The sequence below is a fragment of the Rhizobium giardinii bv. giardinii H152 genome (assembly GCF_000379605.1).
Taxonomy (GTDB): Bacteria; Pseudomonadota; Alphaproteobacteria; order Rhizobiales; family Rhizobiaceae; genus Pararhizobium; species Pararhizobium giardinii.
On the sequence record NZ_KB902713.1, the window covers coordinates 229,715 to 342,186 of the forward strand.

The window sequence follows — 112,472 nt, forward strand, 5'->3', positions numbered from 1 at the left end:
GGCAAATTCAACCAGGGCCAGCGTCGTCGTCCTGATGTCAACATGCCCTCCCGGCGAGGTTGAACAGCTCGCCGAGGCCGTGACTGCTCGCGGTCACCGGTTTCTGGATGCGCCTGTTTCCGGCGGCGTCGCCGGAGCGCGCGACGCGTCGCTTTCCATCATGGTGGCTGGCGACAGGCAAACCTATGAAATGAGCCGCGATCTTTTCGACGTGCTCGGCTCCAAGATCTATTATCTCGGGGAGCGGCCTGGCCAGGCATCGGTTGCCAAAGCGGTCAACCAGTTGCTGTGCGGCGTACACTTGGCGGCAGCGGCTGAGGCGCTGTCGCTCGCCGAAAGGGCTGGCCTCGACACCTCAACGGTCCTCGAGATCGTGTCCGGCTCGGCGGCTGCCAGCTGGATGCTCAACGATCGTGGCCAGCGTATGCTTCTGGAGGACCCTGAGGTAACAAGCGCGGTAGACATCTTTGTGAAAGATCTCGGTATCGTGCTTGCCGCTGGCTCCTCTGCCAGGGCCGCCCTGCCGCTCGCCTCCGTTGCGCATCAGTTCTTCCTTGCCGCGTCTGGGCAGGGGTCAGGCTCGGCAGATGACAGTCAGGTCATTCGTGCGTATCGGGGAATGACGGCGGGCCAGAAGGAGGTAAAGAAATGAGTGCCGAGATCAAAAGCAATTACGCGCGACTGTCCGGCATCACCATGCACTACCTGACCGCAGGATCCGGCGAGCCGCTGGTTCTCCTTCACGGGGTGCCGCAGAGTTCGCACGAATGGCGGCACGTGATCCCCTTCCTCGCCGACAAGTACGCGATCATCGCGCCGGACCTGCGGGGCCTCGGCGACACTTCCCGGCCCGCCGATGGGTACGACAAGAAGACGATTGCCGAAGACGTGTGGGAGCTTCTTTCTGAACATCTGAAGATCGATCGCTTCAATCTTGTGGGACACGACTGGGGCGGCCCGGTGGCGTTTGCCCTGGCCGCGCAGCACCGGGAGGCAGTTAGCAAGCTCGCGATCCTGGACGTTACCATTCCTGGCGATGGAGCGGACATGTCGCAAGGCGGCCGGCGTTGGCACCACCCCTTCTTCAGGACGCCGGATTTGCCGGAAGCGATGTTCGGCGGTCGCGAGCATATCTATCTGGAATGGTTGTTTGACAATTATGGCAGCCGGGCAAACGTGCTGTCTCAGGAAGACAAGAATGAGTACTTCCGTACCTACCTGAAACCGGGTGGCCTGCGCACACTTCTCGCCTATTATCGCGGCTTCCCGACTGACGTCAAAGACAACGAGTTATTCCTCGAGAGGGATGGCAAGCTCAAAATGCCGGTCCTCGCCCTGGGCGGAGACAGTGGTTTTGGCCGCGGCATGGAGACGATGGAATCAATGCAGCGGGTGGCAAGTGACGTTCGAGGTGGAGTGATCCCGGGCTCCGGTCACTGGGTTGCGGAAGAAGCTCCCGAATTCATAGCGAACGAACTCCGGAAATTCTTTGGCTAAACCACTGCCTGAAGTCGGTGATGCGCGTCTGATCCACCAGTCGCGCATCATCGACCTTGAGTGTGCATAACTCCCGTCCCGCCGAGGTCGATATCACTCGCAGAAGCCGCGTCGGCAGCCAGGGTCTCTTCGATCCATCGTCTGAACAGAGCGATCTTTGGCGTTCTCGCCCTGGACCTTAAGTACACGAGACTATGGCAATTGATGCAGGGGCCTTCCAGGCCAAAAGGCGCAACGAGCCTCCCGCTTTTCAGATCTTGCCGGACGAGTATGAGGCTTTCCAGGCAAACGCCGAGTCCATCTGCGGCCGCGTTGATGGACATGAAAGATCTATCGAAACGTAGTCCTCTGTCCATGTTGAGCGTAACGCCGTGGTCGTCGGCCCACTCCTGCCACCGATAGAGGTTCACTTCAGAGTGAATGAGCGGAACCCTGGTGAGATCCTGCGGTGAGCGAATTCCGTTTGCGCCCTCGACCAAAGACGGGGCGCAGAGGACCATGATCGGCTCAGGCGGGAAGGGCTCGACGGCGATGCCAACCTCTACGGGCTGGGTTCCATAGCGGATGTCTATATCGACGTTGCCGGTCCTCAGTTCGGCCGGGTCACCAGAAGCGTGCAGTCGAAGATCGATCTCCGGATAGCGGGCGCTGAACCGCGCCAGGCGAGGCATGAGCCACTGCGAAGCGAGACTGACGACCGAATGGATATTCAGGATGTCACTTTTGCCCTTCTTCGTGAAATTGCGTGTGGCGCTCTCGATTCTTCGAAACGAGGCGCTGATTTCTTCTGCATAGGCCCTACCGGCGTCGGTGAGCATGATCGAACGACCCGAGCGATGGAATAACGCAATGCCAAGCTCGGAATCCAGGGCAGCCATTTGATGGCTCACGGCCGAAGGGCTGATGCTCAGCTCCTCAGCTGCTTTTCCAAAAGATCCAAGGCGTGCAACAGCTTCCAATACCTGCAGCGATCGCAATGAAGGAAACTCCAACGCGCTCATCACTCCTCCTCCCCTTTTCTGCGTGCCTCGCCACCTCACCGAGTACGTTGGAGGACCGCCCTTCCTCTATATTCCATGAGGAAATTTAACGCAAACTACTACGATGTTGAGTTGAGCTCATGAATTGGCGGATGGAATTCGCTTGTCGCGACGGAGCGTATTCAACATTTTGAACAGCGGAGCGGCCCTTGCGCCGTTCTTCGCGAAGGGGAGGATCATGGCTGAACGGGTAATCTCCGTGTCCGGAGCGCCGTACGATGGGCATAGCAGAGAGGCTGCACTGAAGAGTGCGGCAACCCTCGGGTTCACGCATTTCGAGCCGGCCTTTATCGTAGGGTATACAGAACCCTTCGACGAGACCGCGTTCACACCTTCAGAGATGACCAGGTGGCGCAGCGCGCTTAAGGGTTCGGGGCTCTCATGCCACGCAATGTCGTCGCACATCGACCTTGGTTTCGAAGATTCGGTTGAAGTCTTCACGGGCCGCATGGCATTCGCCGCGGCTATTGGGGCCAAGCTTATCGCGACCAACGCCGCAGCTCGACAAAGGGAGGCAGCATTCCGTCGCAACGTCGAGATCATACTGAGACGAGCAGAAGCCTTCGATATCGTCGTCGGCCTGGAAAACCCGGGAGACGGAAGCGATAGCTTGATCAACACCGCGCGGGACGGCATTTGCCTTGTTGAGGAATTCGGATCGCCCTTTCTGAAGCTAAATTACGACGCTGCAAACACGGCGTCACATAGACCGGACATGGACGATCTTGCAGGTGACGGGATCCTGGCGCTGCAGGGATCGGCGCACGCCCATATCAAGGATGTCCGTGAAACCGATGAAGGCTGGTATTTTTGCGATATCGGGGACGGCAAGGTCGGCTGCGAGCGCCTCCTGGCGGTGATCGCAAAGGTCGACGGCTTCCCCGTCAGTATCGAACTTCCCTTGAGACTGCATAGAAATCGGCAGGCGCAGCCCATTCGCCGCCAAGATCCCGTGCCGCTGTCAACGATCGAGGACTCGCTCGCTCGGTCGCTCAAGGTCGTCCGGCGAGCGCTCAACGACAATCAATGACCGTGTCTGGAGGAGGACGCAGTGCAACGCTTTGTAAACAACCGCGACGAGGTCGTGGAAGATACCGTCAAGGGCTTTGTGAAGGCACATCGAGATATTGTGCGTCTTGCCGGAAATCCACGCGTGGTGACGGCGATCAAGAGGCCCAAGCAAGGAAAAGTGGGTGTCGTGACTGGAGGTGGCTCCGGACACGAGCCTGCTTTCATTGGCTATACGGGCCGCAACATGCTCGATGCAGTCGCCGTCGGCGAGCTATTTTCGTCGCCAACGGCCAAGAGCTTTCATGATGCCATACGCGAAGCCAATGGTGGAAAAGGGGTCGTTGTCCTCTACGGAAATTATGCCGGAGACAACATGAACGTGAAGATGGCGATGAAGCTCGCCGCAAAGGACGGCATCGAGGTTGCCACGGTCGTTGCAAACGACGACGTATGCTCCGCCCCCGCAGAGGAGCAGGCGAAGCGCCGAGGCGTTGCCGGAGAGATCTTCATGTGGAAGGTCGGCGGAGCGAAAGCATCGACGGGCGCCAGCCTGTACGAGGTTCGTGACGCGGCGCAGAAGGCCATCGACAATTGCCGCTCGGTCGGTGTCGGCTTGGGACCGTGCACTCTTCCGGCGGTCGGGCATCCGAACTTCCAGATCGAGCCTGGTACGATTGAAGTTGGTATTGGGCATCACGGCGAGCCAGGCCTGCGAGTGGAGGCGCTCAAGAGCGCATCCGAGGTCGCCAGCGATATGTGCCAGATTGTGCTGGATGACCATGATCTCGGCTCCGGGGCAGAAGTCGCAGTGCTGATATCTGGCCTTGGGGCGACGCCACTGAACGAACTTTACATTCTCTTCGATACAATCGAGGAGGAGATTTCCCGCCGCGGCCTCAGGATCCATAAAGCGTATGTTGGTAACTACTTCACGTCTCTTGAGATGGTTGGAGCGACTTTGACGGTCATGGCGCTCGATGACGAACTCAAGGCGCTGCTGGACGTCGAGGTCCGCTGCGCTACAGCACTGTGAGGAGGGCAAAATGAAAACATTGAGAAACGCGGCAGCCGGCGACATCGTTCTCTCGATGGCGAGCGCGATCATCGATAACCGTGGTTACCTCAGCGAAATCGACGGCAAGATCGGCGACGGCGACCACGGAATCAATATGGCGAAGGGCTTCGGCCTGGCGGCCGATCGGATCCGCGGCAAGGAGTTATCGCTTGCGGAAGCGCTTGAGACGCTCGGAACAGTACTGATGACCGAGATCGGCGGATCTATGGGGCCGCTTTACGGCGTGATGTTCACCGAGTTTGCCCAGCAGATCGCTCATGTGGACCAGATCGACAACAAGACGTTCAGCCGAATGCTGCATGCTGGCCTGACGGGTATTCAGGAAATCGGTTCGGCCAAAACCGGCGACAAGACGTTGCTTGACACGTTGGTGCCAGCCGTCGAGGCTTTTGACGAAGCGATATCGCAAGGCAGATCCTTCAGAGAAGGATTGGAACTCCTCGTCGCGGCAGCTGAGGCCGGCCGCGATTCGACGGTGAACCTGATTGCGCGGATCGGTCGAGCCAGCCGGCTCGGGGAAAGATCGCTTGGCGTCCTGGATGCTGGTGCGACGTCTTGCGCCCTCATCCTGAAGGAGTTGTCTCAGGGAACCCGTGATAGGCTTCGGTAGTCTCACGGCTTCTTGGGCGTGATACAATCATCGCTTTACGCCACCGGACAGCGGTTGCACGACGAGCTCAGAGCATTGAGCGCAGCATCCAAGCTGCCCAAGGGCTCGTTTCGTAGGCAAGCCTGAAACGCTTCGATCGTCTCTCCGATGGCGCCTCGATCCACATCGAAGACTTCGCGCAGGTTTTCGACGTTTAACCGGAAGACAAGTACAAACGTGCAAACTGTCGCAATATCGCCGCCTTTTTGGGCACCGAAGCAGGCGATGCGGGGGCCGCCGAGTTCATCCGACTGCTCACCTTCAACATGCTGATCGGTAATGCCGACATGCATCTGAAAAATTGGTCGGTCATCTATCCCGACCGCCGAACCGCCCTGGCACCCGCATACGACTTTGTCGCCACCATTGCCTACATACCGATGAACGAGCGGCCGTGAACGTCAGCCGGACGAAGCAGTTAGACGAACTCAATGGAGAGGAACTATCCCATTTGGCAGGCAAGGCGCGGATTCCGGAAAAGCCCGTCCTTAACACTGCCCGAGAGACCGTCCTTCCATCAACTGTGGCATCGCAAAAAAAACCTGCCTCTGTCCCGGGCCATGGTCGAATTGATCGATCGGCATGTGGACAAGGTGCCGATAGCCAGACGAGTGCGCCGATAGCGCAGGCGCCCGCAGCGTTCGACTGCGCGATGCGGTTCCCAATAACTACCTCCCGCGACTGGCGCGGCCGGTTTCGCCAGCTGTGCCTCGGCGTGTAACGAGAGCGATCGAATATATGCATGCCAATCTATCGGCACCTCGCCTTTGGGCTATCTGCGAACGATCCGCCTCGAAGCGGCCCGCAAGGCCTTGGTTGGAAAGGCCAGCTTTCCATCGATCTCGGACGTCGCCCGGAATGCCGGTTTCACGCATATGGGACGGTTCGCGGCGGCATACTTTGAGGCCTACGGGAATACTCCGTCGGAAACGGCCAAGAAGCGCTGAGGTGGCGGTGCCCCCGTGAGATGCGGAACCATGGGTTGGTTAAGCTTTGCGAAGTGCTGCAGACTGGTTGACCAGCAAGACGCATGATTATGAAGGCGCCCCTCACTGCGCGCCTTTCCTTTTTGCGACATAGGTTACCGCTCCGTTCCTGCACTAAGACCAGGATAGAACGAACGGCATGCGGAGCCACGGCGGCGCCGCTCAATTGCCGCTATCGTCGCCTGCCCCGATTGACTTCCCGATACGCTCGGCAAATCATGTGCCGATGACCGCGACAACCGACCTCATCGCAGAACTGTTCCGAGCCGCGAACGAGGTTGGCATGCTGTCGCCTTTCGAGAAGCGGCGGTTGCTGGAGCGGGCCGTGGCGACGATCCGCGAAGGGCGTGATCGGGTCGGCATTCGGCCGAGCCGCACGGCGCCGGACAAGGTGATCGACATTCAGACGGTTGCTGCGTCGTGTGCGTCGGCGCCCGATGTGTTGGTCTCACATGCCATGCTGGAGGCGGCCGACATGATCCGGACGCTGAAGATCGTGCTGGATGCAAAAGCGGACGCGTTGCGGGACGAATGAACCCGCGGGGGCCGAATCCGGCCCGCTACGCCGCCCGCCGGAGCTTGACCGACTGTAAGATGATAGGGGTTCGCGGGCTTACGCCATCAGTCTTCCGTTTGCTTGACTTGCTGCAATTCTGCAGTCGCTATAAGCCTGCCCACGTATTCCTCAAAACGAAGGTCAAACGAACCATACTCGCCAGCTGCCAACGAGTTCTTCCAATATGATCTGAATGATGGCTTACGGATAAACGAGATAAGGAAGCGCTCCCATCCTGGCCACTGATTGTTCGCAATGTCTGCGGTTAATTCTCGATCCAACCAGGCCTGCTCACACATTGATCCGACCATGTCGTAAAAGATGTTGCGCCTAATCTGATCATCGGCGCTCAAATCGGTTCTTTCCGGTGTTAACGGCGCGACCCCAAGGTGGGGGTAATCAAGCAGTAGCTCAAGAAAGTGACTGTAGTCATCTGCCAGCGTCGAATATGACCGGTTGTGCGCCTCTATCTCTAGGCGCTTTATACTCTCTCGACGCTCGCGTGCTTCTTTCCAACGTTCTCGAAGCCAATCGATGGCCTTCCACAAGACGGCTCCAAACCCGAGCAAGAACGCGCTGCTGAATATGACTTTGCTCAGCTCCAACCAAGTGACACCAGCGAAAAAATCAACCACCGACATCGGCTCCCCCGGACCGGCACACACTAGACGGTACAAGGATGCGGCACATTCACGACTCCGTCTATTTAGCCAATTGATGGAATTGACGACATGGGCCGTTATCCCTTTACATCTGCGTCTGCTGCCTTTGCCGCACGCACGAACTTCCGCGCCGCAGTATACTTGGCGCCGCTCTTCTCCTCGAATGCCCGTTGGGCAGTTTGCGCCTTGACGGCGAGCGGTTGCCGGTCGAGTTCGACCATGCTCGCTCATAGGGTTCCTTTTTGCCAGCTTACCAGAATCGCGGAATCCGGCCTTCCCTCTCCAAGCCCGATACGTTTTACTTGATTGACGGCTCCCCCTCTGGGCAGCTGTTTCCCCGCACCCGCGTTGCCAATTGCGGGATGCTATTTGCCCCGCCTCACCCGGCGGGGTTTTTCGTGGCAGCCGTCGCTTATCCGTGGCCTTGACCGGCGCCCGAGCACGCCGCCGAGATCGATGAAAGACCGCACGACATAATACGCGGCCGTGGCAAAATGCGGATATTGCTGAAGGAGCTGGACGGCTGGCCGGCGTCGCCCGGAAAGGCCGGCCTGTGAATTAGCGATAATGAGCTTTGCGATGTTGAACGGCTCCCGGAACATTCATCCCAGAATTTGGTTTAGGTTGTGATCGCGGCCCTTACGCTCGCTTGTAATCAGCACCGGTCACTCCTCGAGAAATCGCTTTCCTTGGCACGGGGGTCTTTTCGAGGATGTTGCAGAAAGGCCGCCAAAAACGGATGAACCGGAGGGCGAGTAATATGAAAAAGTTAATTTCAGGCTGCGCCATCCTACTCACACTAACGGCTTGTGTAGGAGCATACGACGCGGGGCCAGTTCGACCTATACCCGGAAGTATCACCTATGGTGGCCATCAACCGCGCACGAAATTGACGAAAGCGCCAATTGGCAGCACGTTCACTAACCAGATCATCGACGAATACGGCATGATGGCCATTGAGACTTACAGGATAGAGCCGGACCGCTCACTCACGCTTATCCGGCGCGATCGTAAGTGGGACTTTTTTGACTTCGATTGAAAATCCGCCACAGGATTGCGTTGAGCAGCAGCCAAGCGGGTTAACGAGCGAGCCGAGCTCGAAGGCTTGAAACTCTCCCGACGTCAGAGGTCGCTCACTCGTTCGCAATCAACGTGCGTATGGTTGCGATTGGTAGGAAAAGGCGCATGTCGTTCGAGAGGAATGGTAAGAACCCGTACTCGAGATAGAGCGCGCGCCGTTTCGGCGTGCGTTCAGGATTGCCGCAGTCAAGGACATCAAGGACTACGACCGCCACGCCGACATTTTCGGCAACACGCGCTATCCGGGTCAGGCAATCGACAAGAAGGTCGCCGCCGTCTCCGCCTCCCATGAAATTTTCGTCCCGTCCGATCATCGAAATGTAAATCGCCGGTATGGAGCCGTGTCCTGGCCTATTGCGCGCGAACTTTTCGGGAAGTTCCGAATAGTCGATCGAATGGGTGTTCAGCGCATAGAAACCGATGACACGCCCGTCTTCGTCAGTCATAACGAAAACGCGGAGATTGTCGGCCTTTGAGAGCTTGTTTGCAGTCTTCCTGAAAAAGTTGTCTACCTGTTCAACGCCGCATGAAAAAGCCGCCCGATCATGCTTGGCTGGATCGAGCGGCTCTATCATGAGTTTCGGAACTGCTGCCTGCGACATTACTTCGAAACGACCGTTTCGCGGTGCCGCTTGAATGCATCCTTCAATCGAGCGTTCGGTACCGGCGGATTATCAAGAGCCCCAAAAAACGCTTCATGATCGACCGCCACAAGGCGCGTGCGTTCATGTGCGGCAATCGTCTCCATTGCCGACTGGTAAGCTGCAGTCATCGCGAACGACGTGTCATCAACGCCGGCCAATGCCGCTGCCCTTTGAATGGTCTTCTTGATGTGCGCCTTCGTACGGAAATTCATCCGAGCATCATTGGGCTCATCGACTGTCGCAGTAGCATCGTGGAAAGCACGCATAGACGCCTCCTTTCAGCGCATAATCCCCTTCCAAGGCGTACGCTCAATCGGCGTACATGTCAACGCGGTAGCACCGGAAGCTTATTCCCACCATTGATCTGCATTGCACCATATTTGCTTTCCTTCCGATCGAAATTTGAGCATAGTGCCCACAGCTGATGCACATGGCGGATTTCCTCCCAGTGCCGCCGCAGCAGCTGTTCCCCTCTGGAGGTTTAAATTACCTTCATACCTATAGGGCCCGAGTTTTCTCGTGGCCCTCTTTTTTGTCCTGATTTTTCGTTTGTCGATGCGACGACCATCACGTTCGCGTCGCCGGCGGCCTCACCGCGCTCAGGACATCAGCTCGACACGCTCGATCGTTTGGGTCAGCCGCTCTCGCATCCTCCGGTGGTTCAGGACAGTCACGACGTCGGAGAGGCTCGGATCCTTCAATCCGACTTTGTAGATCGCAATCCCGGCTTCGACACTCGCGTCCATGGCCTTGAGCCCCGCGATATGCTGGGAGGCCTCCTGACGGGCGAGCCACGACATCTCCGTGAACGCCAGGATCTCGTCTGTTCCCGGAACGACCTGATAGGCAAATATCGCTTTCGCATCGTGCATCGGAACCTCCCTGAGCTGCGACAGCTACGGCGCCTTTCCGGTTGCTGTGAACTATCAAAAGTGTGAGCGGCAGCGTCCCGCAGGAGGGAGGACAAATAGAAGGAAGAGGGAAAAAGAAACCGGTCGCAGACCGGTCCGACCGTCGTCGCTTGCGCTCAACCGCCGCCTCCGCATCCCGGCCCCTCGACCTGCGCACGGCTGTCCAGCCCCGCTTGCCCTTCGCAGCAGGGACGCTCGGCCGCAGTTGCGCCGGCCAGCCCGCCCTGCGGTCCGGGAGGTGTCTTCGAAAGAAATGAAGACAGGAAGGACCGGCAAGAGAGCCGCGTCCCGCATCCCGGAGAAGGAAATCCCATGCACATTATGAAGGTCGATCCGCGCTCGTTGAAGGACAACCCGGACAACACCCGCCAGTCCAAATCCACTCCCCAAGCCGATGCCCTGTTGCTCGCCACGATCAAAGCCGTCGGCATCATCCAGCCGCCTGTCATCTTTCCGGAGGTCGGTGGCGGGAACAGCTACGTCGTCGAAGCTGGCCATCGGCGCACCCGCATGGCGATCGCCGCAGGCCTCGAAGAGATCGAGGTTCTCGTCGTCGAAGCCGCCAACGACAATGGCGCCATGCGGTCGATGGTCGAGAACATCGCCAGGGAGCCGCTCAACCCCGTCGACCAGTGGCGTGGGATCGAACGCCTGATCGCACTCGATTGGACCGAGGAAGCAATTGCCGTCGCGCTTGCCCTGCCCGTCCGGCAGATCCGCAAGTTGCGCCTGCTCGCCAACGTCTTGCCCGCAATGCTCGACCAGATGGCGCTCGGCGACATGCCGAATGAGCAGCAGCTTCGAACGATCGCGGCGGCGCACCTCGATGAGCAGAGGGAAGTCTGGAAGGCGCAAAAGCCGAAGAAGGGCCAGCCTGCCACGTGGTTCCAGATCGCCAACGCGCTCAGCAAAACCCGCATGTATGCAAAGGATGCGAGCTTCGGCGACGATCTCAGGGAAGCCTACGGCATCGAATGGATCGAGGATCTGTTTGCCCCCGCCAATGAGGACAGCCGCTATACCGCCAACGTCGAAGCCTATCTCGGCGCCCAGCAGGAATGGATGACGAACAATCTGCCGAAGAAGGGCGTGATCGCCGAGGTTACGCAATGGGGCGAGGCGAAGCTCCCGCAGAAGGCAAGTCGCGTCTACGGCAAGCCAAGCAAGGGCGACCACACCGCCATGTATCTGGATCGGAACGGCAAGGTTCAGACCGTGCACTACCGGATGCCGGAGGAAAAGAAGACCGGGGACAAGGGAGCGCTCGTTGGGCCTGGTGCCACCGCTGGCGACGATGTGACCGACGCGCCGAAGCAGCGACCGGATGTCACGCAAAAGGGTCACGACATGATCGGAGACCTCAGGACCGACGCGCTGCATGAGGCGCTCGTCCGCGCACCGATAGAGGACGATACGTTGACGGCGCTCCTCGTGCTTGCCTTTGCCGGTCTGAACGTCCGGGTCGACTCCGGGGTAAACGACACCGTCTTCGGTCCGAAGCGGTTTGCGCGCCATGCGGCTCGACTGCTTGGCGGCGATGGCAAGCTGTCCTTCGACATGGACACATTGCGGGTTGCCGCCCGCTCGATGCTGGTCGATGTGCTCTCTTGCCGCCGCGGCATGTCGAACAGCGGGATCGTCTCGCGCATCGCCGGCGAGGCCATCGGTGCGGATGGATATCTCCCGAACATGGGCACGGAGGACTTCCTGCTTTGCCTGTCGCGGCAGGCGCTTGAGGCGTCGTGCAAGGATACGGCGGTTCTGCCGCGCCCAAAGGTCCGCGAGACCCGCGCCGCCCTCGTCGAGCACTTCAAGGAAGGGCACTTTGTCCATCCGGCAGCCCTGTTCGCTCCCGATCCAACGGAACTTACCGGACTGCTCAAGCAAGGTGAGATCGTCGAAGAGGACGAGACCGACACCTCCGAAGAAGCGACGGATGGCCTTGAAGACGAGCTTGCAGGCGTCAGGGTTACCGGCGATGCGGGCGATCTCGACGTCGCCGATCCGCAGGCCCGTGACCACGCTGCCGACGAGGACGACGCCGCCTACGGGATTGCGGCCGAATAGCCACCCTCCCCTTCTGATCCGATCGACACCCCGCCGCCGGCCATCACCGGCGGCGGTGCTTGGCGACAAGCCGCATGAGAGGCGGTAGCCGACGGCGTAATGGCGGAGTGCCCATCCCGCGCGTTCGGCAAGAGTCTTTGCGAGGACGGCCATCGGTTTCGGTTTCGGGGTGCAAGTTTCAACCACGTGCCGGCCTGCCCTTCGTGTTCGTTGCGGTCTGAACCGGCGGTCGGTCGTTTCAAGGCCGCTGTCGCGCCGCGGAGCGGCCAGGACAGCCTCACTTCGCAAAGCGAACCCGCGTCCTGCGCAGGGTGTCCCCGCTTGGCCGCAAGCCAGCTCTGCTTGCTCAGCCGTCCAGGACCTGTGAAAGCGCCCGTCTCTCGCCGGTTCCTTTTGACCGCACCGAAGGGCAGACCGGCACGGGCCGAAGCCGCTTCGGACGAAACCGAGAAAAGGAAATTGACATGACCAAGCCCGCGACCTCCAACCGCTTTTCCTCTCGCGTCGTGCAACTCCGCAAGGGCGCCACCCTTGAAATGGTCCGCCTCACCTGCCCCGATAGCGCGCAAGCCCTCAAGATCGCCGAGAGCTTCGGGACCGCAGTGGTCGACAGCGACGGCATCCGCGACGAGCATGAGCGGATGGTCATTGCGAGTTCGGCAAGCCTCGCTGAAGGTCTCGGCGAGAAAGCGATGCAGATCCATCTCCAGCGCATCGTCGGTGCCTTCGTCGGATCAGCGCATGGTGCCGGTCAATTCTACTCCCGCGCAGTATCTGAGGCACGCGATGCCACGGCCAAGGCGTCGAACGATGCCCGGGACGAGGATCTCGACGGCCCGGTCGGATATGGCAGCGCCGCTCAGCGCAAGCGCGAGTTCGCAGCCGACATGGGCGTTCAGGCCCATGCGCTTCGGATGGCAGCCGAGGGCGCCGTCGCGGCCTACGAACACGTGGTCGGTGAGACCTGGAAGCCGTTCGATCGCCCGGTCGACAATCCGGGCGCTTCACTTGACCGCAAAGCGGCCGATGCGCAAATGGCGGCGCTCGGCTGAAGCCATAAAGCGGGCATCGGCCCCGCCCTCCATTTTTATTCCGGCTTGCATCGGCCGGCTCCACTCAGGAGCCGGCTTTTTTGCATGTCCATGCCCGAGCCTCGGGAAAGGCGGGGAAAGGAGTTGAAGAGACGGCCGATTGCGGCCCGTCCCTGTCGCCGGTGCTGCAGGAGCCGGCCTGTCGCCGCAACGGCTTCGCCGTCCTTCACGCTGTTCCGGCCATTCCGGTGCGCTCCAGGCCATTGCGCTCCTGCCCTGGGACCTCCGCGACGGGCCGCGATTGGCGCGGCCCCGGAAACGGAGGTTAAAGACATGAGCAGGAAAACCGAAGGCGAGCGTGCCGACATCTATGTGAGGATTACCGACCGGATCGTCGCCGATCTGGAGAAAGGGGTTCGTCCCTGGATGAAGCCTTGGAATGCCGCGAACACCGAAGGTCGGATTACCCGGCCGCTAAGGCACAATGGTCAGCCCTATTCGGGCATGAACGTTCTCCTCCTATGGTCCGAGGGGATGGCGAGAGGGTTTACCTCTCCGATGTGGATGACCTTCAAGCAGGCGCTGGAGCTCGGCGCCGCGGTTCGCAAAGGTGAAACCGGCTCGACCGTCGTGTTCGCAAGCCGCTTCACCAAGGCGGAGACCGACCGCGACGGCAACGATGTCGACCGGGAAATTCCCTTCCTGAAGGCATATTCCGTTTTCAACGTTGACCAGATCGACGGACTGCCGGACCATTACTACCATCGTTCGACACCGGTCCTCGATCCGGTTGAGCGGATCGAGAATGCCGATCGCTTCTTCCGCAACACGGGCGCGGTCATCCTGCATGGCGGGTCGCAGGCATATTACTCCCCGGCGACCGACCACATCCAGATGCCGCCCTTCGAGACCTTCCGGGATGCGGCTTCCTATGTGGGGACGCTGAGTCACGAGGCAACCCACTGGACGGCAAATCCGCGACGAGTCGCCCGCGATCTCAGCCGATATTCGAAAGATAAGAGCGAGCGCGCCCGCGAGGAACTGATTGCCGAACTTGGCAGTTGCTTCCTGTGCGCTGACCTCGGCATTGCTCCTGAGCTGGAGCCGCGACCGGATCACGCCTCGTATCTTCAGTCCTGGCTCACCGTTCTCTCAAATGACAAGCGGGCAATCTTCCACGCGGCGGCGCATGCGCAGCGCGCTGTCAGTTATCTTCACGGCCTGCAGCGGTCCGAGGAGGGTAGCAGCAAGGTGGCGGCATAGGGCAGCTTTGGATCAGGGACGGTCGTCAACCCCGACGGCCGTCTTTTTGTTGGCTCTCGTTCGGTTTGCGCATGCTGGTTCAGTGTGAGGTCCAACTTCCCCCAGATCGATGCCTTCTTGGCATCGGACTTGGGTTTGGCGGGACGGCTTCCTTTCGACGATAAACGGCTTTGTCTGCTGACGCATAATCCTGATGGGCGACGAATCGCGCCTGAACGATATCGCGCGCGCCACCGAACGCAGCAGGCTGTCATTCCAACATTTCATACCGACGGTTTCGACGGCATGACGTCCAACGCCTTTGGCGACAAGGGGAATTTCTACGTTCAGGTTGTTTGTAAGGAGAAAAGTTCGCCACATGGGTTGTTGCGGAATGCTGCATCGCACAAATATAGGTGGGATTGCAAATATACCTACTGGGGAGGGGCAGGCCGTGGAAAAATACGTGGGCGCGAAGCTGCATGGTATTCGAGTGACCGACGCAAAGCTGAACTACCACGGTTCGATCACGATCGATGCGGACTTCTGCCGGGAGGTCGGCCTGAAACCGCTGGAGTATGTAGAGATCTGGAACAAGATGTCCGGAGCAAGGATCAGCACTTATGTTCTCTACGGTGATCCCGGCTCCAAGTGCTGCATTCTCAACGGTGCGGCTGCCCGCACGTGCCAGCAAGGCGATGAGATTATCATCGCGTCCAGCGTCTTTTGCGAAATCGATGACATCATCAAGCTTAAGCCACGCGTGCTGGTCTTCGGAGAAAACAACGAAATAGTCGACAGGATCACCTACGAGGTCTTTCGCCGCGCAGACAATTCTCTCGATATGGCCGTGAGCTCTGAGCTTTCCGATAATAGCTACGGATTTCCGGCCTCCATTTCTGCATAGCACTGATGCAGTCGGCCAGCGTCCCTGGACGTTTGCCGATATGGATTGCCGCCGCACCGCTTTCGACCATTGCCGTTGACCTTCGAGGGGGACCATTGCCACGTCCCTTTGCCAGGGTCAGCGGCGCTCCATTCGCGGGCTCGATGAGGCATGTCTGACCGGAGAGCGGCTTCGCCTCGATCGTCCTCCCGCAACGGCCATGCGAAACTTTCTTCCCCTGGCGGCGCCGCCATTCCTCGCGCGGCAACAAAGTTGCTCCCGGCCGTCCTCCATTTCATTTCGGCCCCTGGGGATGCGGTCCGATCGTCCCCGGTCCTTGCGACAGCCATCGAGGCCGCAATGGTGCGGCCCGAAACAGCAAAAGGAACTTGGACAATGGCTACCATCGGCACCTTTACCTCCACCGAAAACGGCTTCTCCGGCTCGATCCGCACCCTCGCCCTCAACGTCAAGGCCCGCATCGCTCGCGTCGAAAACCCCTCCGACAAGGGCCCGCACTTCCGCATCTACGCCGGCAACGTCGAGCTCGGCGCCGCCTGGCAGAAGACCTCCGAACAGGGCCGCGACTACCTCTCGGTCAAGCTCGACGACCCGAGCTTCCCCGCTCCGATCTACGCCACGCTGGCCGAAGTCGAAGGCGAAGACGGCCTGCAACTGATCTGGTCGCGCCCTAACCGCGACTGAGGTCCCCTCCAGGCTCCGCCCATCGGGCGGGGCCCCTCCCGCGCTCTGACTTTTTTCCGCCGTTCTTCCTTATTGGATGAAAACGGATGGAAAAATGGAGTCCGGTGTGTCGTATCCCATTCGGATGGAAACGGATGGGATAATGGATGACAGCCCTTGATCTCGCGAAATTGCGTATTACGCCTGAGATCCTGTCGTTGATCGCCGAGATCGACGAATTCAAAGGTGCCTGGCGAGCGCTCGGTCGTATCGCGCCAGACCGGCTCTCCAGCTTGCGCCGGGTTGCGACGATCGAAAGCATCGGTTCGTCGAACGTATCGAAGGCGCAAAACTAAGCGACCGCGACGTCGAAAGGCTGCTCTCAAACCTCCGTATCGGCTCGTTCACCAGCCGAGACGAACAGGAGGTCGCAGGCTATGCCGAGGTAATGGAAACGATCTTCTCCGCCTTCGACGCGATCCCGCTTGACGAAAATCACATCTGCCAACTCCATCGCGATCTACTCGCGCACTCGACCAAGGATGAGCGACACAGGGGAAACTGGAAAACCCTTGCCAACAACGTCGAAGCCTTCGACGAAGGTGGGCGAAGCCTGGGCGTCGTCTTCGCGACGGCATCCCCCTTTGATACGCCGGGCCGGATGTCGGAACTGGTGTCCTGGCAACAGGCCCACGAAAAGGATGGGACGTTTCACCCTCTGCTCATCGTCGCTGTCTTCGTGGTGGTCTTTCTGGAAATCCATCCTTTCCAGGACGGCAATGGCCGCCTGTCGCGAGCCTTGACCACTTTGCTGCTCCTTCGGGCGGGCTATACCTACGTACCATACAGCTCTCTCGAAAGCGTTGTCGAGCAGAACAAGGAAGCCTATTACCTCGCGCTTCGTCGAACGCAGGGCACGATCCGGACAGATCAACAGGACTGGAATCCGTGGGTCGAGTTTTTCCTCCGGAGCCTGCAGCGCCAGAAGCAGCGGCTCGAGCGCAAGATCGAGCGTGAACGCATCCTGCTGGGTGACCTGCCGGAGTTGTCGGTCTCGATCCTCGAACTGGCGCGTGAGCGCGGCCGCGTTACCGTGATGGACGCGGCCAAAGCCACAGGCGCAAGCCGCAACACCGTCAAGGATCATCTTCGGGCGTTGACCGAGCAGGGGCATCTGACCCTTCATGGAGCGGGTCGCGGGACCTGGTATGGCCTGAACTAAAGCCGGAGTGATTGGTCCGCCGATACGCCGAGATCGGAGCTATGGCCCAACTGTGCGCGGCCGCAATTGCCACGTCCCTTTGCCGGTTGTTATCGGCGCTCCATTTGCGGGCTCGATGAGGCATGTCTGACCGGAGAGCGGCTTCGCCTCAATCGTCCTCCCGCAACGGCTATCCGAAACTTTCTTCCCCTGGCGGCGGCGCCGCCATTCCTCGCGCGGCAACAAAGTTGCTCCCGGCCGCCCTCCATTTCATTTCGGCCCCTGGGGGTGCGGTCCGATCGTCCCCGGTCCTTGCGACAGCCATCGAGGCCGCGATGGGCGCGGCCCGAAACAGCAAAAGGAATACGACAATGGCAACCATCGGCACCTTCACCTCCACCGAAATCGGCTTCAACGGCTCGATCCGCACGCTCGCCCTCAACGTCAAGGCCCGCATCGCCCGCATCGAAAATCCCTCCGACAAGGGCCCGCACTTCCGCATCTACGCGGGCAATGTCGAGCTGGGTGCGGCCTGGCAGAAGCGCTCCGAGCAGGATCGCGACTACCTCTCGGTCAAGCTCGACGACCCGAGCTTCCCTGCTCCGATCTACGCGACGCTCACCGAGGTCGAGGGCGAGGACGGCTACCAGCTGATCTGGTCCCGCCCCAACCGGGACTGAGGCCCGGACGGCCCCGCCGCCGAGGCGGGGCCAACCGGCCACAAAGACAAGCCGGCGGCAGGCATCGAGCCTGCCGCCGGCTTTTTCGGTGCGATACCGAACCGGAATATGTCTGCTCAGTGGATGCTATCGTGCCGGGAAGAAATGCCGGCCTCGAGGACGAGCGGTCGCCCCCAATTTTGCCTCCGCACCGGTTCCCTCAGCTCCAACAAAATCGGCTCCCCCACTCGCCGGCTCCGCCGGTCGCTGCCGCGCTCCTTGACCCCGTCATCTCCTCCCGCCCCGCGGTCTCGTCTTTCACGAACTCAAGGAGATGAGACGATGACGATCGAACAGCACATCGAAGAACTGCGGATGGAATTGAAGGACGCCTGCGATGCCGCCGAGCGCCGCCAGATCGAGGCCGAGCTTGAACTTGCCAAGGCTGATCTGGCCGTGACGCTTGCCGAACAGGACGGTGCGATCGACGCCGAGCCGCCCTTTTGAAGCGGCTCTTTCCGTTGGACTGCGAGCCGGTGCGCCGGATCGACCGGCTTCCCGGCTGCCAGGGATTTCACCCCCTCGACACTCCCACCGGCTCACGCCGGGCAGGGTCGCGACCCCTTCTGGCCCGCGTCTGTGACGTCCCTATCTTACTCCAGCAAATCCGGCGTCAAGGACGGCACGGTCTCCCCCAATTTTTCCGCCGCTGCGCTCTGGAAAAATCGGTTCCCCCGCTTGCGAGCCGCGTCCCGCGGTCCTTGACCCCTCTTTGCCAAGGAGTGGGCGATCTCAGTCATCAACGAAGGAGATCACATTATGACCACCGATCAGAACCTCATGCTCCACACCAAGCTTGCCGGTTTCCGGCTCGTCGTGCTTGCAAACCGCTTCGGCTGCGATGCCGAGTTCTCGCAAGCCCTCCATGACCGACTGATCGAAGGGCTCGATGCGGCTCACGTTCGCCTCCGCACCATCATGGCATTGGAGCGGAGCGTTCTTGGCGGCGACGATGAATATGCCGCGTATCGGCTCGAAGGTGAGAACGAGATGTTCGAACGCTTCACCATCAATCTGCTCGATGAGCTCGAGATCGATTCCGACACATGTGAGTACCGGATCAACAATGGCGATTGGAACAATGCAATGTCGGCAGATTGCGACGGAGTCGAGATCGACTATCCGGAACTGGTCGCTCTGACCGCGACCGAGTTCGGCTCGCTGGCAGCGATCATCAGGGATATCCGCCAGGAAACAGGCATCGCCATTCATGCGGCCCGTATCGTCGACGCGAGGTGCGCAGGCTCCTGAGGGGCCTTTGTACGATCTCGATTCCCCGGGGCCGCGACTGCGGTCTCGATAGCATTCTGGGCTTTTGATCGCAGCGAGCGCGACCAACTCTCCTTGTATCGACGAGCTGTCATCTCTCATCGGGGATATTGCAGCCCGTCCGACCGGCCGCAACCGGGCGCCGCCGGAATTTTCCCCGCCGCATTCTACGGCTCCTCGCGCTTTAAAATTCAGCCGCCGCCAGGTCCTCCACATCCGTTTCGGCCTTCCAGGTGCAACCCTCCTTTTCCGGTCTGCCGTCGATCCCCGCAATGACGCAATCGACAAGGAGATACACTATGCAACAGCTCGCTCAGTTCCTCGCCGCGACCGGCCGCCGGCTCCGCGCCCTCGGCAAGGTGATCAGCCACTTCTTCCGTAAGGGCAAGCTCGGCCTGAAGCTCGGCGTCAAGATCCCGTTCTTCGTCGAAATCGAGGTGTCCTTCGAGACCGACTGGAACAAACGGCCCGCTTAGGCAGGCATTTCATTCCGGCCCGACAGATCGCGGGCGATAACCGCGTCTTCGTTTCCGTCGCAGCAGATCGAGAAAAAGTTCGACCGCTTCCTCCTCCCGCCCGAAAAGGTGGACCATCGTCTGACCCTTCGTGCCGATCCGGCCCCACTTCCGGAGCAGGCAGACATCCCCGAACAGGTTCGGCTCGATCGACATGGCGTAGTAGCGCGCCATGTTTCTGGTGGCGTCAGAGCGTTCGACACAGAGATGGTAGGGTTGCGCGATCATGAGAGCAGAATCGCCTATGCCGGGAATCGCGTCCAACGAGACTTATGAATCGGTCGGCAAGTATCGATTCATATTGCTGATGACATGCGAACGGAGACGATGGGCTTCCGCGAACTTGCTGATGCCGGTCCGTGCGGCTGGCAACCATCATAAGGAACTTAAACGAATTGCGCGGGGTTTCCCTTCGACGCTGGGCTTGGCCTGATGAGGTCTTCGACTGCCGACGAATCTCGAACATCAAATGAGGGGGTCTATTTCAGGGAGCTTAGACTTTTTCAGGCGTGCGCTGGCGCAGATTTTTCTCTTCGCGCAGATTTCACTCACCTCCGAGAAGATCATTGATCTTGGGAACAGCATGAGGATGTCACATGAAAGGCTATCTTTCCTATGTCATCGGCGCACTGTTGGGCTCCATCGTCGCGGTCGCTGTGTCCATTCTCTTCGGCCTTGATGGGATGTTCCAGCTTGCGGTCTTGGCGCTGCTGCCGGTTGTGGGTGCTGCGCTGGTCGAGCGCTTTTACTATCGCGGGTCACCAACGCGCTAACGTGACTATCAACAGAAGATGTCGGGCCTCGGTCGATCATAGGTGCAAAGCCGACGGTCTTGGGCGAGACGCCTGCGGCGCCCGAAAATGGTCTCCGCCCATCCGAGTGACGATCCTCTCGCACCTCCTTACTCGCACCATCCATGTCTTGCGCCGTCCCAGCGCCTGGCAAGACCTTCATCGATAAGGCGGTCGCCGAGCGAGCGCCCTTCCCGCGTGACGGTCCGGAGTTTGCGGCCATACTTGTCCTCGTCCCGCAAGCCTGACGATAGCGAGAACTTGCCCGCGTTCAACAGCGCCAGCAGGCGTGTCTTCGCCCTCTCGCCCTTGATCCGTTCCGCCTCGCAGCGCGGAGGGCTGAGCTCCGGCGTGTCGATATCCGCAATGCGGATTTTTTCTCCCTCGAACCAGAACGTGTCGCCGTCGACGACGCAGTTCGTTCGCACGCTCTCGCCGCACAACTAAAACGCGGCTGACGACGTATCCGTAGTCGGTACCTTGGCTAGAGCCAGCAGGCCGGAGAGATCGCCGGCGCCGCCGAAGGCAAACCATCCGGCCGCTCCAATGATGATTGCTGAGATGACCGCCATCAGCAACTTGCGCAGCCCGTTCTGTCCCGTTCGGAATTTTCGCTGCGGCCGATATCGATCGTTCCCGCTGGCGGATTTGCGCCGCGGTCTCAACGACACCACATTCGATTTCGCCACCTGCCCGTCCTCTGCTGTTTGCATCAATCTACGTCGACGCCGGTTTCATCTGTCTTTACGAACAAGCCGACCTCAGGTGGTGTTTAGGAGCGGGGCGCAGTCGGTCCCGCCTCCCCGGTGGGGAACTCAGTTGAGGCTCCTGCGGCTGCGCGTTTTTCCGCTCCTTGCACGATGAGAATTCCCGAAATCCCGCCCTCGGGCGGACGCTCACGCTGATTTCTCCAATACTCTTCATTGCTATCGGTCGGCCTTGCTCGCTGCGCTGCGCCCCGGCCGATCGGATAGGTTTCAAGCTGGCGAACGATACTCATCTTGCCGTTTGCTCTTCCGAGTGTTCTTGAGGACCGGCGGAAGGAGGTATTGGGCGTTGCGCTATGGCTCATGTACTGTCATTTGTCGCAGCCGAGTGATATGGGCGCATGGAAAATATTCGAAGGTTCACCATGGACGATACCATTCAAATCGGAAGCCGCGGCGACTTCGGTCTCTGGGCAATCGAAGTCGCCAAACAGATCGTCGGCGAGCAGGGCTTTGAGCTTGCCCAGGCCGCGCGTGAGGGCACGGAAGATGATGTCCGTGCTGCCGGCAATGCTCTCGGGCAGGCGATCACCAACGCGCTGCTCGACGTCTTCGACGGGCTGCTGGACGAGGGGCCCGCGGACGCGGCCTAACAGATCCTACCGCTCGTCCGGGGCGTCGCGGAAGAACGCATTTGGCTTCACACAAGCCTTCATGTCCTCACGCCGAAACCATATCGCGCGCCCACACCGGAGCGGCGGGTTGCCTGCAGTGAACACGATCTGCTCATCGCCGCGCATGCGCATGACCTCATAGGGCAGGATCAGCGGCCGGCGGCTCAGTTGCTTCGAGCGTGACCGCGACGAACCGGATGACTGGCTGGTGCGGCTCGTCTGATCGACCTCGATCGTCGTCTCGCCGCAGCGCCGCGACAGATAGTCGGCCGTCTCGGGATCGTTGATTGCTGCAAAGGAAATCCAGGACGCTGACTCGAACCATTTCGAGTTGGCGTCGCGGCCGCCATAGGCTTCACGCATCTGGCCGATCGACTGGAAGATCAGTGTCAGGCTGATGCCGTATTTGCGGCCGGCGTCACGGGCGGTTTCGAGGATGCGGAGATAGCCAAGGCGTGCCACCTCATCGAGAAGGAAGAGTGTCCTACCGCTCACCGCTCCATTGCGATTGTAGAGCGCATTGAGAAACGAGCCGATGACGACGCGGGCAAGGCCGGGGTGCGCTTCCAGCACCTTCAGATCGAGCGCAATGAAGATGTCCGTCTCGCCTTTCGCAAGCTCATCGGTGGAGAAGCTGTTGCCGGAAACCAGCGCCGCATAGTTCGGATAGGAAAGCCAGTGCGTCTCCTTCACAGCATTGGCGTAGACCCCGGAAAACGTCTCCGGCGTCATATTGACGAACACCGCCACGTTCTCCTTGACGAAATCCGATTCCGAGCCTTCGTAGATGCGCGTTAGCCGCTCGCGCAGCTTCGGCTCGGGCTCGGATAAATTGGCCCGAACGCGGCGCAACGTCTGGTCCTTCTGCTCGGTATTGCCGGACAGACAAACGTCGGCGATCAGGGCGGTCAAAAGCTGCATGGCAGAGGCCCGGAAGAAGTCGTCGCGCGCCGATGCCGCCCGTGCATTGTCGGTTATGATCCATGTGGCGACCGCAACGATATCCTCTTCTTTCGTGGCTCCGAAGCGGCCGATCCAGTCGAGCGCGTTAAAGCCGATCGTCGGCGTCTCGGGGTCAAGCACGATCACCTTGCGACCTGCCTTGCGGCGGTGGTCGATCACCATCGGTGCGACCTCGCTCGACGGATCGAGCACGACCAGGCTGCCGCCCCATTTGAGCGACGTCGGCGCGGTGACAGATGTCGTCTTGAAACCGCCCGAGCCGGCAAAGACGATGCCATGCGACGAGCCGAACGAGCCGTCGAAGCAGAGCAACGGTGACTTACCGCCAGCACCCCAGCTCTCGGACGAGTCAGCGCGAAACGCCGTCGCTCCGACGCTGTCACGATCGACGCGATAACGCTCGCCCACAACGATGCCGCCGTCATCCGGAAACAGCTTTGCCGCTTCCGTCATGGTCATCCAATCGGCGTTGCCATGGACCGCGCGTTTGCCCCGAACCCGCCGCGGCTCGGCTCTCGCAAATGCCGCATTGCCACTGACCGCAACGCGCATTGCGAAGATGCCGGAGAGCACCGCAGTTGCGGCGCCTGTCGCCGTCGGCGGATCTACATAGGCGAGGACGGACTGTCCCGGTGGCACATTTGCCGCGAGACCGACGAGCCGCATGGTTTCGCGCACGACGGCGATCAGCACGACGGCCACGCTTCCCGTCACGACGCTCCAGCCTGCAGCCTTGATGTTCACCGTACCGTTCGCCGCAAACAGGAACATCACGCCCGCGCCGGTGGCGATCGCATAGGGAAGCGCCAAACCGATGCGACCGAGCATCAGCTTCGCCTGCGCCGTCTTGCCGAAGCCGGCGAGCCACTGCTCGATGCCGGGAACAAGGATGGTTGCTGCAATCATGATCGCCGCGGGCAGGATAGCGAGCAACAGCTTATTCAGGGTCATGGCCGAGCGCCTCCGCGCCAATCGCAAGCAGGCGCCCGCGCTCTTTCTCGTCGCCGCGAATGCGCGCCGTTGCATCGATCAGCAGGCCGAGCAGCAGCGCCCGCTTCTCGTAACGCAGGCCCGCCTTGACGATCAGGCCGCCGAGCTCGATTTTTTCCCGCGCGTCTTTCTTTCGCGCATCTGACGTCATGACCTTTGCCATCCGCTCAAGCCTCGCCAGCGCTGCTCTGAGCCGCGCCATTCTCGTCCTTCGTGCCCGACGCGCCACCGGAACTGCCGTCCCCAACACTTCTCTTTCCGGTCGCAACCCCTTTGCCTCCGCGAAACCGCTGAGCAACCTGCTCGAACGCCGCCTGCAGCTCGGCCTCGTCGCTCTCGATCTCGCCCAGGCCCGCCCTCAGTGCGACGCGACCGATCCGTTCGGCCTCGCGTGTCTCGGCGGCTTTCAACTGTTCCTGCAGTCGGGCGATTTCTTCCCTGATCTTCGATGATGGCTTCTTCATTCCGTTTGCAACTCCTCGGGTCTCTGGTGGTGCGTCAGCAGCACCAGACTCCCCTGAAAGGGCCGTCAGGCCAAGGTGCAGATCTGCATGTCGGCAGGGCCGACGCTTTGGGGCATGATCCCGCCGCTCGATAAGAGCGGATCCAAGGGCGCAATTATACGTCGCTGTCGCGACGTCTCGTTTTGCCACCCTGGCGGGGCCGCTTCCTACCGGGAACGAGGTTTTAACCCTGGAGTTTCTCGCGCCGTGGCCATCGCCCATTTCTCGGTCAGCATCGTCAGCCGCGGCGAAGGCCGCAGCGCCGTGCTGTCGGCAGCTTATCGGCATTGCGCCCGGATGGACTACGAGCGCGAGGCGCGCGCGATCGACTACACCCGAAAGCAGGGCCTGCTTCATGAGGAGTTTGCGATCCCGGCCGATGCACCGAACTGGGCGCGGACGTTGATTGCCGATCGCTCGATTTCAGGTGCATCGGAAACGTTCTGGAACCGTGTCGAGGCCTTCGAGAAACGCACCGATGCGCAGCTCGCCAAGGACCTGACCATCGCTCTGCCGCTTGAACTGACCGCCGAGCAGAACATCGCGCTGGTGCGGGATTTCGTCGACAAGCATGTGTTGTCGAAGGGTATGGTCGCCGACTGGGTCTACCATGACAATCCCGGCAATCCGCACATCCACCTGATGACCACATTGCGGCCGCTGACCGAGGACGGTTTCGGCGCCAAGAAGGTCGCAGTCATTGGCGATGACGGCCATCCGCTGAAGACCAAGACTGGCAAAATCGTCTACGAACTCTGGGCTGGCGGTGCTGCCGAGTTCAACGCGCTCCGCGATGGCTGGTTCGAGCGCCAGAACCATCACCTTGCCATGAACGGGATTTCCCTCCGGGTCGATGGTCGCTCTTACGAAAAGCAGGGCATCGAGCTTGAACCGACCATCCACCTCGGCGTTGGCGCCAAGGCGATCGAGCGCAAGGCGGAGAGCCAAGGCGTCCAGCCGGAGCTCGAACGGCTCGAGCTGAACGAGGCGCGCCGCACCGAAAACACCCGCCGCATCCTTCGAAACCCGGCGGTCGTGCTCGACCTGATCACCCGGGAAAAGAGCGTCTTCGACAACCAGGACATCGCCAAGGTCCTGCACCGCTACGTCGACGATCCCGGTCTCTTCCAGCAGCTGATGGCGCGTGTCCTCCAGCATTCCGAGGTGCTGCGGCTGCGGCGCGACACGATTGATTTTGCCACCGGCCAGCGGGTGCCGGCGCGCTATACGACGCGGGCGATGATCGAGCTGGAAGCGCAGATGGCCAATCGCGCCATCTGGCTGTCGCGACAATCCTCGCACAGCGTTCGCAGGCAAGTGCTGGAGGCGACATTCGCCCGCCATGCGCGTCTCTCTGATGAACAGAAAACCGCAATCGAGCATGTTGCGGGTCCGGCCCGGATCGCAGCGATCGTCGGCCGCGCCGGCGCCGGCAAGACGACGATGATGAAGGCGGCGCGCGAAGCCTGGGAAGGTGCCGGCTACCGCGTCGTCGGTGGCGCGCTCGCGGGCAAGGCGGCCGAGGGACTGGAGAAGGAAGCCGGCATTCAAAGCCGGACGCTCTCCTCCTGGGAACTGCGTTGGCAACGCGGCCGGCACGGCCTTGATGCCAGGACCATCTTCGTCATGGACGAGGCCGGCATGGTCGCCTCCAAGCAGATGGCGGGCTTCGTCGAAGCCGCCGTCAGGGCAGGCGCGAAGATCGTCCTGGTCGGTGATCCCGATCAGCTCCAGCCGATCGAGGCGGGTGCCGCCTTCCGGGCGATTGCCCATCGTATCGGTTACGCCGAACTCGAGACGATCTACCGCCAGCGTGACGACTGGATGCGGGCTGCCTCGCTTGATCTGGCGCGCGGCAATATCGGCACTGCCCTTGCCAGCTATCAATCGCACGACCGGCTGCATGGCTCGACGCTGAAGGCTGAAGCGGTCGAACAGCTGATCGGCGACTGGAACCGTGATTACGATCCAGGGAAGACCACGCTGATGCTCGCGCATCTGCGCCGTGACGTGCGCTTGCTCAACGACATGGCGCGAGAAAAGCTGGTGGAGCGCGGCCTTGTCAGCGAGGGGCAACACTTCCGAACCGCCGACGGCATGCGTCCGTTCGCTGCCGGCGATCAGATCGTCTTTTTGAAGAACGACACGGCTCTTGGCGTCAAGAACGGCATGCTCGGCCGTGTCGTCGAGGCGGCGCCGAACCGTGTCGTTGTTGCGGTCGGCGAAGGGGAGCATTGGCGCCAGGTGGCTGTCGAACAGCGCGCCTACAATAACCTCGATCACGGCTATGCCACGACCATCCACAAGAGCCAGGGCGCCACCGTGGACCGGGTGAAGGTGCTGGCGTCATTGTCGCTCGATCGCCACCTGACCTACGTCGCCCTGACCCGTCATCGCGAGGACCTTCAGGTCTATTACGGCGCTCGTTCCTTCGCCTTCAATGGCGGACTGGAGAAGGTGCTGTCGCGCTGCAATGCCAAGGAAACGACGCTCGATTACCGGCATGGTGCGCTCTACCGCCAGGCTTTGTCCTTTGCGGAAAACCGCGGCCTGCACATCGTCCAGGTCGCGCGTACCCTTGTGCGCGACCGGCTCGACTGGACGCTGCGACAGAAAGAGAAGGTCGCCGCTCTGGCCAGGCAGCTGCGTGCCGTTGGCGGGCGGCTTGGTCTTCTTCCATCCCCAATTTCGAAACAGAAGAAGGAGCTTCCACCGATGGTGGCAGGGGTCAAACAGTTTGCCTTTTCGACAGGCGATACGATCGATCAGAAGCTCGGCGACGACCCGGCGCTGAAACGCCAATGGGAAGACGTCTCGACCCGCTTCCGCTATGTGTTTGCCGATCCTGAGACGGCATTCCGGGCGATGACCTTCGATGCACTTCTTACGGGGCGGGAAGCGTCGAAACAGACGCTGCAGAAACTCGTTGACGAGCCGGCGTCGATCGGCGCGCTGAACGGCAAGACTGGCCTTCTCGCCGGCAGGGCGGATCGAGAGGCCCGGCGCGTTGCCGAGGTCAATCTGCCGGCGCTGAAGCGCGACATCGAGCAATATCTGGCCATGCGCGAGACCGCCCGGGAGCGGATCGAGGGCGAGGAAAAGAACCTGCGCCTGCGTGTCTCGATCGACATCCCGGCCCTGTCGCCAGAGGCGCGAACCGTTCTGGAGCGGGTCCGTGATGCGATCGACCGCAACGATCTTCCCGCGGCCCTTGGCTATGCGATCAGCAACCGCGAAGCCAAGCTCGAAATCGATGGCTTCAACAAGGCCGTGGCCGAACGCTTCGGGGAACGCGTGCTGCTTTCGAGTTCGGCGCAGAAGCCCGAAGGACAGCTCTTCGAAAAACTCGCCGCCGGGCTTAAGCCAGAGGAGAAAGACAGCCTCAAGGAGGCTTGGCCGGTGATGCGCACGGCGCAGCAACTGGCCGCCCATGAGCGCACCACGACAACGCTCAAACAGGTCGAGGAACTGCGTCTCGCCCAACGCCAGACGCCGGCGCTGAAACAATGAACCGGGTGCGGGCAATCATGGGTCTTGGCGCATCGGCGCTTGGCATCGGGCTCCTCGCGGCGGCTGCCTTTATCGGCGGCTTCCGGCTGAACCTGACGCCAAGCGAGCCGCTCGGGCTCTGGCGGATCGAGGCGGTGGACCGGGCAATCACAATTGGCGATTTGGTCTTCGTTTGCCCGCCGGTGACGCCTTTGTTCGAGGAGGCCCGTCATCGCCTCTATCTCGCCCACGGCCTCTGCCCCGGTGGTGTCGCGCCGTTGATCAAATCCGTCGCAGCGTTGCCTGGTCAATATGTCGAGATCGGCGAGAACGTGGCGATCGACGGCAGGACGCTTCCGTCCTCGCACGTTCGCCGGATCGACGGCGCCGGGCGACCGCTCACGCCCTTTGCCGGCGGCATCGTGCCGACGGGATACCTCTATCTGCACTCCCCTTTTGTGAGCTCCTATGACTCCCGATATTTTGGACCGATCTCCGAAACCGGAGTGCTCGGCCTCGCCCGGCCGATCCTCATCGTCGATCCGTGATGGCTCACGCGCCGCACTTCTCATTGCGCTGGCGATCATCATCGGTGCAGTTGGCTGGAGCGGCTTCGTGCTCGCTTTACCGGTCGCAATGCTCTTTCCGGCGCTCTGGGCGTTGTCTCGGTCGCGCCTAGTCGCGGCCATGGTTTCGGCAGGGTATTTCCTCACCGCCTCACGCGGTCTGCCGCAAGGTGTGGCGAACTTCTATGCCGCCGATCTCTGGCCCGGTTTACTGCTGTGGCTGCCAGCCTCGGCATCATTCGTCATCGTGCATGCGGCGCTTTGGACGGGGCGTCCGGGAAAGGGCCAATTTGAAGCAGGACGAGCGACGCGGTATCTCGCGGCGACGATTGTGATGGTGCTGCCGCCGTTCGGCATCACCGGCTGGGCGCAGGCGATTACTGCGGCGGGCGTTTTGTTTCCAGGATGGGGATGGTGGGGCTTGGCTGCGACCGCTGCCGGCCTCGCGATGATGACTTCGCGATATTGGCCGGCAGCAGTTTTGATCTTGATAAGCTTTTGGGTCTGGTCCGCCGCATCCTGGACAGCGCCGACCTTACCAGAGGGATGGAAGGGCGTCGATCTGGATCTGGGTCAAAGCCTTGGGCGCGATACATCTTTGGATCGCCAGCGAGTCCTGATCGCCACAGTGGTGGCAAATGCTGGCGACAACACCTACGTTATCGTCCTTCCTGAAAGCGTGCTGGGCTTCTGGACGCCGACCGTCGAGCGTCTCTGGAGGGAGGCTCTGCGCGGCGGCAACCTCACCGTCATTGCCGGTGCAGCGGTGCTCGACGGCAGTGGATACGACAACGTGCTGGTGGCAATCTCAGCCAATCAATCCGAAATTCTCTATCGCGAGCGGATGCCGGTTCCAGGCTCCATGTGGCAGCCGTGGCGGGCCTGGACCGGCGACGCTGGCGGCGCCAGGGCCCACTTCTTCACCAACCCTGTGGTCGTAGCCGGCGGCAACAGGATCGTGCCGCTGATCTGCTACGAGCAACTCGTCGTCTGGCCGGCACTGCAGTCCATGCTGCATTCCCCAGACATCATCGTCGCAACCGGCAATGGCTGGTGGACATCGGGCACCTCGATCGTCGCGATTCAACAGGCGAGCTCCATCGCCTGGGCAAAGCTGTTCGGCCTGCCGCTTGTCAGCGCATTCAACCGCTAAAGCCCGTGGAGGAAAACATGGTCGATGCTGCTCTCATCAAGGAATGCGCTGATCCCGGCCTGAAGCCGGCGATCGTCGAGAAGTTCATCGCCGCGGCGGGATCCGACGATCCGTTGACGGTGACCGTACACGCGGGGAAGCGTGTCGTTCTCGTCCCGAAGCCTGCCACGCCGGAAGCGGCAATGGATCTGATCCGTCAGAATATCGGCCGCAACGTCGTGCGCGTCGGCATCACCCAGTATCCGGCCGGGCTTGGCGTGCTCGAGGCCGGCGCCCTGAAGCCCGATCTTGTCGATGCCTGTGCTAATCTGCGCATGGGCACCGCCCTCTTCGCCAAAGTCTATCGCATCGTCCTCAAATGGTACGGCAATCCGACCGGCAAACAGGCCGAAGACCAGGTGTTCGAGGATGCGATCCTCGCCTGGCAGTCGGGATATTTCGAGGGGGAGGCGGTATTCCGGACACCTGATGCTGGCGAGGCCGACGCCGGGACGGATAGATCCGGGGAATCTAAGACTGAGAAGAGCATTGCCGAAAAGGCAGAAGTTCCTGTCGCGGACGATCGAAGCGAACCGGTTCCAGATCGTCCACCCGACGCAGATCCGAACAAGGCCGGCACCCGTGTCGATCTTTCCGGTATCGGCGCGAAATAGCGTGGAGGAAGTGCAGATCTGCATTGGATCGATGGCATTTATCCGCCTGTTTGCACTGGCGAAAATCGATCCCGCCGTCTATAAGGGCGGGTAGGGCAGTACGCGCTGCCCCGGGGTGTGGAAACCTCTCGTGGCGGTTGGTGCCGGCCGATACGGCGCCAGATCCTCTGACCATTTGGCCGGGGGCCTGTGACGTATGTCCAGGTACTCGGTGCTAAAGGTCGCAGGACTGTCCACGACAGTTTCCAACCCCCGGCTTGGGATCAGGGATTGACGTTTGCGGGGGCGCACCGCAGACAAATCCCGAGGCTGGAAACAAGATGGATTCGAAAGATGCGGCGTTGATAGAAAAGCTCGAACTTCGACCGGTGTTCGGGTGGACGCAAGGGTTGCCCACGGCTGATCTGGAGACGCTCACCGTCGACGCCATCCGGCAGCACAGGCTATTGGTCGACAAGGCTGATGAGCTCTACCAGGCGCTCCCGTAAGACTACCAGGACGGTAGAGCGACCGGCGGCGCCCAGCATCTCAAATACATCGAGGCCAGTATCGAAATGCACGCGCAAATGGCCGCGTTAAACACCCTTCTCACCATCCTCGGCTATATCCCGCAAGTGACGGTAAACTGACCGTCAGATCAGCTTCTTGCGGATCGCAGTTGCAGTCAGGTGCGCAATCGTGTGGACGTTAAAGTGCTTCCGTGCGTGCTCGATTTTAACCCGCACGCTGTTGTATTTGACGCCTTCAAGATCTGCGACCTCCTCCATCGTCTTGCCGTCGGCGATCCAGCTTAGATAGGTCGCCCCCTTGGGATCGAGCCGGAGCGGTTCTTCGGCACTCGGGGTCGGATCGGAGAATTGAATCCGCGTATGCAACTGCGCGATAGCAGCAGCTGCAGCGACGGGATCAATTTCACGATCAAGGTCAATGGCCTGCTTCGACGAGGCAAGTGTGAATACGGCAAGCGATCCATGGGCGATCTGGACAGGGATGGTGATGCCTGATCGTACGCCGAAGTCTGCTGCGAGCGAGAAGAATGACCGCTCGTCCCGAGTAAGGCGCGGTCTGTCCCATTCACCGTTCCAGACGAACGCTCGCTTCAGTGTTTGCGCGCGTTTGATGACAGGGTCGAGTTCATTGAACCTGCGCCGGAAGTATTCGGCTTGCCACTCGGGATGATAATTTGAGACCGCGCTCGAGTGGCTCGGCTGGATGTTGAGGTAGGCGTAGCCGCCGAAGCCGGTTGCCTCGGCGACCGTCTCCAGTGCTTGCTTTACCGTGTGTTCGTCGCCGGGGATTGCAGCGAGATCGGTGAGCTTGTGCAGCCAATGTTGCATACGTCATTCTCCAATGTAATGGCGGGTTTGGCATGGTGCAGCAGTATGTCGATTGCGCTCACCGCTGCGGCCCGGCCGTCAGCCCCGCCCGATGTGACAGTACTCCGTTCTGGCAGCCGTGATGTTCTGCTTTTGGCGGGCGTAGAACGGTAGCCAATGCGCTGGCCTAAATTCCTCACTTCTGCGAAACATAAGGCACCGTCGGATAAGATTTCGGGGAGGGGCTGGTAGAGCGCTCAACCGAAATGTTTGTTTTGGGAGGGTTTGAAGCGCTCAATTTAGAAAGTTGATGTTCCAGTTCTTTATCCGCCACCGTCAGGCGGTGATGAAGGCGATGGTAATCCGCCCAGGTCGGCGTCCGAAACGTCTCGATCCAACGCGACGCGTTCTGAATATCGCGACTGAGGGTCCATTGACGTGCGCCTACGCGGCTTTGCACATCACGACGTTTCCGCATGACCTCGAGAAACAGGTCGGCACTCTCGTCCGCAATTGAGTATTCCGTTGTGACCAGGATCGGGCCACTTCTCGGCTTCAGATCAAGTGCCGGCACAGGCGCATCGAAAGCGCCGGAGGCTTCGAGTTCTGACTCAAGGCGGTCGCTGATCGGCAGCTTGAGCCCTAGGGCGGCGACAATCAACGAGGCCGCCGCAGAACATCCTAGCGATAGGGAAAGGGAATGGGTTTCGGCGATAATTCCCCAGAGCCAGCTGCCGCCGGCGATGCCGCCATAGGTAAAGGCACTGTAGATGGAAATGGTCCGACCAACCACCCAGCGGGGGCTTGCCAACTGTACATTGACGCCGAAGCCCGACCATCCGGTCACCCAGCCTGCGCCACCGAAGGCGAGGGACAGGGTTGCGACGATGAGAGAAGACGCCAGGGCAAGTGAAATCGCGCATACCGCGCACGCGACGCAGGCCAGCACGATCAGCACTTCCTGCGTAACAGCGCGTCGAAGCGACGGGTTCGCTAGCCCTGCGATCAGCGCACCAGCGCCGAAGCCGCCCATGAGAATGCCGTAGTCGATTGGGCCTCCCTTCAGAAGGTCCCTTGCAACCAGGGGCAATAGCGCTAGCATTGAGGTGCCCGTCAACCCGAACAACGTCCCCCGAACAATTGTCGCCTTGATCTCGGAGGATATCGCGGTGAATCGCAAACCATCGTAGATCGCCGTCCTCAGCGCTTCCCGAGGAAGGGGCGACGCTTTCACGGTCCACTTGTTTCGCCACAGAGCGGTGAGGGGCGCGACGAAGCCGAGGGTCGTGAGCGCGAACGTGACGAGCGGTCCGAACACTGCAACGATAATGCCGCCAAGCGCCGGACCGACACTGCGGACCGTGTTAAATCCGACATTGAGAAGTGTCACGGCCGACGGCAAATGGCGACGCTCCAGCATGTCGCCAAGCGAGGCGCGCCAGGCAGGATCGCTCAGCGCGATACCGCAGCCGTCGAGGAAACTGAACGCGAGGATCAACCATGGATCGGTGATGCCGAAGGCCATCAGGATCGTCAGCATTGCCGAGGCCGCCATCATCAAGCTTCGACCAACGATCATGACCATGCGCCGGCTGTAGTTGTCGGCAATCGCCCCAACAATGATTGCAAGAAAGAAGGCAGGCAGGGTCGACGAGGCCTGGACCAGGGCAACCATCACATCGGAGGTGGAAACAGTCGCCATGAGCCAACTGAGCGACACTGTCTGCATCAACCAGCCCAGGCTCGACAACTGTGATGCGAAGAAGATGGAACGGAACGTCGAATTCTTGAGCGGCGCCAATAGCCCTACGGATGCTGTCTCTTCATGTGAAGGCATGTCATTCAGTCTCTTTCGGGCGACGCATTCTCAGGCGATTTTAACGGGCGTCATTCGACGCTGAGGGAAGGCGGGGATCGTTTGGGTTACGCCATTTGCCTGGCCGCTTGAGCCATCCAGCAAAGGGCCGCAGGTTGCGCTTCGGCGGGCAGCGGCAAGACCAGAATCGAAAACAGACGAGTGAACCTGGATGGGCAGGGCTTGATAACAGTTGCAGGTCAGGAGCGTTATTCTGCCCGCAGTTTCCCTCGGCCCCAATAACCGCGAAGCGTTCGCGGCCTGCGCCACGATGCGGCCGCAGCCGCTGCTCGATATTATGCCTCATCACAACGTCACCTCCAGGCCGCGAAAGGCGCGCCACCGATTGGCTCCGGGTCCGTCGCGCGTCTGTTCGCTCAATCGCAAGATCGGTTTCGGGCGTCGTGTCACCCATATGGAAAGCGGCGAGATGCTTTGGCAACGTCTTCGATCACGGCAATCTGTATGTCTCTGAGCATGGCATTCGACACATTGGCGCGCAGATTACCCGCAACACCAATATAAATTTCGCTGTTATCTAAAGCCCATCCTCGGATTTAAGCGTAGGCTCCGAAATCGAATGTGTCCAAGCCCTCTTTCGAGGCTGAGCATCAATGATCAAGCGACTATCCGAAGTTGGGATCAGGGTAGCGGTTACCCACCGTCTGCTCGGACAGCTTGAAATCACTCGCCAGCTTACGGTGCGGGGCAATTGCGTACCAGACGAGAACTCTGCATCGTAGATTGCCTCCGCGATCTGCTCGGCAAGCGAACGATACACTGACCGCGGCAGGCATTACAGGTCGGAATGCCGTTTTGTCATGCTTGCCGCCGCCCGTCAGCGTGTGCCCCACATCTGCTCTCCGCATGGATTCGTTCAATGTTTCAGGATCTGGCTTAAGAAGAGCTTTGTTCTGTCGTGTTGCGGGTTGGTGAAGAACTCATTCGGAGCGCCCTGTTCGACGATCTGGCCCCGATCCATGAAGATAACGCGGTCCGCGACGGCACGCGCAAATCCCATCTCATGTGTGACACAGACCATGGTCATACCGTCGCGCGCCAGACTCGTCATCGTTTCTAAGACTTCCGACACCATTTCCGGATCGAGTGCCGACGTGGGTTCATCGAAGAGCATAACGGCCGGCTCCATGCACAGCGAGCGGGCAATGGCCACGCGCTGCTGCTGTCCCCCGGACAATTGAACCGGATATTTGTTCGCCTGTTCTGGAATGCGCACGCGCTCAAGGAACTTCAAAGCCGTTTTCTTAGCCTCAGATTCGGATAGGCCCTTCATCCACATGGGACCCGCCATGCAATTCATCAGCACAGTCATATGGGGGAAAAGGTTGAAGTGCTGAAACACCATCCCAACATTCTTGCGGACGTCGGTCACGTTGCGCATCTTACTGTGCAATCGGATCCCATTGACGGTGATCTCGCCTTCCTGATGGGCTTCTAGTCTGTTGAAGCAGCGGATGAGCGTTGACTTCCCGGATCCTGAGGGTCCGCAAATAACAATGCGTTCGCCTTTGCGCACAGTGAGGTTGACATCGGTCAATGCGCGGAAGGAACCGTACCATTTCGAGACGTTCGTCGCTTCAATGATTTTATCTGCGGTCATTGGCACCTGCTTTTGATTGGAAGGCTCCTGAGATGATAGAGGCGCCACGTGCAGCATATTCCCATTCTCCGGCGAAAGGTTGCCTCCACCGAGGCCATTCAGCAGTTGTGAGTTGCTGGCGATCATCGCAGCTTGCTCCTGCTGTAATGGCGTTCGATCTTTGATTGAATCAGTTCGAGACAACAGGATAAAACCCAATAAATCAACGAAGCCGCTACAAGCATCTCCATATTGTGAAAGGTGGGCTGGCCAATCGTGCGAGCCAGGAACGTCAGTTCCCATACGCCAAGGACGGACACGAGCGAGCTATCTTTCAGCATCGAGATGAAGGTGTTCCCCATCGGTGGAACGATAACGGGAAGCGCCTGCGGAAGTATAATCCTTCGCATTGTCAGACCGAAGCCGAAGCCCATGGACCTGGATGCTTCCCATTGCCCGCGGTCGATGCTCTGAATTCCAGAGCGGAAGATTTCCGTCATATAGGCGCCGATACAGACTGAAAGGGCCAATATTCCTGAAGGCACCGCGTTCAGAACGATACCGAACTGAGGCAAACCGAGGTAGATGAGGTAAATCTGCATCAGCAGTGGGAGACCGCGGAAGAACGACGTGTAGAAACTTGCGATCCCGTAAGCGAAGCCGTTACTCGAAAGCTTCGCAACAGCGGCAATGATTGCGATGAGCGATGCAAAAAGCAGCGAAATTGCCGACACATACAACGTCGTAAACACACCCTGCGTTATCAGAAAGGGAAGGTTTTCCCGGATGAAAGGCAGACTGAGCTCAAACGACTTGAAGAATGCTAGAATGAGCAGGAGCAACTCAAGCCAAACCAAGATGATTTGGGCTTTTATCGGCGCGAACCCGATGAGCACGAGATTAAGACTGAACGCAACCGCAATAACAAAAGCGATCGCAAAGCGGCCGTAGAGGCCGCTTTGCGACGGATCGCCGATGACGGGGCGCATAAGCTCGCCCATGGTTGTGCCAGTCAGGTTATACATCAGAAACAGAGCGAGCACGACAGCGAAGGTAGAGGCCACAAACCACGGCTTGTGAACCAAGACCTCGGAGTCAATTGTATCCTGATAAAGCATTACGGCGTCCTTCGATAAGGTTGCTCAAACAGAGGTTTCCAACCTATTCAACGGTGCTATCGACACCATACCACTTAATTGAGAGCTTAGAGAGCGTACCATCATCCCTCATGCTTTTGATGGCGGCAGATATCTTGTCAGAGAACTCTTTGTCTCCCTTTGAAATTGCAATGGCTCCCGGCGTTGGGAACAATGCATCACCGAGGACTTTCAAGGGGTAACCAGCTTTGATCACACCGTGCGCACTCACTTCGTCAGTGATCACTGCATCGAGGCGAACTCCATCACCTAGCCGCAGGTCATCCACCTGCAACGAGGTATTCTCATAGTTTCGCATTTCGCCCGGTGTAAACCTGTATTCTACCGGCTTTTCGTCCGCCCAATCCAACGTCAGGTTATGACGGGCATATGCGATTGCCGCATCATCACCTGTTACGAGGCCGATCACCTTTCCATCCAGGTCGGAAAGTTTGGTTGCTTTACTGTCTTTGTGAATGACAGCAACGTTCCTCGTGTAAAAGTAAATGGCAGGAAAATCGAACTTTTCCGCGCGTGCCTTGGTCGGAACCATCTGGCCCATCGCCATATCCCAACGGCCTGCCCATTTGCCTGCAACTATGACGTCCCAGCCCGGCGTTACGAACTTGACGGAGACCCCAAGGTGTTTCGCCACTCCCTTGGCAACCTCGATCTCAAAACCATCGAGTTCCTGTTTGTCATTCAGGAACGAACTGTTAGGCCAACCGCTAGAAGTCGCTACTGTGAGCGTCTTTGCCGCCTGGACTTGATCGAGAACGGCGCCAGCGTTCGCTGGCAAAGCTGTCGACACAACCGCAATCAACGCCGCAGCTGCAGCTGAAATTAAAGATTTGCTCATGTGATGTTCCTTTTGTGTTCCCCTCGGCCGGTGATGCGACCGTGTTCATCTACCCAGTTCAAACCAGACGTGAGGCTCTAAGCCGCAGTCTGAAGCGATCGCCTTGCAGTCAACGGAGCATCCCGTCGTCCGAAGGTCGAAAGCGCCCGCCGATATTCACTCTCGCTGCGACGCGTTTTCGATCATTCTGTTTCACCAAAGGCTTCCGCCTTTTTGTGATCTCAAAGGTGACGATCTGAGATATACTATTGCATGATTTGAGACCTGTCAACGGCGGCGCGAGGGCCAATAACAGTCGACGAAGGATGCGATATCACGCAGAGCAAGTCCTGTTTGGGCTTGCCTCGATTCACGAAGGGATCTTTCCTTCCATCTTAACGTGAGGCGCGGCCGCCAAGACGACATCGGTTCGGCACAGGCGGCTTCCGCATTCGGCTGGCCAAGACGGTGTGGTCAAGACAGGCCTCGGCGTGGCTCGCTGGCAGCGGGTGTGCAGCGAGGCAGTCAGTCGGGCCCGATGGCGAGGCTCCTGCTTAAACCGCTCCAAACAGGCCAGAAAGAGCCCAAAAGCCCCTCTAAGGACGGTTTATCCGGCTTCGCGCCGCCTAGCCGGCGATGGCAATCGGTGGCGCGGCGTTGATGGTCTATACCTGTCATAGACACGCAGCCGGCCTCTCTATGCGGCCGTTGGAGAAGCCGAGAGGCTTCTATTCGCCGCTAGTATCATGGGCATGACGATGCCGCCCCAGTCTTATCGTGCAGGTTAAATTTGCAGACGAAGCCAAACTTCCCGTCTCGCGCTGTGCGGTATTGAAATTGAAGTAGAATGGTATAGGCTTCTCGTAAGTTTGTGATGCCAGATGGCGCAGACTTGCATTTCGTCGAGCGGGTCCGCAAGTGCGGCCTCGATGCGATCGTGTTGGGAGAATGACCGAAAACTCAGTTGCGCGAGACAGCGTTGCATCTCGTAAAAATGACCGCCGGGACCCCAGTCCAAAACAGATGCCCGCGGGCCACAAGGATGGACTCTGCAGGCGGAGCGCTCGGAACCCACCAGCTTTTCTGAGCTAACAGTAAACACGTAGGAGACCTTAATGACTGCGCTACCTGCCGTCTTGCACCACATCGATACCGAATGCGACGCTGCGGTGTCGCGCCTTTTCAGCCTTTTGCGCATAAAGTCGATCTCCACTGATCCGGCCTACAAAGCGGATTGCCAAAGGGCTGCGGAGTGGCTTGTGGATGATCTAGCCTCGATCGGCTTCGAAGCCAGCATACGCGATACTCCAGGTCACCCAATGGTCGTCGCTCACCATGACGGACCCCCCGGTGCTCCGCATGTCCTCTTCTACGGCCACTATGATGTTCAGCCGGTTGATCCCCTCGAGTTGTGGACCCACGACCCGTTTGACCCCGCCGTGCGCGAGAGCGAGGATGGCTACCAGGTCATTACCGGACGTGGCGCTTCGGATGACAAAGGTCAACTGATGACGTTCGTGGAAGCGTGTCGTGCTTACAAGGCGGTGGGTGGGGTATTGCCCTGTAAGGTTACAATCCTTTTTGAGGGTGAGGAGGAGTCTGGCTCTCCCTCGATGCGCGCGTTTCTGGCGGCCAATGCGGACGAATTAAAAGCCGACTTCGCGCTAGTCTGCGACACGAGCCAACGCGACGCGATGACTCCTGCCATCTGCGTTGGCATGCGTGGACTGGTGGAAGAAGAGATGACGATCCATGCCGCCAGCCGCGACCTTCACTCAGGCATCTACGGCGGCGCGGCGGCGAACCCTATCCGAGTGCTTGCGAAGATCCTTGGGGATATCCACGACAACGATGGCCGCGTGACAATTCACGGCTTCTATGACGGCGTCGAGGAGACCCCGAGCCAAGTCTTGGCCTCGTGGGAGGCCCTCGGGGAGACGGCCGAAAGTTTCCTCGGACCAATCGGCCTGTCGGTTCCTTCGGGTGAAAAGGGGCGCTCGATACTCGAGCTGGTTTGGGCGCGTCCCACGGCCGAATTCAACGGGTTTTCCGGTGGCTACACGGGTAAGGGTTTCAAGACAGTCATTCCGGCTGAAGCGTCTGCCAAGGTTTCGTTTCGTCTCGTACACAAGCAGGACCCAGCCAACGTTAGGGCCTCGTTCCGCAAATTTGTCGAGGAGCGCCTCCCGGCAGACTGTAGGGTGGAATTTCAATCGCACGACTGCTCGCCGGCGCATCAGCTTCCATACGACGCCCCATATCTGGCTGCCGCCAAGTCAGCACTGGCCGACGAATGGACAAAAGCGCCGATCATGAGGGTAGTGGGTGGTTCGATACCTGTTGTCGGCGAGTTTCAGGCATATCTGGGGCTGGACTCACTCTTGGTGGGCTTCGCGCTCCCTAACGATCGCATCCATTCGCCCAACGAGAAGTATAATCTGACATCCTTTCATAAGGGTCAGCGATCCTGGGCGCGGATACTCAACGCGCTGACGAGGAACTAACACACAACGCGAGGCAAACCGGGAAGGAAGAGAGGCCGCTTTTTTTAAATCCAGTCGTTGACCGGGACCGTATTGCTTCGCCCGGTCAACGAAAATACGGGGCATCGCAGTGGGGACATCGGAGCGATGCAAATCCTGCCTATCGATGGACCTTCGAGAAGCAAAAGAGCTCAAGGGGAGAACTTCTATTCATCACTGCCTCACGTACACGATCCAGGACTGCCTCTGAAGGCCTTTTTACTCCGAGTGCGCGCACCTCGACATGGTCAACGAGAAAATAGGCAAATCTGCTCTAAGCCCGTTGGCGCCCTCCAAAGACGGTGCCAGTGGCTAGCTAAGGTGAATAGGATGATTTTGAGTCTGCAGCGTCTTGTTACAGATGCGTCGTCGATTTAAATGATTGATCAAAATAAGGAAGCCAGAGGTGGGAATTTGATCACGCCGACAACCGCCGTTTTGAGAGACCAGGTTTATGACCGATTAGGAGCGCTGATCCGCGGTGGCCATTTCTCTCCGGGCGAGAAAATCACTATTAGAGACCTTGCCAAGAACCTGTCTATGAGCCCGACACCTGTTCGTGAGGCCCTCTATCGCTTGATATCCGAGGGGGTCCTACAAGGTGAAGTGAACAGGTCCGCGGTTGTCCCCCTTTTGATGCCCGAGCAAATTGCCGAACTTAAGGATATCCGTCTGCACATTGAGTGCTTTGCCGCAGAGCGCGCTGCACTTAAGGGCACGCCAGAGATTGCAGACGCGTTACGCAAGACGTCGGAAAAACTGAAAACGGCTCGCGCTGCTGGCGATCGGCGTACCGACATTGCGCTGGTCTATAAATTTCAGTTTGAGCTCTATGCTGCGTGCAGCATGCCCGACCTTATCCGGATCATCAATTCCCTTTGGCTGAAGACGGGACCATATCTGAATTTGCTGTACCCCCACTATATTGCCTCGATATCAGCCGGGCGCGGCGACTGGCGGGAAAGGATCGCGAGCGGGGTCGAGAAAAGAGATGCCGCAGCCGTTGCCGAAGAGATACGGCTGGATATCGACCAGGCGCTGACCTACATTTCCAGTATCATCACGGCTGCGGCATTGTTGAATCAGACACGCGGCTAGCGTTGTATTTCACTCGGGGAGTAGCTGCCGCGGGTCCGGGTTACTTAACGTTCAATCCTCATTTGGTCCCGTAGGTTCCAATGAGGGAACGATCAAAGGATTTTTCGCCAGCGTTGAGCTGAGCAATAACGTCCCGAAGGTCCGTTAAATAGGCCTCCACCACTTCCCCAAAAGCGAGACTGAGAATACCCAAATTGATCGCGGGTGGATTGAGAGACGGTGCAACAGTATGCCAGCCCTTGGCAACGAGACCTGCCGCAATATCGGCCGCGTCCAGCGACTTTGAACCGTAACTCATCACCGTAAGTTCGGGATCACCGTAAACAAACAAGTCCTCGATTGTCGGGATCTCGCGCATAAGCGTTTCACGTATCGTCCAGATTTGTTCTGCGATTTTGCAATAGCCTTCATTACCCAAGAACCGCATCACGGCCCAGGAAGCAGCAATGTTGGCGCCAGAACGGGTGCCGGCGAATGTGGATGTCACGTACCTTCCACGCGACCAGTTGTTGAAGTCAAACACCTGGTACTGCTGATACTCGGCATCTGAAAAGGCGACAATCGAAGCCCCCTTGGGAGCAAAGCCATATTTGTGCAAATCTGCAGAAATCGACTTTACGCCCTTTACTCGGAAGTCCCAAAGCGGGATCTGGTGTCCATTCTGCTCGGCGAATGGAGACAAAAAGCCGCCGACACAAGCGTCAGTGTGAAACCAGATATTTCGCTCCGATGCGAGGGCAGCAAGTTCCTCAATCTGATCGAAAACTCCCATGGTAAACTGCGGCGCCGATCCTGCCATTATGATCGTTTGTTCATCTAGAGCTGCCTTCAGCGCGGCGATGTCCGTTTTGAAGTCGTCACGCGGCATAATTCTCACGACTTCCAGGCCCAGATACTTTGCTGCCTTGTCGAAGGCCGGGTGCGCACTGTGGGAAATGAGCATTTTCGGCTTGGTGACCTCGGGGCGAGCAACTTTTGCCCACTCCCGCGCAGTCTTCATAGCGATGAAAATACTCTCGGTTCCCCCCGACGTGATGCTCGCCGCACCGCCAACCCCGTGAAAAAGGGAGAGGGCCCATTCGGCAACTTCCGACTCGAATTTCTTGATCGATGGAAATGCGCTGAGTCCCAACGCGTTTGTCGCGTGGAATTTTTCCAGAGCGATTTTACCGATGCGATCAACATCATCATTGGCGAAATGAACGTAAAAGCCCGGCAAACGGCCCGCTCTCCAGTCCACGTCGCCCTGCCTCGCGCACTCCATCGCCTGCCAAATTGCCGCTTCTTCCAGGCCTTTTTGCGGGAAAGTCATCTTTTTCGTCATTAGCTCCGTCTCCATTGGTATGCCAAAGCTATAATAACGATATTACAATTTCAACGAAAATATATATCTTTTCTCGGCTGGGACAACGCTTGCGCAGCATGCTTGAGGGCAAATCCCTGGTCACCTAGCGACAGGGCTATAAGTGGTGGCGGCGGTAGCGGTTATATGTGAACAGGAGCTCCCTGCCGCCAATTTACAGGGGTTCTTGGCGGCAAAAGGCGCATCGGCGCCAAAGATGGGAAGCGCACAGGACAGCGAGAAAGCCAGTCCACGCCGCCGGCGGCTCGTCTTCATCGCGTGAATGCTGTGACCTGTTTCGAGATCGGCCAGTCAATTGTTCGGGCAGGCATTGCCGTTGACATGCTTCGAAACGAAGAATATTGTATCTCATAAGAACACGTTTGTGATCACAGAAGGCGAGGAGCAGCGATCGAGCGGATCTTGGGAAGGCGCTATCGTCACGAGTCGAATGTGGTTGAGCGCTTGCGACCTGTCGGCCACGGCTGAGCTGTGTTTGCGCTTCACCTTCGACCGGGTGCCGTCCTTTGTCCGAACACGAGACCTGACAAAGCCTGGAGGTATCAAAGCCATGATCAGCACCGCGGCGCGCGACATCTCTCGTGCCGCGGAGATGGCTGAAAGTGGTATCTGCGCGAGAGGCCTGCCGAAATGCGTACACGAGACAACTTTAGGGGAAAGTACTTCATGACTTCACGAACGACACGGTCTCTCGGAATTCTAACCCTCGAACGAGGGGTACCGCCGGGGGGCAAGCCGCCGACGCCCGCGCCCGGCTCGATACTCAATCCGTCTTCGTTTGAATTCCCAGCGATCCAGGAGATCGTAGCGGGAGCTTGGGTTGAAAATGTCGTTTCTGGTGATCCGGCACTCGAGCCAGCCTATATAGCGGCCGCCAACCGCTTGGTCGAACGAGGTGCTGCCGCGATAAGCTCAACTTGCGGCTTCTCAATCCGACATCAATCGGCGGTGGCGGCCGCTGTCAAAGTGCCTGTTGTTATGTCAAGCCTGATCCTGTTGCCAGCACTGCTACGGCAAGTGCCGGCGCCGGGCAAAATCGCTGTCTTGACCTATGACTCGAAGCATCTGAGCGAAGACTTGCTTGGGGTTGCTGACCCAGCCGAGCGGGCGAGGGTCGTGATTGGAGGCATTGAAGGCGGTAAGTATTGGCATGACGAGCTAAAGCGTCCAGCGCCACCAATGGACATTAAAGCGATCGAGTCAGATGTTGCCGACTGCATCGCACGGCTCCGGGGCGCGCATCCCGAGATAGCAGTTATTCTGTTCGAATGCGCGGGATTTCCGACGGTCGCGTCCGCGATCCGGCGAACCGCGAACCTGCCCGTTTACGACATCACCGATCTTTGCCGGATGACAATGGCATCCATAGCCTGAGTTGCGCAGAAAAAGGTCGGGCTGGGTTTCCGAAATCAGTTCACAATGACGCAGTGAGAGCTTGTGCGTTCAACTGCAATAAGAAAGGAAGTTACCTCATGACTATGCCAAAAGGACCGCAAGCGTTTCCACGGGCCGAGTATCTGCGAAGGCTGGCCCTTGTTAAGGCTAAAATGGAACAACGCGAGGTCACTTCGTTATTGATCACCTCCCCTGCAGACATCACTTATCTATGTGGTTACACAGCCAAGTCGGCGTACATTCCACAAGGCCTCGTCATCTCCTTGAAAGATGAAGAGCCAACATTCTTGACGCGTCGTATGGATGCGCCGGCGGCGGTGCATCAGACGTTTATGGAAAGGGACCGGGTAATTGGCTACCCCGAAGCTCTGATCGCTGACCCTGACAAGGACGGCTTCGACGCTCTAATTAATTTCCTGCGAGACGACGGCCTCGGTGGTGGGAGATTAGCGCTTGAAAACAACTTACTCTCGGCGAAGTTGATCGACAGGTTCCAGGCCGGGGCTCCGGGGACAAAATTAGCAGACTTCAGCAACGAAGTGCCCTGGATCCGACTGGTCAAGTCAGATCTCGAAATCGAGATGATGCGAGAAGCCGCCGCGATTACGGACGCAGGAATGCTGACAGGGAAAGAAGTAATGCGTCCGGGCGTAAGAGAGGCGGATGCTGCTGCAGAAATCATCGCGACGCTGGTTCGCGGCGTCAATGGCAAAGTCGGCACAGATTTGAGGCGAGTTTTCATTTGTGCCTCGCCGCGTTCGGGCACTGCGCACATTATCTGGACCGAAGATGTTTTCCGCCAGGGATCGCAAATTAACCTTGAGATGGGCGGTGTACGTCACGGTTATGTCTCGGCCCTGATGCGGACCTACTCGATCGGTAAGCCGTCAGATCGCCTTCGCCGGGTCCACGACGCCGAGGTTGCTGGCATGGAGGCCGCACTTTCTGCCGTCAAACCGGGCGCCACCTGTGGCGATGTCGCCGTCGCTTTCAACACCACGCTAAAGAAGCATGGACTGGAGAAAGAATCGCGATGCGGCTATGCGATCGGGATCGACTGGACCGAACCTACGGCCAGCCTGAGGGAGGATGACCATACGGTGCTTCAGCCGAACATGACGTTCCACCTGATGCTAGGGAATTGGATTGACGAAGACTTCGGCTACGTGATCAGCGAAACATTTCGCGTTACCGAAGGCGGAGTCGAGACCTTCTCCGCACTCCCGCGTGAGATTTTTGAAATCTAGTTCGCGCACAAACCAACCGATCAGACGGTTTCAGACGGCAACCGGTCGGCTCCATCGTTGGGTTGCGCGCTACGGTGCTCGCTGACTGATCGCCCTACTGTCGCGCGCCCTCGGTCGTAGGCAAGCGTAGCTGGCAGAATTGAGCACTGGCCGATTTAGATGTTGGCCGGTGCTTTGTCGGGATATGTCGTTGTCGGTACAAACCCGCGCAAACTGTCCTACATTCAGTCCTTGGAGCGCTCATCTACAAGGCATCGCGCCTCGGCGTCTCGCTGACCAAGACGGGCTGTGAAGGAAGCCCCCACACTCCTTCGCTTTGATATCGTCTGGGGTTTTCTTGGCTCATCTGCCTCTTGTCCAGGGCGGATTTAGAGGCGAACTTGGTCCCCAACGAGTTGCTGACATCGGAATTCGGTGTGCGGCAACACAGCGGCGAAACGCCCGCGAGCCCGACCGGGATGAGCTTCATGATCCGTGATAGTTCAGCAGCGCGCGCAATTCGCGGGCGACAGCTGCGCGTCGATCTATCCCGTCGAGCAATATATGTGGGTGCAGCCCCTTGATCGATCTTCGCATAGATCTGCTTGTAGAATCGAACTGTGTCGGGCTCCCCCGAGTGGAGCGGATAGCGCTTGTTACTTTCGTCTTAGTCCTGTTCCGCCAGCGCCCGCGACGTTGCAGGCCCTTGGATGACAAGAGGGCCCGCAGTGTATGCTGGTCCTTAAATCCAAGTCCATGCGTTGTGGTGAAACATCGAGGATCGGATCTGTACATCGTATGTGCACGATTTCAATTTGCCGAATACATCGCCACAGCTGCGAGCCGAGACACAACCGGAATTAGACGTTGACGGCGGGAATCTAGCGCCCCTCCTACCGTCCGTCGTTTGATCAACTGCGCATCTATCGGCCTTTATTCGAAAAGCAAAACGCGATCGGGGCCGTTGCGCAAGCGATGTCATGCGCCGGGAGAGACAACTCTCACGCATTGAACATCGAACAGGTTGATCCGAACCAAACCGAGCCTGCGTCTGACGTCGTTGACTATGCGACAGCTTGCAGCTGCCGTCGCGAATATACCGTTCTGGGATTAGCCTCCAACCAAGTGCAACATGGCGAGCACGCGGACTTCAACTCTAACATCGCCGGCAAAGGCTGCGATGAACTTTGAGATAACGGTCCGCCTCATGCGCGTCAGCAACGAGCGTTATGATGTACTTTTTCTCGTCAGTTTTTGGGTGCTCAAGGTGTTACGCAATCTGCGCATATGAGACCCCCTTGCACTGACTTCTTACGAGCTCTCAGCTGACTCATCCCTGCCAGGCAAGGGGAAAACACGGACTGGCGCGAGATCGTCTTCGACGGTCTCCCTGCCTTTGGGGCAAAGGAATAGGGGCACATGCTGCCACGCGCATCACCCGCGATTGATGCAAACGACCTTCGGCTGTGTCATTTCCTCATAGGCGAAGTGCACGCCTTCGCGGCCCATGGAGCCGTATTTGGAGCCACCGAACGGCATGGCGTCGAAGCGGTAGTCGGAGCTATCGTTGATCATCACCCCGCCGGCCTCGATGCGGTTTGCCGCGTCCAGTGCGACATTGAGGTTGCCGGTGAAGATGCCGGCGTGCAGGCTGTATTCGGGCTCATTGGCGAGCTCGATTGCTTCATCGAGCGTCGCGAACGGTGCGAGCATGACGACAGGCGCAAACACCTCCTCGTGCCACAGGCGGCAGGTCACCGGTGTGCCCTCCAGCACCGTCGGCTGATAGAGCGAGCCGTCACGTTTGTGACCGCAGAGCAGTTTGGCGCCCGCAGCGATGGCCTCGTTAACTGATGCCTCCGTGCGTTCGGCCACATCCTTCGAGATCATCGGACCCACGTCCGTGTCCTCTCGCAGAGGATCGCCGGCCTTGAGCTTCTTCGTCGCGGCGACGAAGGCATCGCGGAACCGCTCATAAATGTCAGCCTGCACGAGGACACGTTGGGCGCCGATGCAGTTCTGGCCGGCGGCCCAGAAGGCGCCCGACACGCAGCCTTCGACCGCCTTGTCGATGTCGCAGTCGTTCATGACGACAACAGGCGCATTGCCGCCGAGCTCCATAGCGAGCTTCTTCAGGCCCGCCTTGCGGCTGATGGCCTCGCCCGTGGCAAATCCACCGGTAAAAGAGACCATGCGGACGTCGCGTGCCGAGACCAGGGCTGTGACAATTTCCCTATCGCCGTGAACTAGGGTGATGATCTCGCGCGGCAAGCCGGCTTCGACCAGGGCATCGACAAGGTTGATCGAGGAAAATGGCGTCAGGTTCGACGGCTTCAGCAGCACCGCGTTGCCACCGGCGATCGCCGGACCAAGCTTGTGCGCCACCAGGTTCAGCGGGTCGTTGTAGGGCGTAATGGCAGTGATGATGCCGAGCGGCTCGCGTGTGAACCAGCCCTGGCGCTGTTCCGATCCGACATAGGCATCGAACGGCACGATCTCGCCGGCATTGCGTTTTGCCTCTTCGGCAGACAGCTTCAGCGTGTTGACGCAGCGAAGCACTTCCTTGCGCGCCTGGACGATTGTCTTGCCGGCTTCGCGGACGATGGTTTCGGCAAACGCCTCACGGCGGCTCTCGATGATCTGCGCGGCGCCTTCCAGAATGCTCGCACGCTTGTGACGCGGCAGCTTGCTGGAGAGTTCGGCCCCGCGACGGGCGCGGGCCAGAAGTTCGCTAATCTCGCTCGCATCCGTGGCGTCAATCGTTCCGAGGACAGACCCATCGTAGGGGCTGTAAACAGTGATCGGCGCCAAGCTGGTGGTGATATGAAGTTTGGCAGCGGTCATAGGCCGGCTTCCTCTTGCGTGATAATGTGCCACCTCCGCGGCGGCTGAGTTGGTCGGTCAGGGCAAGGAGAGGTCCCTGCCCTGTTCTCGATTCCATGACTGCATTGGTTGCGGTCGGAGCGACCGACCGCTTGTCGGTCAGATCTTCTGGCCGTCGCGAACCAGGTCGTCCATGACGGAGCGCACGGCCTTTTCGGCGATCGAGACGATCTCGTCGATCTCAGCCTTGGTGGTGACGAGCGGCGGGGCAAAGCCCAGGATGTCGCCATGCGGCATGGCGCGGGCAATCAGGCCCCGGTCGCGGGCAGCCTTGGACACGCGGGCGCCGACCTTCAGCGATGGATCGAAGCGCTTCTTGTTCTCCCGGTCGCCGACGAACTCGATGGCGCCCATCAGGCCGACGCCGCGCACTTCGCCGACGATCGGCAGTTGCGCGAACTTGTCCTTCAACTGGGCCTGGAAGTAGGCGCCGACTTCACGGGCGTTTCCGGGCAGGTCTTCCTTCTCGACGATGTCGAGGACGGCGTTGGCAGCCGCCGCACCAATCGGGTGACCGGAATAGGTATAGCCGTGCGAGAAGGCGCCGACCCTGTCTGCCCCCTCTTCCATGACCTTGTAGACCTTCTCACCAACGATCGAGGCCGAAAGCGGGAAGTATGCCGAGGTCAGACCCTTGGCGACGGTGATCAGGTCGGGTTCGATGCCATAGTGATGCGAGCCGAACATCGAGCCGGTGCGGCCGAAGCCGGTGATGACTTCGTCGGCGATCAACAGCACGTCGTGTTTCTTGAGCACCGCCTGGATCGCTTCCCAGTAGCCTTCCGGCGGCGGCGTGATGCCACCGGTACCAAGCACCGGTTCGGCGATGAAGGCGCCGACATTGTCCGGCCCGAGCGTCTCGATCATTTCGTCGAGCTCGGCTGCACGACGGGCCGAGAACTCACGCTCGGTTTCGCCGGGATTGGCGCCCCAGTAGTGGTGCGGAACACCGGCATGATCGATCTGCGGCAGCGGCAGGTCCATATGGTCGTGATAGAAGCTCATCCCGGTCATCGAACCGGAGACTACACTGCAGCCGTGATAGCCGCGTTCACGCGAGATGATCTTCTTCTTCGTCGGCTTACCACGTAGGTTGTTGTAGTACCAGACGAGCTTGGCCTGGGTCTCGTTGGCGTCCGAGCCGGACATGCCGTAGAATACCTTGCTCATCTTGCCCGGCGCCATCTTCACCAGGCGATCGGAGAGGATGGCAAGCTCGTCGGTCGTGTGGGCAGCATAAGAGTGGTAATAGGCCAGGCGATAGGCCTGGCGCGAGATCGCCTCGGCAACCTCGGTGCGACCATAGCCGACATTGACGCAGTAGAGACCGGCAAAACCGTCGATCAGCTGATTGCCATGCGCATCCTGGATGCGGATGCCCCTGCCCGTCTCGACGATCGTCGGCTCACCGAGCTTGCCAGTCGCAAAGTCCTTCAGCTGCGTGAAAGGATGCAGGACCGAGTTGCGATCTTTCTCAGCGATGTCTTTGATGTTGATGGTCACGGTCGATTCCTTTTGGCTCGCAGTCCAGGCGCAGCTGCGCCACCGAAATTCTGTAGATTCAGACTAGAACTTGCCGGGAGTCGTTTGACGGCTTTTTAAATTCTGAATATGCAGGAATCCTGCATATTTGTCTCTCAACACGCAGGATTTCGAATGGCTGACCTTGATCGTGCAGATCTCGCGCTTCTACGAGCAGTTCAGAGTAACAACCGTCTCACATCCGAAGAGCTAGCGGGCTTGGTCAACCTTTCCCCAACAGCATGTCAGCGTCGCTTAAGGCGGCTTCGGTCGGAGGGCGTTATTGAGGCGGACGTTTCGATTGTGTCACCAAAGGCTGTCGGTAGACAGGTCACGATGATCGTGCTCGTTTCGCTTGAGCGCGAAAGAGCTGATATCGTCGACCGATTCAAAGCGGCCATACGCAATACAAGCGAGGTCATGATCGGATATTATGTCACGGGAGATGCGGACTTTCTTCTGATCGTCACTGCGAAGGATATGGAAGAGTATGAGCAATTCACCCGTCGTTTTTTTTACGAGAACCACGATATCAAGGGTTTCAAAACAATGGTTGTCATGGATCGCGTGAAAGCGAGTTTTGTTTTACCGATCGAATCTTGATCTGGTTCGTGCATCACTGAACCTTCGCTTTTTTTCGAAGGTATAAGCAGGGCTGAGCTGCGCCGACCGAAAGATCATGCCCCCTGTTCCATTGGCATTGAGCCCACTTGCGGACGGTTTGGCCTTGTCTGACGACAGCGTGGAAGCAATGAAACTGGAGGCGTTGCTCCAGGGTTGGGATGATTGCCTCGCCATTCGTTTATCCAAGGGAAATGGGTCCGTTGCGAACGCCGGTCTCGCCACCAAATGCAATCCGGCCCGGTGTGCCGCCGCCGACCTCAGCGCAGCCAAAGACTGTACAGTGGTGCCACGAGCTCAAACATACCTCGGTGCTTAACCGATCCGCGGTGAAAATGGTAAATGTCTGAACGTAAATACGCGGCTGGCAAAGTACCCTTAATATTGTAATTCGGGCTAAACTCACTCTAGCCATCTGGAATGCAGATGGAACGGATCTTGAATCTGCATTTGACCTTTGCGGTGGTCGCCTTCTACTGACTTTAACTAGGCTCAGGACCTATTAATTGTAAGCGGTGCATTGACCCCGTCTGGCGATAGCGGTGGATCGGGCTTATTCGTGTGAGCTCAGGGAATGAGCTTGGTATGAATTGCTATGTCTGAACCTATGTCCGAACATAGAACGTTCCATATGATCGAAGCCGTTGCGGGTCGCCTGGAGGGCGCGCCGCGAGAGGTTCGACGTTGGTCAAATGAGTTGAAGGCTCAGGCGGTAGCCGAAAGCATGGAGCCAGGTGCGAGCGTTTCTGCGATAGCGAGGCGCATAGGGATCGACCCATCGCAATTGTTCACGTGGCGGCGCAATGCCCGACTGAAAGCGGAGGCTGTTGTTGATACGGCTCGGGGCGAAAGCTCCACCGCGGACATCATGATCGGCGACGCTGTGATCCGGGTGAATGTCGCGATCGACGAGCCACATCTCGTCAGGCTGATCCGCGCGGTACGCTCTGCATGATACCGGCTGGTACGAAGGTGTTCTTGGCCAGTCATCCCGTTGACTTCCGCAAAGGTCCAGACAGTCTTTTGGCGCTGGTGCGTGATGCTGGAAGTGATCCCTTCAATGGCTCGCTCTACGTTTTCCGCGCCAAAAGAGCAGACAGAATAAAGATCGCCTGGTGGGATGGCTCAGGCGTCTGCCTATATTCGAAGCGGCTCGAAAAAAATCAGTTCGTCTGGCCGAAGATCGGACCGGCCCGCGTGCAGCTCAATCACGCGCAACTGCTTGCACTCGTTGACGGCATGGACTGGAAACGGGTCCGCTCGGCTACGGTGAAACGACCGGAATTTGTTGGGTAAAAGCCCTGCGGCAGAGTGAATCAGGCGGCTGAAACTGAGGGTAAATCTCGCCGAAACATGCTCTACATAAGGGCATGAAACCAGCCGATCTCGAGCTTCCTGATGACGTTGATGCGCTGAAAGCCATGGTCATGGCGATGGCAGCAAAGGCTGCGCGCGCCGATGTTCTGGAAGACGAAGTCGCTGATCTGAAGGCCCGCAATACGGACGCGGACGAACAGATCGCCAAGTTGAAGCTGATCCTCAAAGCTTTCAATCGATACAGGTATGGCCGCCGTTCGGAAAAGCAGGGCAAGTCCATCGAGGCAGACCTGGACGAACAGGGCGCGTTTGTCTTCGAAGAAATCGACATTGGCATTGCCGCGATTGAGGCGCTGGTTTCCAAGGGCCGCAATCCAGGCGCTGCAAAGCGTGCGCCGCGCCCGCGCAAGGGCTTCCCGCCGCACCTGGAGCGGGTCCATGTAGTCATCGAGCCGGACGAACTGCCCGAACACGCTGGCAAACAGAAGGTCCTGATCGGGGAAGATACCTCCGAGCGGCTTGATGTCATTCCGCCGAAGTTCCGGGTGATCGTCACCCATCGCCCGAAGTATGCCTTCAAGAACGAAGACGGCGTCATCCAGGCCTCAGCCCCGGCGCATATCGTCGAAAGCGGCATTCCGACGGAAGCGCTGCTCGCCTATATCGCGGTCTCCAAATATGGCGACGGGTTGCCGCTCTATCGACAGGAGGCGATCTTCCTGCGCGACCATGTCGAGGTCGAGCGCGGTATCATGGCGCGGTGGATGGGTAAGCTCGGGTTCGAACTCGAGATCCTCGCGGACTACACCTTCAGCCAGATCAAACGAGGTGAACGAATATTCGCCGACGAGACGACATTACCGACACTTGTTCCCGGATCGGGGTCGGCAAAGACAGCGTATTTATGGGCGTACGCGCGGGACGATCGACCGTTCGGCGGCAGTGGTCCGCCGATGGTGGCCTATCGTTTTGAAGACAGTCGATCCGGCGATTGTGTCGCGCGGCATCTCGAAGGCTATCGCGGTATCCTGCAAATCGACGGATACACTGCCTATAACCGTGTTGCCCGCCCCGACCGCGGAAACGATGGCGCTCTATTGGCAGGATGCTGGGCGCATGGTCGCCGTCGGTTTTACGAACTGCACGCGAACGACAGTTCCAAGGTGGCAACGGCGACAATCGAAAAGATGGGCGCACTTTGGTCGATTGAGGAAAAGGTGCGCGGACAAAGCCCCGATGTTCGCGCAGCCGCCCGCCAGGAGGCCTCCGCTGCAGTCGTTGCCGATCTCTACAAACTCTGGCAGGACACGCTGCCCCGCATCTCTGGAAAATCAAAGCTCGCCGAAGCCATTCGCTATGCCCTTCATCGACGGGAAGCCTTCGAACAGTTCCTCCATGACGGGCGCATCGAAATAGACTCCAACATTGTTGAGCGTGCAATCAGACCCCAGGCAATTGTTCGGAAGAACAGCCTATTTGCCGGAAATGTAGGGGGCGGAAGGACTTGGGCCACACTCTCTACGCTCATCCAGTCCGCCAAGATGAACGAAGTTGATCCGCTGGCCTGGCTGACGCAAACGCTTGAGCGTATCGCCGCAGGTTGGCCATCAAGCGATCTCGACGCTCTGATGCCCTGGAACTTCAAGAAGTAACGGCCTCACGTCACCGCTTACTATTAATTTGACTTGAGATGTGATTCACGGCTTCCGAGAAGGAGGCCGTGATGGGTGATTTGTTTTTGCTGAGCGAGCGCCAGATGGCGCGGATATCGCCGCATTTCCCGCTTTCGCATGGTGTCGCGCGGGTCGACGACCGACGGGTGGTGAGCGGGATCGTCTACGTGGTTGCTCGCGAGCTTGAAATTCCCCGAGTAATCGTTCCCACGGTCGCTTCTGTTCTGTCCGCATGGGGAATGCTTAGGAGTGATCTCCGCTATGAAGTGAGCCGAACGCACGTGAGTCATGGAGCGACCTTGACGGATGAGGGGCTTCGTTCTGTGTACGCGACACTGGAAGCTCAGGCGGAAGAGCGTCTCCGGCGCTGGTTCGCAGGTGAGATCCGAATTGAAAGGTCGGCGGAGATGCGGTACGGCGAGCAGGTCTTCGAGATGGATGTCTCGCTCGACGGCTTGCGCTGGGACGATCCAGGCATTGCCACGCGCGTTGAGGAGAGATTCCACCAGCGCCACGAGGAGCTTTATACCTATTCGTCGCCCGATCAGGAGGTTGTTTTCGTTAATGCTCGCGTTGCCGCCGTTGGCTGTGTAACCGAGCCTCTACAGGACCGCGCGACGAAGAGAAGCTTGTCATCGCAGGTGTTGAAGCGGGAGCGCCCGGCTTACTTTGATGGCTGGCGAACCGTACCGGTGCATCAGATCACCCATCTGGAACCTGGCACCCGCATTGAGGGCCCGGCGATACTGGAAGCGGAGACAACAACCGTCGTAGCGGGCGACGGCGACGTTTCATTGTGAACGAGCTTGGTTGGCTAGACATCACGTTACGGACTGCGCAATGCAGCGTTCAGTCGTGTGAGAAAGTCGCCTAGATGCCGTTTTCAAGAAGGCTGTTCAGATCAGGATCGGGAGAAGTGTTATGACAATTCGGGACCACGCATGGAAACGGGGCGCTCTCAAGGTGCGCGGCGAAGACATGGAGACCATCCAAAGCCGCACTCGCCTCGGCACAGGAAGGAGATGTCTCCTGGCAGGACGGTCGGCTGCAAGGCATGAATCACTATGGCGGTGATGACGTGCTCAAAGTCGGCCTTAGTGCCTTCGAGCGCTATGCATCCACCAACCCGTGGCCCGGCGAGCCTTTCCAAGCGCCATGCGGCTGCAGGATGACTTGGTCACTTCCGCACTCAATCTGCTTGGCGGCGGTACTGATGCAGCGGGCACCGTCACTTCCGGCGGCACCGAGAGTATCTTCCTGGCAATGAAGGCCGCCCGCGACCTTGCCCATGCCCGCCATGGCATCACTGCACCGCAGATGGTTATGCCAAACACGGCCCACCCGGCATTCAACCGCCATGCACAGATCCTCGGGATCACGCCGGTACGGGTGCCAGTCGGCGAGGATTTTCGGGCAGACGTCACGGCCATGGCTGAGGCGATCACTCCCGACACTGTGCTCATTGTGGGCTCGGCCCCCTGCTACCCCTATGGTCTGTTCGATCCGATCACCCAACTTGCGGGACTGGCTCTTGAGCGCGGCCTGTGCATGCATGTCGATGCCTGCGTCGGCGGTTTCCAGGCGCCGTTTGTACGCGCCTTAGGGCGTTCCGTGCCGGATTTTGACCTGTCAGTAGCCGGCGTGACCTCGATCTCGGCGGATCTACACAAATACGGCTTCGCGCTGAAGGGCGCCTCGGTCGTCCTGTTCGCTCATGCCGACCTGAAGCGTTTTTCCACCTTTACCTTCGAGGATTGGCCTCGCGGGCTCTACGCCACCGACACCTTTTCAGGCACTCGGTCAGGAGGTCCGGTCGCGGCTGCCTGGGCGATTATGCGATATCTCGGTTTCGATGGATATGTCGATCTGCATCGTCGGATCATGGCCCTACGCGACGAGGCGATTCAACAGGTTGGCGCGCTTGAGGGTTGCGAACTGATCGGTACCCCGGAGCTATCGCTGATAGCATTCACACCAGCCGGAGCCGACATGAGCGTTCTGTCGGATAAGATGGGCGAGACCGGCTGGATCTTGAACCTGCTGCGCGAGCCTCCCTCGGTCCAACTAATGTTCAATGTCTCCCACGAAGGACGCGTTGGCGAGTTTTTCGCTGACTTCGAGCGCGCGCTGCCATCTGCGCGCACGACTACCCAACGCCGCGCTATCACGGCTGACTACTGAGCTAAGGATTGCCCAGACACGATGAGCGACCAAATGAAACGCTAGCTAGCCAAGACTTCGCAACCCGACGTGACCGCAGAATGAGAATGCACAACCTTACCAACTACCTACTCAACGAAGCTGAGCGTGAAGCAGTGGTCCAGATGCGTCATGCGATGCATCGCGAGCCGGAATTGTCGAATAGCGAGTGGTCGACCCAGAAGAGGATCGGCGAAACGCTTGAGAACTTCGGCGTGAGGGGGGCGAAGACGTTCCACAAAACCGGCCTCTATATTGATATCGAGGGGTCGGCACCAGGCCCGAAGCGCTCGATCGCCCTTCGCGGAGACATCGATGCTTTGCCGATTCAGGAGCAGCGGGAAGATCTGCCATATTAGATCACAGGTTCCCATTGTAATGCACGCCTGCGGCCATGACCTGCATGGTTCGATCGCCTTGGGAGTTGCACTTGCCTTTCACCGCATGCGAGAGAGATTTTCCGGCCGAGTGCGCGTGTTTTTTCAGCCGGCCGAAGAAGCAGAACCACTCGATGGCCGAACGGTAGCCGAACATAATCTGCTCGACGGGTTCGACGCCGCGATCGGATTTCATGTCCACACTGGTATCCCCGCAGGGTCGTTCGGCGCACGTGCTGGCGCCGTCACCAAATCAGCTGACCAGTTTGCAGTCGAGCTTATTGGAACCATGGCGCATGGTGCGACGCCGGATTTAGGGGTGGATGCGATTGCGATGGCCGGAGCCTTCATCAACGAGGTTCAGAAGGTCGTGTCGCGCGAGATGCCAGTTGTCGATGGCGCGATTGTAACTATCGGCACCATTCATGGCGGGGAGGCGACTAATATTATCTGCCCTTCGGTCGTCATGGAAGGAACAATCCGGACCAGTAGCCCAGAGCGTCGGGAGCTGCTGGTGCGGCGAGTGCGTGGGGTGGCGGAGGCCGTAGCTGCCATGCATCGGGGCAGTGCGAAGTTCACCGTTCAGGCGGGCGAGCCTCCCGTCGTCAACGATATCGCTATGGTAGAGAGTTTCCGGCGGCTTGTCGTTCAAACGTTGGGTCAGTCTAAATTTGCTGAAAGGTCAGCGAACTCCGGTAGCGATGACTTCGGGTTTTACTCCAGTTGCGTGCCATCGATCTATTTTTGGATCGGCAGTCAGGAGCCAGGAAACGAGGCGGGCGTCCATACGCCGACATTCGGGGCCTCGGATAAGATACTCATCCCAACAGCAGAGTTGGCTTCGGTATAGTTTGCAGCTATTGCACTCCTGAAAGAACCATTCGGGCAGAGCAGAATAAGCTCCCGCGGAACGGTCGAAAGCAGCAGGCCAGCTAACCTCAAAGCGTTCTCGGTGGCCCGGCGGGACAACGCACTTTAGATCTCCGCTGTTATTTTGGGTTGTAATCAGTCTAAAAAAAGGCGGCACGCTTGCCCGCTCCACGGTCAGCTTGTCGCCGAATTTCGCCTCGTCTTCTGGCGGGCCGCCAAGACATCCCGGATCGAGAAGCTGGAGTGTATCCGCAACACACCGGGCAGCGTCGACAGCACTTCCTTGTGTATGCGCTCGAAAGCCCCCGCACTTTCGACATCGACGCGCAGCATATAGTCCGATCCACCGGTCATCAGATAGCATTCGCGGATTTCCGGATGCTTGCGCACCGCCGCCTCAAACTTGTCGAGATAGTCTTCCGTTTGCCGTTCGAGCGTGATGTTGATGATGACGGCGATCGTTGCGTCCGAACTTGCCGTGTCGACGAGCGCGGTATAGCCGCGGATCACCCCGGCGTTTTCCATGATCTTGATACGCCTCAAGCAGGCGGATGGTGACAGGCCAACCTCGGTCGCGAGCTTGGCGTTACTCATGCGCGCATCGACGCGCAGCAGCCTCAAAATGTTCCGGTCGATATTATCAAGGGCGGTCATGGCAGAATCTTTCAAAACACCGCACATCGTGCGATTCTATACTGATCTTCGCTCGCTTCGAGCGCAAATTCGCAGGCTCTTTCGGTGATTATTTCATATCTTTCGCTCAGTCTAGGGAGCGGAAGATGAACAACCTTCTATCGGCAAAACATACAAGCGCCGGCGTCGCTGGCTTGGGCGCGACAGGATATCTGACGATCGATATCGCTTCGCTCAGTCGCAACTACGAGAAGCTCGCCGCGATGGTCATGCCAGGCCGAGCCGCCGCGGTTGTCAAAGCGGATGCCTATGGGCTCGGCGCGGAGCGCGTGTCGCGGGCGCTGTATGCAAGAGGTTGCCGGCATTTCTTCGTCGCCCAGTTCGTTGAAGCGCAAGAGCTCAGGCTGGCGCTCGCGCCAGATGCGCAGCTCTTTGTGCTGAACGGTTTGCAGCCGGGGGCCGAGATGGCGAGCGCCGAGTTGGGCATCATACCCGTTCTTAATTCTCTGGAGCAGTATCGCCGCTGGTGTGTGGCTGCACGCTCGCTCAAGCGCACCCTTCCAGCCGTCTTGCAATTCGACACCGGTATGTCACGCCTCGGTTTTCCGCCAGAGGAAAGGCCGACGCTGGCAAAGGCACTCGAGGAAAATGGCACCGTCGAAGTCCTGTTCATCATGAGCCATCTCGCCTCGGCCGACGAACTCGATGCGACACAAAATGCCGAACAGCTGGCGGAAATTCGCCGCATCGCCGACGAATTCGCCGGCTTCGACATTTCCATTGCGAATTCCGGCGGCGTGTTCCTGGGCAACGCTTATCACGGCGTCCTCGCCCGGCCCGGGATCGCACTTTATGGCGGCGCACCGACCGCGGGAGCGCCCAACCCCATGGAGCCGGTCGTCAGCCTCGAGGTCGCCGTTGTGCAGACCCGCACCGTGCCGGCGGGCACAAAGGTCGGCTATAGCGGCGTTCATGTCACCGACGGCGAGGCACGACTTGCGACGATTGCCGCCGGCTACGCCGATGGCCTCCCGCGGTCCTTGAGCGGACGCGGCGCCGTCTACTACGATGGCATTCGATTGCCGATCGTCGGACGCGTCTCCATGGACAGCATCACGGTCGACGTGTCCGCCCTGCCCGAGGGTGCCTTAAGTCTCGGGAGCCTCGTCGAGGTCATCGGTCCGCATCAATCGCTCGAAGACATCGCGCGCGACGCGGGCACAATTTCGTACGAGATCCTGACCAGCCTCGGCCACCGCTATTTTCGGCACTATCGCTAAGAGCCTCGTCGGCTCTATCCTGTGGGGAAATTATGAAAGTTGTTGTTCTCGGCGCCGGTATCGTCGGCGTCACCTCGGCCTACCAGCTTGCCAGGAGCGGACATGACGTGACGGTCATCGACCGTCAGCCAGGCCCGGCACTGGAAACGAGCTTTGCCAATGCCGGCGAAGTCTCGTTCGGCTATTGCTCGCCCTGGGCCGCACCCGGCATTCCAATGAAGGCGATGAAGTGGCTGTTCATGGAGCACGCGCCGCTGATCCTGCGCCCGAAAATCGATGCCGCCATGATTGGCTGGATGATCAAGATGCTTTCGAATTGCACGTCGAAGCGCTATGCGATCAACAAGAGCCGCATGTTGCGGCTCGCCGACTATAGCCGCGTTTCGCTTGCCGCACTTCGCGCAGAAGCCGGCATTGCGTACGACGAGCGCATGCAGGGCACGCTGCAACTGTTCCGGACGCAGGCCCAACTCGACGCCTCGGGCAAGGACGTCAAGGCGCTTGCCGCCGATGGCATTCCCTATGAAGTGCTCGACCGCGATGGCTGCATCGGCGTCGAGCCGGCCCTGAAGCATGTGCGCGAAAAGATCGTCGGCGGCCTGCTGACGCCGAAGGACGAAACCGGCGACTGCTTCAAGTTCAGCAACGATCTCGCGAAAAAGGCCGAAGAGCTCAGCGTGCGCTTCAACTACGGCAGCATCATCCGCGGTCTTGACGTGGAAGGCGGCCGGGTCAAGGGCGTCATCACCGCGCACGGAACGCTTCAGGCCGACGCCGTCGTGGTGGCGCTCGGCAGCTTCTCTCCGCTGCTCGTCCGGCCGCACGGCATCCGCCTGCCTGTCTATCCAGTCAAGGGCTATTCGCTGACGATCCCGATCACCGATGCCTCGCGCGCACCGGAATCGACCGTGATGGACGAGACCTTCAAGATCGCCATCACCAGGCTCGGCGACCGCATCCGCGTCGGGGGCATGGCGGAAATCTCCGGCTATACCAACGATCTCGGCGAGCCCCGCCGCCTGACGCTCCAGCACTCCGTCACCGATCTCTTCCCGGGCGGCGACGTGTCGAAGGCGAGCTTCTGGTCGGGCCTTCGCCCCATGACGCCCGATGGTACGCCGGTCATCGGCCCGACGAAGGTCGCCGGCCTCTATCTCAACACCGGTCACGGCACGCTCGGCTGGACGATGAGCTCCGGTTCGGCCCGGGTGATCTCTGATCTCGTCAGCGGTCGCAAGCCGGAGATCGACGCCACCGACCTCGCGGTCGCCCGCTACGCCTGACACCAATCCCACAAACTCTTATCCGGAGACTGATATGATCACTGCTATTTCCACCGCCGATGCCCCAGGGGCTGTCGGCCCCTACGCCCAGGCCATCAAGACCGGCTATCTGCTATTCGTGTCCGGACAGTTGCCGATCGACCCTGCCACCGGCGAGTTCAATTCTGACAATGCGGTCAAGCAGGCCGAGCAATGCCTGAAGAACATGACCGCCATTGCCAAGGCAGCGGGCACCGATCTCTCAAAGACGGTCAAGACCACGGTGTTGTTGACCGACCTTGGCGATTTCGCGGAGGTCAACCGCGTCTATGCCGAATTCTTCTCCGAGCCGTTCCCGGCGCGTGCCTGCTATGAGGTGAAAGCTCTGCCGAAAGGCGCCAAGGTGGAGATCGAAGCCATCATTGCTGTCGGCTAATCTTCCCCGCACCATACGCGGCATATAGCCGGAGCGGTCGAAGGGCCGCTCCGGTTCTGTCGTTTGACGGCGGAAGAAACGGGCGGCAGCCCAGTTGAGGAGGAGGACGCCGTGACCCTTACGCAGGCGCTCAAAAAGCATATCAAGAATACCAAGACGTTCGGCGACCTTGCAGCAGCCGTTGGCGCCGTCGAAACCACCACCCGTTTCCCGGTCCACAATCCCTCCACCGGCGAATTGCTGGCGGAACTGCCGGACATACAGGCCGCGGAGGTCGCGCTCGCGATCGATCGGGCCGACACAGCAAGACAGCATTGGGCGGGTCTGACCGCGCGCGAGCGCTCCGACATCCTGTGGCGATGGCACCAGCTGATTGTCGATCACATCGATGATCTTGCCGCTATTCTGACCTGCGAGATGGGCAAGCCGCTTGCCGAGGCGAAGTCGGAGATTTCCCATGCTGCGGCGTACGTCAAATGGTACGCGGAAGAGGCGAACCGCATCTACGGCGAGACGATCCCGGCGCCATCCACTGACAGACGACTGCTGGTGATCAAGCAGCCTGTCGGCGTCGTCGGCGCGATCACGCCCTGGAATTTCCCAGCTTCGATGGTCGCGCGCAAGATTGCGCCGGCGCTGGCCGCCGGCTGCACTGTTGTCCTCAAGCCCGCGGAACAAACCCCGCTTGTCGCAGGCGCCATGTTCGCTCTTGCCCGGGTGGCGGGTTTCCCCGACGGCGTGCTCAATCTGATCTATGCGTCGGATGGCGATGCCGTCGGCAAGGCGCTTTGCTCAAACCCAAAGGTTCGCAAGATCAGTTTCACCGGCTCGACGGAGGTCGGCCGGCTGCTGATGCGCCAATGCTCCGAGCAGATCAAGCGGATCAGCTTTGAGCTCGGTGGCAACGCGCCGTTCATTGTGTTCGGCGACGCCGACATCGATGATGCCGTCGAGGGTGCGATTCAAGCCAAGTTCCGCAATGGCGGCCAGACCTGTGTATCCGCCAATCGCATTTACGTGCAGGCCGGCGTCTATCACCTGTTCTCCGAGAGGTTCGCCGAACGCGTCAGGCGGCTGCAGGTTGGCGACGGATTCAAACCGGACTCCGCCATTGGTCCGCTGATCGACACTCACGCTCTGGCGAAGATTGAGGTGCACGTCGATGATGCGGTCAAAAAGGGAGCAATGGTTCGCTGCGGCGGTCGTCGGATCGGTGCCACGGGAACATTTTTCGAGCCGACCGTCATCACCAATGTTGTCGGTTCGATGCGTATCGCGCAGGAAGAGACATTCGGCCCCTTGGCGCCGATCATCCGTTTCGAAGACCCGGAGCAGGTGATCCGGGAAGCCAACGACACCATCTATGGCCTCGCCGCCTATTTCTACGCCTCGAACCTCAAACGCGTCTGGCGGGTGGCCGAGGCGCTGGAATACGGCATGGTCGGCATCAACACCGGCCGCATGTCATCGGAGGCCGCACCCTTCGGAGGCGTCAAGCAGTCCGGCATTGGACGCGAGGGATCTCGGCACGGTCTCGAGGACTATCTTGAAATGAAGTACCTTTGCATAGGCAGCCTCTAAAATGCTACAGCCACACGCGGGAAAGAGGCTGCCGTCGAAGCTTGTTCCACGGCAGCCAGTCGCTTGGGAGGCGAAATCAAAGGCCTTGACGACCAATCTCAAACGTTCTGCGTAGCCGATCAGATATTGTGCTCAAGTCTGCCGCATGCACCTGAACGATATGGGTACAGCGAACCTTTGCGCGGCGACCGGCATTTTCGGGTCAATTGACGCAGGATTGCGGCGTTCTATTCCCGCGTTTCGCCTGACAAGCTGGTTCCGGCTCTGACTCGATGTACCGGGCAAGCGGTCAGTCTCTTCAGGCCCGCCGGCGATTAGCTGAAAATCAAATGCATTTAGAGTGAGAGCTTCATGGACGTCGGCTATGAACAGTCAGCTGCGGCACGCGGCGGCATCGGCAGCCTCCTGCTTGCCGCACGGAGAGGACATGACTGGGCCTATGTCGGCTCCGTTGGAACCGGCTTCAACACGACTGATGTCGAATATCTTTGCAGGACCCTCAATAAGCTGAAGACACCGAAACAAGTCGTGCCGCTCAAGGGCAAAAACCTGGTCTTCGTCCAGCCGACCCTGATTGCCGAATCGAGGTCCGCAGTTGGACGCATAACTGCAATCTTCGTCGTGGATCCAATAGGGTTTACGGGAAATCCAGGACAACGCCGCCATCTTCGACATTGCCAATCGGCCACCCAAGCGAATAGAGCGCTCGCGGCTTGGCCGGCAGTGATGTCGCACGCCCTGCGGCCGGCCGGACTACGCTTCCTCTTCGACGGCCAATCAATTCTGATAGGAATTTGGAAACACAATATCCTGATCGACGAGCACGTTGAACTTGTAGCCGGGCCTGATCTCTAGCGTCGGCTGGACATTGAGATTGCGGCTGATCGTCTGTTCGGCGACGCGGCCGAAGCTCTCCGCGAAATTCCGCCTTGCCGCATCCGACGCGGTCTCCTGCGTCGCGAGCGTCGAGCTTTGCGGCATCGACGCGTCGATGCCCGTCCCGATCAGCGCAATAAGTGCCGCGGAACCGAAGGTCCGCCAATAGTGGTTGTTCACCTTATCATTGAAGCCGCCATAGCCTTGGGCATCGGTCCCAGCCATGCCGCCCATCTGAAGCGTTGATCCGTTCGGGAAGATCAGGTCGGTCCAGACGACCAGAACGCGGCTTTGCCCGAACGACACCTTGCTGTCATAGCGGCCGAACAGTTTCGCCCCTTGCGGGATCAGCAGCCGATGCCCGGTCGCGCTGTCATAGACATTCTGGCTGACCTGCGCGGTAATGCGGCCTGGAAGGTCGGAATTGATGCCTGTGATCAACGTCGCCGGGATGACCGAGCCGCGTTTCAGTTCAAAGAGCGTTTGCTGCAGCACGACACGGTTCGGCAGATAGCCGAGGTCCTTCAGATCGCTGTTGAAGAAATCCTCCTTCGACGTCTGCCCGTTCCCTTAGCCGCACCGGCTCCGATCGAAGACGCGACAGTGTCGGTGAATCCGAACTTTGCTAATGTGCTGCCCAGTGCATCAGGCGCTTCACCCGTTACCAGGATGCTGACTTGGCAGATGAGGGACGCCGAAGGGATATCCAAAATTTCGACGATTCGTTGCCAGCCGACCGCGAAGGCATCATCAAGGCGACATGTTCGACCAGTGCATCAAGACGGTCGAGTTCTCGATTTATTTGAGTCTTGAGATGCTTCGGCAAGCCACGGCCATCTCCGGTGCAAAGCTCCTCAAGCCAGTTGCTGCTTGCAAATCGCCACGGTGGAAGCCGCTAGCGTCCGAGGCACCGGCGCCGACAATGTTGCTTACCTTAAAGGGTGTCGGCGCTGAGTTTGCCGCCGTCCTTTGGACCGAAGCGCTGTGCCGACATTTTGATAATCGGCGAGCAGATTGCCGCCTATGCAGGTTTGACACCGACCCCATGGATGAGCGGGACGATTGACCACGAACAAGGGGTCTCAAAAGCAGGGAATCCCCGGTTGCGCACCACGATGATTCAATTGTCCTGGCTATGGCTACGCAATCAGCCAGCATCAGCGCTCAGTCGTTGGTTTGTGGATCGGGTCCAGTCGAATGGTGGACGTTTAAAGAAAGCTGCGATTGTGGCACTTGCGCGCAAGCTCCTTATAGCGCTGTGGAAGTTTGTCACTGCGGGTGTGGTCATCGAAGGGGCTGTTATGAAGACCGCCTGACGACGACCATACAATGACCTAACACACAAATCTTCCAGGACTGATCAATCCTGGCGGATCCAGGTGAGCGAACCGCCTCCAAAGTCGGGCTTCAAATGCCGCGCTTTAGATTGGTCCCGTTCTCCTGAGCCTTGCCGCTACGCAAGCGGGATAGTGGTGCTGCCGGACAAAACGGCGACCGTATGTGAGTTTGAACCGGCGACGGAAACGAGCCGCGTCATGCAGAGTGGCTTAGACCATGGATCCGATACGTATCGAAAGGAGCACGCTATGAAACAATGATTGATCTTGACGGCGAAATCCTCATGTGAGCTTTGAGAGCAGTTTTTGAAGCGCCAGGATTCGTTTCCGGTTTCCACGATCTCGCAGTGGTGGGTTAAACGGTCGAGGAGAGCCGTTGTCATCTTCGCATCGCCGAACACCGACGGCCATTCGCCGAAGGCAAGGTTCGTCGTGACGATGATCGAGGTGCGCTCGTGGAGCCTGCTGATCAAATGGAACAGGAGCTGACCCCCGGGCCTGCGCGAACGGCAGATAGCCGAGCTCATCGAGGATGATGAAGTCGAGGCGCGTGAGGTAATCGGCAATCCGCACCTGCTTGCCATTGCGCGTTTCCGTTTCCGGCCGATTGACCAGATCGACGACATCGAAGAAGCGGCCGCGCGTGCCGTTGCGGATAAGAGCATGGGCAATCGCGATGGCCAGATGGCTCTTGCCTGTCTCCGTGCCACCGACGAGAACGACGTTGCGCTGATCGGCGACGAAAGTGTTGGTGGCCAGTTCGCGCACCAGGGATTCATTGACGGGCGTGTCGGCGAAGTCGAAGTCGTCAATGTCTTTTGCCAACGGCCGCTTGGCGATGCTGAGCTGGTAGCGGATCGAGCGTGCCTGCTTCTTAGCGATCTCCGACTGCAGGAGATCACCGACGACGCGCGGTGGTTCGTGCTGCGTTTGATGCCGTTTCCCATGATCTCGTCGTAGGCGCTGCGCATTCCGTAGAATTGGGCAAGTTGATGGAACGCACACAGTTCTCGAACTGATGAGCACGCTAACTGCACGTCCGGCTCGTAGGCAAAGCGGTTTTAGTAACTCGCGCACTCTTCCGTGATCAATGAGCACATGGGTGCCCGCGGCTTTGGATTGGCGGGTCGAGTTTGCTCACCGCGCCGACCTTGGCCGTACCTACATAAGCTCCCTTGAGTGTTCGATATATAGCCCGAGCATCGAAGTACTTGATCGGCTTTCGACGGCTCTTGGAGTGGAGGCTGCCGCCCTGCTTAAGAAGTCGCAATGACTTCTCAGTGGGTGCATTGATAGGACACCCATAACAATTGCTGCCAATCCATATTAGACGCGTCTCCTCTCACCCATCACCATTCGCCCCGGGAACAATCAACCGGGAGACCCTGCCGTGAATGCAACGCGATACCTTCCTCTCTTCCTGACGATGGCGTTCGTTGGAGCGCCTGGACTGGCCGTTGCCGAAAGCCTCGTCGTCAACAGCTATGGCGGGCCATACGAAGCGATCATCGAGGAGCGGATTATCGAGCCGTTCGAGGAAAAGACCGGTATCGACGTTGTTTACGACGCCGTCGGATCGGCTTCTCAGGACTATGCAAAAATTAAGGCCACGCAGGGCCAGCCCGGCTTCGACGTCGTTGTAATGACGGCCTCGCAGTCACTTCAAGGCTGCAAGGATGGGCTGCTGGAGAAGCTGGATGCAGCGGTAATTTCAAACCTTGGAAAACTTGGCCCCAGCCTTGCGGCCGTGGCTGGCCCCTGCGGCGCGGTTCATGAGGTGCAGTATATGTCGCTGCTTTATCGCACCGACAAGCTGCCCTCTCCTCCGACCTCCTGGTCGTCGCTACTAGCGCCCGAGCTCAAGGGCAAGATCATCCTACCCACATTCCAGAACATCATGGCGGTCTTCCTGATGGAAATCATGTCGGTCGCCCGCGGTGGCGATATGATCGATCACATCGATCCGGGTTTTGACGCCATGGCCGAGCTTGCCCGGCAGTCCATCGGCTTTGAACAGTCCTCAGCAATCCTTGAAAGCTACATCAAGGACGGCACCGTGTGGGCGATGCCGTTCTGGAATGGACGTGCTCAGCTTCTCGTCGATCTCGGTGTTCCGGTCGACTATGTCCGCCCGAAGGAAGGCACGATCCCCCTGATCGCGACCCTCAACGTGCCGGTGGGGGCGAGGAATAAGCAGGCCGCGATGGCCTTCATAGACTTCTTTCTGGAGAAGTCCAGCCAGGAAGCTTGGGTGACGAGCTACAAGGTCGGGAGCGCCCGGACCGATATCGACATCCCCGACAATGTCCGCAAGCGCCAGATCACTACGGAGGCGGATCTCAAGAGCCTGAAATTGCCGAACCTCTCGCACGTCGCCGAGAAGCTCAGCGAATGGGGAGAGCGCTGGGAACGCGACGTCGTATCGCAGGCCAATTGAGAGGAGGGTTTTCATGTCTACCATTGCACTTACCGCGCCGGCAGCGATGCCGCCTGCGCCCGCTAAAACGTCCGGCTATTTGGTACTCGCCCCTTCCTGTCTCGTACTGACCGTGTTCTTTGCCCTGCCCATGGGTACGACGATCGGGATGAGTTTCACGGACGGTGAGACCCTTGCGCCTACGCTTGCCCATTATCAGCGGTTCTTTTCGGACGGCTTGTCGCTTGCCGGTCTCTATCGGACCACGGTGATGTCAATTCTCGTCGCGGTCTGCGTGACGGTTTTCGGCTATCCCGTTGCCTACTATTTGGCACGCTCCCGGTCACGCTGGCGGGCAGTGGTCTTTGCTCTGGCGCTGGCGCCTGAACTGGCCGGCGTTGTTTTGCGCACCTACGGTTGGCTCATCATTCTCGAGGATAGAGGTTTCATCAACGATGCGCTGTTGAACCTCGGGATCATCGCCTCTCCCCTTCCCCTTTCGAAGAACCTTTTTGCCGTCGTGGTTGGTCTGACGCACGTCATTTTGCCCTTCGGGATCCTTTCCCTGACGACGAGTATCCAGGGCATCGATCCCAATCTTGAGCGGGCAGCGCAGATGCTGGGCGCATCCCGGCTCTCCGTGCTTCGCCATATCGTCCTGCCGCTTTCAGTGCCGGGCATTGTCAGTTCGCTTTTGATCTCGTTCACGATGGCTGCCAGCGCATATGCCACGCCGGCGCTTCTTGGCGGTGCCCGTTTCAAGGTACTGGCCACCATGATCTACGAGCAGGTCCTATTCTACATCGACTGGCGCTTTGCCGCCGTCATGGCAATCGCCCTTCTCCTCATGATGCTTACCGTCTCGTTCCTCGGGATCCGCTACGAAACGCGCCGCAGCAACCGAAGAACCAACAGCGAAGGAGTATTCTCGTGAACGGGGTGCTGTCGTGTCTGTTTTGGCTGGCGATAGGCGTCGTTCTGGCGTTCATCACCCTGCCGCTGGCCGTGGTGGTCGCGGCCTCTTTAAGCCCGTCATCGACTGTCACCTTCCTGCCGTGGGACTGGACGCTTGAGTGGTTCGGTGCGCTGCTCTCCGATCGATGGCTGCAGCCATTTCTGCTGAGCTTCAGGATCGCAACCGTCGTCGCCGCGATCAGTGGCGTGCTCGGTATCCTTGCTGCTTACGCGATCGTCTATGAGAAGATTCCGGGCAGCGCGCTCATCATGGCAGGTCTTCTATCGCCACTATCGGTGCCGCAGATCGTCAAGGGCGTGGCGATCGTGCTGTTCCTGTCGATCATTGGTCTGCAAGGCATACTCGGCACGCCGGCCCTGATTGCCGCTCACGTCGTGCTTGCCTTGCCCTTCGTAACCCGCATGGCGGCGACATCCCTTACCAATTTCGACGGAAATCTCGATCGCGCTGCCCAAAGTCTTGGCGCCACGAAACGTCAACGGCTGCAGCACATCGTTTTGCCTATGATCAAGCCTGGCGTGCTGTCGGGCGTCACGTTCGCCTTTATCATCTCGTTCAACAACATTCCGTTGTCGGTCTTTCTCGTTCGCCCCGGCGACACGACGCTGCCGATCGCGGTGATCAACTACCTCGAATACAGCCTCGATCCGGTAATGGCAGCCGTCAACGTCGCATCGATGATCTTCATCCTTACGGTGATCTTCCTGTTTGAAAAAATAGGTGGCTTCTCAACTCAACTCCATGGTGGAAGCAAATGAACAGTTTTGACATTGAACTCGTCTCGGTTAGCAAGTCCTTTGCGGGGCTGCCGGTGATCCAGGACCTGAACCTTGAAATTCCACGCGGTGAATTTGTCAGCATTCTCGGACCCTCCGGCTGCGGCAAGACGACGACACTCAACATGATTGCCGGCTTCAACACGCCGAGTTTGGGCGATATCCGTATTCGCGGAAGAAGCCAGACACGCGTTCCGCCGGAGCGGCGCAACCTTGGGCTTGTCTTTCAAAACTATGCGCTGTTCCCGCACATGACGGTGGCCGACAATGTCGGTTTTGGGCTTCGCATGCGAAGTACACCAAAAGCCGAAATCGAGCCAGCCGTCCAGGCGGCGCTGCGTAGCGTTCGTCTCGACGGACTCGGTGGGCGCTATCCAAAAGCCCTGTCCGGTGGTCAGCAGCAGCGGGTGGCGTTGGCGCGCGCCATTGCTCCCCGCCCAACGGTGTTGTTACTCGACGAGCCGCTCTCGAACCTCGACCTGAAACTGCGCGAGGCCATGAGGATCGAGCTCAAGGAGATCCACGAACAACTGGGCATGACGTTCGTCTACGTCACCCATGACCAGGAGGAAGCGATGGCCATGTCCGACCGGATCGTTGTTATGTGGCAGGGGGCGATTGCCCAGCAGGGCAAGCCGGATTCGATCTACAGGAGTCCGGCGACTCGCTTCGTCGCCGATTTCATTGGACGGTCCAACGTCCTGTCCGTCAGCAAGAGCGCGCGGGAGGCTCCATTCCTGCATCTCACCCTCGAAGGAAGTCCGATCGTGCTTCGATCGGCGTGCGTCGGTGGTGCGCAGACCATTCGATCCTGCTGCATTCGCCCCGAATGCATTGTGCTTCTGGAAGAAACGCAAGCGGACATCGTTGGACAAAACCAATTTGATGGGGTGGTGCGGCGGATCGTCAATTTGGGCGCCCATATCGAACTGCTGGTGGAAATTGCCGACGGGCTTAGACTCACCGTGCTCATCCGTTCAGGCCGGTCATCTTTCCCGCCTGAGCCTGGAAGCACGGTCACCCTCGGGGTCGATCCGCACGACGTGCAACTCCTTGCCGACTGATGCGTATTCATCGTCCGCCCTTATCAATTCCCGGCGATCGGTATTGGAACCCCCAAGACGCCCGCCCCTAGGATTGTCGCAGCCTTAGAGGAAGGCGACACAAGGAGACAAAAATGCTGACGAAAGAACGACTGCGTGCGATCCAAAACGATAGCAACGTTTGCGCCGATATCGAGGGATTCGATTTCAACGCCTACGACGCTTATGACATCGAGGAACTGCGGCGCTTCTGGCTGCAATATGGCGTGCTACGCTTTCGGCAGGCCGGCATCACCGATGCACAGCAGGTGGAATTCTCCCGCCATTTCGGGGAGTTCGTCATTCACCCCAAACAGAAGCAGGAAGGCGGGCATCCTACCCATCCCGAAATCCTGGTGATCAGCAACGCCATGAAGGACGGAAAGCCGAGTGGGGCGATGGGCAACAGCGAGGCGACCTGGCACACCGACACATGGTTTTACGAGCGGCCGCCGGCAGGTGCCATCCTTCGCGCCGTTACCGTGCCGCCTTCTGGGGGCGACACCTATTTCCTGTCGACCTACAGCGCCTTTGAGAGCTTACCGGATTCGTTGAAAAAGATGACGGACGGACGGCAGATCTTCTTCCAGAACGTCTATGACAAGACCGGCAAACTGCGGCTTGGCAAGAGTGCGCCAGAAGCCAAGGATTTTCGGGAGTGGAGCGGTATTGTTCATCCGCTGGTACGAACCCATGGCGAGACAGGCCGCAAGGCGCTTTATCTCGGCGGCACGACTGAGGGCGCGTGGATCGTCGGCCTGCCGCTGGATGAGAGCGAGGACCTGCTCCTGGAACTGTGGCAGCACACCACGAAGGGACAAGAAGTCTTCGTCCAGCAATGGGACGAAGGCGACATCATGATGTGGGACAATCGCTGCACCATGCACCGGCGCGATGGGTTTGACCCGTCGCTGATCCGCATCATGCATCGCACGACGACGGCCGGCGAACGCCCGGTTTGAACTCCCGTCATGATTTCGGAAAGAGAGACACAATGACGCCCGTCTATCGCGTTCACGATCGCCCGCAATCGTCTTCTATCGCCCTGCAGGAGATGTTGTGGGATGTGGAAACGGCGACGATCGGACATATCGAGCATCTCGGATTCGTCAGCGACGATATCCGGCCTGTCTTTCCGGCACGTGCCGTTGGTTCGGCCCTCACCGTCGCGGCGCCCGGCCGCGACGGCATTGTCATCTACAAGGCGATCGACCTGCTCTTGCCGGGCGACGTGCTGGTAATTTCGCGCGTCGACCGGGACGACATCGCATGCGTCGGTGGTGGGGTAGCCACAGCCGCAAAGGCAAAAGGGGCAGCAGCGATTGTCATCGACGGGCCCTGCACCGATGTCGAGGAACTGGTCGCAATCGGCCTGCCGGTCTGGTGCCGTGGACGCTCGTCGAAAACCACCAACCGCAGCTTCTCGATCGGCGGTTCGGTGAACGTGCCGATCGCCTGCGGCGCGACGGCCGTAATGCCCGGATACGTGGTTCTTGCAGACAATGAGGGCGTGTTCGTCGCCGATGCCATCCGGATGGCCGACCTTGCCATGCTCGCGATCGAACGCCAACGCCGCTCGGCGGCATTGCGGTCTCATCTCGCCGCAGGCCGCTCCATCTTCGACTTTCAACAGGAGGCCGTCCCGTGAAAATAGCGCTCATCCAGATGAATTCGCAGCCCGATCGGGACCGTAACGTGAAGACCGCCGAAGCGCTGATGGAACAGGCGGTGGCGCGCGAGCATCCCGACCTCATCGTGTTGCCCGAGCACTTCGACTGGACCGGGGGCACACCTAACGAAAAGCGCCGTGCTGCCGATGATGTCCCCGGCGGGGAAGCCTATGCGATGGTCCAGGCGTTCGCGGCCCGGCATCGCGTCTGGGTGCATGCCGGCAGCCTGCTTGAGCGAAACCCCGGCTTGAAACGGATCTACAACACGACGGTCGTCTTCGATTCCGACGGCCGGGAGGTGGGTGTCTACCGCAAGATCCACCTGTTCGACATCACCGCCCCTGACGGCAAGGTCTACGCTGAGTCGGCAACCGTCGCGACCGGCGATCAGTTGCTCATCTATGAGCTCAAGGGTTTCCGCATCGCCTGCGCCATCTGCTACGACCTTCGATTTTCGGGACTGTTCAATCGCCTTTCAGCCGAAGGTGTCGACCTCTTCATTCTTCCAGCAGCCTTCACCGAGCAGACGGGGAAGGATCACTGGGAGGTCTTGTGCAGGGCCCGGGCAATCGAATTCCAGGTCTATTTTGCGGCCTGCGGCCAGTGCGGCACCTATCCAGCGCCCGACGGGGAAGAACGACGAACGTACGGTCACTCCATGGTCTGCGATCCCTGGGGCGATGTTGTCGCGCGTGCTGGCGGCGACGTTACGGTCCTGACCGCGTCACTGGATGCTGCGCGTTTGATGGAGGTTCGGCAGTGGATTCCCATGCAGGATCATCGTCGCGATCTTGGCCGCGCTGACGTGCGCGTCGCCAGATGATTGGGCGAGCGTGCATTCGGGATTTAAGCTCGGATACCAACACCCGGATGTTTAAGAGTCCTGCGAATCCGAACGGACGAGGTCCACGTGGTCGACGTCGAGTGCCTGCGCGAGCAAGTAAAGCGTTACAATGGTCGGGTTGCGTTTGCCGTGTTCAAGGCCGCTCAAATACTGCTGGCTGAAGCCGGAGCGCACCGCGAGGTCCTCCTGCGTCACACCCTTTTCCCGACGCAGGCGCGCAAAATTCCGACCGACCAACTTGCGCATGTCCATGCGCCAACTGATGACAGCCCGCAAAAATTTAGTTTATCAACTATAGTATGTAATCCTCGTCGTTCTGCTGTCATGCGCCCGGACCAGAATACTGGGCTCAACAGGGCCGTACGGCGGATGGATTGAACTATACTCGACCGCGCTAGCGGAGGCAGGGCACTGTCCGCACGAAAATCAAATGTCTTAGACACTGCGGTGGGTCGGCGAATTCGCCATCACCGGCGAAGCGCCGGAATGGATCAGCGTGAGCTCGCGCTTTTCATCGGTGTCAGCGCCCAGCAGGTGCAAAAATACGAGACCGGTCGCTCGCGGGTCGGAGCCGGCCGACTGCGCCAGATCGCGAAAAAGCTTGACGTCCCTGTCGCTTCCTTCTTCGAGCCATTGGCGGCGTCGGACTTTGGTGTCGATGACCCAGCGCACGCAATCGACCGAGCCGTCCTTGCCTATGTGTCTACACCGGAAGGGATAGTCGTGAACCGCGCATTCCAGCGGATTTCGGATCCGAAAGTCCGCCGCAACTTAATTGGGCTTCTGGTCGCCATCTCCGATGCGACATACGTCGATTAGGTCCCGTAACGCTGAGCGAATGTACGAGCCGACTTCCGTGCTAGTCGTTTAGCCGAAATGTCTCCGATCTGTGTCCGTGGGTTTACCGGCGAAACCGAAGCTTTGCGAAAACGTCACCCCACTCGTAAGCCGGCACAGCATAAGATTTGGCCGGCGCTCGCAAGGGTTGCGGCGATTCGATCAAGGAGGATCAACCATGAATCAGCACGCAGGGTTTAGCGAACCCATCCTGTTTCTCGGGCTCGACGAGTTGCAATCGACGCAGGCGAACCTGACGATGGCAGAACTCCACGAAACGATCACTACAGCGTGGAGCGATATCCGGGCGGCGAAAGCGTACGGCGGCAAAGCCGTCCTGTCCCTGCCCGAGAAGGACTTCTGGGAAAGGCCGGAGTTCAGCGCCTTCAAGTCCGACTTTACCGATCAGCGCCTCGCATGGAAGCTGTCGTCCCTCTACAGCGTCAATACGCAGTTCGGCGCGGTCAAGATCATCGGCGCCAATGCGTTCAACCGCAGGCTCGGCCTGCCCCGCTCGACATCGACGATTGTTCTTCTGGAAAAGATGACAATGCGTCCAATCGCGGTCCTCGACGGCACGGCAATATCGGCGAGACGCACCGGAACCTATGCATCGACCGTGTTTGAGCGCTGCTTTCCGGAGCGTGGCGTGGTTTCGGTCTTCATCTTCGGTGCAGGGCCGATCGCGAGAGACGTGATCTTGTGCCTGGATCATGTCGGCTCGGATAGAATCCGGGAGATCCTCGTGCGCAGCCGGACGTATGAAGGGGCAGCTTCCATGGTCGCGCATATGCAGCCGCAAACAATCATCCCGCTGATCCCGGTGACGGACAACAACCCGCTTTGCGGCTGTGAATTCGTCGTTACGGCATCGAACGCACGGCAACCCGTCTTTGAAGACCGGGAACTTGCTGCAAATGCCGTGACATTGCATCTGGGCGGTGACGAGGTTCCGCAATCATATCTCCAGCGGGCGCTCCGCACCGGCACGCTTGTCTGTGACAGCCTAGCCATGGTGTCTCACCGACGGTCGCAAAGCCTGGCCCTGCATTTTTGGCGCAACGGCTTGTCCTTGGAGACCGCGGGACCGCTCCTTGGGGTTCACGAACTTTCCACGACGCAGGACTGGTATTCGAAGCCCGACGGACCGGTCTGCATCACCTGCGTCGGTCTGCCCATGCTCGACCTCTATGTTGCCCAGGCAACCTACGAGAAATACCAGAAGGCGCGCGACACGATTGCGGCTGCCGATTGAAATCTGCCCGCATCAAACCCCGGATACGAGAAATGTGAGGTCGAACAGCATCATGTATCTGACAGGCATATTGGCGGACCACATCTGCAGCGTCCCACAGGCGGCGCGACCGGCCTTCATCGATGAAATGGCACTGCGCTGCATCCTTGATCTTCTGGGTGCTGCCATTGCCGGCGCCGGGGCAAAAGGTCCGGCCGCGGCGCGACAGTCTGCGGCGGTCATCTTCGGCGAGGGCATCGCCCCCGTATGGATGTCGGCAAAGACAGCAGCTCCTGTTGCCGCCCTCCTATGCAATGCGGCGGCAGCTTGCGCACTTGATCTTGATGACGGGCACCGTGCGGCACGCGGCCATCCCGGCGCCTGCGTGATCCCGACGGTCCTAACTCTTGCCACGCAAACGAGAGTGACCGGCCGGGCACTCGTGTCGGCAATCATCGCCGGTTATGACATCGGCGTACGGATCGCCGCAGCGCAAAATCCGCAAGGCATCCCGACACGCCAATCCGGCCGTTGGGCAGCCTTTGCCGCTGTCGCCGCGGCGGGGTCCCTTTTTGGGGCAAGGCCGGATCATGTTGCGCAGGGTCTTGCGATCGCCGGTGTGCTCGCGCCCAATCAGCAGGCCAATGGAAGTTCGGGCTATTCCAGGCTGACTGGAAACGATGTGAAGGAGGGGATTGCCTGGAGTGCTGCGACTGGCCTCACCGCCCTTCATCTGGCCATGAACGGCCACACGGGACCTACCGACCTCCTCGACCATCCTGGCTTTTATGATCGCGAAAGGATCCTCGACCAATTGGGCGACCGCTGGGAAATTAGCGGGACGTACTTCAAATTGTATGCCTGCTGCCGCTACATTCATGCGCCTCTCGACGCTCTGTTGGCCATCATGACCGAGCACGCCCTCCTGGCCGAGGAGGTCATCGGCATCACGGTCGACACATTCGGCTGGGCGCTCAGGCTCGGCAACAAGACCAACCCCGAAAATCCTGTCGATATCCAGTACAGCCTGCCATATTGCCTCGCTGTAGCGGCCATCGACGGAGCGGCGGCGCTGGCTCCTGTTGATGTGAGCCTGCTTGGTCGCGCAGACCTTTCGCGTTTCGCCCAAAGGGTGCGGATGACGACGGATTCGGAGATAGACCAGCAGTTTCCCGATCAGACATTGGCACGGGTTACGGTGGACACCCCCAGAGGCCGTTTCCAGTCTCCTCTGACGGGACCGGTCGGCGATCCGGCACGCCCGCTGACCTTCGGTGCACTCGAACAAAAGTTCCTCAGTGTGACGCGCGGTATCATCAGTCCAGCGCAGCAAGGGATGCTGATTGGGGCGGTGCAGGGGCTGTTGTCTGATGATGGTGCGCGGCTCCTTCACGCACTTGGCTCCGCCCAGACGTCACCGAGGCGCAATTCGTAGTGTAGCCTCGCCGTCGAAGTTTCACGGGAGAGGGTGGACCCTTTTCTCCCTCTCAGGAAAAGCGTGTGATTTAATCATACGCTGTGCTATAAGGAGATAACGAAGGACACCGGCCATGCGCACAACCCAACCCCTGACCATCACACTGCCCCTTGAAATGGCGCAGATGGTCAAAGCCAAAGTCATCTCCGGCGAATATGCGACCGAGAGCGAAGTTATCCGTGACGGCCTGCGCACCTTGGCCGCCCGTGACGCCGCCGTTGAGAAATGGCTGCGCGAGGAAGTCGTGCCGACGTATGACGAGATGAAGGCGCACCCCGAGCGGGCTCTCTCCCTTGAGGAAGTAAACCGGAGGCTCGATGCCCGAATGGCCTCCCCCGGCAAAAAGTAACGCAGCGCATGAACCACCGCGTTATCTTTGCGCCGCAGGCGAGTGACGACCTCGAAAATTTGCTGGTGTATCTGATGGACGAAGCGGGGCGGGAAACGGCCCGCCGCTACGTCGGTAAGATTATAGATTACTGCCTTAGCTTTGAAACCTTCCCTAAGCGGGGCGCTATGCGTCCCGACCTCCGTCCGGGGCTTCGCGTTGTCGGTTATCGTGGCAAAGCGAGTATAGCGTTTACCGTGGAAAACGACACGGTGTTCATTCTGCGTGTTTTCCACGGCGGCCAAAACATCGCTTTTCCCGACGACGAGTAGGCCCGCTAGATCAAATGCGGCCGGGGGCCGCCCCAGAGCGAGAGCGACTCAGTAGAATTCGCGGTCCAAAATGCCCCATCATAACATCGCCATGCCAATCCTTGCCCAGAACGACCGCGAAGTTGGAAAATCGAACCGAAGGTCAACAAGGACCTGCTAAAAAGCCCGTGAACCATCGTGGAACGAATATTGTACGGTTGCTGAATTACTGCAACGCAGTACGCCTTTTGGCTGAGGCTCTGTTGAGGTGTTGCCTGGATTGGCGACAAGCTGGCTCTTCATTGGCCGCACTCGAACCGGAGGATCTCGGACCGAATAGGGATCTCAAAAACGCGTGTGGTTTCCGTTCGCTGTCGGCGCCAGGCTGAGTTATCAAGCTCTCATTTTATTGTAGCCGCCGTGGATCGACAGCCAGCCCGACTGTGTTATCCCGGATTGGAGAGTGTCGTGACATGACCTTCGGGTATCAATATTGAGAAGTATGGTGCCGCAGCGCTCATGATGAGACTGCCCTATCTGCGCACGACCTTGAAAGAGTCACTGAAAACGGATGGCCGCATAGGCGATCTGTGTGCCGCCTATGGTGAGGCTGTGCTCTTGCGTGACCGCCTTCGCCGAAAGCGCTTCTGCGATGCCCATCTCCTGGATCGGGCCGAAGACTGTTGCTTGCAGTTGGAAGCAAGTGTGGCATTTCGTTTGTCGAGGCGCCCCGCATGAATCTTGGTTTTGAAATCCTCGGATAGTGTCAACGCGACCGGTTCGCATCAAAGCGCAGTTATTTCCGCCGGTGATGTGCGGGCGACAGGCCCACTACCGTCGATGAGGCCTCCGTTCCATACCGCAACCTCCCCCTTGATAATGACATGACGGACACGGCTTAGGTTATGGCTTTCCGAGATCGTGAGATCCGCTCGCCTGCCCGTTTCGAGGACCCCACGGTCGCCGGCAAGCTGGGGGAAAATCCGGGCGACGTTGCCGGTGGCAAGAGCGACCGCCGCTGGCGCCGATAATTGTCGCTTCGTCACCATGCGTTGGACCGCCGACAGAATGCTGTCCCAATCGCCGCCCGCAAAGTCCGTCGATATCGTATCGGCCAGCCCCGCCTCGATAAGTGCGTCCAGATTATCCGGATCGTTGCGCCAGCGTGTATGGACGCAGTCAAGCGTCGAAACGTCGATTGCAGCACCCCGGTTGCGAAGCTCGAGCCCGAAGCGCACCGCTTCCTCCGGCAAGAAGGAAGGGTGGTTGGCGTGTCCTGCGACCATCACGCATGCCGGGTTACTTGCCGCGATCTTCAGCAAGGTTTCGATCGTCGGCAACGCCGTGTGAAATATCGCCGGCAGAGCGAAACGCGTGGCTTGGGCGGCGATTTCCCAAAACCCCTGAAGCGACAGCGCGACCGGCGGAATGACGGTCTTTACGATCAGCTCGCGCATCTCTGCCACGCCGAGATGGGCTTTCAGCCCGCAGCTCTCCATCAGTTGTTCAAGGACAGGCTGGTCGGCCGCCCCATCGCCTTTCAGCGAACGACCCAGCACTGCTTCTTTCAAGGAACGTGCGACCTTCGGGTGAACGGCGACCCCTGTCGCAGTCAAAATGGCGGCAGGAATGAAGCGATAGTCCTGTGCTCCACCGCCGAGCGTCTGGCCACCACCCGCCTCGCCAAGCGCCTTGGCGCCGTCGGCAATCATTTGCTCGATCGTCAAGGCGCGATGTCGCTCCGACAATCCCTTACCGTCGATCTCCATCGCCGCGGCGATGTTGCTCGGCGTATGTGCGGTCGATACATGAATGTCGAGCGGATGGTGCTCTGTCTCAGGAGGGCAGATTTCATCTGGCGCCGCCAGGCCGCAGACGTTGAGCAGCGTCGTCGTTCCTGACAAAAGGTGCCGGTTGCGGAAATATGCGACATGGTGCTCAGCAAACGGCATCGAGCCGCTTGGCATGGTGGGGCCATGGATGCAGCCGTGCGCATGGGCGTTGATAATGCCCGGCATGACCGTACACCCGGTGGCATCTATTATGAACGCGCCCTCGGTTGCCATCTCGGTGCCTTCGCGAACCTCGACGATCCTGTCGTCGCGCAGGCGCACGATAGCCTTTTCGAGAAAAGTCCTCCCGTCGCCCGTGATCACGCTGCCATTGATGACGACGGTATCGCGAAAACCTATGCTCATCCGGCTTATCCTTGGCTTATCCTGGAGGGACATCCGCCCTCGATGTCCATTTCAGTCATATTCAGCGCGTAGCCAACGCCGCGGACCGTTCGGATCGGATCCTCGCCCGGAACAAAATTCAGGGACTTTCGCAGGCGCCCGATGTGGACATTGACCGTGCGGGCATCGACAAAGACCCCCTTGGGCCAGGCGCCGGCTATCAGCTCACCGCGGCTCATGACCTGCCCCTGCCGCTCGATGAGGCATCGAAGAAGGTTGAATTCGATCAGTCGCAGCTGAACCTCCCGGCCGTTGCGGAAGACCCGACATTCTAGGGCCTCAAGGACGATATCAGCGTGTCTGAGCCTGCTATGCCGCGTGAGGACCGAGTTCTCCTTCACTAAAGATGCGGGTTCTGTTCTGAGGACGTCCAGAATTCGCACTGGATCCACCGGTCTGACGAATGCTATGTCGACCCCAGCATTGATGTAGCGCGGATACTCTGTCGCCGCCGCGGGATCAATCAGGGCAATCAGGGTGACGCCCCGTGTCTGCGGTGCCGCCTTGAGTGTCCCACAAAGCGCAATCGCATAGGCTGCTTTCCAGTCCACGACCAATGCATCCACGAGACCGCCTCTCGTCAGCGACAGAGCCTCTTCGCAATCCGATGCCAACATGGCCTCAAACCCTTGCTGCGCAAGAATATGCCGCAGAAACAACGAACATTGCGGGTCGCTCGATGTGATGACGATGATCACGCGTCTCACGTCCCCTCGGTATGGCGCCTCGGCTGCAACTGAGGCGGCCGGACCTGACTGGAACGGCTTTCATTAGCCTCTCACGCAGTTGCGCAAAATTCAAACAGCACTTTATTGTTGCATATTAAGATTTGTTGCGCGGCGACAGATTTGGTCTCGCGTGGCTGGTCGAATGCCTGGGGCTCGGTCGCTTTGGGACAATAAGGGCACTGATACTTTTACCAGTTGCCGTGTTTCTCAGCCCACGGAAACATGCCCTGTTTCAAGCGAATTGTCGTAGAGACTGGGCTTTGGCCCCTGTGGGAAGCGAGGGCGCGACATGCCGGCATCTGAAAAGGCTAGTTCACAACCGGTCCCCAGCATTCTTTTACTCGGAGATGACGCGGGACTTGGCAGCGTTGCAAGTGGCCTGTCAGCGGCAGGGTTTGCAATCACGCGGACTGCACAATGGTCCGACGGAAGCGCCTTGCTGGCACGCCGTCCATTCGATCTTGTCGTCACCTGCACCCTTGTGGCAGCGGACGGCCTTCTTGTCTGCGACGCCATCCGCGACCAGAGCACCATTCCGCTCATCCTACTCATCAACAGCGCAACCAGGAGGGAAAGGATTGCAGGACTTGATGCGGGAGCGGACGACTGCCTGTCGCGACCTTTCCATATCAGCGAACTGGTTGCGCGGATTCGCACGCTTATGCGCCGGGCAAAGACCAGCGACGCGAGCGGTCCCGCTACGGCGGGGTTACGGTTTGGGGACTGGCGGATCAATCCGCGGCTTCGCCTCGTCTATGATCCTGCAGGCAGGGCGACATCCCTCACGGCCGCCGAATTTGACATCCTGCTTGCCTTTTGTCGCAATCCGGGCCGGGTCATGACGAGGGCGGAGCTTCTGGATCTCGCCCATGTGGGCGTCGGCAAACCGGGGGAGCGGAGCATCGACGTTCACATCCGCCGCTTGCGATGCAAGATCGAGAGAAACCCGCGTCGCCCGCAGTTCATCAAAACTATCAGGCTTGGCGGTTATATATTCACCGCCGACGTCGAACGCGACCACCTGACGTAATCATTGTGGGCTTGAATTCGCAAGACTGACAGCAGGGGGCATAGCCGGGGTCGTACACTGCCGCAAGGCCCGCTATGTCCTTATATCGACAGGAAGAGGCAAAGCTGGTTTGACGTCGCGGGTGGAAACTCACCACAAACTAATGCATAAAGCCAAAATGGTTGAAGCATCTCTCATCGCAGAACGTGCTGAAGCAGAACACCATCTTGCAGAAGCCATGCGCATCACGAACGACGCAATTCGGCGCGTCCATAAGCTCGGCCTGACCGTTAATGCACAGATCATCACGATGCACACGGGTGAAGGCCCGATGCCTCAACTTAACTTCGGCACCACCGATCGACAGCGCGGGGCCATTTGATACGCCTCTCGGCGATACACCTGGATCCATTGCGGAGACGTGAAGATGGCATACGATTGGGATGGGAAGCATACAAGGCGCATGAACTTGATGCAGAGCGTTGCAATCGGCGCCGTGATCCTGCTCGGGTCGACGTTTTTCGCCGTGGCCACAGCATTCGTGATGGAGTAGCGAATGGCGGTGCGCTGCACCGAACTTTCCCGTTGAATTGCAAAAGCCAGACGCATGGCGGCATGGCACGACAGACGTGGGTCGACCAAACCGGCGAGAAACTGCTCAGGATTTTGCCCCCGTTCTCCGAAGCTCAAAAGCGCAATTCAGCTGCTGCCCGTGCAGTCGCCCCGGCACGAGAGTCGTGGTGACCTTACATTTTCTGATCGTGTCTCAAACTTCGAGTTGGAGGAGGCCGCAGGACAACTTGCGCTCCGCGCAGGAGCCGGACAGCCATCGCCAATTGTTAAGTTTTGTTTCGGGGAAGCCTTAAGGTTGTACAAACTGCCATCAGCAGCTAGAACGGGTTGCGGAACCCCGGTGAGTTTGGATTGCTAAACCGGGCCTGGACTGTTCCAAAATAACTGCGCACCCGGAGTGCCAACGCAGTCAAATGCCGGTGCTGCCTTTAGTAACTCTTACCCTGTGCGGCATGGCCATCGTTCGGATGGAGATTGATTCCATGAAGCGTAATCGTTTTTTCCGTGAACTCATCGATGCAGTCGGTGGGACATCGAGTGACAAGGCATTGAAGCGCGCATTGAGCCGCTTGAGAGCGAGCTACGACTACGACTACTTCGCATTCGTCAATCTACATGCTCACAAGGTGAATGCGGTGTCGGACTATCCGGAGGAATGGAAGGCAATTTACCTGGCGGGATCCTATACTATCGTCGATCCCGTTATAACGAGTGCCAAGCGAATCAAGCGTCCATTCGAGTGGTCAATCGAACGGGAGAGACGACGCGCAACGGATGATGTGAAACGCTTTTGCGATGAGGCGGCAAGTTTCGGTATTCGCTCCGGCCTTTCAATTCCGATGCGAACTGGCATCGGACAGTTCGCACTCTTGACGCTTGCTTCTTCGCGTGACGCGGATCGAACCAGTACCGCGGAGTTGGATATCGCAGCCGCGGTTTCAGCGGTGGCGCTGCTTCACGGGAGGTTCGCCCGGGCACCGGAGGCATCACAGAAACTTGCCAACTTGAGCTCAAGAGAGGCTACATTTCTAAAAATGATAGCTGAGGGCATGAAAATGGCGGATATCGCAGACGTGGAAGGTCTCGCATACAATACCGTCGCGTTCCACATCAACAATGCGAAAGCGAAGCTCCAAGTCTATACTCTTCCACAAGCGACGGCGCTCGCGACTAAACTGAGCCTGATCTAATCGATTTTTCCGGGACGGTTTGCGCGTGCAAATGCGCATCCAATCAGTGCCATGGCTCGATATCCTTGTGAAGTTGTGGCCGTGAAGAGAAGATGCGTCGAATAGTTTTTGGCGAGCGCGTATGCGGCACAGTGGCCAGGTCAGCGTGGCCTTTGAGTGCAACCTTTACCACATCGGCCATAAGTCTCTGCTGCCGTACGCGCCTGAGCAACATCGAACGAGACGAGAGTTCGATGTTGCTCAGTGATGAACCGCCAAAAATCATCGACAATTCCGGGCCGCGCCGGGACCGCAAAATGATCGCGGGTTCGAGCGCCGCGCGGATCACGTCTTCGGGCTTGCCGCCCACGCGCGCTGCCATCATGCGGGCAGGCCGCTCGGTTTCATGGTAGTTGAAGCATCGCAACACTCTCTTAAAAGTCGTCAAACTATATCCAATTTTGAGATCGGGTTACCATGGCTTGAAAGCCAGATCTCCAGGCAGTGAGCCTTGACGGTATGCGGATGGGAACACGATATCCTGGTCGACGAGGACATTGAATTTATACCCCGGCCGGATTTCCAGGGTGGGCTGTACATTCAAGTTCCTATCGATCGTTCTCTCGACAATGCGCCCAAACGTCTCGGCAAAATTGCGACGCGCGGCGTCGGAAGCGGTATCTTGGGTCGCAAGCGTGGAGCTTTCGGGAACCGACATGTCGATCCCGGTGCCAATGATCGCGAGCAGCGCCGCAGAGCCGAACGTTCTGAGATAGTGCCGGTCGACCTTGTCCTTGAACCCACCGTAGCCTTGCGCGTCAATCCCGGCCATGCCGCCGATCTGCAAAGTGGAGCCATTCGGGAAAATGATGTCGGTCCAAACCACAAGGACACGTGATTGCCCGAAGGAAACGTCGGCGTCGTAGCGTCCAAACAGCTTCGTTCCTTGCGGGATCAGCAGTTTGTGGCCGGTGGCGCTATCAAACACGTGCTGGCTGACCTGCGCGATGATCCGGCCGGGAAGGTCGGAGTTGATGCCGGTGATCAGGGTTGCAGGGATAATCGATCCACGCTTCAGTTCGAATCGTGAGATCGGGGAGACGACGGGGTTTGGCAAATAGCCCAGGTCGTTGACGTCCTGATTGAAGAAATCGGCTTTTCTGGTCTGTCCGTTCGGATCGACATTCTGTCCGCCCAAGCCCGATCGCAGGGCGGCGGCGTAGAGATCGGCAGCGTTACTTGGGGATGCCTCCTGCCCGGTTTTGCTTGCGGACGGGTCGGCACGTGAGACGTCCGCATCCACATTGCGAACGTCCACGGTGAGAGGTGAATCGAGTGCAGCACTTTTCGCCTGCAATCGCGCCATCCGTTGGCGTTGTTGTTCGCGCAGATATTGCTCTTTCTGTTCGCGTTCCAGCCGTGCAAGCCATTCCTTCTCGGGCTCAAGCTCGTCATCGACAACCGGCTCTTCCGGTTGATCGAGCGTCAGGCGTCGCTCAGGCGGGTCAACCCGCTCCTGGATGACCGGCGTGGGCTGAAACACCTGAGTTTGGCTTGGTTCTCCGATGATGCCATCCGCGACGCCCCGCTTCAGCTGGTCTGCGAAGGTGGAAGCGGGCGTGTTCGAGGCGGCATCGACACCCGGCTCCCCGTGGAAATACAGACCGCGCGAGGAAAGCCCGTAGATGATCACTGCGAAAAACAGGAGCGCGAGACTGATGACGACGACGACGGGCAAGCGATTTATCCGTCGGATACCTCCGTGTTGCTCGTCCTTCGAGGACGTGCCTCCCAGCTGCAGGGATTGCACCATGCTGTTGCCCTCCCCTATTGGCGCCGCATGACGGTAAGTGGACTGGCGGGCGAGGCGCCGTCCGCCGTCGTGCTGTAAGCCCGTGCGAGCTCGACCGTCCCGCTCGAAAGGCGTGCGAGCGTCTGTCCCTCGAAGTCGTCGACCGTATAGACAAGCTGGATAGATGGCCTCCTCCTGTCATCGGTCTCCTGATCGATGGCGATGGCATATCCCCAACCCTTGAGGGCCGCGACAAGTGCCTGCCCGAAGGGTGACGCATTCTGTTTCAGAACGAGTGTCCCCTGTTCATTCCCGACCTGTTCCGCAAATCGGCTTGCCATGTCGCCGGCAATGGCGTTCGACGCAGCCGGGGAAAGCTCGGGCGGGGGAGCACTTGTGGTCATCGGATCGGTATCACTCTGGCATCCGGACACAGCGAGAAGTCCGATCATCAACAGGCGTCGCATCGTCACCCTCCCCTGCGAATGGTGATCTTCTCTCTTCGCCAGCCGACGCCCGAAACGAGAACGGCTCGATCGACGTTGTAGTCGACGACCATCATGTCGTTCTTCATGCGGTAGTTGACGATGCGGTTTTGGCCGCCCGATACAACGAAGAGTACGGGCGCGTCCTGCCCGGAAATGGATCGCGGAAACTGGATGTAGGTTTTCTGCCCGTCGGAATAGACCCGGGTCGGTCTCCACGATGCGCGACCACGGACCGAATAGGAGAAGTTCAATCCCTCGGCCGGAACGTCCGCGCCCGCTGCCGTGCCGGCTTCGAGCCGGGCGTTGATGTCGGCGAGTTTTGTCGAGACATCGTCCGGATACTCAAACCCGACCCGGGCCATGTATTGGCTCGGATGGGATTTGAGCTGGATATGGTAGGTTCGCCGCGAAGTTGTCACGACCATGGAGGTCACGAGGTCAGGCTCGGACGGCTTGACGATAAGATGGATCGCCTGGCCAGCGGCAGCACCCGAGGTCGCCGGCTCCACTTTCCATCTTACCGTGTCGCCGACCAGGACATCGCGCACGATCTCGCCGCCTTGCAGCTCGATGTCGCAAACCTGCAGCGGCGAGCAGACAACGGAGGGCTGGATCTCACCAAAGAGGAAGATCACCTTTCCGTCCGCGCCTTTGGTCACGAGACCGGTGCTGCCACGCCACTTGCTGGAAATGTTGGTGCCCTTGGCTTCATTCGACGTCATGTCTTGCGCCGACACCGGCGTACTGCAGCAAACCGTGAAGAGCACCGCACAGAGGCCAAGGCAGCGCCCCGAAGCCCTCTTGATTTTGTCTTTCATGTCTTACTCCAAGGCTTGTTAAAGCTGCGCAGTCCATTCGAAGTCGCGGAGGTAAAGACCGATTGGATTGAGGCGAATGACACCCTCATCCTGCGGTGCAGTCAGTGTGACAGTCGCGATCCCCCGGAAACGCCGAAGTCCGGTTTCCTTGCCCTTGCGGTCGCGTTCGAACTCCGTCCAGTCAATCTGGTAGGACTGATTGGAAAGCGCGACGATATTGTTGACCTCGATCGCGACCGTTGCGTTTTTGGCCTTTTCGAAGGGTGAGTTTGCGCGGAACCAGGCGTTCACCTTTTCGGTGGAGGGATCCGATGTACGCAAGAGTGCATAAGTCCGATCGATAAATTGCTTCTGGACGACGGCATCCGGGCTAACAGATCGAAAACTCGACACGAAACTGCCGAGCGTAGCACGCACGACCCGTGCATCGGCGTACTCGATCTGCTCAGGAAAACCGCTACTGACGGACGTGCCGAGCTTGTCGACCTCGACGATGTACGGGACGAGCTTGACCTGGGAACTCTGGTAGAGCGCGTAGGAAAAGCCGATGACGGCCATGCTCAGGCCCGTAATGCCAACGATCCGCCAAGCTGCCGCCGCTTGCACATAGGAGCCATATCGCTCGTTCCACTCCTGTCGTGCGGCAAGGTAGGGGTTGTTAGGCGGTTGTCGCGTTGGCATTCGTCAGATCCCTCAATATCATTTCTTGTCGTCACGGAGCGGCGGTGCTGCCTTTGCATTGGCCGCTCCGGAGGCCTGGTCGAGCTTGGCGTTCGCCAGCCCCATGATCGATCCGGCATATGCACCGGGAGAACCGATCGCCTTGTCTTTGGCAGCCGATCCAGCCGCCCTGCCGGTCGCACCGATGCCCGCTGCCATGCCCTTCAAGGCAGCCCCTGCAGCGGAAGAGCCGGCGGCCCGCGCGGCACTGGCAGCTGCTGTCCCAGCCGCCGCACCACCAGCCGCGAGAAAGCCCACGCCGGCCGCAAAGGATGCCGCCTGCCCACCATGACGGATGGCTTCCATGCCGCCGCTGACGGAAGCACCCTGGACAACGCCCTGCATGATATTTGGGACGTACATGGCGACAATGAACACGACCACTGAGATACCGGCGATCGCAAGCGACGTGATGAACTGCTCCTCTTCGGCGGTTGGCGCGGTCGCTAGTCCGAAGAGGACTTCGGAGCCGATTCTCGCGATCATCACCAACGCCATCAGTTTCATGCCGACCGAGAAGGCGTAGATGAGATATCGAACGGCAAAATCCTTCGTGAAGGACGAGCCACCAAGCCCAAGCATGATCATCCCGGCCAGAAGCCCGACATACACCTCAACCATCACGGCAACGAAAATCGCGGCGACGAGGGAGAAGGCAATGACAACCACCACCATCGCGAAGACGGCTGCGATAGCCATTGCGTTGTCCTCGAACAAGCCGAACTGCGCTTGCTTCGACATCTGCGCTGCAACGCGGATGCCGGCGTCAAAGACCGCCGCGGGCGACGCCGTCCCACCGCCAGCCCCAATCTGGAAAAGGCTGTCCACAACCGCCTTTGCAAAGGCAGGCCCTCGATCGAGGATGAACGCAAAAAGGCCGATGAACATGATCCGGCGAACCAGCTCTGCGAACCAGCTGTCCAGCGCGGCTGCCTGAATTGCGAGCCAAACCGCCGCAATGCCGATCTCGATCCCCGCGAGGATCCAGAACAGCGACCGTGCGGCGTCCATCACGGTCGTTTCCCAACCACGCGCGGCAGAAACAACCTGATTTTCCAGCTCTGTCAGGACCTGCCCCTCCTGTGCAAGCAGGGGCGACGAGAAGGACACCAACAGTGTCAACAGAATTGAAGAGCGTAATAGACGCAGGCTGATTACCATCTCGGACGCATCTCCTGCCCGACCAAGGCCTTTTCTTCGGGCGCCTTGAAAAACTCTTCCCGCGTGCGGCGGCGGTCTTCTGTTGTGGTTTCAGTGGTCGAGTCGCGGTGTTGCGCCACCAACCAGTAGGTCGCCGCAAATGTGAGGCCGACTGCTCCAGCGACAATGAAAACGATTGTGAACCGCCTCACCAGCGCGGCTCCATCTTCTGGCCTTCGGGAATGGCTTTGACGTCAGCTGCGAAAAACTTCTCACGACGTGCCTGGGCGAGATCCTTGTCCGTCTGCTCGGACTGGTACCAGGTCCCCATCATTGTCATCTGCTGGGAGACGAGCCCGCGAAGCTTTTGCGTCTGCGCTACTTGCTGCGCGGCAATCTGGTGGCCGATCTGGAGCGCCTTCATCTGACCGTTGGCCGTCTCCGACATTGACCGCAGCGCGGTCATGGTCGTTTCCTCGCTCGAAAACTGATCGGCCGTCAGGTTGGCGGCCTTCAAGGTTGCGGCAATCGTATCGCGATTGGTGTCGGACCAGCTCTGATAGCTGGAGGAAAAAGTCTCGCCGGTCGGCAAGTTCGACTTGATATCCGCATAACTGTGAAAGCGCTGCTTCAAGACGTCATCGACGTTGCCCATGGAGAAGGCAATCCCCTCCCCTTGCGACACGACACTTTGCAGCTTCTTGAGGTCTCCCTCGACCTGACCCCAGATGTGGCTCGGCAACTGCGCGGTGTTCTGCAGCATGTTTTCGTAGATGTTCAACTGGTTCTGGATCTGCTCGGCAAGTTGGCCGATCTGCTTGACCTGGTTTTCCACCTGCGCGCCGGAGCTTTCCAACAGCTTGATCAGCTCGGCATTGTTGGCGAGTTGGGTGAACTCGGTTGCTTCGCCGGTGACGCCTCCAGCCATTGCGATGGGAGGCAGCATGGTCGCCGCTGCGATCAGGACCGCCGGGAGCACCTTACTTTCCTTCGAGGAGCGCTTCGGCATCATGAATTCCTCTCGTCTGGAGCCAATGGATCGGCCATTCAGGACCGTGTTCGGATTGGAGGGAGCGGATGCGCTTCAGATCGTCCTTGCCGGTCGCGCCAACGAAGGAGAGTGTCAGTGGACCGAGCGCCATGTCGAACAGGCGCCTGCCTTCGGGCGAGGCGACGTAATATTCCCGCTTCGGAATCGCGGTCGCCACGATCTCTATCTGGCGTTCGTTGAAACCGATCCGCTCGTAGAATTCGCGCGTGCCTGGTTCTCTGGCCGCTCCATTCGGAAGGCAGATTTTCGTCGGGCAGCTTTCCTTCAGCACGTCGATGATGCCGGAACGCTCGGCGTCGGATATCGATTGTGTGGCCAAAAGCACTGCGCAATTGGCCTTGCGCAGCACCTTCAGCCATTCGCAAATCTTGTCCCGGAATGTGGGATGGCCAAGCATCAGCCAGGCCTCGTCGAGGATGATCAGGCTCGGCGCCCCGGTGAGCCGCTTTTCAATCCTTCTGAAGAGATAGGTGAGCACCGGCACGAGATTGCGCTCACCCATGTTCATCAATTGCTCGATCTCGAATGTCTGGAACGCCCCGAGCGCCAGCCCGTCCGTCTCGGCGTCGAGCAGTTGTCCCATCGGCCCGTCGAGGGTGTAGGGGTGGAGCGCATCCTTGATTTCCCGAAACTGGACGCCGCTGACGAAATCGGACATGGACCGCCCAGGAGCGCTTGCCATGAGACCGATCTGCCGGGAAATCGCATTGCGGTGGTCCGGTTTGATGCCAACGCCCTGCAGGGCCACAAGCGTTTCAATCCATTGCGACGCCCAGGCGCGATCTCCATCTGTCGCCAGATCGGCCAGCGGGCAGAAGGAAAGCCGAGCCCCCTCCCCTTCCTCGCCGCCGACGTCATAGTGATCGCCGGTGGCAAGCGTCAGAGGCAGCATCGATTGGCCTTTGTCGAAGGCAAAGACCTGCGCATCCGGATATCGCCTGAACTGTGCGGCGATCAGCGCCAGCAACGTCGACTTGCCAGAACCGGTGGGCCCGAACACCAGCGTGTGACCAACGTCGTCGACATGCAGGTTCAAACGGAAAGGAGTCGATCCGGAGGCGACCTGCATCAGCGGCGGCGATGCCGGCGGATAAAAGGGGCACGGCGCGGTGGGGCTTCCCGACCAGACCGAGTTCAGTGGTACCAGATCGGAAAGATTGTTGGTGTTGATCAGCGGTTCGCGGATATTACAGTACCAGTTGCCCGGCAGGCTTCCAAGATAGGCGTCGGTGGCGTTGAGAGTTTCGATGCGGGCACCAAACCCTTCCGCCTGGATCAAGCGGCGGATCCCTTCGGCCTTCTCCTTCAGCCGTTCGCTGTCCTCGTCGAAAAGCACCACGACCGGCGTGTAGTAGCCATAGGTCACCAACTGCGAAGATGCCTGTGCGATCGCATCCTCTGCTTCGGCGACCATTGTCATGGCGTCCTGATCTACGGAGCGGCTCTGCGTCTGGAAAAGCTGATCGAAGAATGGCCGCACCTTCTGCTGCCATTTCTTCCGCGTCCGCTCGAGCCGGACCCTCGCCTCTTCGGCATCAAGGAAGATGAAACGGGATGACCAGCGATAGGCCATTGGCACCTGATCGAGGTTGTTGAGGATGCCGGGCCAGCTTTCGGCAGGCAGCCCATCGATGGCGACAACGGCGAGAAACTTATTCTCGACCATCGGGGTCACGCCATGCTGCAGCTCGGCAGTCGCGACCCAGTCCAGATACATGGGAATATCCGGTAACCGGACCGGATGATTGTCACCTGTAATGCAGAAGCGGATGAACTGCATCAGTTCGTCATAGCGCGCGACCCTCGTGCCACCGCGCTCTTCGGTTTCGCGGGTCGCCATCCGGCGGATGGCGACGGTGTTGGCGAGATATTGTTCGACCTCGCGGATCGCGTTTCGGAAGATGAAGAGCACCGTATCCGCATACGACTGCGTTCGGCTCTTCTCATCGGAGTAAATGTATTTGCTGAGGCTGGACCGGCGTTGCTCCATCGGGCGATACGTCAGAATGATCGCATGCCGGCTTTCGAAGTGACCCTGCTCGCGCTCGAAATGAACGCGTCGCTCAAGATCAATGGCTCGCGTCACCGGGTCCGGGAAATGCGATTGCCCTCCGGACGCATAGTCGACGGTCGACATGCGGATCGCCTCGACCTGGATCATCCAGCCCGAACCCAGGCGTGAGAGGACGGCATTGATCTGTCGAGAGACCTCGTTTCGCTCCACGTCCGTCGAGCTTTCGGAGTCGGGACCGGCAAAGTACCAGCCAGCCATCAACGATCCATCCTTGAGAAGGATGATGCCGTTGTCGATGAGACCCGCATAGGGAACAAGATCTGCAAACGATGGACCGGTTTGCCTGAAGACACGAAGGGCTACCATCCAGGCCTCCTCAGAATCTGCGCCACGGGGTGGAAGTTGCCCGATAGCTGGACTTGTAGGCGATGTGGCGGATGTAGACGCGTCGCATCATGGGATCGGCCTTGGCCATCATCCGCAACATCGCGACGACAACAATCCACACGGCGATCCCGAAAAGCGCGGAATAGACGGTGAGCACCACGAAAATCAGGATGATAGCCGCAAGCCCCGTGATCAGTACCAGTTCGCGATCGGCGCCCATCAAAAGGTTGGGCCGCGACAGCGCCCGGTGAATGCGATTGCGTCGCAGTTTGGAGACGGGATCAGCCAATTGTCGCCTCCCCTCCCCTCTTCGGGAAAAAAGTTGGCGGGGGTTCGATTGCGGATCCGATGGTCGCCCCGGTCGCCCCAAACAATCCGACGATCTGGGTGGCGCCGAGCAAGATTCCGGCGACCAGGACGACGTACATGAGACGCCGCGCAAAATCGTTGAGTTCACCGCCGAAGATGAGCATGCCACCGGCAATCGCGACGGCCGCCAACGCGATGTAACCCGCCACCGGCCCGGTGATCGATTCCTGGATTTGCTGGAGCGGCCCCTCCCAGGGAAGTCCTCCGCCTGAACTGGCGAAGGCTGGCCCGGTCCATGCCGACATCGACACAATGGCGGCGAAGATGAATTTTCCGTCGCGATCATGCCGCATCTCGGTCTCCCTCCGATGCAAACGATTGGATCTCGTATCGACCAGCAGCGAACTTCTCGACGTGCAGGACGTCCGTCACGCGCCGGCCCTTCGCCGTCCGCTCGATCGAGACAATGAGATCGACGGCTTCGCCGATGACTGCTTGCATGGGCTGCTGGCTGACCTCGGCCGTCAGTTGCTCCAGGCGCTGCAAAGCTGAGCCTGCCGAGTTGGAATGGATGGTCGTCACTCCGCCGGGATGGCCGGTGTTCCACGATTTCAGAAGGGTCAAGGCGGCGCCATCACGCACCTCACCGACAATGATGCGATCAGGTCTCAGGCGCATCGTGCTCTTCAGCAGTCTTGCCATATCGATGGTGTCGCTCGTGCGCAGCGCCACTGCGTTGTCTGCCGCGCACCGGATCTCGGCGGTGTCCTCGAGGACAACGAGCCGGTCCTCCGGGGCCGTTTCAACAATCTCGCCGATCACGGCGTTAGCAAGCGTGGTTTTTCCCGAGCCGGTTCCGCCCGATATGACGATGTTGAGCCGCGACTTGACGGCATTGCGTATGACCGCGGCCTGGTGAGACGACATTATCTTGCTCGTGACGTAGTCATCGAGCGGTATCAGCCGAGACGCCCGGCGCCGGATGGTGAAGGTCGGGGCGGAAACGATCGGAGGAAGAAGCCCCTCGAACCGGTGCCCGCCGATCGGAATCTCACCGGAGACGATCGGTCGATCCTCATCGACCTCGGAGTTGAGAACGTGCGCCACGCTTCCGATCACGATTTCGGCGGCACCACGGCTCATCTCGCCCGCAGGCGCGATCCCCTGTCCAAGCCGTTCGATGTACAGCCGACCGTCCGGGTTGAGCATGATCTCGACAACGGTCGGATCCTCCAGCGCAAGGCAGAGCTGGTCTCCAAGCGCGTCCTCGAGTTTGCGAATGAGGCGTGGAAGCGAGCGTAACTGGTTCATCAGATACTCCTATGCGGCGTGGCGGGAGAGGTTGAAATCGGACCGGTAGCCTTCTGGCCGAACGCGCTCGAAGCTCACTCTGTCTGCCGGCAAAAGGCCCGCGACGCTCCTGGTCTCGTTGATCGTCAGGGGTTGGCCAAGTCGGCGCATGGGCCAGCCGGCGCGTCGCAGAATGCGTTCGACACGCACGTCCGTGGCAGTGACGATCTCTGTGAAACCGTGGATCACGCACCATTCGATAATGCCGGCAAACATCGTCAGCGTGGCTTTATGGAGCGCACTTGCCCCCCTGCCCTCGTCGATCGAGGTGTCAACGCAGAAGCGGGAGCTTTCGATCATGCCATCGTGGGCGTCGAGGCGCCCTTCGCCAAGAAGCGGCTGGAAAACCCGCTGCAGCATGGTCGGGCCAGTGGCGGGCAAAAGCCTTGCGCAACCGATGACCTCATCATGGTTCGTCAGCGCAAGAATATAAGTTGGATTCAGCCGATCGAACTGGTCGTATTCGCGTCCATCGGCATTGGTGACCTGCCATCGCAGACGCCCACCGAAGACCCGCGAGCGCAACCGATGCATGGCATCCAGCAGTCCTCGTTCGACATGTGAAGGCGCTTTCTGTACCGCAACGATCCTCATCCTTTCACTCCGCTTTGATTTTCGGCGGAGGCAGATGTGCGGGACATTGCCGGCGGGTTCTACTGGTAAAACTACCAGGGGTGATTCTACCGGGGTGGGCGCGAATGGCGGTCTGGGGCTGGTCGAACGGGACGGGCGACATCGCGCTTGCCGCGTCCTCCACTGGTAAAAATACCAGTAAAGCTGGTAAAATCTCGCCCGGCAACAATGTCGTAAGCTGATGATTCTAATAAATGAATCGTAAAAGACAATCGCGAATCGTGCTCTAGACGGCGCCCGACGTTAACCATCCGTTAACCAAAAACATCTTGCCGCATCCCGAGAATCGCCCATAGTAATCACGCTTTAGAGGCGAAGGTTCCCGGAAAAGCGTTATTCTTAAGGTGGCGGCGAAAGTGAACGTGGTTGCGAACGTGAACATCATCGAAGACATGGACTTCGACGAGGAGATCCTCGAGCAGGGCGAGCTTATTTCCGACAAGCTCAACATGCTCCGGCTCGAGCAGTATCCGCCAAATGCGGAGAAGGGCCTGCGCCTCTTCTCCTCCGCGGAGGTTGCCGATTACATCGGTGTATCACAAAATCACATAAAGAAGCTGCACCTCGAAGGCAAAGGCCCCGTGCCCGACGTGACAGGGTCGGGCCGCAGATCCTACACCGCTGCCCAGATGCTCGAACTGCGCCAGTTCCTGGACAAGCACGGCAGGTCCGATTTCAAGCGGTATGTTCCTCATCGTCGACCGGGCGAAGCGCTGCAGGTCATTTCCGTGGTGAACTTCAAGGGCGGAAGCGGGAAGACAACGACCACCGCGCATCTGGCGCAGTACCTGGCTTTGACGGGCCATCGCGTTCTTGCCATCGATCTTGACCCCCAAGCCTCGCTCACCGCGCTGCACGGCATACAGCCAGAGCTTGACAAGAACCCTTCCCTCTTCGAGGCGCTGCGCTACGACGATCAGCGCAAGTCGATCACGGAGGTCATCCGGTCCACGAACTTTCCGGGCCTCGATATCATCCCGGCCAATCTCGAACTCCAGGAGTATGAGTACGAGACCCCCCTCGCCGCCTCAAACAAGAGTTCTCCAGAAGGACGGATGTTCTTCACGCGTATCTCGAAAGCGCTCAAGGAAGTTGATGATCGTTACGACGTCGTGGTGATCGACTGCCCGCCACAGCTGGGCTATCTCACCTTGACGGCGTTGACCGCTTCCACCTCGGTGCTAATCACCGTTCATCCGCAGATGCTCGATATCATGTCCATGAGCCAGTTCCTGCTGATGCTCGGCGGAATTCTTCAGTCGATCAAAAGCGCGGGCGCGACGGTTCGGCTGAAATGGTTTCGCTATCTTGTGACGCGCTACGAACCGACCGACGGGCCACAGGCACAGATGGTCGGGTTTATGCAGGCCATGTTCAACAAACGTATGCTGCAAAATCAGATGGTGAAGTCCACGGCCATTTCCGATGCGGGCATTACCAAGCAGACGCTTTACGAAGTCGAACGCAGCCAGTTCACGCGCTCGACCTATGACCGCGCGATGGAATGCCTGAACGGCGTCAACAAGGAAATCGCCTCGCTCGTGCACAAGGCATGGGGGCGAAAGTGACCGATTTTTTGACAGCCGTGCAAAACGTAATTTTCGTCATCAATTTCAACATGATGGAGCAGAATTCGAGGGCTGACCATGGCTAGGAAGCATTTGCTCACGAATCTCAGCGCTTTGCCGACGCAAAAACCAAGCGCGGGTAACTCGTCGGAGGCGCGCGCCGATTATGCGCGACGTGGCGCCTCACGCTCCATGATGCAATCTCTCGACGAGATGGCTGAAAACTCGATGCGCGTTCTCGAAGGAGAAACGATCGTCATGCTCGATCCGGAGCTGCTTGATGCATCGTCCTTCGTCGACAGGATCAGCGACGACGAGGAGGACTTCAGCGCGCTGGTCGAAGCAATACGTAACGCGGGCCAGTCAATACCGATTTTGGTGCGCCCACATCCAGATGAGCCTGACCGGTACATGATCGTGTACGGCCATCGGCGGGCCCGCGCGGCGAAGGAACTGGGCATCAAGGTTCGCGCCGTCATAAAGCCTCTCGAGGACATCGCCCACGTCATAGCCCAGGGGCAGGAAAACACTGCCCGCGCCAATCTGACCTTTATCGAGAAGGCGCTGTTTGCCAAGAAACTGAGCAGCAGCGGAATGACCAAAGAGACCATCAAGACGGCTTTGACCGTCGATGACACGCTTTTGTCCCGGATGCTTTCCGTCGCTGAAAATATCCCGGAAACGATCTTGGATGCGATCGGATCTGCCAAGGGCGTCGGCCGCGACCGCTGGGAAGAAGTTAAAAAGCTTATTCTTGATCCAGCGCGCGCCGAATGGGCGATCGAGTTCGTCGCCAGTGATCAATTCAAGGACCTGGGGGTTGAGGCACGCTTCAATGCGCTGCTGGCGCAACTGAAAAAGGCTCGCAAACCAAAGCCGCGCGTGACAAAGCCTGTCGAGAGATCCTGGGCATTTGCAGAAAAGGCAGTCGCCGTGTCGACAAAAGACGCAGGCAAAGCTTTCACGCTCTCACTGAAATCGAAGGACGCCTCACGGTTTGGCGCTTTCTTATCCGACCAGTTGGAAGATCTCTATCAAGAGTTCCAACGAACTGAAACGCAGCGAACAGGAGACTGAACCGCAAAAGAAAAAGGCCCCCAAACGTTGCCGTCCTGGAAGCCTTCCTCATCGTGTCGCAACATGAGAATCGCATTTCCCGGAATCACAGTCAAGAGTCTTAGGCACCGTTTGAGTGAGCAGATTTCTTTTGCCTTCTAGAAGGTGAAGAAAAATGCAGACGGGAAGTGTGACGACGCCCTTTGGGCGGCGATCGGTGAGTCTTGCCTTGATCAAAGGTCAGATGGAATCGACCAAGATCAAGCCGGGCAAATCGGTCGACAAGTGGAAGATCTATCGAGACGTTTGTGATGCGCGGTCATTGCTGGGCCTGCGGGATCGCGCCCTGTCGGTCCTGAATGCACTGTTGTCGTTCTACCCGGAGACCTTCCTGGTCGAGGGAACGGCGTTGGTGGTCTTTCCCTCGAACGCGCAACTGGCGACGCGGGCAAATGGCATTGCCGGAACGACACTTCGCGAAAATCTGGCACATCTCATCACTGCCGGCATGATCCATCGCAAGGACAGCCCGAATGGCAAGAGATATGCCCGCAAGGATCGAGCAGGCACGGTTGAGGAGGCGTTCGGATTTAGCCTGGCGCCGCTGCTCGCACGCTCCGAGGAGCTGGCCCGTCTCGCGCAGCAAGTTGCCGCCGAACGCATGCAGTTGAAGATCGTGAAAGAGAAGCTCACTCTTTGCCGGCGCGATATCCGCAAGATACTCACAGCTGCCATGGAAGAAGGTGCATCGGGTGACTGGGGAAAATTTGAGGCCCATTATGTAGGGATCGTTTCCCGGATCGTGAAGGCTCGAACCCCCGCGGCGCTGGACGACGTCCTGGACGAATTGTCGATGCTTCGCGAAGAGCTGCTCAACACGCTGGAAACTCAGTTATTCTCGAAGAATCCCGGCGCCAATGATGACGAATGCCGTCAGCACATACAGAATTCAAATACCGAATCCATCCATGAATCTGAACCTCGCTCTGAAAAAGAGCAGGGGGCAAAATCGAGCCAGGCTACCAGGCCGATGAGCGAGCCGATCAAGGCGTTCCCACTGGGACTGGTGCTGAGGGCTTGCCCGGATCTCGCGTCGTATGCGCCAGGGGGGACGATCACCAGTTGGCGCGACTTGATGGCCGTGGCCGTCACGGTCCGATCAATGCTCGGGGTCAGCCCGTCGGCGTATCAGGATGCCTGCGACGTCATGGGGCCCGAAATGGCGGCCGCAGCGATGGCTTGCATCCTGGAGCGAGGAGGGCACATCAATTCGGCCGGCGGATATTTGCGGGATCTGACGCGACGGGCCGAAAAGGGCGAATTTTCGCTCGGGCCGATGCTAATGGCATTGATTCGAGCCAATGGCGACGGCGAGCGAAAAACGGGCTGAGCAGATCTCGATGGTGTCCGAATAGTTTGCCGCGTCCCGGTGGGCCAAAGCAACACGCTGTCGGGCGTCAAGAGTTTCGGCCCAGCGCTTGACTGCGGCTGCGACTGACCGCGATGATCGAAAGCTGTCACACCGAATTTTGCCAGTTGGCAGGGTACGCTCTCGTTTCTTTACCTTTCGTTCACCATGCGAAGCGATCTTGGCTTACGTCGCTTTATACTTCTGCGTCGGCGAGGGCACCCAAAAGACCCTTGTCGCCTTTTGATTTGCTCACGGGAGTGGGCTCTCGGCAGACAATAGGAAAGGTCGAGAACGTCCAGTTCGCTCCTTTGCGTTTTCCCATCGCACCACCTATGTTCGCTCCGTGACGGGCTGAAGAGCCTTCGTCTGATGAGAACAATGGGAGAAAGCCGATATGGCGACCGGTACCGTAAAATGGTTCAACGCAACGAAGGGGTTTGGTTTCATCCAGCCTGACGACGGCAACGCGGATGTCTTCGTTCATATTTCCGCCGTGGAGCGGGATGGCATGCGTGGTTTGAATGATGGTCAGAAGATCACCTATGAACTCGTGAAGGATCGCAAGTCGGGGAAAATGTCCGCGGACAATCTTCAGGCTTAAGCCTGCTGCGAGAGTGCCGCGTTTTGGAGGGCCGGGTTGCCCGGCCTTCTTTGCTCCAAGCCGCACTCCAGGCAGGACAGGGGTGCCGCCCGGGCCAAGGGAAGGGGATAGCCGGCAAGAGTCGAGAACTTCCGTGCCAACTCCGAGGCGATCGTCGGATCAACGTGCATCTCGTCCAGGAAAGAGATCTGAAGCTTCTCGTCTACCTCCGAAAAGAAGGAGAAGACCGCGGGATCGAAAGAGAGCGCGCTGGCAGGGTCCGATATTTTGGACGCTAGTTGCTCAGCCGAAAGGGTCGTCCCATAAGGGGCGTTGACAGTCGACAAAACCTTTACTGCAACGATCGACATCTTCCCAACCAATGCGCACTTTAGTTTTATATACCGTGGGGATCCTCTGAAACAAAGGATCGCAGTTGACAGGGACGCTTCTGGCAGCCGTTTGCCAATAGATGTTTACTATCTAGAGGGCATAGCGTTGGAAGTACGCTAAACAAAGGCGCGGAAATCACTCATCCTGCCGCGCAACGCAACGTCACCGTCGCACGGGCGATCAGCGAGTGGCGCAATCTGATTTCGTCCGCTATAGTGGTGGCATGACTCAGGATCAGGACATTCCGAACAACGTAAAACGCGCCGTGGAGAAGGTACTGCGCGACCGCTTGGGGCCGGCCGGTTTTTCGGGGGCGGACATTCGTGCGGATCGCGACGTCGACGGCGATCCAATCCTGCTTGTCGACGTAAATTACAATTTCGTCGATCGGCCGATCAGTTCGAAAATCACATTCGGACTTCCGACGGAAGTCCGCAAGGCTCTGATCTCACTTGGCGAGAGCCGTTTCCCGCAGATCAGACACCATTTCAACGAACAGCAGAAAATCGCAAGCTAGCCCGTGTCGATCGATCTGATTTCTACCGCCCGCCGACTTGCGAAAGCCAGTCCGAAACGGCCGCGCCAGTCCGACCTGAAAAGAGGGGTGAGCACGGCCTATTACGCACTTTTTCATAGCCTTGCCCGCGAATGTGCTGATCTCCTGGTTGGTACTGGAGACACTCGAAGCGATCCCGCGTGGGTTCAGGTCTATCGCGCGCTCGAACACGGCATCGCTAAGAATTCCTGTAAGGCGGCGGCGACGAAGCCATTTCCGAACGGCGTCCTCTCATTCGCTGACACATTCGTCACCATGCAGGAAGAGCGTCACCGCGCCGACTATGATCCAGAGGCGCGTTTCGCACGTCCCGATGTGCTTGTGCTGATCGACAATTGCGAGCAGGCGATCAGGGATCTGCTGGCAGCACCTCGCTCTGACCGCAAAGCTTTCGCGGTCTGGGTTCTCTTTCAGAAAAAGCGATAGATCTGGATTGTTGGGACGCACGGGGGCGGGATGTCTTGCGAATTTGCCCGCTGCCCCTTTGCCGATAAATTTGTGAGGTGGCGTTCGCCCGAACTGCCCCCTGATTTCGAGAGAAGGGGGCGGAGGAGGAACTGTTCGAGGGATTTAGCTTTATGAGCCCTCTGGAGCGCCTGCTAGCCCACTCAGACGACCAGCCTTGCCGCGCGCCCGTTCCTGCGTTCGGCATTGTTGTAGTAGCTTGCCGCTTGCGTCACCGACTTGTGCAGCGACTGCTGCATGGCTTCCGGTAGCGGAATACCGCGATTGGCGGCCTCGGTCAGATAGCCTGAGCGCAAGCCATGGGCCGAAAACGCCGCCGGATCGAGACCGGCCTGCTTGACCCGCACTTTCAGGATCAGATTGACCGATTGCGGCGTCAACCCGCGGCGATCGACATTGCCCCACTGGTCGATCTTTCGAAACACCGATCCGCTGTCGATGCCGGCCGCCGCCAGCCATAGCTTCAAGGCGGTCACCGGCCGGCCGATCAACACGACGTGTTCGTCGTCATCGGCTGTCGTCGTCTTGGTACGGCCAAGATGGATCGTCAGGCAGGGCAGAGGAGGGGAGTTCGCATCGGTCGGGTCGGTGCGCACCGGTTCTTCGTCGATCAGATCCGTGGTGCGGAGATTAGCCACCTCTGAGCGGCGCCGACCGCCGGAGGCAAAGGCCGTCAAAAGCAGCGCCCGATCACGCAGATCGACCAGCCTGTCGCCGGCACAGGCGGCCAGCAATTTTGCCAGAACATCGCCAGTGACCGCCCTTTTGCTCTTGCGCTGTCGCGGCCGGGCTGTTGCGCGCACGGCAAGCCGCAGCGCACTCTTGAGCGATGGATCCGAGAAGGAGCCTTTCAGTCCGCGCCAGCGCGTCAGGATCGACCAGGAGGTCAGGCGGCGGCGTACCGTGTCCGGCGCATGCGGACCGTCGGCTCGTAGCAGCTCCTGGGAGCGCAAGCCGGCCTCAACCTCGGCCGGCATGCCATGGTTTGGATCCTCGGCGCGCTTGACCGGATCCCAGAGATGCTGGGCGACGAATTTGAGCAGTAGCGCCTCAGGGGCCGGCCAGGGCAGGGGAGCGCCGGTGGCAAGCTGGCACCAGGCCTCGAGATAACCCAGGTCGGAGGCGAGCGCGCGCAGGGTGTTGTCGCCCATGCCCTGCTGCGCCAGATGTTTGAGCGTGGCGACATCGTCATCGGTCAGCAGCGCCGCCAGCCGGTCGCGGCGGTCGAAGGGCAGGATGGCGTCGAGCGCATCAAGTTCGTCGGCACGGCGCAGCACCGGATCGGCGGGGGAGGGCAGGGCTTCGGGCTTCGGCATGACGGTATTGGGCGCTGTGATTTGGCTTTTCCTATTTGACGAGACTTACCCTCACTGCGTGGAATCTCAATCTGCTTCGGTCGATGATGGCGATAAACTGTGTGAGAAAAATCTAGAGAATGCCAGTTTTCCACCGGCGTCAGTAAAGCAATCGAGCTCGTATCGTTCCAGGGATCTGGCGTAGCTCATCCAGTATGTCACCCGCTGTCTGGCCAACGCCCTCGGCTTCAATGACCACATAACCCGTTTCGCCGTGCGTCTGCAGGAACTCACCGACGATATTAAGTGCACGGGACGAAAAAATCGTATTCAGACTGTTGAGCATGCCAGGGCGGTTCTCATGAACATGGATGAAACGCGTGCCGTTTGGACGTGGCGGCAGTTGAACCTGCGGAAAATTGACGGCGCCCAGCGTCGAGCCGACGTCGGAATACTCCACAAGCTTCCTGGAGACTTCCCCTCCGATGCGCTCCTGGGCTTCTTCTGTAGACCCGCCAATATGCGGCGTCAGAATTACATTGTCCAAACCCTGCAGCGGCGTTTCAAAACGCTCTTTATTTGATGCCGGCTCTTTCGGGAACACGTCCACAGCCGCGCCTGCGAGATGTCCGTCTTTTAAAACCTTCGCAAGCGCTTCAAGATCCACCACGGTTCCGCGCGAATTATTGATAAAAAGGGCGTCCTTTTTCATTCTGCGCAGTTCGGTCTCCGTTATCATGTTTTGCGTCGAACTGGTTTCGGGAACATGCATCGTCACGAAATCTGAGATTTCGAGAAGCTCGCCGAGCGTCGCCATCGATTCTGAGTTGCCGTGGCGAAGCCTGTCTGAGGGATCGAAATAGCGCACGTTCATACCCATGCTTTCGGCAAGAACGCTGAGCTGCGAACCGATGTTGCCGTAGCCGACGATGCCGAGCGTTTTCCCACGCACCTCACGACTGCCGACGGCGGATTTTTCCCACCCGCCCTCATGAGCCGAAGCCGAACGCGGGAAAATCCGGCGGGTCAGCATGATGATCTCACCGATCACAAGCTCGGCGACCGAGCGGGTGTTCGAATAAGGAGCGTTGAATACGGGGATGCCGCGTCGGCGGGCCGCATCCAGGTCGACCTGATTTGTCCCCACAGAAAAACAGCCGACGGCAATAAGCTTTTTGGCGGAGCTGAAAATTTCCTCTGTCAGATGCGTGCGCGAGCGAATTCCGACAATTTGCGCGTCGGCTATGAGACTTTTGAGATCCTTATCATCCAGAGCCTTCGGCAGATGAGTCACATTGACGTAGCCGGATGAGGAAAAGTAGTCCACGGCGCTCTGGCTAATGCCTTCCAGCAGAAGTACGGAAATCCGATCGCGCGCAAGAGAAAGATGTCGGGTCATTGAATTGCTTTCGGTTCTCGAAATTCGATTAGGCCGAGCTCGCATGTCGGCCACAAAAGGCGCACAGACATGGCAACATGGTTTAGCGACCATCCAACGGACAACGCAAGAACAAACTCCACTCCGGCGGCGGACAGGGGACGTCAGCCCGTTCGACCGCGCCCAAAACGCCTCCTGGATCGGTTTTCAGCGTGGCCAAACGGCGGCCTTGGCTGCTGTTTTGGCTGATCTGCGACTCGAAATCCATCATTATCGATACTAGGTACCTATCGATGGTTAGAGCGCCAACTATCAACCGTACCATGTGAGGAACCCAAACTTTGAGATAGAGTTCCTGTAAGAAATCATTTACCATGATTTCAATGGCTTACGATCTCGCGAAAATCAGCATGCGTGCCCTGATGCGACCGGCTTTCGACGCTGGCTGTGGCTTTTACTTCTCGATTTCAATTGAAGCGCTAAGCTAAAAAGCACGCACGTGGTTTTCACCTAACGATTTCACGCCGGGCGAGGCGAGGGGCCTCTTAAAGCCCTGATGCCTTTGTCAGATTGGTGCGGAAGCGGTCGCGTCGCCGCTGATATTTACGCGTCATCTCGGCCGAGGCGTGGCCCAGCTGTTTCTGAACATAGCGTTCCTCGATGTCGGCCGAGGAGGCAAGCCCGGCGCGCAGCGAGTGGCCTGAGAACAGCAACGCCCGTTCACCCTCCGGAAGATCGGACCGGACGCCGGCGGCGAATGCGGTCTGCTTGACCAGGCGGGCGACATGCTTGTCGGAAAGCCGCTCGACGTCGACCGTCTTGTTGTCCTTGAAGATGCGGCGGAAGAGGGGTCCGCGCGCAATCCGGCCGAAGCGTATCCAGCTCTCCAGGGCAGCCACGGGGCAGGTGTCGCTGGAGGCGCCGCGGCCGACCTCGACCTGGCGCCATCCGGTCTTGCCGCGCAGCGTCACCAGCACGCCTTGGTCGGGAAAAATCTCGATCCAGCCATGGCCGTCGCTCTTGTCGTCGCGAACGATATCGAGACCGACGATCTCGGAACGCCGCAGGCCGCCGGCGAAGCCCAGGAGCAGGATGGCCCGGTCGCGCAGGCCCCTGAGATCATGGCCGAGGGTGTTGACCATCGCCTTGACATCTTCGCCAAGCACAGCTTCCTTCTGCCGCGGCGGCTTGGCGTGCTTGCGGCGAATGCCGGCGAGTACCGTGGCAATGTGCCGATCGGAGCGATCCATCGGCACGCCGCGCTGGGTAAAATTCCAGGCGAGGCCGGAGAGACGCCGCTCGATCGTCGCGACCGAGAGGGCAGGGGCATTACGCTTCGGCTTCCCGGCAGCAGTATCAACGACGCTGCCCGAGGCACAGGCGCCGATGTAGAGGCCGATCACCTGGCTGGAGGGCGGCAGCGGCTCAAACCCTTCGCGGCGGCACCAGGCGGTGAAATGCCGCCAGTCCTTGGCGTAGGCGTCGCGGGTGTTGTCGGAACTGGCGGCGTTGGCGTAGGCCGTCGCGGTCTCGACCAGCGCCTCCAGCCGCGCCGGGACACGCGGTGTCGGCTGCAGGGCGAGCGTCGCCTGCGGGGCGGGGACCGGGTCACCCATTTGGCTGCCGATTTCGACGCCGGCGGCGAGATCGCCATGGCCAGAATCGTCGATTTTGGGCGTGTTTGCCGGGGGATTTTCCATCGATCGAGTGCTTATCACTTTATGTCCGGTAAGGCAAGGTTACCGGACATAAAACGCGCTCGACAGGCGGTGCGGTTTTACGCCTATATAAGAGCTAAACGGCACAATTGAAAATGTCCGGCACCGGACTTTTCAGATCGTTCTTGCCGAGCTCGGTGCAGTGCTCGTTCGGTCGGAGGCGGTTCTCGCGGAAAGGATGCGCTGGTCTATGATGTTGATTGGCCACCTCCCTGTAGGTTCACGCGCATAAGGTTCAAGGCTTATGCCTCAAATGGCCGTGTGTTCATCACAGCCTTCACCTTATAAAAATTTGCGAATGAAGCCGGCAATTCTGGCCGAATGCGACAGTAAGCGGAAAGCCGCTCGGTAGCGGTTAGGCCCATCCGAGCCTGCGAGGCGCGTCACATCAATTGAGCACTGCGGCCCCTGAACATTAAAGGGGCACAGATATACGGTACGGTGATATGGGCGGCGTTTGCCGTTACCGTGCGAAGGTCGACCTTCCTGAAAAGGCCCACAAGTTACCAACATCAACAGGCCGGCGACAGAGGCGTCTGTCGCCGGCGGATTTGCAGGACTGAGCTCCGTCACGGATGAGGCCTGGTTTTCATCGACAGTGCATGTTGGTCAGGGACGTGCGGGACATGCATCGTCAAACTGCAGTTGCTGCGGCGGTAACCCAGCGTCGCGCGTGGCATCCACGAACGCCCCCCTATGCAAGAATAAGAGGCCGCCGTTCGTATATCATGCGTGGGGCTCCTCCCATGTCAGGCAGCAACATCTTATTGGGAGAACTCCTTTGCGTGAAGCTTGACGAACTGGTGCATACTCGTCGGCTCCCTCCCAACGAGCTCCGCGAAATCATCGGTCAGTCGATTGTATCGACCCTGCTGATGAAGTTTGGCCATCGTGGCCAGATGGCTGATGACATGGGCCGGCACTCCCCGTTCGCGCAATTTGTCGGCCCAGGCCGCGATCGGCACGTCCCGATACCGGATGGTCCGCCCAAGCGCGTCGGAGAAGTTTTTCGCGTAGTGGTTCAGATCAGCGGTGACCTGACCTGTCAGATTGTAGATGCGACCGATGTACGGGGTCGGTTCGGCCAGTATCGTTGAGACGGCGTCGGCTATGTCGATGGAGGAGATTGGTGAGGTGATGCTGTTGCCAAGCGGCAGGATCAGCTCGTCATTCTCCCGAACCCCGGCGGCGGCGAAGAACAGGAAAAACCCTTCCATGAAGACCGTTGGCCGTACAGTGACCACCGGCAGGCCCGACCATTCGAGCGCCTGCTCGGCCAGCCAGTGCTGCTTTTGCTGCGGGCTATCGGTCGTTTCGGTGATGCTCATTTGCGAGACCGTCATCTGCGACATGTTCACAAATACCTCAACCCCATGATGGCGAGCAATAGCCGCGGTGTTGACGGTTGCTTCGAGATAGGATGGCGACACGGACATGCCGAAATAGATTCGTGAAACACCTTCCATGGCGCGATGCATGGAGGGGAGGTCCGTCAGGTCGGCGACGACGACTTCAGCGCCGAGATCGCGCAACGCTGCCGAGCGGTCATCCTCCCGCCGCACCAGGGCGCGGACGTAAAATCCTCTGGCCAGGAGGTTGGTCGTTACATTGCGGCCGATTGCCCCAACGGCGCCCGCGGCGCCTGTCACAAGGATAGGGCGGTCATCTTTCTTGTCCATTCATTCCTCACTGTGTCTGTCGGGATCGGAGTGCGAGGCTCGATTCCGTCTGTTGCCGGCCGATTGCAGGGCTAAGCTCCCGTAACGTTTTTCATGACGGCTCGCTGCATTGAACGCGGTGTCAGGCGATTTGAAAATACAATGATGTTGTTCATGAACCCTGGGAGGACGGATGCTTTTCCTTTCGCAAGCGCCCGCAGACCGGTTTCGGCGGTCGGACGAGGCTTCATCGTCAGAAAACGCAGCAACGGTGACACAGGCGCGCTGGCCGCTGCATCGAATCCTGTTTCGGTGTGGCCCGGGCAAAGGCAGGTGACAGTTACGCCGCGAGGGCGCAGCTCGTCGTGCAGCGCTTCACCAAAGGAAAGGACGTAAGACTTCGTAGCAGCATAAGCGGCAAACCCGGGAACAGGCTGGAATGACAGAATGCTCGCAATGAGAAGTATCTGTCCGGCCCCACGGGTTGCCATATCCTGCCCGAAGATAAAGCTCAGTTCCGTCACCGCCGTGATGTTGAGCTGCATCATATCGGTCGTGCGCTCCAGCGGGGTGTCCAAAAAGTCCCCATGCAACCCGTACCCGGCATTGTTCACCAGAATATCGATCTGCAGCGACTTGTCGTCCAGACTGCTTTTCAAGCGAGCGGCAGCACCAGGGACTGCAAGATCGATCGGTTCGACCACGATCTCGACACCATATTTCTGTCGAAGCTCTGTGGCGAGCTTCTCCATCGGCTCCCTACGCCGGGCGGCGAGCACAAGATTTACCTTCTGCGCTGCCAAGAGTTCGGCATATTCGAGACCCATGCCGCTGGACGCACCGGTGATCAGGGCCCGCTTCGCTGCGGCACCATTCGGTTTTCCTACGAGGGACGTTTGCGTTTCCGCGTTAACAACATTTTGCATTGGTTTTCCTTTCAATTGCATGGATATTTCGGAGGAGCTGACACGAGGTCGTGCTTGTTCGCCCCTGCAAAGTTGAATCTTCACCGGAGCATGACGTTCAGGATGCGCTCGGTCAGCTTTCCGTATGGGGGGTGGAACAGTTTGACGGTGTTCCACCGTCCCTGCTCATAGATGCCTTTGGCATGGCTCAGTCGCCTGAAGCCCTCAACGCCGTGATAGGCCCCTATTCCGCTGGCGCCGACGCCGCCGAAAGGCAAGTCGTCCTGCGCGACATGCATGATGGTACCGTTGACCGTGACGTTGCCCGATGTCGTGCGGTCGAGCACCTTGCGTCGGTCCGCATCGTCACCGCCGAAATAGTAAAGCGCGAGTGGCCGGGGCCGGGCGTTCACATAGGCGATCGCTTCATCGATGTCTCGATAGGGAAAAATCGGCAGGATCGGACCGAAAATCTCCTCATGTGCGATCTTCATTTCATCGGTGACGCCAAGCACGATGGTCGGCGCAAGGGTGTGCGGACGGCGGGCGGCATCACCTGGCCGGTGCCCGACCTCGATGATCTGCGCTCCGTGTGCACGTGCATCCTCGATCAGGTCTATCAGGGTTCCATACTGACGGTCGTTGACGATCGACGTATAGTCCTCGCTGGTTGGGCCGTCTGGGTAGGCGGCCTTTACCAGCCTGTCATAGCTGTCAACGAACGCGTTGATTTCAGATTCATGCACCAAGGCATAATCGGGAGCGATGCAGGTCTGCCCGCCGCTGAGGAGCTTCCCCCAGACGATGTCAGACACGGTGCGGTCATGCACGCTGCCTTTGGCAATGATGGTCGGAGACTTGCCGCCAAGTTCGAGCGTAACGGGAACGAGGTTTTCGCTCGCTGCTTTCATAACCGCGCGTCCCACGGCGGTGCTACCGGTGAAGACAAGATGATCGAATGGCAGTGCTGAGAATGCGGAACCGTCACCGTTGACAAGGGCAACCTGTTCTTCAGTGAAGAGTTCGGCAAGCATCGAGGCGAGCACGTCATTGGTCGCCGGTGTGAGCTTGGAGGGCTTAAGCATGACGCGGTTTCCCGCAGCGATCGCAGTAACCAGCGGCATCAGTGACAGCTGGACGGGGTAGTTCCAAGGCGCGATGACGCCGACAACGCCAACGGGCTGATACTCGATCCAGGCCCGGCCGAATTGCATCAGGAGCGAGACATGACGGCGCTCAGGCCGCATGAAACGGCGCAGGTTCTTACTAAGATAATCGATGCCAGCAACCACACCAAAGACCTCCATGATCGCTGTCTCCTGCCGGGCACGATGCCCAAAGTCACAAGCGACGGCCGCCTCAAGAGCCGCGCGGTGACCGATCAGCGCCTGCTTCAGTTTAGCGAGATCGGCGCGACGATAAGCGAGTGTTGGGGCTCCATCGCGCAGGAACGCGGCGCGTTGGCGAGCGAGAAGGCTGTCCCTATGATCGGCGTCAGTGATTTTTGCTATGGCGTTCATGGTGCACTCCGATGTAGACAGAAGAAACTTATGTCTCTACATAGGCGATGAAGTTACCAGTGTCAACAATGTTTCTATGAGAAACTTCGAGGTACCATGCAGGCTACACCCCACCGCCCCTATCATCACGGTGATCTCCGCCGTGCGATCATTGAAACTGCTCTGGACATGCTTCGGACAGAGAAGGATTGGCAGTTCACACTGCGGGAAGTCGCCCGTCGGGCAGGCGTCAGCCACGCGGCGCCCTACAAGCACTTTCCGGACCGGACTGCCCTTCTAGTAGAACTCGCCATGATTGGATTCGATCGACTACGCGAGGCGCTACTGGATGCGAAACCCGAAGCCCCCCGATCTCTGCTCGAGGAGATCACTCCGATATCTCTGGCATATGTCGCGTTCGGAACCGACAACCCGGCCTTATATCGCCTGATGTTCAGCGCGGAGGAGGGACGGGCCGTAGGAATGCATCTCGATCAAAGGGCGCTCGCGGTATTCGAGGTGGTGCTGGACATGCTCGGACGCGGTCAGGCTGCTGGCACCATTCGTAAGCGGCCAGTCAGGGGACAGGCGACCGCAGCATGGGCGCTCATTCACGGCATCACCCTGCTCGCGATCGATGGACTTCTGGTGCCAGAAAAGGTCGGATCGGCGCCGCTGGAGGCAGCCATTGCCACTCTGGTGGATGGGCTGGCAATTCCGCAACCGAACACTTAGCTGATACGAGGCCAGGGCCGCATGCCCTGTCTGCAGAGCAGAGCCATTGCACGAAGTCCCGACAGCGGCCGAGAAGGTGCAAGGCTCACTACCCCACAGTACTCAAATTCCACGCTTGTGACGGACGAGCAGCTTTTCGCCATCGGCTCGCAATTCGCCTTTTGGGCCAACAAATCGATATAGCGTCTGCCTGGTGACGCCGAGTTCAGCGCAAAGGTCTGCCACTTTCGTTTCCGGCTTTCCCATCGCCGCTTGGGCAAGGCGCAGTTTCGCGGGCGTCATTTTTGGGAGGAAAAACCAACGCTCGACGATTCCGGCTTCCGACCACTGCCGTTCTCGATCTGATCCGTCTACCGTATATCTGTGCCCCTTTAATGTTCAGGGGCCACTGCGCCGGTGGCGGCTGGCCACCGGCGATCTGATTGCGGATTTCGGATTAGCGGGACAGCGATTCCGGTAAAGTTTTCACTAAATCGCGGACAGTCTTGCGGGATCGACTTTCGTTCGCCTGGTTGATGTCATTGGTTATTGATTTCGGCGTTGCGCGCTTCGGTCAAGAGCGGTCGTGGTTTTTGCTTATATTGGATATAGCCTGCGCAAATGGGCTGCTGCTGCAGCCGATAACGCGTGCAGGCCCATATTATTCCCAGCTTTATTATATAATAATTGAAGGTTCGCGGCCTGCGTCCATGTATTCCGCTTACGTAAATGTCGTTCGAGTTCTCAAGGGCTCGTTCTTTTTTTGGATCCCTGATGAGGTACGTTACTCGTTCTACCTTCCGTATCGTGAAAGCCGATGCTGACGAGATGTCGGAGCACTATGCAAAGACATTGTTCCCCGCCCAGGTGGAGCCCCTTAAACAGCGCCAACGAATTTCTGCTGAAGACCGGCATTATACCGCCGGCCGCTACAGCGTGTGGAACGGGAGATGCCATTCCGGCATGAAGGTGGCGCTCGCCGGTGCGCCAGACGCCTACGTCCTCTACCTCCCATCCTCGGGCGCCATGGAGATGGACCTCGGCCGGCACCGCGTCGTATCTACGGCGACGACCGGTTTTTTTGGTGACATGTCGCGCTTCGAAAAGCTGGTACTGCATGAAGACCGGAGCCATATCGGCATGGCGTTCGAAAAATCGGCGATGATACAGCAACTGAGCGAGCTTCTGGACGGACCTGTCACGGACAGCATCGAATTTGCCGGGACGGTTGATCTCACAACCGTGAAAGGCTCACGGCTGGCAGCGCTTGGAACCCTTGTCTGGAATTGCCTTGATGTCGATGCTGCCGACCAGCTCTCGCCGGTCGCCATCGAGCGTCTGTTTCAGACAATGATGACCGTGCTTCTGGAGGTGGTCCCGAACAACTACATGCCGCGGCTGACACGACCAGTTTCTCCTGCTGTCCCCAGACGATTGAAAAGAGCGATCGAGTATATGTATGCCAACGTGTCGCGCTCGATAACCGTCGCGGATATCGCGCGCGAAGCCGGCACCAGCGTGCGCGCGTTGCAAGTTTCTTTTCAGCAGTTCAAAGCCACCACGCCGTTGAATTACTTGCGGATGATTAGACTCGAAGGCGCTCGAAAAGCCCTGGCGGACGATGCCAATCCCCTGCCTATTGCCGATATCGCACGGAACTGGGGGTTTTCACATATGGGTCGCTTTGCGGCGTCCTGCTATGAAGCCTTTGGAGAAACGCCGTCAGAGACGGCCAAGATGCGCTGGAGCGAAGCCAAGAAACGCAGCATGGCAGAGTAGAGAACTTGGGCGATCAGTGCGAATCGCCCCCGCCAGGCCTACAGCCTGGGTAAAGGGCCTCGCGCCGCTGTCATGAACGACGGACGAAAGCTGAAACCGCCCATCGCGGTAACATGATCGATGGGCGGGTATCACTTTCAGGCATGCGGCCTTCATGGCCGCAGCATTTACCGCAAGAGATTGCCGCGACCGACGTCGAACCTCAATGCGCCGCGGGCAGCCCGGTTATCTCTCCCCTGATTTTGCTGCGGAGTTTGTATAACGCGTGCGCTATCCGGACTCCGGCCTTTCAACGCCGCGCGAGGATTTCATGTAGGCGATGCTGTGCCGTCTGAGGCGTAATGGTCTGGTCGTTGAAGAAGTCCGCAAGGACGCCGATCCAGCCTTCCGACATCTGCGCCGGCATGGCCATGGACTGGGCACTCACCTCGCCTTTCCTCTCAGTGATCATTTTCAAACCGAGCTGGCCACAGCGATCGAGCCCGCTTGGATCAACATCGGTACGCGCCGGGAGCGAGCCCTTGATACGGCTGAAGGCCACCTGATTGTCGCGGTCGAGCACCATGCGGGCGAAGGCCTGCTGTGCCTCAGCGGCCTCCTCGCGATTTGTCAGCGGAAAGGCAAAGGCATCGATGACCATGAAGTAGGCAATGGCAGTGCCGGGCACTAGGCTGCAACCAAAGTCCTTGTCAACGGTGTAACCGCGAGCCGCCAGCTCACCCTTTGCCCAGTCGCCCATGAACTGCATGCCGGCGTCGCCCTGCCCCACGGCCGCGGTGGCATCCGCCCACGTCTTTTGCGCGCGCGCCGCGCTTGGCTCGACATAACGGGAGACGCGGCGCAGCATCTCGAGCGCTTCAATCATGCGCGGATCGGTGACCATGACCTGGTCGCCGCTGATGATGCGGGCATATCCTTCGGATCCGAGCTTCTGATACATGATGTTGTTGAAAATCAGCGATATCTCCCAGGGGCCACCGCCAATGGCGACAGGCAGGCGGCCGCTCGCCTTGATCTTGTCGGCAGCGGCGAAGATCTCGTCCCAGGTCTGCGGCGTCGCCAAGCCCAAGTCACGGAAGATGGCCTCGCTTGTCCAGAGCCAGTTCTCAGCGTGGATGTTGGTCGGCGCGAAATAGACCTTGCCGTCGTAGGTGATACGGTCGAGCACGGTGGCAGGCAATACGTCGCGCCAATTGTCATCCCTGGCCACCTGCTCAATGTCCAGTACAATCCCCATTTCCGGTAGCTCGCGCGAGCCCTCATTAGCATTCCATTGCATGACCGCCGGTGCGTATCCATTTGCAATGCGCTCGCTGACGATCCTTTGCACCTCCACCTTGTTCCTGCCCGGCATATCGGCCCATTGACGACCGGCCGCAGCCCACGCCTTTCGAAAGATGTCGAGCGCCGCCGATTCACTTTTTGATACCCAGTAGTGTACGACATCGACTGTCATATCCTCTTCGGCAGTCGCTGGCTGTCCCTGGGACAAATTCGCAAGCACAACGGTCGCGGCGAAACAAAACCGCCTTGCCCTCTTGTTCATCGGTGTCTTCCTTTCGAATGAGAAAAATCGAGTGCCGCCCAGCCGTCTAGCCGGCGGTTCGGCGGATGTGACGGGCCGCAGCACTCATCGAGGGCTCAGCGGCCACGAGCCCCTTCGGCAGACGCTCGCTCGCCACCTCGGCGGGTTGCGGTTTGGCGAAGAAATAGCCCTGGCCGATCTCACAGCCGGCGTTCACCAGGAAGCGCCGCTGCATATCGGTCTCGATGCCCTCGGCAACGCATCGCTTGCCAAGATTGCGCGAGAGATCGATCATCGCGCGAACGATCTGCTCCGAGCGCGTGTCAGTCCCTATGTCGGCGACGAAGCTGCGATCGATCTTCAGTTCGTCAAAGGGAAAGTCACGCAGGTGCACCAGCGAAGCAAACCCGGTTCCAAAGTCGTCGAGGGAGACGGAAAGGCCATGCTCGCGAAAGCGCGTTACCGTCTCAAGGATATGATCGGCATTGCGGTTGAGGAAGACATCTTCCGTCACTTCTACCGCGAAATCATGCCAGTCGAGGCCGTTTTCCCGGATGACCTGGGCGAGCATCTCGTAGCCGTCCTCGCCGACCAGAAGCGCCTCGGGCAGGTTGATCGCAATCGGTCCGGGGACAAGCCCGGCGTCTTTCCAGGCCCGCAGATCACGTCCGACGATAGATGCCACCGACCGGGTCATGCCGCGGATGAGATGCGGCCCTTCCATCAGCGGCAGGAAACGGCCCGGGGCCAACAGGCCAAGATTGGGATGGCGCCAGCGCACGAGCGCCTCAAAACCCAGGGGCTCTCCCGTCAGCAGATTGACCTTCGGCTGGTAGTGCACGACAAATTCGTTGCGATCGACCGCAACGATGAGTGCGAGGGATAACTGGTTCTCCTCCAGTCGCCGCGCCAGCGCCGCTTCGTCGAATATGACGGCTGTGTTGCGCCCACTCTTGGCCGTGTAGAGCGCAAGGTCCGCGACCCGCATCAGCCCCGGCTCGTCCGTTGCGTGATTGGGAACGACAGCGCCCCCGATGCTGGCCGAGACGCGCAAGGTGCGGGCCTCGAAGAGAAAATCCGTGGCGATCGTCGCCACGGCGCGATTGGCAATGTTTGCAAGTGTGGTTTCATCAACGATCCCGGGCAACAGCACTGCAAATTCGTCGCCGCCCAGCCGCGCGACAAAGTCATCGGAACGGAAGACCCTCTCGAGCGCGGCTGCAACGTGACGCAACACCGCGTCGCCGGCTGGATGTCCGAAGCCGTCATTGATGCTCTTGAAACGGTCGAGGTCCACGAGCAGCACGGAAAAACCGGCGCCGCTTCGTCTGGACTCATTGAACAGATTGCCGAGTGCCTCGCTGAAGGCCGATCGATTGTGGATTCCTGTAAGCGAGTCGTTGTGGGCAAGTTGCTTCAGCTGAAATTCGAAGTCCATCGTCCGGCGATGCTCGTTCCGCAATTTCTTCAGCAGAGGACTGAACAGAAAAGCGCTCGCCAGTCCAAGAGTGGCAGCGATCAGCGCAAGAAGAGATGTGCTGATCATCTTCGCGTTGTCGATGCTGATGTCGCTGCGATCGTGGGTGCGGTTGATGAGGTCGCTGAACTGGCGGATCAGGGTGCCCTCCGACGATACGGCAAAGTCAATCGGTCCCCAGAAGGTGTAGCGTTGCCGACGCTCCTTGTTGGTGGCGCCAGCCACCCTCCCGGCACGCCGGAGGAAGTCTGCGAGTCGTCTGTTGAGGTCGACGCGCAACAGTTCGGAAGTCCCGTCGCGGGGGTTGAGCTTCTCCAGGAGATTCTGGCCGATGCGGCGGTGCAGTTCATCCAGCTGTCCGCTCATCGTTCGGATGTCAGCGACGGCTTCGCGGATGTCGTCGACCATCGGCGCGACAATGTATTCCGGCAGGTTGGAATCGGCCGCGGCTCGCATCAGCGCCCGCGTCTGGTTGGCGAGCTGCTGGAAACGGATAAACTGGCTGCTGGTCAGGGAACTGATGTCCTGCTGGAGCGCATGGCGATCAAGGGCGACCATAACCGTCAGATATGTAGCGCCGATGAGTAAACTCATGACCATGACGGCTTGGGTATAGTTTCGCCCGATAGATTTGATGTAGCTTTCAAGGGAAGAGAGCGGCTTGGTCAGCGGGGTCGAGAGTCTCAGCATCTTATCG

The 112,472-nt window shown here is 59.0% G+C and carries 108 protein-coding genes and 11 pseudogenes (1 of these 119 cut by a window edge); 70 read left to right on the forward strand and 49 right to left on the reverse strand.

Features of this window, described 5'->3' with window-relative positions; all coding sequences use genetic code 11:
• Window positions 1-652 carry the 3' portion of an NAD(P)-dependent oxidoreductase gene (locus A3AY_RS36310; protein WP_234913097.1) on the forward strand. The gene continues 197 nt to the left of window position 1, outside the view, so only the last 652 of its 849 coding nucleotides appear in the window; the start codon falls outside the window, past its left edge; the stop codon is at window positions 650-652.
• Complete coding sequence (locus A3AY_RS0127710; RefSeq protein WP_018328931.1) at window positions 649-1,497, forward strand: alpha/beta fold hydrolase; 849 nt, start codon at window positions 649-651, stop codon at window positions 1,495-1,497. Before A3AY_RS36310 ends, A3AY_RS0127710 begins: the two co-directional genes overlap by 4 nt.
• A 47-nt stretch (window positions 1,498-1,544) precedes the next feature.
• On the opposite strand, the gene A3AY_RS0127715 is transcribed toward A3AY_RS0127710, so the two are convergent.
• The gene (locus A3AY_RS0127715; RefSeq protein ID WP_018328932.1) at window positions 1,545-2,498 is read right to left on the reverse strand and encodes a LysR substrate-binding domain-containing protein; all 954 of its coding nucleotides are present in this window, start codon (window positions 2,496-2,498) and stop codon (window positions 1,545-1,547) included.
• A 124-nt stretch (window positions 2,499-2,622) separates the two neighbouring features.
• Here A3AY_RS0127715 and A3AY_RS0127725 point away from each other — a divergent pair, with 124 nt between their 5' ends.
• From A3AY_RS0127725 to A3AY_RS0127750, 6 genes and pseudogenes are all read left to right on the forward strand, one after another.
• A complete protein-coding gene (locus tag A3AY_RS0127725; RefSeq protein WP_234913098.1) occupies window positions 2,623-3,567 on the forward strand; it encodes a sugar phosphate isomerase/epimerase family protein in 945 nt (314 codons plus the stop codon).
• Between the two features lie 21 nt (window positions 3,568-3,588).
• On the forward strand, window positions 3,589-4,581 hold the full coding sequence (locus tag A3AY_RS0127730) for a dihydroxyacetone kinase subunit DhaK (protein ID WP_018328935.1): 993 nt from the start codon (window positions 3,589-3,591) through the stop codon (window positions 4,579-4,581).
• Between the two features lie 10 nt (window positions 4,582-4,591).
• Window positions 4,592-5,233, forward strand: coding sequence for a dihydroxyacetone kinase subunit DhaL (gene dhaL / locus A3AY_RS0127735; protein ID WP_018328936.1), 642 nt, complete (start codon window positions 4,592-4,594; stop codon window positions 5,231-5,233).
• 212 nt (window positions 5,234-5,445) lie between these two features.
• Window positions 5,446-5,670 (forward strand): annotated as a pseudogene (locus A3AY_RS40850) (HipA domain-containing protein); the annotation flags it as partial.
• Between the two features lie 369 nt (window positions 5,671-6,039).
• The gene (locus A3AY_RS40855; RefSeq protein WP_018328938.1) at window positions 6,040-6,219 is read left to right on the forward strand and encodes a helix-turn-helix domain-containing protein; all 180 of its coding nucleotides are present in this window, start codon (window positions 6,040-6,042) and stop codon (window positions 6,217-6,219) included.
• A 265-nt stretch (window positions 6,220-6,484) separates the two neighbouring features.
• On the forward strand, window positions 6,485-6,793 hold the full coding sequence (locus A3AY_RS0127750) for a hypothetical protein (protein ID WP_018328939.1): 309 nt from the start codon (window positions 6,485-6,487) through the stop codon (window positions 6,791-6,793).
• Between the two features lie 86 nt (window positions 6,794-6,879).
• Here A3AY_RS0127750 and A3AY_RS36320 read toward each other — a convergent pair whose 3' ends face one another.
• Window positions 6,880-7,455: a hypothetical protein gene (locus tag A3AY_RS36320; protein WP_018328940.1), complete on the reverse strand. Its 576-nt coding sequence runs from the start codon at window positions 7,453-7,455 to the stop codon at window positions 6,880-6,882.
• 98 nt (window positions 7,456-7,553) lie between these two features.
• Window positions 7,554-7,697 carry a hypothetical protein gene (locus tag A3AY_RS39435; protein ID WP_018328941.1) on the reverse strand — a complete coding sequence of 48 codons (144 nt, stop codon included), beginning with the start codon at window positions 7,695-7,697 and terminating at the stop codon, window positions 7,554-7,556.
• Window positions 7,698-8,236: 539 nt separating this feature from the next.
• On the opposite strand from A3AY_RS39435, the gene A3AY_RS0127770 reads away from it, so the two are divergent.
• Window positions 8,237-8,515 carry a hypothetical protein gene (locus tag A3AY_RS0127770; protein WP_026203910.1) on the forward strand — a complete coding sequence of 93 codons (279 nt, stop codon included), beginning with the start codon at window positions 8,237-8,239 and terminating at the stop codon, window positions 8,513-8,515.
• A gap of 94 nt (window positions 8,516-8,609) precedes the next feature.
• Here the strand turns inward: A3AY_RS0127770 and A3AY_RS0127775 are convergent, their stop codons facing one another.
• The 3 genes from A3AY_RS0127775 to A3AY_RS0127785 all read right to left on the reverse strand — a co-directional run bounded on the left by A3AY_RS0127775 (window position 8,610) and on the right by A3AY_RS0127785 (window position 10,072).
• Window positions 8,610-9,158, reverse strand: a complete 549-nt coding sequence (locus A3AY_RS0127775) for a hypothetical protein (protein WP_018328944.1) — start codon at window positions 9,156-9,158, stop codon at window positions 8,610-8,612.
• Window positions 9,158-9,466 carry a type II toxin-antitoxin system TacA family antitoxin gene (locus A3AY_RS0127780; protein ID WP_018328945.1) on the reverse strand — a complete coding sequence of 103 codons (309 nt, stop codon included), beginning with the start codon at window positions 9,464-9,466 and terminating at the stop codon, window positions 9,158-9,160. The genes A3AY_RS0127775 and A3AY_RS0127780 overlap by 1 nt, the downstream gene beginning before the upstream one ends.
• A gap of 333 nt (window positions 9,467-9,799) precedes the next feature.
• Window positions 9,800-10,072, reverse strand: a complete 273-nt coding sequence (locus A3AY_RS0127785) for a hypothetical protein (RefSeq protein ID WP_018328946.1) — start codon at window positions 10,070-10,072, stop codon at window positions 9,800-9,802.
• Between the two features lie 351 nt (window positions 10,073-10,423).
• Between A3AY_RS0127785 and A3AY_RS0127790 the strand changes: the two genes are divergently transcribed.
• The 11 genes from A3AY_RS0127790 (at window position 10,424) to A3AY_RS39900 (ending at window position 19,686) form a co-directional block, all read left to right on the forward strand.
• Window positions 10,424-12,178, forward strand: coding sequence for a ParB N-terminal domain-containing protein (locus A3AY_RS0127790; protein ID WP_018328947.1), 1,755 nt, complete (start codon window positions 10,424-10,426; stop codon window positions 12,176-12,178).
• Between the two features lie 464 nt (window positions 12,179-12,642).
• Window positions 12,643-13,230 carry a hypothetical protein gene (locus A3AY_RS0127795; protein WP_018328948.1) on the forward strand — a complete coding sequence of 196 codons (588 nt, stop codon included), beginning with the start codon at window positions 12,643-12,645 and terminating at the stop codon, window positions 13,228-13,230.
• 312 nt (window positions 13,231-13,542) lie between these two features.
• On the forward strand, window positions 13,543-14,472 hold the full coding sequence (locus tag A3AY_RS0127800) for an ArdC family protein (RefSeq protein ID WP_018328950.1): 930 nt from the start codon (window positions 13,543-13,545) through the stop codon (window positions 14,470-14,472).
• A gap of 433 nt (window positions 14,473-14,905) precedes the next feature.
• The gene (panD, locus tag A3AY_RS0127810) at window positions 14,906-15,358 is read left to right on the forward strand and encodes an aspartate 1-decarboxylase (protein ID WP_026203911.1); all 453 of its coding nucleotides are present in this window, start codon (window positions 14,906-14,908) and stop codon (window positions 15,356-15,358) included.
• Between the two features lie 375 nt (window positions 15,359-15,733).
• The gene (locus A3AY_RS0127815) at window positions 15,734-16,042 is read left to right on the forward strand and encodes a DUF736 domain-containing protein (RefSeq protein WP_015084482.1); all 309 of its coding nucleotides are present in this window, start codon (window positions 15,734-15,736) and stop codon (window positions 16,040-16,042) included.
• A gap of 146 nt (window positions 16,043-16,188) precedes the next feature.
• Window positions 16,189-16,377, forward strand: a complete 189-nt coding sequence (locus A3AY_RS40860; RefSeq protein WP_234913100.1) for a hypothetical protein — start codon at window positions 16,189-16,191, stop codon at window positions 16,375-16,377.
• A gap of 92 nt (window positions 16,378-16,469) precedes the next feature.
• Window positions 16,470-17,243, forward strand: coding sequence for a Fic family protein (locus tag A3AY_RS36325; protein ID WP_234913101.1), 774 nt, complete (start codon window positions 16,470-16,472; stop codon window positions 17,241-17,243).
• A 350-nt stretch (window positions 17,244-17,593) separates the two neighbouring features.
• Entirely contained in the window at window positions 17,594-17,902 is a 309-nt protein-coding gene (locus A3AY_RS0127825; protein WP_018328953.1) for a DUF736 domain-containing protein, read from the forward strand.
• Window positions 17,903-18,223: 321 nt separating this feature from the next.
• Window positions 18,224-18,388 (forward strand): hypothetical protein, encoded by a 165-nt coding sequence (locus A3AY_RS39895; RefSeq protein WP_018328954.1) that lies wholly within the window; start codon window positions 18,224-18,226, stop codon window positions 18,386-18,388.
• A gap of 312 nt (window positions 18,389-18,700) precedes the next feature.
• Window positions 18,701-19,192: a hypothetical protein gene (locus A3AY_RS0127835; protein WP_018328955.1), complete on the forward strand. Its 492-nt coding sequence runs from the start codon at window positions 18,701-18,703 to the stop codon at window positions 19,190-19,192.
• A gap of 317 nt (window positions 19,193-19,509) precedes the next feature.
• On the forward strand, window positions 19,510-19,686 hold the full coding sequence (locus A3AY_RS39900) for a hypothetical protein (protein ID WP_018328957.1): 177 nt from the start codon (window positions 19,510-19,512) through the stop codon (window positions 19,684-19,686).
• 9 nt (window positions 19,687-19,695) lie between these two features.
• Here the strand turns inward: A3AY_RS39900 and A3AY_RS0127850 are convergent, their stop codons facing one another.
• The gene (locus A3AY_RS0127850) at window positions 19,696-19,953 is read right to left on the reverse strand and encodes a WGR domain-containing protein (protein ID WP_018328958.1); all 258 of its coding nucleotides are present in this window, start codon (window positions 19,951-19,953) and stop codon (window positions 19,696-19,698) included.
• A gap of 368 nt (window positions 19,954-20,321) precedes the next feature.
• Here A3AY_RS0127850 and A3AY_RS39905 point away from each other — a divergent pair, with 368 nt between their 5' ends.
• Window positions 20,322-20,498 carry a hypothetical protein gene (locus A3AY_RS39905; RefSeq protein WP_018328959.1) on the forward strand — a complete coding sequence of 59 codons (177 nt, stop codon included), beginning with the start codon at window positions 20,322-20,324 and terminating at the stop codon, window positions 20,496-20,498.
• A gap of 128 nt (window positions 20,499-20,626) precedes the next feature.
• Here A3AY_RS39905 and A3AY_RS39440 read toward each other — a convergent pair.
• A pseudogene (locus A3AY_RS39440) lies at window positions 20,627-21,070 on the reverse strand (thermonuclease family protein).
• Window positions 21,071-21,648: 578 nt separating this feature from the next.
• Here A3AY_RS39440 and A3AY_RS0127870 point away from each other — a divergent pair.
• A complete protein-coding gene (locus tag A3AY_RS0127870; RefSeq protein WP_018328962.1) occupies window positions 21,649-21,876 on the forward strand; it encodes a hypothetical protein in 228 nt (75 codons plus the stop codon).
• Between the two features lie 6 nt (window positions 21,877-21,882).
• On the opposite strand, the gene traG is transcribed toward A3AY_RS0127870, so the two are convergent.
• The 3 genes from traG to traC are packed head-to-tail and all read right to left on the reverse strand — an operon-like array spanning window position 21,883 to window position 24,314.
• Window positions 21,883-23,811 carry a Ti-type conjugative transfer system protein TraG gene (gene traG / locus A3AY_RS0127875; protein WP_018328963.1) on the reverse strand — a complete coding sequence of 643 codons (1,929 nt, stop codon included), beginning with the start codon at window positions 23,809-23,811 and terminating at the stop codon, window positions 21,883-21,885.
• Window positions 23,798-24,013 (reverse strand): type IV conjugative transfer system coupling protein TraD, encoded by a 216-nt coding sequence (gene traD / locus A3AY_RS0127880; protein ID WP_018328964.1) that lies wholly within the window; start codon window positions 24,011-24,013, stop codon window positions 23,798-23,800. The genes traG and traD overlap by 14 nt, the downstream gene beginning before the upstream one ends.
• 4 nt (window positions 24,014-24,017) lie before the next feature.
• Window positions 24,018-24,314 (reverse strand): conjugal transfer protein TraC, encoded by a 297-nt coding sequence (gene traC / locus A3AY_RS0127885; RefSeq protein WP_018328965.1) that lies wholly within the window; start codon window positions 24,312-24,314, stop codon window positions 24,018-24,020.
• A gap of 246 nt (window positions 24,315-24,560) precedes the next feature.
• Between traC and traA the strand changes: the two genes are divergently transcribed.
• The 5 genes and pseudogenes from traA to A3AY_RS36330 all read left to right on the forward strand — a co-directional run bounded on the left by traA (window position 24,561) and on the right by A3AY_RS36330 (window position 30,843).
• Window positions 24,561-27,863, forward strand: a complete 3,303-nt coding sequence (traA, locus tag A3AY_RS0127890; RefSeq protein WP_018328966.1) for a Ti-type conjugative transfer relaxase TraA — start codon at window positions 24,561-24,563, stop codon at window positions 27,861-27,863.
• Window positions 27,860-28,390, forward strand: coding sequence for a conjugative transfer signal peptidase TraF (gene traF, locus A3AY_RS0127895; protein WP_018328967.1), 531 nt, complete (start codon window positions 27,860-27,862; stop codon window positions 28,388-28,390). The genes traA and traF overlap by 4 nt, the downstream gene beginning before the upstream one ends.
• Window positions 28,311-29,561, forward strand: coding sequence for a conjugal transfer protein TraB (locus tag A3AY_RS0127900; protein ID WP_051108421.1), 1,251 nt, complete (start codon window positions 28,311-28,313; stop codon window positions 29,559-29,561). The genes traF and A3AY_RS0127900 overlap by 80 nt, the downstream gene beginning before the upstream one ends.
• A 17-nt stretch (window positions 29,562-29,578) precedes the next feature.
• Window positions 29,579-30,214 carry a TraH family protein gene (locus A3AY_RS0127905; protein ID WP_018328969.1) on the forward strand — a complete coding sequence of 212 codons (636 nt, stop codon included), beginning with the start codon at window positions 29,579-29,581 and terminating at the stop codon, window positions 30,212-30,214.
• Window positions 30,215-30,534: 320 nt separating this feature from the next.
• Window positions 30,535-30,843, forward strand: a pseudogene (locus tag A3AY_RS36330) (transcriptional repressor TraM).
• Between the two features lie 3 nt (window positions 30,844-30,846).
• On the opposite strand, the gene traR reads toward A3AY_RS36330, so the two are convergent.
• The 5 genes from traR to A3AY_RS0127940 all read right to left on the reverse strand — a co-directional run bounded on the left by traR (window position 30,847) and on the right by A3AY_RS0127940 (window position 36,980).
• The gene (gene traR / locus A3AY_RS0127920; protein WP_018328972.1) at window positions 30,847-31,551 is read right to left on the reverse strand and encodes an autoinducer-binding transcriptional regulator TraR; all 705 of its coding nucleotides are present in this window, start codon (window positions 31,549-31,551) and stop codon (window positions 30,847-30,849) included.
• A 175-nt stretch (window positions 31,552-31,726) separates the two neighbouring features.
• Window positions 31,727-33,367, reverse strand: coding sequence for an MFS transporter (locus A3AY_RS0127925; protein WP_026203913.1), 1,641 nt, complete (start codon window positions 33,365-33,367; stop codon window positions 31,727-31,729).
• 895 nt (window positions 33,368-34,262) lie between these two features.
• Complete coding sequence (locus tag A3AY_RS0127930; protein WP_026203914.1) at window positions 34,263-35,006, reverse strand: amino acid ABC transporter ATP-binding protein; 744 nt, start codon at window positions 35,004-35,006, stop codon at window positions 34,263-34,265.
• Between the two features lie 122 nt (window positions 35,007-35,128).
• Window positions 35,129-36,103: an amino acid ABC transporter permease gene (locus A3AY_RS0127935; RefSeq protein ID WP_018328975.1), complete on the reverse strand. Its 975-nt coding sequence runs from the start codon at window positions 36,101-36,103 to the stop codon at window positions 35,129-35,131.
• Window positions 36,104-36,146: 43 nt separating this feature from the next.
• The gene (locus A3AY_RS0127940) at window positions 36,147-36,980 is read right to left on the reverse strand and encodes a transporter substrate-binding domain-containing protein (protein WP_018328976.1); all 834 of its coding nucleotides are present in this window, start codon (window positions 36,978-36,980) and stop codon (window positions 36,147-36,149) included.
• A 1,094-nt stretch (window positions 36,981-38,074) separates the two neighbouring features.
• Between A3AY_RS0127940 and A3AY_RS0127945 the strand changes: the two genes are divergently transcribed.
• Window positions 38,075-39,463 carry a M20/M25/M40 family metallo-hydrolase gene (locus A3AY_RS0127945; RefSeq protein ID WP_018328977.1) on the forward strand — a complete coding sequence of 463 codons (1,389 nt, stop codon included), beginning with the start codon at window positions 38,075-38,077 and terminating at the stop codon, window positions 39,461-39,463.
• A gap of 396 nt (window positions 39,464-39,859) precedes the next feature.
• On the forward strand, window positions 39,860-40,579 hold the full coding sequence (locus tag A3AY_RS0127950; RefSeq protein ID WP_018328978.1) for a GntR family transcriptional regulator: 720 nt from the start codon (window positions 39,860-39,862) through the stop codon (window positions 40,577-40,579).
• 58 nt (window positions 40,580-40,637) lie between these two features.
• On the opposite strand, the gene A3AY_RS0127955 is transcribed toward A3AY_RS0127950, so the two are convergent.
• Entirely contained in the window at window positions 40,638-41,903 is a 1,266-nt protein-coding gene (locus A3AY_RS0127955; protein WP_112864793.1) for a pyridoxal phosphate-dependent decarboxylase family protein, read from the reverse strand.
• Between the two features lie 705 nt (window positions 41,904-42,608).
• On the opposite strand from A3AY_RS0127955, the gene A3AY_RS40865 reads away from it, so the two are divergent.
• Together A3AY_RS40865 and A3AY_RS0127970 are read left to right on the forward strand one after the other, a co-directional pair.
• A complete protein-coding gene (locus A3AY_RS40865) occupies window positions 42,609-43,316 on the forward strand; it encodes an aspartate/glutamate racemase family protein (protein ID WP_026203916.1) in 708 nt (235 codons plus the stop codon).
• 98 nt (window positions 43,317-43,414) lie between these two features.
• A complete protein-coding gene (locus tag A3AY_RS0127970) occupies window positions 43,415-44,584 on the forward strand; it encodes a M24 family metallopeptidase (RefSeq protein WP_018328981.1) in 1,170 nt (389 codons plus the stop codon).
• A 1,413-nt stretch (window positions 44,585-45,997) separates the two neighbouring features.
• Here A3AY_RS0127970 and A3AY_RS0127980 read toward each other — a convergent pair.
• Entirely contained in the window at window positions 45,998-47,407 is a 1,410-nt protein-coding gene (locus A3AY_RS0127980; protein ID WP_018328983.1) for an aldehyde dehydrogenase family protein, read from the reverse strand.
• A gap of 138 nt (window positions 47,408-47,545) precedes the next feature.
• A complete protein-coding gene (locus A3AY_RS0127985) occupies window positions 47,546-48,949 on the reverse strand; it encodes an aspartate aminotransferase family protein (RefSeq protein WP_018328984.1) in 1,404 nt (467 codons plus the stop codon).
• Window positions 48,950-49,102: 153 nt separating this feature from the next.
• Here A3AY_RS0127985 and A3AY_RS0127990 point away from each other — a divergent pair, with 153 nt between their 5' ends.
• The 9 genes and pseudogenes from A3AY_RS0127990 to A3AY_RS36345 all read left to right on the forward strand — a co-directional run bounded on the left by A3AY_RS0127990 (window position 49,103) and on the right by A3AY_RS36345 (window position 56,004).
• Window positions 49,103-49,570: an Lrp/AsnC family transcriptional regulator gene (locus A3AY_RS0127990; RefSeq protein WP_026203917.1), complete on the forward strand. Its 468-nt coding sequence runs from the start codon at window positions 49,103-49,105 to the stop codon at window positions 49,568-49,570.
• Window positions 49,571-50,219: 649 nt separating this feature from the next.
• Entirely contained in the window at window positions 50,220-50,543 is a 324-nt protein-coding gene (locus A3AY_RS0127995) for a transposase (protein ID WP_040669324.1), read from the forward strand.
• A 23-nt stretch (window positions 50,544-50,566) separates the two neighbouring features.
• Window positions 50,567-50,884, forward strand: a complete 318-nt coding sequence (tnpB, locus tag A3AY_RS0128000) for an IS66 family insertion sequence element accessory protein TnpB (protein ID WP_158539472.1) — start codon at window positions 50,567-50,569, stop codon at window positions 50,882-50,884.
• Between the two features lie 74 nt (window positions 50,885-50,958).
• Window positions 50,959-52,557: an IS66 family transposase gene (gene tnpC / locus A3AY_RS0128005; protein ID WP_018328989.1), complete on the forward strand. Its 1,599-nt coding sequence runs from the start codon at window positions 50,959-50,961 to the stop codon at window positions 52,555-52,557.
• 71 nt (window positions 52,558-52,628) lie between these two features.
• Window positions 52,629-52,748, forward strand: a pseudogene (locus A3AY_RS40870) (IS5/IS1182 family transposase); the annotation flags it as partial.
• Between the two features lie 69 nt (window positions 52,749-52,817).
• Window positions 52,818-53,378 (forward strand): hydantoinase/oxoprolinase family protein, encoded by a 561-nt coding sequence (locus A3AY_RS0128010; protein WP_234913112.1) that lies wholly within the window; start codon window positions 52,818-52,820, stop codon window positions 53,376-53,378.
• A gap of 373 nt (window positions 53,379-53,751) precedes the next feature.
• Window positions 53,752-54,759 carry a pyridoxal phosphate-dependent decarboxylase family protein gene (locus A3AY_RS36340; protein ID WP_162709256.1) on the forward strand — a complete coding sequence of 336 codons (1,008 nt, stop codon included), beginning with the start codon at window positions 53,752-53,754 and terminating at the stop codon, window positions 54,757-54,759.
• 86 nt (window positions 54,760-54,845) lie between these two features.
• On the forward strand, window positions 54,846-55,136 hold the full coding sequence (locus tag A3AY_RS40875) for a zinc-binding metallopeptidase family protein (protein WP_018328992.1): 291 nt from the start codon (window positions 54,846-54,848) through the stop codon (window positions 55,134-55,136).
• Between the two features lie 19 nt (window positions 55,137-55,155).
• The gene (locus A3AY_RS36345; RefSeq protein WP_234913102.1) at window positions 55,156-56,004 is read left to right on the forward strand and encodes a M20 metallopeptidase family protein; all 849 of its coding nucleotides are present in this window, start codon (window positions 55,156-55,158) and stop codon (window positions 56,002-56,004) included.
• A gap of 194 nt (window positions 56,005-56,198) precedes the next feature.
• On the opposite strand, the gene A3AY_RS0128025 is transcribed toward A3AY_RS36345, so the two are convergent.
• Window positions 56,199-56,678, reverse strand: coding sequence for an Lrp/AsnC family transcriptional regulator (locus tag A3AY_RS0128025; RefSeq protein WP_018328995.1), 480 nt, complete (start codon window positions 56,676-56,678; stop codon window positions 56,199-56,201).
• A 125-nt stretch (window positions 56,679-56,803) separates the two neighbouring features.
• On the opposite strand from A3AY_RS0128025, the gene alr reads away from it, so the two are divergent.
• The 5 genes and pseudogenes from alr to A3AY_RS38355 all read left to right on the forward strand — a co-directional run.
• Window positions 56,804-57,937 carry an alanine racemase gene (gene alr / locus A3AY_RS0128030; protein WP_018328996.1) on the forward strand — a complete coding sequence of 378 codons (1,134 nt, stop codon included), beginning with the start codon at window positions 56,804-56,806 and terminating at the stop codon, window positions 57,935-57,937.
• A 32-nt stretch (window positions 57,938-57,969) separates the two neighbouring features.
• On the forward strand, window positions 57,970-59,220 hold the full coding sequence (locus tag A3AY_RS0128035) for a D-amino acid dehydrogenase (RefSeq protein WP_018328997.1): 1,251 nt from the start codon (window positions 57,970-57,972) through the stop codon (window positions 59,218-59,220).
• Between the two features lie 34 nt (window positions 59,221-59,254).
• The gene (locus tag A3AY_RS0128040) at window positions 59,255-59,635 is read left to right on the forward strand and encodes a RidA family protein (RefSeq protein ID WP_018328998.1); all 381 of its coding nucleotides are present in this window, start codon (window positions 59,255-59,257) and stop codon (window positions 59,633-59,635) included.
• A gap of 111 nt (window positions 59,636-59,746) precedes the next feature.
• Window positions 59,747-61,216, forward strand: a complete 1,470-nt coding sequence (locus tag A3AY_RS0128045) for an NAD-dependent succinate-semialdehyde dehydrogenase (protein WP_026203919.1) — start codon at window positions 59,747-59,749, stop codon at window positions 61,214-61,216.
• 318 nt (window positions 61,217-61,534) lie between these two features.
• Window positions 61,535-61,943 (forward strand): annotated as a pseudogene (locus tag A3AY_RS38355) (ATP dependent DNA ligase); the annotation flags it as partial.
• A gap of 50 nt (window positions 61,944-61,993) precedes the next feature.
• Here A3AY_RS38355 and trbI (A3AY_RS36350) read toward each other — a convergent pair.
• Window positions 61,994-62,659, reverse strand: a pseudogene (trbI, locus tag A3AY_RS36350) (IncP-type conjugal transfer protein TrbI); the annotation flags it as partial.
• A 163-nt stretch (window positions 62,660-62,822) separates the two neighbouring features.
• Window positions 62,823-62,951 (reverse strand): annotated as a pseudogene (locus A3AY_RS40880) (IS110 family transposase); the annotation flags it as partial.
• On the opposite strand from A3AY_RS40880, the pseudogene A3AY_RS36355 reads away from it, so the two are divergent.
• Window positions 62,943-63,408, forward strand: a pseudogene (locus A3AY_RS36355) (transposase); the annotation flags it as partial. The pseudogenes A3AY_RS40880 and A3AY_RS36355 overlap by 9 nt on opposite strands.
• 137 nt (window positions 63,409-63,545) lie before the next feature.
• On the opposite strand, the pseudogene istB reads toward A3AY_RS36355, so the two are convergent.
• A pseudogene (gene istB, locus A3AY_RS40200) lies at window positions 63,546-64,400 on the reverse strand (IS21-like element helper ATPase IstB).
• A gap of 119 nt (window positions 64,401-64,519) precedes the next feature.
• On the opposite strand from istB, the gene A3AY_RS38365 reads away from it, so the two are divergent.
• The 8 genes from A3AY_RS38365 to A3AY_RS0128105 all read left to right on the forward strand — a co-directional run bounded on the left by A3AY_RS38365 (window position 64,520) and on the right by A3AY_RS0128105 (window position 71,172).
• Window positions 64,520-64,702 (forward strand): helix-turn-helix domain-containing protein, encoded by a 183-nt coding sequence (locus tag A3AY_RS38365; protein WP_083926054.1) that lies wholly within the window; start codon window positions 64,520-64,522, stop codon window positions 64,700-64,702.
• Window positions 64,703-64,855: 153 nt separating this feature from the next.
• The gene (locus tag A3AY_RS0128075) at window positions 64,856-65,866 is read left to right on the forward strand and encodes an ABC transporter substrate-binding protein (protein WP_051108426.1); all 1,011 of its coding nucleotides are present in this window, start codon (window positions 64,856-64,858) and stop codon (window positions 65,864-65,866) included.
• A 13-nt stretch (window positions 65,867-65,879) separates the two neighbouring features.
• A complete protein-coding gene (locus A3AY_RS0128080) occupies window positions 65,880-66,779 on the forward strand; it encodes an ABC transporter permease (RefSeq protein ID WP_018329004.1) in 900 nt (299 codons plus the stop codon).
• Complete coding sequence (locus A3AY_RS0128085; RefSeq protein ID WP_018329005.1) at window positions 66,776-67,579, forward strand: ABC transporter permease; 804 nt, start codon at window positions 66,776-66,778, stop codon at window positions 67,577-67,579. The genes A3AY_RS0128080 and A3AY_RS0128085 overlap by 4 nt, the downstream gene beginning before the upstream one ends.
• Entirely contained in the window at window positions 67,576-68,661 is a 1,086-nt protein-coding gene (locus A3AY_RS0128090) for an ABC transporter ATP-binding protein (RefSeq protein ID WP_018329006.1), read from the forward strand. Before A3AY_RS0128085 ends, A3AY_RS0128090 begins: the two co-directional genes overlap by 4 nt.
• A gap of 113 nt (window positions 68,662-68,774) precedes the next feature.
• The gene (locus A3AY_RS0128095) at window positions 68,775-69,641 is read left to right on the forward strand and encodes a TauD/TfdA dioxygenase family protein (RefSeq protein WP_018329007.1); all 867 of its coding nucleotides are present in this window, start codon (window positions 68,775-68,777) and stop codon (window positions 69,639-69,641) included.
• Window positions 69,642-69,673: 32 nt separating this feature from the next.
• Entirely contained in the window at window positions 69,674-70,327 is a 654-nt protein-coding gene (locus A3AY_RS0128100) for an RraA family protein (RefSeq protein WP_018329008.1), read from the forward strand.
• On the forward strand, window positions 70,324-71,172 hold the full coding sequence (locus tag A3AY_RS0128105) for a carbon-nitrogen hydrolase family protein (RefSeq protein ID WP_018329009.1): 849 nt from the start codon (window positions 70,324-70,326) through the stop codon (window positions 71,170-71,172). Before A3AY_RS0128100 ends, A3AY_RS0128105 begins: the two co-directional genes overlap by 4 nt.
• A gap of 51 nt (window positions 71,173-71,223) precedes the next feature.
• Here the strand turns inward: A3AY_RS0128105 and A3AY_RS0128110 are convergent, their stop codons facing one another.
• A complete protein-coding gene (locus A3AY_RS0128110; protein ID WP_018329010.1) occupies window positions 71,224-71,445 on the reverse strand; it encodes a helix-turn-helix domain-containing protein in 222 nt (73 codons plus the stop codon).
• A 195-nt stretch (window positions 71,446-71,640) separates the two neighbouring features.
• On the opposite strand from A3AY_RS0128110, the gene A3AY_RS0128115 reads away from it, so the two are divergent.
• The 5 genes from A3AY_RS0128115 to A3AY_RS0128135 all read left to right on the forward strand — a co-directional run bounded on the left by A3AY_RS0128115 (window position 71,641) and on the right by A3AY_RS0128135 (window position 75,401).
• On the forward strand, window positions 71,641-72,012 hold the full coding sequence (locus tag A3AY_RS0128115; protein ID WP_276325122.1) for a helix-turn-helix domain-containing protein: 372 nt from the start codon (window positions 71,641-71,643) through the stop codon (window positions 72,010-72,012).
• A gap of 196 nt (window positions 72,013-72,208) precedes the next feature.
• Complete coding sequence (locus tag A3AY_RS0128120; RefSeq protein ID WP_018329012.1) at window positions 72,209-73,285, forward strand: hypothetical protein; 1,077 nt, start codon at window positions 72,209-72,211, stop codon at window positions 73,283-73,285.
• A gap of 52 nt (window positions 73,286-73,337) precedes the next feature.
• Window positions 73,338-74,699: an MmgE/PrpD family protein gene (locus A3AY_RS36365; protein ID WP_018329013.1), complete on the forward strand. Its 1,362-nt coding sequence runs from the start codon at window positions 73,338-73,340 to the stop codon at window positions 74,697-74,699.
• Between the two features lie 115 nt (window positions 74,700-74,814).
• The gene (locus tag A3AY_RS0128130) at window positions 74,815-75,090 is read left to right on the forward strand and encodes a ribbon-helix-helix domain-containing protein (RefSeq protein WP_018329014.1); all 276 of its coding nucleotides are present in this window, start codon (window positions 74,815-74,817) and stop codon (window positions 75,088-75,090) included.
• Between the two features lie 8 nt (window positions 75,091-75,098).
• Complete coding sequence (locus A3AY_RS0128135) at window positions 75,099-75,401, forward strand: type II toxin-antitoxin system RelE/ParE family toxin (protein ID WP_018329015.1); 303 nt, start codon at window positions 75,099-75,101, stop codon at window positions 75,399-75,401.
• A gap of 764 nt (window positions 75,402-76,165) precedes the next feature.
• On the opposite strand, the gene A3AY_RS0128145 is transcribed toward A3AY_RS0128135, so the two are convergent.
• Both A3AY_RS0128145 and A3AY_RS36370 read right to left on the reverse strand, forming a co-directional pair.
• A complete protein-coding gene (locus tag A3AY_RS0128145) occupies window positions 76,166-77,578 on the reverse strand; it encodes an amidohydrolase family protein (protein WP_018329017.1) in 1,413 nt (470 codons plus the stop codon).
• Between the two features lie 5 nt (window positions 77,579-77,583).
• Window positions 77,584-78,315 (reverse strand): winged helix-turn-helix transcriptional regulator, encoded by a 732-nt coding sequence (locus tag A3AY_RS36370; protein ID WP_018329018.1) that lies wholly within the window; start codon window positions 78,313-78,315, stop codon window positions 77,584-77,586.
• Window positions 78,316-78,634: 319 nt separating this feature from the next.
• Here A3AY_RS36370 and A3AY_RS0128155 point away from each other — a divergent pair, with 319 nt between their 5' ends.
• From A3AY_RS0128155 to A3AY_RS0128170, 3 genes are all read left to right on the forward strand, one after another.
• The gene (locus tag A3AY_RS0128155; RefSeq protein ID WP_026203923.1) at window positions 78,635-79,375 is read left to right on the forward strand and encodes a response regulator transcription factor; all 741 of its coding nucleotides are present in this window, start codon (window positions 78,635-78,637) and stop codon (window positions 79,373-79,375) included.
• Window positions 79,376-79,532: 157 nt separating this feature from the next.
• On the forward strand, window positions 79,533-79,736 hold the full coding sequence (locus A3AY_RS0128160) for a hypothetical protein (protein ID WP_040669328.1): 204 nt from the start codon (window positions 79,533-79,535) through the stop codon (window positions 79,734-79,736).
• 673 nt (window positions 79,737-80,409) lie between these two features.
• On the forward strand, window positions 80,410-81,117 hold the full coding sequence (locus tag A3AY_RS0128170) for an autoinducer binding domain-containing protein (protein WP_026203925.1): 708 nt from the start codon (window positions 80,410-80,412) through the stop codon (window positions 81,115-81,117).
• A gap of 43 nt (window positions 81,118-81,160) precedes the next feature.
• On the opposite strand, the gene A3AY_RS0128175 is transcribed toward A3AY_RS0128170, so the two are convergent.
• Genes A3AY_RS0128175 through traI form a run of 13 tightly spaced genes read right to left on the reverse strand, consistent with a single transcriptional unit; the run spans window position 81,161 to window position 91,759 of the window.
• Window positions 81,161-81,544, reverse strand: a complete 384-nt coding sequence (locus tag A3AY_RS0128175) for a hypothetical protein (protein WP_154663341.1) — start codon at window positions 81,542-81,544, stop codon at window positions 81,161-81,163.
• A gap of 24 nt (window positions 81,545-81,568) precedes the next feature.
• The gene (trbI, locus tag A3AY_RS36375) at window positions 81,569-82,909 is read right to left on the reverse strand and encodes an IncP-type conjugal transfer protein TrbI (RefSeq protein ID WP_051108422.1); all 1,341 of its coding nucleotides are present in this window, start codon (window positions 82,907-82,909) and stop codon (window positions 81,569-81,571) included.
• Between the two features lie 14 nt (window positions 82,910-82,923).
• On the reverse strand, window positions 82,924-83,355 hold the full coding sequence (gene trbH / locus A3AY_RS0128185; RefSeq protein WP_018329025.1) for a conjugal transfer protein TrbH: 432 nt from the start codon (window positions 83,353-83,355) through the stop codon (window positions 82,924-82,926).
• 2 nt (window positions 83,356-83,357) lie between these two features.
• Window positions 83,358-84,194 carry a P-type conjugative transfer protein TrbG gene (gene trbG / locus A3AY_RS0128190; RefSeq protein ID WP_018329026.1) on the reverse strand — a complete coding sequence of 279 codons (837 nt, stop codon included), beginning with the start codon at window positions 84,192-84,194 and terminating at the stop codon, window positions 83,358-83,360.
• A gap of 18 nt (window positions 84,195-84,212) precedes the next feature.
• Window positions 84,213-84,875 (reverse strand): conjugal transfer protein TrbF, encoded by a 663-nt coding sequence (locus tag A3AY_RS0128195; RefSeq protein WP_026203927.1) that lies wholly within the window; start codon window positions 84,873-84,875, stop codon window positions 84,213-84,215.
• A gap of 18 nt (window positions 84,876-84,893) precedes the next feature.
• Window positions 84,894-86,075 carry a P-type conjugative transfer protein TrbL gene (gene trbL / locus A3AY_RS0128200; RefSeq protein ID WP_018329028.1) on the reverse strand — a complete coding sequence of 394 codons (1,182 nt, stop codon included), beginning with the start codon at window positions 86,073-86,075 and terminating at the stop codon, window positions 84,894-84,896.
• Complete coding sequence (trbK, locus tag A3AY_RS41615; RefSeq protein ID WP_018329029.1) at window positions 86,069-86,266, reverse strand: entry exclusion protein TrbK; 198 nt, start codon at window positions 86,264-86,266, stop codon at window positions 86,069-86,071. The genes trbL and trbK overlap by 7 nt, the downstream gene beginning before the upstream one ends.
• Window positions 86,263-87,063 carry a P-type conjugative transfer protein TrbJ gene (gene trbJ / locus A3AY_RS0128210; RefSeq protein WP_018329030.1) on the reverse strand — a complete coding sequence of 267 codons (801 nt, stop codon included), beginning with the start codon at window positions 87,061-87,063 and terminating at the stop codon, window positions 86,263-86,265. Before trbJ ends, trbK begins: the two co-directional genes overlap by 4 nt.
• Window positions 87,035-89,485 (reverse strand): conjugal transfer protein TrbE, encoded by a 2,451-nt coding sequence (locus A3AY_RS0128215; RefSeq protein ID WP_018329031.1) that lies wholly within the window; start codon window positions 89,483-89,485, stop codon window positions 87,035-87,037. The genes trbJ and A3AY_RS0128215 overlap by 29 nt, the downstream gene beginning before the upstream one ends.
• Before the next feature lie 10 nt (window positions 89,486-89,495).
• Window positions 89,496-89,795: a conjugal transfer protein TrbD gene (locus tag A3AY_RS0128220; protein ID WP_018329032.1), complete on the reverse strand. Its 300-nt coding sequence runs from the start codon at window positions 89,793-89,795 to the stop codon at window positions 89,496-89,498.
• Window positions 89,788-90,168 carry a TrbC/VirB2 family protein gene (locus A3AY_RS0128225; RefSeq protein ID WP_018329033.1) on the reverse strand — a complete coding sequence of 127 codons (381 nt, stop codon included), beginning with the start codon at window positions 90,166-90,168 and terminating at the stop codon, window positions 89,788-89,790. The genes A3AY_RS0128220 and A3AY_RS0128225 overlap by 8 nt, the downstream gene beginning before the upstream one ends.
• Window positions 90,158-91,126: a P-type conjugative transfer ATPase TrbB gene (gene trbB, locus A3AY_RS0128230; protein WP_018329034.1), complete on the reverse strand. Its 969-nt coding sequence runs from the start codon at window positions 91,124-91,126 to the stop codon at window positions 90,158-90,160. The genes A3AY_RS0128225 and trbB overlap by 11 nt, the downstream gene beginning before the upstream one ends.
• A gap of 9 nt (window positions 91,127-91,135) precedes the next feature.
• On the reverse strand, window positions 91,136-91,759 hold the full coding sequence (traI, locus tag A3AY_RS0128235; RefSeq protein WP_018329035.1) for an acyl-homoserine-lactone synthase: 624 nt from the start codon (window positions 91,757-91,759) through the stop codon (window positions 91,136-91,138).
• A 383-nt stretch (window positions 91,760-92,142) separates the two neighbouring features.
• On the opposite strand from traI, the gene repA reads away from it, so the two are divergent.
• From repA to A3AY_RS0128260, 4 genes are all read left to right on the forward strand, one after another.
• On the forward strand, window positions 92,143-93,366 hold the full coding sequence (gene repA, locus A3AY_RS0128240; protein ID WP_018329036.1) for a plasmid partitioning protein RepA: 1,224 nt from the start codon (window positions 92,143-92,145) through the stop codon (window positions 93,364-93,366).
• 78 nt (window positions 93,367-93,444) lie between these two features.
• Entirely contained in the window at window positions 93,445-94,443 is a 999-nt protein-coding gene (gene repB / locus A3AY_RS0128250) for a plasmid partitioning protein RepB (RefSeq protein ID WP_026203929.1), read from the forward strand.
• A gap of 154 nt (window positions 94,444-94,597) precedes the next feature.
• Window positions 94,598-95,812, forward strand: coding sequence for a plasmid replication protein RepC (repC, locus tag A3AY_RS0128255; RefSeq protein ID WP_018329039.1), 1,215 nt, complete (start codon window positions 94,598-94,600; stop codon window positions 95,810-95,812).
• 415 nt (window positions 95,813-96,227) lie between these two features.
• Window positions 96,228-96,434 (forward strand): cold-shock protein, encoded by a 207-nt coding sequence (locus A3AY_RS0128260; RefSeq protein ID WP_018329040.1) that lies wholly within the window; start codon window positions 96,228-96,230, stop codon window positions 96,432-96,434.
• 83 nt (window positions 96,435-96,517) lie between these two features.
• Here A3AY_RS0128260 and A3AY_RS36380 read toward each other — a convergent pair.
• Window positions 96,518-96,784: pseudogene (locus A3AY_RS36380) on the reverse strand (hypothetical protein); the annotation flags it as partial.
• A 209-nt stretch (window positions 96,785-96,993) separates the two neighbouring features.
• On the opposite strand from A3AY_RS36380, the gene A3AY_RS0128270 reads away from it, so the two are divergent.
• Window positions 96,994-97,323, forward strand: coding sequence for a hypothetical protein (locus A3AY_RS0128270; protein ID WP_018329042.1), 330 nt, complete (start codon window positions 96,994-96,996; stop codon window positions 97,321-97,323).
• Between the two features lie 87 nt (window positions 97,324-97,410).
• Entirely contained in the window at window positions 97,411-97,788 is a 378-nt protein-coding gene (locus tag A3AY_RS0128275; RefSeq protein ID WP_018329043.1) for a hypothetical protein, read from the forward strand.
• A 182-nt stretch (window positions 97,789-97,970) separates the two neighbouring features.
• Here A3AY_RS0128275 and A3AY_RS0128280 read toward each other — a convergent pair whose 3' ends face one another.
• The 6 genes from A3AY_RS0128280 to A3AY_RS0128315 form a co-directional block, all read right to left on the reverse strand.
• Window positions 97,971-99,143, reverse strand: coding sequence for a site-specific integrase (locus A3AY_RS0128280; protein ID WP_018329044.1), 1,173 nt, complete (start codon window positions 99,141-99,143; stop codon window positions 97,971-97,973).
• A gap of 139 nt (window positions 99,144-99,282) precedes the next feature.
• A complete protein-coding gene (serA, locus tag A3AY_RS0128285; RefSeq protein WP_018329045.1) occupies window positions 99,283-100,521 on the reverse strand; it encodes a phosphoglycerate dehydrogenase in 1,239 nt (412 codons plus the stop codon).
• A gap of 524 nt (window positions 100,522-101,045) precedes the next feature.
• Window positions 101,046-102,200, reverse strand: coding sequence for a site-specific integrase (locus A3AY_RS0128300; RefSeq protein WP_018329048.1), 1,155 nt, complete (start codon window positions 102,198-102,200; stop codon window positions 101,046-101,048).
• A gap of 782 nt (window positions 102,201-102,982) precedes the next feature.
• Window positions 102,983-103,897: an NmrA family NAD(P)-binding protein gene (locus A3AY_RS0128305; protein WP_018329049.1), complete on the reverse strand. Its 915-nt coding sequence runs from the start codon at window positions 103,895-103,897 to the stop codon at window positions 102,983-102,985.
• A 71-nt stretch (window positions 103,898-103,968) separates the two neighbouring features.
• Complete coding sequence (locus A3AY_RS0128310) at window positions 103,969-104,802, reverse strand: SDR family NAD(P)-dependent oxidoreductase (protein WP_018329050.1); 834 nt, start codon at window positions 104,800-104,802, stop codon at window positions 103,969-103,971.
• A gap of 80 nt (window positions 104,803-104,882) precedes the next feature.
• Window positions 104,883-106,301, reverse strand: coding sequence for a coniferyl aldehyde dehydrogenase (locus tag A3AY_RS0128315; protein WP_018329051.1), 1,419 nt, complete (start codon window positions 106,299-106,301; stop codon window positions 104,883-104,885).
• 96 nt (window positions 106,302-106,397) lie between these two features.
• On the opposite strand from A3AY_RS0128315, the gene A3AY_RS0128320 reads away from it, so the two are divergent.
• Window positions 106,398-107,015 carry a TetR/AcrR family transcriptional regulator gene (locus tag A3AY_RS0128320; protein WP_018329052.1) on the forward strand — a complete coding sequence of 206 codons (618 nt, stop codon included), beginning with the start codon at window positions 106,398-106,400 and terminating at the stop codon, window positions 107,013-107,015.
• A gap of 102 nt (window positions 107,016-107,117) precedes the next feature.
• Here the strand turns inward: A3AY_RS0128320 and A3AY_RS40885 are convergent.
• A pseudogene (locus tag A3AY_RS40885) lies at window positions 107,118-107,297 on the reverse strand (recombinase family protein); the annotation flags it as partial.
• A gap of 471 nt (window positions 107,298-107,768) precedes the next feature.
• Here A3AY_RS40885 and A3AY_RS36385 point away from each other — a divergent pair.
• Entirely contained in the window at window positions 107,769-108,773 is a 1,005-nt protein-coding gene (locus tag A3AY_RS36385) for an AraC family transcriptional regulator (RefSeq protein ID WP_040669309.1), read from the forward strand.
• Window positions 108,774-109,062: 289 nt separating this feature from the next.
• On the opposite strand, the gene A3AY_RS0128335 is transcribed toward A3AY_RS36385, so the two are convergent.
• Entirely contained in the window at window positions 109,063-110,229 is a 1,167-nt protein-coding gene (locus tag A3AY_RS0128335) for an ABC transporter substrate-binding protein (protein ID WP_112864794.1), read from the reverse strand.
• A 136-nt stretch (window positions 110,230-110,365) separates the two neighbouring features.
• Window positions 110,366-112,465: a putative bifunctional diguanylate cyclase/phosphodiesterase gene (locus A3AY_RS0128340; protein WP_040669333.1), complete on the reverse strand. Its 2,100-nt coding sequence runs from the start codon at window positions 112,463-112,465 to the stop codon at window positions 110,366-110,368.
• Window positions 112,466-112,472 lie beyond the last annotated feature (7 nt).

What these genes read in the sequence shown, in the direction of transcription:
- A3AY_RS0127710 (WP_018328931.1), top strand. Translation starts at nt 649, where the DNA reads ATGAGTGCCGAGATCAAAAGCAATTACGCGCGACTGTCCGGCATCACC.
- A3AY_RS0127715 (WP_018328932.1), bottom strand. Translation starts at nt 2,498, where the DNA reads ATGAGCGCGTTGGAGTTTCCTTCATTGCGATCGCTGCAGGTATTGGAA.
- dhaL (WP_018328936.1), top strand. Translation starts at nt 4,592, where the DNA reads ATGAAAACATTGAGAAACGCGGCAGCCGGCGACATCGTTCTCTCGATG.
- A3AY_RS0127750 (WP_018328939.1), top strand. Translation starts at nt 6,485, where the DNA reads ATGACCGCGACAACCGACCTCATCGCAGAACTGTTCCGAGCCGCGAAC.
- A3AY_RS36320 (WP_018328940.1), bottom strand. Translation starts at nt 7,455, where the DNA reads ATGTCGGTGGTTGATTTTTTCGCTGGTGTCACTTGGTTGGAGCTGAGC.
- A3AY_RS39435 (WP_018328941.1), bottom strand. Translation starts at nt 7,697, where the DNA reads ATGGTCGAACTCGACCGGCAACCGCTCGCCGTCAAGGCGCAAACTGCC.
- A3AY_RS0127770 (WP_026203910.1), top strand. Translation starts at nt 8,237, where the DNA reads ATGAAAAAGTTAATTTCAGGCTGCGCCATCCTACTCACACTAACGGCT.
- A3AY_RS0127775 (WP_018328944.1), bottom strand. Translation starts at nt 9,158, where the DNA reads ATGTCGCAGGCAGCAGTTCCGAAACTCATGATAGAGCCGCTCGATCCA.
- A3AY_RS0127780 (WP_018328945.1), bottom strand. Translation starts at nt 9,466, where the DNA reads ATGCGTGCTTTCCACGATGCTACTGCGACAGTCGATGAGCCCAATGAT.
- A3AY_RS0127785 (WP_018328946.1), bottom strand. Translation starts at nt 10,072, where the DNA reads ATGCACGATGCGAAAGCGATATTTGCCTATCAGGTCGTTCCGGGAACA.
- A3AY_RS0127790 (WP_018328947.1), top strand. Translation starts at nt 10,424, where the DNA reads ATGCACATTATGAAGGTCGATCCGCGCTCGTTGAAGGACAACCCGGAC.
- A3AY_RS0127795 (WP_018328948.1), top strand. Translation starts at nt 12,643, where the DNA reads ATGACCAAGCCCGCGACCTCCAACCGCTTTTCCTCTCGCGTCGTGCAA.
- A3AY_RS0127800 (WP_018328950.1), top strand. Translation starts at nt 13,543, where the DNA reads ATGAGCAGGAAAACCGAAGGCGAGCGTGCCGACATCTATGTGAGGATT.
- A3AY_RS0127815 (WP_015084482.1), top strand. Translation starts at nt 15,734, where the DNA reads ATGGCTACCATCGGCACCTTTACCTCCACCGAAAACGGCTTCTCCGGC.
- A3AY_RS40860 (WP_234913100.1), top strand. Translation starts at nt 16,189, where the DNA reads ATGACAGCCCTTGATCTCGCGAAATTGCGTATTACGCCTGAGATCCTG.
- A3AY_RS36325 (WP_234913101.1), top strand. Translation starts at nt 16,470, where the DNA reads ATGGAAACGATCTTCTCCGCCTTCGACGCGATCCCGCTTGACGAAAAT.
- A3AY_RS0127825 (WP_018328953.1), top strand. Translation starts at nt 17,594, where the DNA reads ATGGCAACCATCGGCACCTTCACCTCCACCGAAATCGGCTTCAACGGC.
- A3AY_RS39895 (WP_018328954.1), top strand. Translation starts at nt 18,224, where the DNA reads ATGACGATCGAACAGCACATCGAAGAACTGCGGATGGAATTGAAGGAC.
- A3AY_RS0127835 (WP_018328955.1), top strand. Translation starts at nt 18,701, where the DNA reads ATGACCACCGATCAGAACCTCATGCTCCACACCAAGCTTGCCGGTTTC.
- A3AY_RS39900 (WP_018328957.1), top strand. Translation starts at nt 19,510, where the DNA reads ATGCAACAGCTCGCTCAGTTCCTCGCCGCGACCGGCCGCCGGCTCCGC.
- A3AY_RS0127850 (WP_018328958.1), bottom strand. Translation starts at nt 19,953, where the DNA reads ATGATCGCGCAACCCTACCATCTCTGTGTCGAACGCTCTGACGCCACC.
- A3AY_RS39905 (WP_018328959.1), top strand. Translation starts at nt 20,322, where the DNA reads ATGAAAGGCTATCTTTCCTATGTCATCGGCGCACTGTTGGGCTCCATC.
- A3AY_RS0127870 (WP_018328962.1), top strand. Translation starts at nt 21,649, where the DNA reads ATGGACGATACCATTCAAATCGGAAGCCGCGGCGACTTCGGTCTCTGG.
- traG (WP_018328963.1), bottom strand. Translation starts at nt 23,811, where the DNA reads ATGACCCTGAATAAGCTGTTGCTCGCTATCCTGCCCGCGGCGATCATG.
- traD (WP_018328964.1), bottom strand. Translation starts at nt 24,013, where the DNA reads ATGGCAAAGGTCATGACGTCAGATGCGCGAAAGAAAGACGCGCGGGAA.
- traC (WP_018328965.1), bottom strand. Translation starts at nt 24,314, where the DNA reads ATGAAGAAGCCATCATCGAAGATCAGGGAAGAAATCGCCCGACTGCAG.
- traF (WP_018328967.1), top strand. Translation starts at nt 27,860, where the DNA reads ATGAACCGGGTGCGGGCAATCATGGGTCTTGGCGCATCGGCGCTTGGC.
- A3AY_RS0127900 (WP_051108421.1), top strand. Translation starts at nt 28,311, where the DNA reads ATGACTCCCGATATTTTGGACCGATCTCCGAAACCGGAGTGCTCGGCC.
- A3AY_RS0127905 (WP_018328969.1), top strand. Translation starts at nt 29,579, where the DNA reads ATGGTCGATGCTGCTCTCATCAAGGAATGCGCTGATCCCGGCCTGAAG.
- traR (WP_018328972.1), bottom strand. Translation starts at nt 31,551, where the DNA reads ATGCAACATTGGCTGCACAAGCTCACCGATCTCGCTGCAATCCCCGGC.
- A3AY_RS0127925 (WP_026203913.1), bottom strand. Translation starts at nt 33,367, where the DNA reads ATGCCTTCACATGAAGAGACAGCATCCGTAGGGCTATTGGCGCCGCTC.
- A3AY_RS0127930 (WP_026203914.1), bottom strand. Translation starts at nt 35,006, where the DNA reads ATGACCGCAGATAAAATCATTGAAGCGACGAACGTCTCGAAATGGTAC.
- A3AY_RS0127935 (WP_018328975.1), bottom strand. Translation starts at nt 36,103, where the DNA reads ATGCTTTATCAGGATACAATTGACTCCGAGGTCTTGGTTCACAAGCCG.
- A3AY_RS0127940 (WP_018328976.1), bottom strand. Translation starts at nt 36,980, where the DNA reads ATGAGCAAATCTTTAATTTCAGCTGCAGCTGCGGCGTTGATTGCGGTT.
- A3AY_RS0127945 (WP_018328977.1), top strand. Translation starts at nt 38,075, where the DNA reads ATGACTGCGCTACCTGCCGTCTTGCACCACATCGATACCGAATGCGAC.
- A3AY_RS0127950 (WP_018328978.1), top strand. Translation starts at nt 39,860, where the DNA reads ATGATTGATCAAAATAAGGAAGCCAGAGGTGGGAATTTGATCACGCCG.
- A3AY_RS0127955 (WP_112864793.1), bottom strand. Translation starts at nt 41,903, where the DNA reads ATGACGAAAAAGATGACTTTCCCGCAAAAAGGCCTGGAAGAAGCGGCA.
- A3AY_RS40865 (WP_026203916.1), top strand. Translation starts at nt 42,609, where the DNA reads ATGACTTCACGAACGACACGGTCTCTCGGAATTCTAACCCTCGAACGA.
- A3AY_RS0127970 (WP_018328981.1), top strand. Translation starts at nt 43,415, where the DNA reads ATGACTATGCCAAAAGGACCGCAAGCGTTTCCACGGGCCGAGTATCTG.
- A3AY_RS0127980 (WP_018328983.1), bottom strand. Translation starts at nt 47,407, where the DNA reads ATGACCGCTGCCAAACTTCATATCACCACCAGCTTGGCGCCGATCACT.
- A3AY_RS0127990 (WP_026203917.1), top strand. Translation starts at nt 49,103, where the DNA reads ATGGCTGACCTTGATCGTGCAGATCTCGCGCTTCTACGAGCAGTTCAG.
- A3AY_RS0127995 (WP_040669324.1), top strand. Translation starts at nt 50,220, where the DNA reads ATGATCGAAGCCGTTGCGGGTCGCCTGGAGGGCGCGCCGCGAGAGGTT.
- tnpC (WP_018328989.1), top strand. Translation starts at nt 50,959, where the DNA reads ATGAAACCAGCCGATCTCGAGCTTCCTGATGACGTTGATGCGCTGAAA.
- A3AY_RS0128010 (WP_234913112.1), top strand. Translation starts at nt 52,818, where the DNA reads ATGCTTAGGAGTGATCTCCGCTATGAAGTGAGCCGAACGCACGTGAGT.
- A3AY_RS40875 (WP_018328992.1), top strand. Translation starts at nt 54,846, where the DNA reads ATGCACAACCTTACCAACTACCTACTCAACGAAGCTGAGCGTGAAGCA.
- A3AY_RS36345 (WP_234913102.1), top strand. Translation starts at nt 55,156, where the DNA reads ATGCACGCCTGCGGCCATGACCTGCATGGTTCGATCGCCTTGGGAGTT.
- A3AY_RS0128025 (WP_018328995.1), bottom strand. Translation starts at nt 56,678, where the DNA reads ATGACCGCCCTTGATAATATCGACCGGAACATTTTGAGGCTGCTGCGC.
- alr (WP_018328996.1), top strand. Translation starts at nt 56,804, where the DNA reads ATGAACAACCTTCTATCGGCAAAACATACAAGCGCCGGCGTCGCTGGC.
- A3AY_RS0128035 (WP_018328997.1), top strand. Translation starts at nt 57,970, where the DNA reads ATGAAAGTTGTTGTTCTCGGCGCCGGTATCGTCGGCGTCACCTCGGCC.
- A3AY_RS0128040 (WP_018328998.1), top strand. Translation starts at nt 59,255, where the DNA reads ATGATCACTGCTATTTCCACCGCCGATGCCCCAGGGGCTGTCGGCCCC.
- A3AY_RS38365 (WP_083926054.1), top strand. Translation starts at nt 64,520, where the DNA reads ATGAGCACATGGGTGCCCGCGGCTTTGGATTGGCGGGTCGAGTTTGCT.
- A3AY_RS0128075 (WP_051108426.1), top strand. Translation starts at nt 64,856, where the DNA reads ATGGCGTTCGTTGGAGCGCCTGGACTGGCCGTTGCCGAAAGCCTCGTC.
- A3AY_RS0128080 (WP_018329004.1), top strand. Translation starts at nt 65,880, where the DNA reads ATGTCTACCATTGCACTTACCGCGCCGGCAGCGATGCCGCCTGCGCCC.
- A3AY_RS0128090 (WP_018329006.1), top strand. Translation starts at nt 67,576, where the DNA reads ATGAACAGTTTTGACATTGAACTCGTCTCGGTTAGCAAGTCCTTTGCG.
- A3AY_RS0128095 (WP_018329007.1), top strand. Translation starts at nt 68,775, where the DNA reads ATGCTGACGAAAGAACGACTGCGTGCGATCCAAAACGATAGCAACGTT.
- A3AY_RS0128100 (WP_018329008.1), top strand. Translation starts at nt 69,674, where the DNA reads ATGACGCCCGTCTATCGCGTTCACGATCGCCCGCAATCGTCTTCTATC.
- A3AY_RS0128110 (WP_018329010.1), bottom strand. Translation starts at nt 71,445, where the DNA reads ATGGACATGCGCAAGTTGGTCGGTCGGAATTTTGCGCGCCTGCGTCGG.
- A3AY_RS0128120 (WP_018329012.1), top strand. Translation starts at nt 72,209, where the DNA reads ATGAATCAGCACGCAGGGTTTAGCGAACCCATCCTGTTTCTCGGGCTC.
- A3AY_RS36365 (WP_018329013.1), top strand. Translation starts at nt 73,338, where the DNA reads ATGTATCTGACAGGCATATTGGCGGACCACATCTGCAGCGTCCCACAG.
- A3AY_RS0128130 (WP_018329014.1), top strand. Translation starts at nt 74,815, where the DNA reads ATGCGCACAACCCAACCCCTGACCATCACACTGCCCCTTGAAATGGCG.
- A3AY_RS0128135 (WP_018329015.1), top strand. Translation starts at nt 75,099, where the DNA reads ATGAACCACCGCGTTATCTTTGCGCCGCAGGCGAGTGACGACCTCGAA.
- A3AY_RS0128145 (WP_018329017.1), bottom strand. Translation starts at nt 77,578, where the DNA reads ATGAGCATAGGTTTTCGCGATACCGTCGTCATCAATGGCAGCGTGATC.
- A3AY_RS0128155 (WP_026203923.1), top strand. Translation starts at nt 78,635, where the DNA reads ATGCCGGCATCTGAAAAGGCTAGTTCACAACCGGTCCCCAGCATTCTT.
- A3AY_RS0128160 (WP_040669328.1), top strand. Translation starts at nt 79,533, where the DNA reads ATGGTTGAAGCATCTCTCATCGCAGAACGTGCTGAAGCAGAACACCAT.
- A3AY_RS0128170 (WP_026203925.1), top strand. Translation starts at nt 80,410, where the DNA reads ATGAAGCGTAATCGTTTTTTCCGTGAACTCATCGATGCAGTCGGTGGG.
- trbI (WP_051108422.1), bottom strand. Translation starts at nt 82,909, where the DNA reads ATGGTGCAATCCCTGCAGCTGGGAGGCACGTCCTCGAAGGACGAGCAA.
- trbH (WP_018329025.1), bottom strand. Translation starts at nt 83,355, where the DNA reads ATGCGACGCCTGTTGATGATCGGACTTCTCGCTGTGTCCGGATGCCAG.
- trbG (WP_018329026.1), bottom strand. Translation starts at nt 84,194, where the DNA reads ATGAAAGACAAAATCAAGAGGGCTTCGGGGCGCTGCCTTGGCCTCTGT.
- A3AY_RS0128195 (WP_026203927.1), bottom strand. Translation starts at nt 84,875, where the DNA reads ATGCCAACGCGACAACCGCCTAACAACCCCTACCTTGCCGCACGACAG.
- trbL (WP_018329028.1), bottom strand. Translation starts at nt 86,075, where the DNA reads ATGGTAATCAGCCTGCGTCTATTACGCTCTTCAATTCTGTTGACACTG.
- trbJ (WP_018329030.1), bottom strand. Translation starts at nt 87,063, where the DNA reads ATGCCGAAGCGCTCCTCGAAGGAAAGTAAGGTGCTCCCGGCGGTCCTG.
- A3AY_RS0128215 (WP_018329031.1), bottom strand. Translation starts at nt 89,485, where the DNA reads ATGGTAGCCCTTCGTGTCTTCAGGCAAACCGGTCCATCGTTTGCAGAT.
- A3AY_RS0128225 (WP_018329033.1), bottom strand. Translation starts at nt 90,168, where the DNA reads ATGCGGCATGATCGCGACGGAAAATTCATCTTCGCCGCCATTGTGTCG.
- trbB (WP_018329034.1), bottom strand. Translation starts at nt 91,126, where the DNA reads ATGAACCAGTTACGCTCGCTTCCACGCCTCATTCGCAAACTCGAGGAC.
- traI (WP_018329035.1), bottom strand. Translation starts at nt 91,759, where the DNA reads ATGAGGATCGTTGCGGTACAGAAAGCGCCTTCACATGTCGAACGAGGA.
- repB (WP_026203929.1), top strand. Translation starts at nt 93,445, where the DNA reads ATGGCTAGGAAGCATTTGCTCACGAATCTCAGCGCTTTGCCGACGCAA.
- repC (WP_018329039.1), top strand. Translation starts at nt 94,598, where the DNA reads ATGCAGACGGGAAGTGTGACGACGCCCTTTGGGCGGCGATCGGTGAGT.
- A3AY_RS0128260 (WP_018329040.1), top strand. Translation starts at nt 96,228, where the DNA reads ATGGCGACCGGTACCGTAAAATGGTTCAACGCAACGAAGGGGTTTGGT.
- A3AY_RS0128280 (WP_018329044.1), bottom strand. Translation starts at nt 99,143, where the DNA reads ATGCCGAAGCCCGAAGCCCTGCCCTCCCCCGCCGATCCGGTGCTGCGC.
- serA (WP_018329045.1), bottom strand. Translation starts at nt 100,521, where the DNA reads ATGACCCGACATCTTTCTCTTGCGCGCGATCGGATTTCCGTACTTCTG.
- A3AY_RS0128300 (WP_018329048.1), bottom strand. Translation starts at nt 102,200, where the DNA reads ATGGAAAATCCCCCGGCAAACACGCCCAAAATCGACGATTCTGGCCAT.
- A3AY_RS0128305 (WP_018329049.1), bottom strand. Translation starts at nt 103,897, where the DNA reads ATGGACAAGAAAGATGACCGCCCTATCCTTGTGACAGGCGCCGCGGGC.
- A3AY_RS0128310 (WP_018329050.1), bottom strand. Translation starts at nt 104,802, where the DNA reads ATGCAAAATGTTGTTAACGCGGAAACGCAAACGTCCCTCGTAGGAAAA.
- A3AY_RS0128315 (WP_018329051.1), bottom strand. Translation starts at nt 106,301, where the DNA reads ATGAACGCCATAGCAAAAATCACTGACGCCGATCATAGGGACAGCCTT.
- A3AY_RS0128320 (WP_018329052.1), top strand. Translation starts at nt 106,398, where the DNA reads ATGCAGGCTACACCCCACCGCCCCTATCATCACGGTGATCTCCGCCGT.
- A3AY_RS36385 (WP_040669309.1), top strand. Translation starts at nt 107,769, where the DNA reads ATGAGGTACGTTACTCGTTCTACCTTCCGTATCGTGAAAGCCGATGCT.
- A3AY_RS0128335 (WP_112864794.1), bottom strand. Translation starts at nt 110,229, where the DNA reads ATGACAGTCGATGTCGTACACTACTGGGTATCAAAAAGTGAATCGGCG.
- A3AY_RS0128340 (WP_040669333.1), bottom strand. Translation starts at nt 112,465, where the DNA reads ATGCTGAGACTCTCGACCCCGCTGACCAAGCCGCTCTCTTCCCTTGAA.